This is a genomic window from Tenacibaculum finnmarkense genomovar ulcerans (assembly GCF_900239495.1).
In the GTDB taxonomy this organism is placed as follows: Bacteria; Bacteroidota; Bacteroidia; order Flavobacteriales; family Flavobacteriaceae; genus Polaribacter; species Polaribacter ulcerans.
Map to the genome: position 1 here is coordinate 1 of NZ_OENE01000004.1, position 115,343 is coordinate 115,343.

Genomic DNA, 115,343 nt, shown 5'->3' on the forward strand with positions numbered 1-115,343 from the left:
AGTTAAGCCCATTTGCGCCGATGGTACTGCCAATGGTGGGAGAGTAGGTCGTTGCCTTTCTTTTAAACCTCAATCTAAAAAGATTGAGGTTTTTTTTGTGCCTTACTTTTTTTAATTTCTCCCCAAGTATTATGCTTGATCCATATACCAACATTGCAGATAAGATTATAGAAAATGATGCAAATTACATACTAGCTGTAAAAGGAAATCAGAAGTAACTGATCGAAGAAATAAAGGATGAATATTGACCTTGGACATGGGAAGAATTGAAACCAGAAAATGCAGTGTTATTTCTAATTTTATTCAAAACACAGATAATAAATGGAATAGCCTGAGTCAAGTTATAAAAATAGAAAGTATAAGGAAATTCAAAAACAGTGATAAACTAACATAAAAAGCAACTAGATATTATATTTCTAGCTTAAAAGATACAGCTGTAAATCATCAAAGTCATATTCGTTCTTGGGGTGTAGAGAATAAATTACATTGGACATTAGATGTTGCTTTCTCTGAAGGTACCTCTAGAAAAAGAAATAAAAATGCTGCTCAAAACTATTCAATATTATTGAAAATTGCATTGAATTTATTGAAAAATGAAAAAACAGGTATTGCTGAAAAAAGGCTTAAAGTTGGTTGGAATGAAGCATAGCTATTAAAAGTTTTAAATATTAAAGTGTGAGTTTGCCCTGCTTGATCCATAATTTGTTCTTATTTAATATAAACTTCTAAAAGTTTGGCATTTTCGGTGATAGCGGTTACATTTTTAATGCAAGCTGGCACTAAAATAGTTTCACCTAAACGAAGTTTTTCCTGCTGTTTTTTATACTCAAAAAATACGGTTCCTTCAACACACATATAAATTACAAAGCTATCTTTATCATCGTTATTTAAAATCAAATTTTTAGTTAAATGTAAATAATTTGTAGTAAAATATTTACAATCAACAATTGTTGATGGATTATTTTTACGCTTTAAATATTCTGCTTTATAGTTTGATTTTGCCGAATAATCAATGGCATCTAATGCCAAATTTAGGTGCAAATCTCTTAGTTTTCCGTTCGAATCTTTTCTTCCCCAATCGGAAATTCGATAGGTAACATCCGACGTTTCTTGTATTTCTGCCAACAAAACACCTTTTCCAATGGCATGTACTCTTCCTGATGGCACTAAAAAAGTATCGCCTTTTTTAACATAATCGATATTAAGCAACGCTAATTCATCGTTATTTTCAACGGTTTTTAAGAATGATTTTTTGTCCGTTTCTTCTGAAAAACCAATAATTATTTTTGCTTTTTTATCAGCATCTACAATATACCACATTTCGGTTTTCCCTAACGAATTATGCCTTTTTTGTGCCAAAACATCATTAGGATGTACTTGTAAACTCAAGGTTTTTTTAGCATCAATAAATTTAATAAGTAACGGGAATTTATCGCCAAAAATTAAATATACTTTTTCGCCAACAATTTGCTCTTTAAACTCTTGAATAAGTGATTTTAAACTGCGTCCTTTTAAAGCAGCATTGCTAACAATTGAAATATCTTGCTCTACATCTGAAATTTCCCAACTCTCACCAACATCTTTTTTATTCGCTTTTTTATGGAGTACTGTTTTTAACTTCTGCCCTCCCCAAATTTTTGATTTTAAAATAGGTTCAAACCGTAATAATTGCTGTATCATACCATTAAGATCCGCTATAGGTTACGTAATTTCTTTGAGTTTCATAAAGCGTAATTTCTAACGTTAAATTTACAGGAATATGCCCACGTAATTTATTAAATATTACTACTGATATATTTTCTGCTGTTGGATTCAAATTTTCAAAATCGGCAACATCAAGGTTTAAATTTTTATGATCAAAAACATCTTCTACCTGAGTTTTAATCAATCCTTTTAAAATTCCTAAATCATAGACATACCCAGTTTCTGCATTTATTTCACCTGTTAAAGAAACAATTAAATCATAATTATGCCCATGATAATTTGGGTTATTACACTTCCCGAAAATTTGCTGATTTTTTTCATCAGACCAATCAGGATTAAACAACCTGTGAGCAGCATTAAAATGCGCTTTTCTATGTACAGTTACTTTAGGCATTTTTATAATTTATTTAAGCATTTTTTAAAATATCGTACGATTCTTTGAATATAATTTTAAACCAAGCCGTGTAAATTTCAGGGTTTTTTTCCATATCTTTTTTAACGGCTTCTAAAGTCATCCATTTATGGTTTTCAACTTCTTCTTTATTGATGTTTGGCTCATCATTAAAAGTTCCAACCATTACATGATCTAATTCATGTTCTGTTAACCCGTTATCAAAAGGTGCTTTATAAATAAAAGAAAATACTTCTTTTAAATCGCAAACAAAGCCCATTTCTTCTTGAAGCCTACGTTTTCCTGCCCCTAAATTGGTTTCGCCATCTCTTTGATGTGAACAACAGGTATTGGTCCATAATAAAGGAGAATGATATTTATCGGCAGCGCGTTGTTGCAGCATTAATTCTTTTTTATCATTAAAAACAAAAACAGAAAATGCCCTGTGTAATAACGCTTTTTCATGCGCTTCTATTTTTTCCATTAACCCAATCGGATTATCGTGGGCATCTACTAATATTACCTGTTCTTTCATGTATCATTTTTGCTAAAAGCAAACATACAAAATTGCAATCAATTCAACAATTAAACCTTTAGACAGTTAAGTAGTAAAGCCTTGAAAAATTAAGCATTAAACCGTACCTTTGCAGCCTTAAAATTTGATAGATGGGCTTTTTAGAAGAAATACAAAAACGACGTACATTCGGAATTATATCACACCCCGATGCAGGTAAAACTACTTTAACTGAAAAGTTATTATTATTTGGTGGCGCAATTCAGGAAGCTGGTGCGGTAAAAAACAACAAAATAAAAAAGGGAGCTACTTCCGATTTTATGGAAATTGAACGTCAAAGAGGTATTTCGGTAGCCACATCTGTATTGGCTTTTATTTATAAAGATAAAAAAATAAATATATTAGATACCCCTGGGCATAAAGATTTTGCTGAAGATACTTTTAGAACTTTAACCGCTGTTGATAGTGTTATCGTTGTAATTGATGTTGCAAAAGGTGTCGAGCCTCAAACTGAAAAATTAGTAGCAGTTTGTAGAATGCGTAAAATTCCGATGCTGGTTTTTATCAATAAATTAGATAGAGAAGGTAAAGATGCTTTCGATTTATTAGATGAAGTGGAGCAAAAGTTAGGTTTACGTGTTACTCCGATGAGTTTCCCAATTGGAATGGGGTACGATTTTAAAGGAATTTATAATATTTGGGAAAAGAAATTAAATCTTTTTTCTGCGGATAATAAAACAAAAATTTCAGAAGGTGTTCAGTTTGATGATTTATCAAATCCTAAACTAGATGATATTATTGGCGAAACTGCAGCCGAAACTTTAAGAGAAGAAGCAGAATTAGTTACAGAAGTATATCCTGAATTTAATCAAGAAGAATATTTAGCGGGTGATTTACAACCTGTTTTCTTTGGTTCGGCTTTAAATAATTTTGGTGTAAAAGAATTATTAGATGCTTTTATTGAAATTGCTCCTGAACCACAGCCTAAAAAAGCAGAAGAACGTTTAGTTGATTCTAAAGAAGAAAAATTAACAGGTTTTGTATTTAAGATTCATGCAAATATGGATCCTAAACACAGAGATAGACTTGCTTTTATCAAAATTGTATCAGGAACTTTCAAAAGAAATTCTCCTTATTTACATGTTCGTAATGGTAAGAAAATGAAATTTTCAAGTCCGAATGCCTTTTTTGCTGAAAAGAAACAAATTGTTGATGAATCTTTTCCTGGTGATATTGTTGGTGTTCATGATACAGGAAACTTCAAAATTGGTGATACTTTAACCGAAGGTGAAAAATTAAACTTTAAAGGTATTCCTAGTTTTTCTCCTGAGCATTTCCGTTATGTAAACAATGCCGATCCGATGAAATCTAAACAATTATACAAAGGTTTAGACCAATTAATGGATGAAGGTGTTGCGCAATTATTTACCATGGATATGAATGGGCGTAAAATTGTAGGTACTGTTGGTGCATTACAATACGAGGTTATTCAATACAGATTAGAACATGAATACGGTGCAAAATGTACCTATGAAAATATATCTGTACACAAAGCTTGTTGGGTAGAAGCTGAGGACGAAAAAAGTGAAGAATTCAAAGAATTTAAACGTGTAAAACAACGTTATTTAGCCAAAGATAAACAAGGTAAATTAGTATTTTTAGCTGATTCTTCTTTTACTATGCAAATGACACAAAGTAAATATCCTACTGTAAAACTTCACTTTACGAGTGAATTTGAAAAATAATCGATTTTAATTATTTTAAAGATGCAACATAAAAGCAATCATATTATTAGTACTAAAACACTTCAAAACGTTTGTAATAACGTCTTTTTAGCTTTTATGTTGTTTCTTTTTACTCAGAACTCTTTTGGACAAGGTTTAAAAACCTTAAAAGGAACAGCATTACAAAATAAAGTTCGTTTGAATTTTATTCCTGTAAAAATGCCTACCGATAAATTTCCAAATTTAAAACCGACCATGGGCTTGGCGGGTTTACATTACCAAATACCGATTAATAATTGGTTATATGGTGGTGCAGGATTTCATTTTGCTATTACTGGTGACCAAGGTGGATTATTTACTTTAGGAGCAGAATTAGGCGTAAATAAACAACTTTATAAAAATTTATATGTAGATGCAAACCTTCATTTTGGTGGCGGTGGCGGATACCGAAATTTGGTTAATGATGGCGGATTTATAAATCCGAATATTGGTTTACAATATAAAAAAGATAATTATTCTTTTGGAGTACAATACAGTCATTTGAATTTTTTATCAGGAGAAATAAAAAGCAATTCGGTGTCTTTATTTGTTGAAATACCAAGTATTTTACGTTTTACTGATTATAATAAAGCACATCAAAATTTTACAGCAAAAAATATTTCTTCGGATAATTTCTGGAGTAAACCTGTTGTGAAAAATGCACAGCAAATACGTTTTGATTTTTTTAAACCTTTTGGAAATTCTAAAAAAGATAACGGAACTCCTTTAAATGAAACATTATATGTATTAGGTTTTGAATATCAAAAATACCTAAGCGAAAACACTTTTTTATTCGCTCATACCGATGCAATATATAAAGGACTACGTGCAGGTTTTATGGATTTATTTTTTGGTGCAGGATATCATCCGTATCAATCAAAATACATCAATATTTTTACAAAACTAGCAGTCGGTGCTGCTGGCGGACGTGTTGCTCCTGAAGGAGGTTTAATGGTGTATCCATCCGCAGGAATCGATTTAAAAATAACTGACAAAGTCGCTTTAAGTGGTCATGGAGGATATTACAGAGCTATTGCTGGCGATTTAGAAGCATATACCGTTGGTTTCGGATTGAAATATTACGGATTAAATGGCGGAACAACATCCGAAGAAAAAAAATACACCAACTTTTATACACAAGGATTACGAGTTGAAATTCAAAATCAAACATATTTTGATGTCGCTAAAACTGATGATAAATTTGGTGCCAAAGAAATTGATTTACAACTTATCGGTTTAAAAGTAAATTACGATATTAATAAATGGCTATACATTGCTGGAGAAGCTAGTTTTGCTTACGATGGTCGCTCAGGTGGCTATGCACACGGATTAGTTGGCGCAGGAATATATACTCCTCGATTTTTAAATAATAAAGTCCGTGGTTTTGCTGAATTGATGGCTGGTGCTGGTGGTGGCGCAGGAGTCGATACTGATCAAGGTATTGTTATCCGCCCAATACTTGGTTTTAGTTATGATATTCATCAGAGTATTTCAATTATTGCATCGGGAGGAAAATATAATTCGCCTTTCGGAAATGTAAATTCAACAAATATTAACATAGGTTTAAGCTTAAACCTTTCAACTTTATCAGTAAAGAACTAATTTTGCTTTTTCTTCGGATGATATATTTAAATGTTTTATCCGAAGAAAAAAAATTTTCAATATTAATTAAGATAATCTAACAAAAATGAATAACGGAATTTACGCAAAGTTCACAACACCAAAAGGTGCTATTTTAGTGAATTTAGAATACGAAAAAACTCCTGGAACTGTAGGTAACTTTGTTGCTTTAGCAGAAGGAAATTTAGATAACACTGCAAAACCACAAGGAACTCCATATTATAATGGATTAAAGTTTCACCGTGTGATTTCTGATTTCATGATTCAAGGAGGTTGTCCTCAAGGAACTGGAACAGGAAACCCTGGTTATAAATTTGAAGATGAATTTCACCCAGATTTAAAGCACGATGCTCCTGGAAAATTATCTATGGCAAATGCAGGACCTGGAACTAACGGTTCTCAATTTTTTATTACTCATACTCCTACGCCTCATTTAGATGGTAATCATACTGTTTTTGGAAATGTTGTTGAAGGACAAAATGTGGTAGATGCTATCGCTCAAAATGACACCATGGATATTGAAATTATTCGTGTAGGTGAAACTGCTGAAAAATTCAATGCTGTTGAAGCTTTTAGAACTTTTGAAGGTTCTCGTGAAAAACGTGAAGCAGAAGAAAAAGCAAAACAAGCTGAATTATTAGATACGGTTGCTAAAGGATATGACGAAACTCCATCAGGATTACGTTATAGAATTTTACAAAACGGAGATGGTAAACAAGCTACAAAAGGAGCTAATGTTTCTGTACATTATAAAGGTCAATTATTAGACGGTACTGTATTTGATTCATCTTACAAGCGTAAGCAACCAATTGATTTTGCTGTTGGCGTAGGGCAAGTAATTGCTGGTTGGGATGAAGGAATTTTATTATTAAAAGTAGGTGACAAAGCTCGATTTGTAATTCCATCTAACTTAGCATACGGAAAAGCTGGTGCAGGAGGAGTAATTCCACCAAACGCTACCTTAATTTTTGATGTTGAATTAATGGCTGTAAAATAATTTTTTACAACAACAATTTCAATCATAATTAAAAGACTAAAACCTCTCTATTTAAAATAGAGAGGTTTTTTTATTAACATTAAATTAACGTTCTTAACATTAAATACGTAATTAATTAAAACAAATTATTTACTTACTTAAAGTGTAAGCAAGAATACTTTAGCATCTTTACAGCGCAACAAAATGCTCTCTAAAATGAAAAATCGCCCCCTACTACTATTGATTATGCTATTAAGTTTATTTAATATGCAAAGCCAAGTAAAAGTTTGTGAAACCCCTAAAGATGACGCTATTGATTTAAATGTAATTTCTGTTAAAAAATGCGATATTAAAGAAAAAAAAGTTAGACAAATATCAAAAACAAACATCGCAAGAAAAAGAGTTAATAATCGATCTAGAAAAAAAGAAAATAATTTAAATTCTAGTGGTAATAAAGCACTAAACCTCCCAAACCTGTCAAAAGAAGTTTTATTTACCTTAGTTGAAGAAATACCAATGTTTGACGCTTGTAAACACAGTAATAGAGAGAATAATATTAAATGTTTTAAAGAAAAAATTAATAAGCATATTCTTAAAAACTTCTATGCAGAAGATTATATTACTGAAAATACTAAAACTAAAGTCTATATTCAATTTAGTATTGACCTTAACGGAAAAATAATTAATTCAAAAATAAGAAGTCGTGAAAACAATAAACGACTGCATAAAGAATTAGACCGAATCATAAATAAATTACCTCGTTTTAATCCAGGAAAAGAAAAAGGTTTACCTGTTGTTGTTACATACGCATTCCCTCTTAACCTAGCATCAGATTAATATTTATTATTTAGATTCATTATTGATTTAATCGTAATAAAAGGTCTTTTAAATAAAGAAATACCTAATAAAATACCTATTAAAATGTTAAAAAATAGAAATATATACATATTTCTATTTTTTTTTCTGTATGTTTACAATGTTAATGAATTGTTAATAAAATAAACAGAGGGTCATATGATGAAATTTACACTACTACTAGCGACTATGCTTACATCTATAATAAGCGTTTCGCAGCAAAAAAAATGTACTTCTCCTGATGAATCTATTGCTGATCCAAATAGTATTACTAAATGTGCTATTGAAAAAACAAAGGATGGAATAAAAAAACAATTATCTATTCAAGTATCTACAAGAAGGCGTGTAATTCGTAAAAAAAACGAAACTGTAACTGCTATTGGTGGTACTAATACTACCCAAAAAATTAGCAATATCAAAAAAAACACCTTATTAGTAGGTAAACTTGAATTAGAAGATAACTCTAAAACAATTGAAAGAATTCCTTTTAATTTAGTTGAAGAAATTCCTTTATTTTCAAAATGTAACAATGTGCCTTTAATAAAACAAGCTAAGTGTTTTGAAACACAAATGGCAAAACATATAACCAAAAATTTTGTATATCCACAAGCGGCATTTAATGCAGGTATTCAAGGTCGAGTATTGGTTCAATTTACTATAGACGAGCAAGGTAATGTTGGCGCACTTCAAATAAGAGGACCTAAAAATGGTGATGCATTAAAAAAAGAAGCTTCTAGAATTATAAACAAACTTCCTAAATTTATCCCTGGAAAACATAATGGAAAAGCGGTAAAAGTTAAATACGGTATTCCTTTTACCTTTAAACACCCTAATGCTAAAAATTTAATAGCAACAAGAAGTGTTAAAAAACAATCAGCAAAATCAATTAATAGAGCAGAAAAAATAATTACTGATTTCATTAAATTTAACGAAGTACAGAAAATCCCACAATTTAAAACTTGTTTAAAAGTAGCTGATAGAGAAAAAAACAATTGTTTTAATGAAAGAATGATTAGTCATATTCAACGAAATTTTAATTACCCAGAAGCTGCAGCCGATCAAAACATTGAAGGTAAAGTTTGGGTACGTTTTATTATAAATAAACAAGGTAAGGTTGGTAATATAAAAATGAAAGGACCTAAAAATGGTCAATTATTAGAGCAAGAAGCAAAAAAAATGGTTTCAAATCTAGCTACTTTTATTCCTGGTACACAAGATGGAAACCCTGCTAATGTTGAGTATTACATACCTATTAATTTCACTTTACATTAATTAAAATATTTTTAAAAAAAACCGAGCAATTACATTGTTCGGTTTTTTTTATACCAAAGCTCGAAAATAAGTATAACTGTATTTTTAGCCTCTTTTTTAAATCTTAAATATCAAAATTAAGATGCTTTTTTTAAGTGATATCCAAAGAGTGCTTTACAAATAATTTCTTGCTTTTTTTCTTTTTTTGAAACCGTTATCTGTAAAATAATTTCGGTGTCACTCAATTTTTTAATATTATTTTTAATGATAAGATTATCATTTAAATAGGCGTTTTTGATAATATCAAAATCAATGTTTTTAAAACTTAAATTAGGGAAATTTTTGTGAAATACAAGGGAAGAAGTTACGCTGGTTTCAATTTTTTGATATAAAACACCTGTTTTTAGCGTTTTATTTTTGTGAACCTGTTTTTTACTAACGGTAAATTGTAACGTACTATTTTTAGAAGTGATTTGGGTATTCATTATTTATGGGTTTATTGGTGGAAATTTAGATTTTTCGTAAAACGGATTTTGAACCAAGCACATTATTGTTTTTAAGCGCATATTAATTTGTTTTGACATTTTTACGGTGTTCATAGTTTGTTGAATTTTAAAAGATTTGTGAAAAAAGTATAAAAAAAAGGTGCTTTTTATAAAAAAGCACCTTTTGTAGTTTGTATTAAATTGGTTTTAAAACCGTTGTTTAAAGCGATTACTAGGCGTACTTTTTATATAGGCATATTTTTTGCGCATAGGCAACATACACTTTATCGTGACGATAGTGTTTAAAATAATGCGATATGTGTATAAAAGTACTTTCATTACAAATAGACTAAGGTCAAATTTAATAAAAAAAATCAGAAAACAGCTAAAAGCTTAAAAATAATACTGTTAAAGTTTTAATAAGCCTGTTTTTGTTCATTTTAATACTTTATTTAAATATGTATCTTTGATTTGTGTAAATAACTATAATTTATGAAAATAATTGCAATGATTCCCGCGCGTTATAGCGCCTCTCGTTTTCCTGGGAAATTAATGAAAAATTTAGGAGGAAAACCTGTGATTGTAAGAACCTATCAAGCTGCTGTTACTGCCAATTTATTTGATGAAGTTTATGTGGTAACCGATTCGGAAATCATCTTCAAAACCATCGAAAAAGCAGGAGGAAAGGCTATAATGAGCATCAAAGAACACGAATGTGGTTCGGATAGAATTGCCGAAGCTGTTGAAAGTTTAGAGGCAGATATTGTGGTAAATGTTCAAGGAGATGAGCCTTTTATCGATACTGTTTCTTTATCAAAATTAATAAAATCTTTTGAAGATGATAAAAATAATACTATAGATTTAGCATCATTAAAAGTAGCAATGACATCTTTAGAAGATATTGAAAATCCTAATAATGTAAAGGTAATTACTGATGTTAATAATTTTGCTATCTACTTTTCGAGAAGTGTAATTCCTTTTCATAGAGATAAAGAATTAAACGTTACATATTATAAACATAAAGGTGTATATGCTTTTAGAAAACAAGCCTTACTAGATTTTTATAATACGCCAATGACGCCAATTGAAGCTGCCGAAAAAATAGAATGTATCCGTTATTTAGAGGTTGGTAAAAAAATAAAAATGATTGAAACATCGGTAGAAAGTATTGGAATTGATACCCCTGAAGATTTAGAAAAAGCAATAAAACAACTCGAAAATGAATAAAATAAAAGTAATTGCCTTTGATGCCGATGACACACTCTGGATAAATGAAACTTTTTTTAGAGAAGCTGAAAAGGAGTTTGCGAAATTATTATCGGGCTACGAAACTGAAAATAAAATTCATCAGGAATTATATAAAAAAGAAATTGATAATCTTAAAATTTACGGGTATGGGGTAAAAGGTTTCGTGTTATCAATGGTAGAATGTGCTTTAGAATTATCTAATTATAAAGTAAATCAAAAAATTATAGATAAAATTCTTGAAATCGGTAAAGAAATGCTAGCCCAGCCAATCGATTTATTAGATGGGGTAGAAGAAGTACTGCAAGAATTACAAGGAAGGTGTAAAATAATTGTTGCCACCAAAGGTGATTTATTAGATCAAGAGCGAAAATTAGAAAAATCAGGTATTTTAAAATATTTTCACCATACCGAGGTAATGAGCGATAAAAAACCAGCCGATTATTTAAAATTGATAAAACATTTAGATATTCAGCCTTCGGAATTATTAATGATTGGAAATTCGTTGAAATCGGATGTTTTGCCTTTAATTGAGATCGGTGCTGCCGCAATTCATGTGCCTTTTCATACTACTTGGGCGCACGAACAGGTAGAGGGAAATCAAAAATCAACAGAATATCAAACGGTTAGCAATATTACCGAAGTGTTAAATTTTTTATAGATGCAGTATTTAGATATTGAAAATTGGAATAGAAAAGAGCATTTTAATCATTTTAGAACTTTAGCCGACCCAACATTCGGGCTTGTTGCCGATGTTGATGTTTCTAGTTGTTATCGGCAAGCAAAACAGCGGAAAGACTCCTTTTTTGTACGCTATCTTCACGCGTGTATGAAGGCAATTAATGCCATTGATAATTTTAAATACCGAATAGAAGGCAATAAAATAGCAATTCATAAGGTAATTAATGTATCAGCAACTATTGCACGAGCAGATACTACTTTTGGCTTTTCGTTTATTGATTTTTCAACTGATTTTGAGGTTTTTAATGCAAATTATCAGCAAGAAAAAAAGCGTGTACTTAGTTCCGATAATTTATTTCCGCCTAAATATTCAGTAGCTTGTGTACATTGTTCAGCCTTGCCTTGGGTTTGTTTTACAAGTCATAAAGAACCAAATTCAGGAAATAAAAACGATAGTGTTCCACAATTTTCTTTTGGAAAAATAAAAACAGTAAACAATAAAAAATTAATGCCTGTAGCAATCAATGTGAACCATGCGTTGGTCGATGGATATCATGTAGGACAATTTTTTGATAAATTTCAGGCCGAATTAGATAAAATCGATTAATTTTGCAAAAAAATAATAATTATGGCAAGCATTAAAAATTTAAAAAAAGATATCGATTATACTTTAGGAGATATTATTGATATCTGTAGATTATCAGCAGCGTTAAACCCAGGTGAAACTGCAGAAAAATCAGAAGCTATTGTAGACGAAGTTTTTGAAACTTTTGATACTTTAATTGCAAAAATTAATGCTAAAAATGTTGAAAATAAAAAAGCACATTTTAAAGCAATTAGTACTGAATTAGAAACCAAAGCAAACGCTTTAATAGAAAAATTAAATAACTTATAGTTAACTGTAAGTTAAATGATTAAAACTGATACTTTAACAGGTGTCAGTTTTTTTTTGCTGAATTTTAACATATTATAAGGAATAAAATGTTGTAAATTACGTTCGTAATATAGAACATATAAACCCCCGTTAATATATAATAAACATGGCAAGAGCAATGTATGAGTACACCAAAACAGTACTAGAAAAGGTAAGTTTTAATACTGATTTATTTTGTAGAGAGCTAGAAAAAGCATTAAATAGATTATTACCTTACGAAATAAATGAATTAACCATCTGGTTAAAACAATATACTGTAAATAAGCCTAAATTATATCCTAGTTTGGCTTTAGTTAAATAATTAGTATAAAAAAAGAAGCTGTATGGCTTCTTTTTTTATTTTTCTACTGTTTTTTTTTACCTCTTAGCTTTTTTATTAGTTTGTGGTTAAATTTGTGTTCTGAAATTTGTAAAGCGAGTATTTTTTTGTAAGATAATATTTTAGAAACTTCAGATTGAAACAATGTTTTAATTTGATATTGTTCTTTTTTTATGGCATGTATTTTTTCTAAAATATCTTTAGATTCTTTTTCGGATAATTTTTCAAAACCTCCGCTATCTGGTATTCTTTTTTTAAAAATGAAGCGTTGTTCTCTATGTAAGGCAATTCTTTTTTTGTCATATTTATTATATACTGGCCAAAATCTTTGCGCTTCACTTTGGGTTAAATTTAATTTTTCAGTTAAATAAGCAATTTTATAAGCATGTATTTTATGCGATCCTCCTTTTCGGAATTGCGCTTGACTAGTAAAGCTAGTTAAGAAGGTTATTAATAGTAGGATTATAATTTTTTTCATTTTTATTGAATTTCATTAAAAAAAGAAGCGTTGTCAATAGTATTTAAATAGGCCTCTAAATTTTCTTTGTTTATTGAAGTGAATACATCTTCGTCAAAATCCTCAGCATCTAAAATTGTTGCTAATTCATCATTGCTACTAGTACCATATCCATTTTCGTACCAATAGGATATATCTGCTTGTGTTATATCATCAAAAGAATGTTTTTTATCAGTAGTAAGATGGTTTAAGCCTATAAAAAGTAATATTGAAGCAGCTACTGCAATAGGAATTAATTGTCGTATTTTTTTATAGAAAGAAATTGTTTTTATTTCTTTCGATGTTTTGATATTTAGTGTTGATAAAATATTTTCATCAACAGTATTAAAGTAGTTTTTAGGTGTTTTAAAACTATTTTTCTTAGAGAAATGAGCTGTTTGTATAGACGACAAAATAGTAGCTTCAATATTTTCAAAGTAATTTTCAGGAACAGAAAAATTTGTTTTCGATCCTGCTTTATTAGATATAAAATCTATTTTATTTTTTAATTCTTTATCCATCTCTACTTTAAGACTACCGTATTGTTAAAAGGTTTAATGACTGTTTTTAATAAATTTTTCAATTTTTTTTACAGCAATGTGGTAAGATGCTTTTAAAGCCCCTATTGATGTTCCTAGTATGTCGGAAATTTGGGCATACTTCATTTCATCAAAATACTTCATGTTAAAGACTAATTGTTGCTTTTGAGGTAGTGTGGCTATTGCTTTTTGTAATACGATGGCTATTTGATCTGGGGTAAACCAGTGGTCGCTATCTAAAGAAGAAACTAATTGTTGCTGATATTCAGAAATAGCAACATTTTTTTCTTTAGCTCTTTTATTGATAAAGCTAATAGATTCGTTCGTTGCTATTCTGTACATCCAGGAATACAGTTTACTTTCTTTTTTAAAAGCACCTATATTTTTAAAAATTTTAATAAAAGTATTCTGTAAAACATCATCAGCATCGGCATGAGAAATTACAATTTTTCGTATATGCCAATACAATCGCTCTTTGTAGAGCGATAGTAATTGTTTAAAAGCTGCATCCTTTGTGGTAGGATTTTGCAGCTTTTTTATAAGTATAAGTTCGTCTGTGGTCAACTAAAATAATTTAGTTGTTAGACTTTAAAAATCGTAAAAGGTTTAAAACCTAACTAAGTTTTTAAACTCGTTTTCTAGAACAGCCAAACAAACGTTTGTCTTTAATGGTTTTAGAAACCCCTTCAGGAAGCATTTTTTCCCAACCTTCTTCGTTGTTCTTAATCATTTTTAAGACTTTTCTAGAAAAGATATGTAAACTATTTTCATCTAAGTTTTTAATATCTACAAAGCGTCCGTTGTGTTTAAAGAACTTGTACAGTTCTTTCATTCGAGGATGTACTTTTAGGTTTTCGGTAGTGATAAATTCACCTGTTTCTTGGTCTTTGTAAGGATAGGTATATATTTTTAAATCTCTGTAAAAAAGTTTACCAGAAGCCTCTAAAATTCCACCACTAAGGTTGCGGTAATATTTTTCATCAAAAATTTGAACAAGACTTTGAACCCCCATTGTTAAGGCCATTCGTTCTTTGGTAAATTCACCAAAATAATCAACCAATTTAAAGTACTCTTGATAATTGGTAATCATTACATTTTGCCCTAATGCACAAAGTAATTCGGCTCTATCTAAAAAGTCACGCTCATTAATTTCACCTTCTGAACGAAGATTACTAAGGGTAATTTCGAAAATAATTTGTGTTTTATCGGGGTTTACTTTTTTATCGGCTAAAAACAATTGTTTAGAGCGTTCAAACATATCCATATTTACCTTGGTAACAGGACGGTAACTACCACGTAATGCTAAAATATTCTTTTTGTAAAGTACTTGAGCAGGCAATAAGTTGTTTCCATCAGGACCGAACATTACGGCATTTGTCATTCCGTTTTTAACCAATTGTAGGCTCATTAAACGATTATCAACATACATAAATCGAGGTCCTGAGAAATTAATCATGTCAATTTCTAAGCGATCACTATCAATATTATCGTAAAAAGATTTTAATAATTCCTTTGGATTATCATTTAAATAATACGCTCCATATACTAAGTTAACTCCTAAAACCCCTAAGGTTTCTTGTTGCTGACGTGCATCGGTTTCTTTAAAACGCAGGTGTAAAATAATTTCGTTATAATCTTCTAACGGATCTAACTGAAAACGAATACCAACCCATCCGTGTCCTTTAAATTTTTTAGAAAAATTAATCGTTGCAACGGTATTTGCGTAGCTAAAAAATAATTTATCAGGATGTTTTTGACGATCAAGACGATCTTCAATTAAATCCATTTCATGTTTTAGCATTTTTTTTAATCGCTTTTCAGTTACATAACGATTATCACTTTCAATCCCATAAATAGCATCTGAAAAATCTTTATCATAAGCACTCATTGCTTTTGCAATAGTACCTGAAGCACCACCAGCTCTAAAAAAATTACGAACAGTTTCTTGTCCTGCACCAATTTCAGCAAATGTCCCATAAATATGAGAATTTAAGTTAATTTTTAACGCTTTACTATTTGTGGTGGGTACGGTACTTATTTTTTTATCTCCTTTAAGTGTGATGGCCATTTTTCTAATTTTATGTTATCGCTACAAATGTACTTAAAATAGCAACTATCATATACTTTTTGTCTTATTTTTGTGTTAACAATGATGAAAAAAATGCAATTGAAAATTACTTTTTTAGGTACAGGAACATCTACAGGCGTTCCGATGATTAATAGTACGCATCCTGTGGCGTTGTCTAACGATTTTAGAGATAAGCGTTTGCGTTCTTCTATTGTTATTTCTTGGGATAAAATTAAGTATGTTATTGACTGTGGTCCTGATTTTAGGCAGCAGATGATACGTGAAAAAGTAAGCTCAATAAACGGGATTTTATTTACCCACGAACACGCCGATCACATTGCGGGCTTAGATGAAATACGCCCGTATTGTTTTCAAATGGGCGAAGTACCAATTTATGCAACCCAGCGAGTTTTAGGTGTTTTAAAGAAAAGATACGATTATATTTTTACTACAGAAAACCGATATCCGAGTGCGCCAGCGGTTTTTAGCACTGTAATTTCGCATAAAAACAGTTTTATTCTTGATGGAGTTAAGGTAACGCCAATAGAAGTAATGCACGGAAGATTGCCTATTTTAGGCTATCGTTTTAATAATATTGCGTATTTAACAGATATTAAAACTATTTCATCCGAAGAAAAAAAGAAACTGACTAATTTAGAGGTGTTAATTGTTACAGGATTACGAAAAGAACCGCATGCAACACATTTTAATTTAGAAGAATCACTCGCGTTTATTGCTGAAATTAAACCTAAAAAAGCCTATTTAACACATATTAGCGAATTATTAGGTTTGCATGAAGAGGTTGAAAAAGAATTGCCCGAAAATGTGTTTTTAGCCTATGATGGTTTAAAAATTTAATATTTATTTTTCTAATATTCATATTGATTTAAAGTATCGTAATTAGTTTTATCTTTTAAAATAGCATCTTATTTTTACATCAAAATCAGATCAGAAAACACTTAAAAAATTATTTAAATGAAAATAATTATATCTCCAGCAAAGTCCTTAGATTTTGAAACAAAAGCTTCTACAAAATTATATTCTCAACCAAGGTTTTTAGAACAGTCAACAAAATTAAATAAGCAATTAAAAACACTTTCTCCACAAGATTTAAGTGATTTAATGAAAATTTCTGATGATTTATCAAACTTAAATTATCAACGAAACCAAGATTGGCAAACTCCTTTTAATTTAGACAATGCAAAACAGGCAATTTATTCTTTTACAGGAGCAGTTTTTAAAGGAATCGATGTAAATTCTTTATCCGAAGAAAAAATACCAACCTTACAAAACAATCTTAGAATTTTATCAGGATTATATGGTTTGTTAAAACCTTTAGATTTAATTCAACCGTATCGTTTGGAAATGGGAACGAAATTAAAAGTCGGTGAAACTGAAAATTTATATAAATTTTGGAATGATACCTTGGTAAATTCTTTAAATGATGAATTAGAAGATGATGAATTATTAGTAAATTTAGCGAGTTTAGAATATTTTAAAGCTTTGCCTAAAAAACGTTTAAAAGTACCAATGATAACGCCTGTTTTTAAAGATTTTAAAAATGGAGAATATAAAACAGTAATGACTTATGCCAAAAAAGCAAGGGGTTTAATGCTGCGTTATATTATCGAAAATAATGTTAAAACTATAGAAGAATTAAAAGGTTTTAATATCGATAATTATGCTTTTTCACAAGAAATGTCAACTAAAACGGAATTATATTTTACAAGATAAATGATTAAAAAAAGCCTGAAATTAGCCGTTTTATCAATAGTATTTGTGTTTATTGCCATTTGTTTGTGTAATTTTTTAATAGAAAAACAAACAAAAGATAAACTTTATACTAGCGTAACTGAAATTCCGAAACATAAAGTCGGGCTTGTTTTGGGTACGTCAAAACATTTGTTAAATGGGCGTGTAAATTTATATTACAAGTATAGAATACGTGCGGCAGTATCATTATATAAATCAGGAAAAATTACTTTTATTATTGTCAGTGGCGATAACAGTACCGAAAAATATGACGAGCCAACTACGTTTAAAAATGATTTGATAAAAGCGGGTATTCCTTCGGATAAAATATTTTTAGATTTTGCAGGTTTTCGAACTTTAGATTCTGTTGTAAGAGTAAAAGAAATATTCGGGCAAACCGATGTTACTATTATCTCTCAAAAATTTCATAATGAAAGAGCTATTTATTTAGCAAATCATTTTGGCGTTAAAGCAATCGGTTTTAATGCGAAAGATGTTTCTGGTAAATACGGGCTAAAAGTTCAATTAAGAGAGTATTTAGCCCGAGTAAAAGTATTTGTTGATATTTTATTTAATATTCAACCGAAATTTTTAGGGAAATCAATAGAAGTGAAATAGGTTGTTTTTTAGAACAAAATGATTAATTTCTTTTTAGATAGCTAATATCTAACCTGTTTTTACCTTTTTTATTTTCTGTAAATTTAGTAGATACACATTCATTACAAATAACTTCTCTTTCATTATTAAAATAATCAGTAACTGTTATTTTATTATTTTTGATGTGTTTCGCAATTGTTTTGAATCTTGTTTTATAAATAGCAGTATTTAAAAGTTTTTCTTTTAAAACGGCTTCGTTCTGATTTCCTAAAACATACATTTTTAATAAAAAGTTATTACAGCCGTTTATACTAAAAGCGTATTCAAAACCTTCTTCTTTGTAAAACTCTAATTTTAGTTGATTAAAAGCAGGGTCTATATCATAATTGGTTTTATACTCTTCTTTAAAGATGCGTTTATTTTTCATTGCAGACATAGCACAATCAATATAGTTTAGTGATATTATTTTACCATTTTTAAATCCAAGATGCGTATTTATATGATAAATAGGAAATTTATTTATGTTACTTTGATGGCTTGTGCTTATTTTAATAATAGGTGTTTTGTTTTTAAATCCCTCAATATTATAGATGTAATTAGAGAAATCGCTAAAGCCAAAATACCCGATATAATCTATATTTTTTGGTGATTTTATTTGAACAATACCATAAGAAACCATAAATTCATTTCCACCGTCACTAGTATCCGTTATTTTTGCCCACATATCTTGTGTACCATCTTTATTAAAATCATTTAAACTTTCGTCATAGAGTTCTATATCTACAGTACCTAATGTAAAATTATGGTCTAAATTATAAATAATATAATATTTTCCAATAGAATAGCCCTTATATATAGAGAAAAGCTCTGTTAGATATTTTTCACGAAAACTATCTCTTATTTTTTCATTATCAGTTTTACAGGATTGAAATAAAAAGAAACTAAGGATTATAATGGTTATTTTTTCTTTCATGTTTTTTGAATAAACATTTGTTATGTTCTTTAGATGAATAAATTTAATAAATAAAATTTTTAAGTTCTGATATAAGAAAGTAAATTACTTTATTAAAAAACAAAAACCCTCTTTTTAAGAGGGTTTTTATAGTTTTTTTATAATGATGATTTTTTTAACAAGCTGCTAAACCAACAGTAATTGCTAAACCACCTTCGGAAGTTTCTTTATATTTTCTGTTCATATCTTTTGCGGTTTCCCACATAGTATCGATCACTTTATCTAAAGGAACTAACGATTCTTTAGGATTAGTTTCTAAGGCTAATTCCGCAGCATTAATTGCTTTAATTGCGCCCATAGCATTACGCTCAATACAAGGTATTTGGACCAAACCTCCAATAGGATCGCAGGTTAAACCTAAATGATGTTCCATGGCTATTTCTGCGGCAACTAAACATTGCCCAGGAGTTCCGCCTAAAAGCTCTGTAAGTGCTCCAGCTGCCATTGCCGATGAAACGCCAATTTCTGCCTGACAACCACCCATAGCTGCCGATATGGTTGCATTTTTCTTGAAAATACTTCCAATTTCACCAGCAACTAATAAGAATTTTTTGATGTGTTCAAAATCAGCATCATGATTTTCAATCACTAAATAATACATTAAAACAGCAGGAATTACACCTGCACTTCCATTAGTCGGAGCGGTTACAACCCTACCTAAAGCGGCATTTACTTCATTTACTGATAAAGCAAAACAGCTTACCCATTTTAATATTTCACGAAACTTAACTTCGGTGCTTCTAATTGCGGTAATCCATTGCTCTTCGTTGCTGTAGGTAGCGTTTTTAATTAATTTTTGATGCGTGCCAAAAGCTCTACGTTTTACATTTAATCCACCGGGTAAAATACCACCTGTATGACAACCGATATACATACATTCGAGCATGGTATCCCAAACACGTTTTAACTCTGTGTCAATTTCAGCAGGCGATTTTAAAACCAATTCATTCTGATACACAATTTCAGAAATATTTTTGCCTTCTTTTTCGCAATAATCTTCTAATTCTGTGGCTCTGTTTATAGGATATGGAAAGTTTACTTCGTTTATTTCGGTATCTTGAGTTACTTTTATTTCTTCTTGAATAACAAAACCACCTCCGATAGAATAATAGGTTTCTGTAGATATTTCTTTTCCTTTGCAAAAACCTCTAAAAATTAATCCATTAGAGTGAAAAGGTAAGAAATTTTGATTAAAAACAACATTTTCAATAGAAAAAACCAATTGTTTTTCGGCATTAAAATGCAAGCGTTTTGTTTCTTTTATTTTATTGATAATTGTTTCAATACTATCAACAGGAATGTATTCAGGATCGGTACCACTTAAACCTAGTAAAACGGCTAAATCAGTTGCATGACCTGTTCCTGTTAACGATAAAGAGCCGTATAGGTCTATTTTAATACCATCAATAGTATCAAAAACACGCTCTTTTTTTAATTTTTCAATCCATTGTTGGGCAGCTCTCCAAGGACCTAAAGTGTGTGAACTTGAAGGACCTACGCCAATTTTAAGCATATCAAAAACACTAATAAATTGAGACATAAATTTAATTTGTTTGTTGAGCGCTAAAATAGAAAAAGTCCTGTATTAAAATCAATACAGGACTTTTTTTTATGAAAAATGTGCATTTTGTATTTCGCTTACATTCCGTACACTGCTTCTTTGTTAAATTTCTTTGCTAATAAATAGTACACTACAGCTCTGTATTTCTTTCTTTCTGAGCGTCCTATTTGTTCCATAACTTGGTCAATAGCTTGGTCTAATTCAGCGGTATCTGCTAAACCTAACTTTTTTATTAAAAAGTTGTTTTTAACGGTAAGCAATTCTTTTGGGTCGGCACCAGATACTGTTTCGGCATCTGTTTTGTAAATTGAAGGACCTAATCCTTTAGTTACTGCTGTTAATAATTCAAGGTTTACAGACAGTTTTCTGTCGTCCATAAACTTTTTATACAATTCTACTTTTTCGTCAAATTTACTCATCTTTTTTCTTTTAATTATTTGTTAATCTAGGTGTTGTAGCATTAATGATTTCAAATATAGCTAAATAATTTGTTCTTTCAAATAAGAAAAATAGATATTGTATGGTTGTTATTTATTTTAATAAATTCGGATAATTTATTGTGGTTTTGGTGTTTTTAAGGAGTAATTTATAATAATAGTATTATTTTTAGTGGTTAAAATAAGGTGTTTTTAAGCATCCTTTGACAGTAAAAAGCCAAATTGACAGTAAAAATGTAGGAACTTATTTTTTGTAGATAAACCAATTGTTACACGAAGGTAATAAAAACACGTTTGTTGTGGCTTAGCCCTGATTGCAGCAATTGTTTGAGCTCCTCGCAGAGAGCGAGTGCGTAAAGCAGGAAACAGCTCCTAATAAGTATTATTTTAACCTTAGCGCCTGGTATTGAATTGTTGTTAATTAAATTGTTGAAAACAAAAATAAAATAAAGTAATTAGGTATTATTATTGTAGTATATTTAGCTATAATCAAACAGGTAGCCTATGTCGATATTAAAATTTGAATCTATGTTGAAAACCAACGATGTCTATTTTTTTGATGCTGTTGAGTTTGAAACAATTATTGAACACTATTTAAATATAGCTAAAAATTCTTTAGCTAAAAAAGCGGTTGCCTTAGGCTTAGAACAGCATCCGTCATCAATTCAATTAAAATTGATGAAAGTAGAGCTTTTAGTTTTTGATAATGAACTAAAAGAAGCCACTGAATTACTGAAAAACATTGAAGCTGTTGAGCCTTATAACGATGAGGTTTTTATTCAAAAAGCATTAATTTTATCTAAAAAGGAACTGCATATTGAAGCGATTGCTGTCTTAAAAGAGTCCTTATCTTTTATAGAAGATCCAGCAGATATTTGGTCAATGTTAGGTATGGAGTATTTGTATTTAGACGATTATAAAAATGCCCGTTTAAATTTTGAAAAATGTGTAGCTTTTGATGCCGAAGATTTTTCGTCTTTATATAATATTGTGTATTGTTTTGATGCAGAAGAAAGGCATATTGAGGCGATACAATTTTTAAACACCTATATAGATAAAAACCCTTATTGTGAGGTGGCTTGGCATCAATTAGGTAGAAAATATGCCGAAATAGGCATGTATAGAGAGGCGCTTACGGCATTTGAATATTCGGTATTAATCGATGAAACTTTTATCGCTGGTTATTTAGAAATGGCAAAAACACTAGAGGATTTAAATCGCTATGAAGAGGCTATTAAAAACTATAAAATAACCTTAGAGTTAGACGATCCTACTGCTTTTTCATATATAAGAATAGGGGAGTGTTACGAAAAGTTAGAAAATGTTAATGCGGCAATTCATTTTTATAAAAAAGCCGTTGCTCAAGATCCATCGTTAGACAAAGCTTGGATATTATTAACAACTATTTGTTTTGAAGATCAGAACTATCAGAAAGCATTGTATTATGTGAGAAAAGCGATTAAAATAGATGAAATAAATCCTTTTTATTGGCGAATATATAGCGATATAAGCTTAAAATTAAATTTTTATGAAGAGGCTGTAAAAGGACTTTATACTTGCATTGAATTAGGCGATGATGAAATGGAAGTTTATACTGATTTGGCAGATATTTTATTGTTTTTAGGTGAATTTGATGAAGCCTTAAAAACGTTGATTAAAGCGAAAAAATTATATGAAGACTTTGCCGAAATTGAATATCGTTTGTGTGGTTTGTTTATGATTTTAGACAAGCAAGCCTATGGTTTAACACATTTAAAAAATGCGTTGGCGATTAATTTTGAATTGCACGATATTATAAATGAGTTGTATCCTACTGTTTTTGAGCATGAAAAAGTTCAAGGAATGGTTTCTGATTATAAAAAAGCCTTGAAATAATTATTTCAAGGCTTTTTTGTTTTTCTTTGGATAAAAAAATCACCTAAAATAAGCTGAAAAACTTAGGAAATACGTTTCCAAATTTTTAGTAAAATCCCTACACAAATTAAAGTTGTTACAGTTAATATTGATGCTAGTAATGTTTTGCCATAAATCCAGTTTCCTGTGGCGAATAAAAAACTATAAACTCCAATTGTTCCCGTAATAAAACCGACAATTTTTATACCGATATTTTTAAATTTATCTTCGCCTTCAAAAATTAAACCCTCAAAATTATCAATTGTTTTTTTATCCGTAGGTTTTGTTAAAAGTGTTACTAAAATCCATCCGAAAGTAGTAATTACGACACCAATAATTAATTGCCAATAGCCTGCGATTTCAAAAAATGGATTTTCTAATTTTCTGTTGATAAAAAAGAAAAGCGCAATTATAAATGATATTCCCATTGCAGCAATTTCACTGTACGGATTAATTCGGCTCCAAAACCATCTTAAAATAAATAATAAACCTGTTCCTGCTCCGATTTGCAATAATAAATCAAAAACATCTTTAGCCGATTGCAAATAAAATGAAAATAAAGCGGCACAAATCATTAATAAAACGGTAGAAATTCGCCCAACAACAACTTTTTGTTTTTCCGAAGCTTCTTTATTGATAAAACGACTGTAAAAATCATTCACTATATACGAACTTCCCCAATTTAATTGGGTAGAAATCGTACTCATAAAAGCGGCTATTAAAGAAGTTAATACAATCCCTAATAAACCTGCGGGTAAATAAGTCATCATAGCGGCATAACCAACATCATGTCCTTGCATTTCTTGGGATAAATTAGGAAATGCCTGATTCATGCTTTCTAAACTAGGAAAAATAATTAAAGATGCCAGCCCGACAATAATCCAAGGCCAAGGACGCAAGGCATAATGTGCAAAATTGAAAAATAAAGTTGCCCAGGTCGCATTTTTTTCATCTTTAGCAGCTAACATTCGCTGTGCGATATAACCACCACCACCAGGTTCTGCTCCAGGATACCAAGTACTCCACCATTGCACGGCAAACGGAATGATAAACAAAGTAATTAACGATTCTGTATTTGAAAAATCAGGTAACATATTTAATTTTCCGCTTACATTTGGATGGCTTAATAAATTTGATAAACCATTTATTTCAGGCATATTTACAATATAAACTGTTGCCCAAACCGAACCAATCATGGCAAGTATAAATTGAACAAAATCGGTAAGTAAAACACCTTTTAATCCGCCTAAAGACGAATAAATAACCACAATAATAGACGAATAGATTAGCATCTCTCCTTGTGAAATCCCTAATAATATATTAGCGATTTTAGCCCCAGCCAAGCAAACTCCAGCCATGGTTATAATATTAAAAATTACACCTAAATAAATAGCTCTAAATCCTCTTAAAAAACCTGCCATTTTACCCGAATACCGCAGTTCGTAAAATTCTAAATCGGTTGTAATTCCTGATTTTCGCCATAATTTTGCATAAAAAAATACGGTTAGCATCCCTGTAAGGAGCATTGCCCACCAAACCCAGTTTCCTGAAACACCATTTTTACGCACTAGTTCGGTTACTAAACCTGGTGTGTCGGCGGCAAAAGTGGTAGCAACCATCGAAACTCCTAAAAGCCACCAAGGCATATTTCTACCTGATAAAAAGAAATCAGCACTACTTTTTCCTGCCGATTTTGATGCCCAAACACCAATAAGTAATGAAATGAGAAAAAATCCGATAATAATTGCGTAATCAAGCGTCGTTAATGTCATGTAGTTTTATTTAAAGGGCTAAATGTAGTTAAATAATATGATACGTTAAATTCGTTAAATTTCTGCTAAACTCTAAAAAATGATTTTATCTTTTGATAAAAAACCACTTAAAAAGAGTAAATTTGATATTCACTTTATTTTATGATGAAAATAAAAAAAATAGCAGTCATGACCTCTGGAGGAGATGCTCCAGGAATGAATGCAGCAATTAGGTCGGTAGTAAGAACATGTGCTTATTATCAGACTCAATGTATGGGTATTTATAGAGGGTATCAAGGTTTAATAGAAGGCGATTTAGTCTCTTTTACAGCTCGAAGTGTTAATAATATTATTAATAAAGGTGGCACTATATTAAAAACGGCGCGTTCTGATGATTTTAGAACCAAAGAAGGGCGTAAAAAAGCACACGAAAAATTACTAGAAAATAAGGTTGATGCTTTAATTGTTATTGGTGGCGATGGCTCTTTTACAGGAGCGGTTCTTTTTGGCAAGGAATTTGATTTTCCTGTTATTGGAATTCCAGGAACTATTGATAATGATATTTACGGAACATCCCATACTATTGGTTACGATACGGCTTTAAATACGGTTGTTGAAGCGATTGATAAAATTAGAGATACGGCATCATCGCATAATCGGTTATTTTTTGTTGAGGTGATGGGAAGAGATGCGGGTTTTATCGCCTTAAATGCAGGGGTTGGTGCAGGAGCTGAAGAAATTTTAATTCCTGAAGAAAATTTAGGATTAGAGCGTATGTTAGCATCCTTAAAGAAAAGTAGTAAAAGCGGTAAATCATCAAGTATTGTAGTGGTATCCGAAGGAGATAAAACAGGTAAAAATGTATTTGAATTAGCCGATTATGTTGAAAAAAACATGACAGCATATGAAGTTCGAGTATCTGTTTTAGGACATTTGCAAAGAGGTGGCGCTCCTAGTTGTTTTGACCGAGTTTTAGCGAGCAGATTAGGTGTAAAAGCGGTTGAATTATTACTTGACGGAAAAACCAATTTAATGGTTGGGCTTCAAAATAATAAGGTAGCAACAACTACTTTAGAAAAAGCAATAAAAGGAAATAATAGTATAAATATGGAACTTTTAAGAGTTTCTGATATTATGACCACATAATTTAAAATATAGATATTAAATAGTTTAACAATGATAAAAATAGGAATTAACGGGTTTGGTAGAATAGGAAGGTTAGCATTTCGTACTGCCATGAAAAGAGAAAATATACAAGTTGTTGCCATCAATGATTTGTTAGATGTGGAGTATTTAGCCTATTTATTAAAATATGATTCTGTACACGGTCGTTTTGATGGTGATATTGAAATAAAAGAAGGAAATTTAATTGTAAACGGACAAGAAATAAGAATTTCTTCGGATAAAAATCCTGAAAATTTAAAATGGGATGCTGTACAGGCAGATTATATTTTGGAAGCAACAGGTTTATTTACTGATAAAGAAAAAGCAGCTTTACATATAAAAGGCGGTGCTAAAAAAGTAATTATTTCAGCGCCATCAAAAGATGCCAATATGTATGTGATGGGGGTAAACCATCAAGATTTAAAAGCCGATGAGGTGGTTTTTTCAAACGCTTCTTGTACTACAAATTGTTTGGCACCTGTAGTAAAGGTAATTAATGATGCTTACGGTTTAACCGAAGGAATTATGACTACGGTTCATGCGGCAACAGCTACACAAAATGCTGTTGATGGTTTTAATAAAAAATGGCGTAGAGGTCGTTCGGCAATGAATAATATTATTCCAACCTCTACCGGAGCGGCAAAAGCGTTGGTAAAAGTGATTCCTGAAATGCAAGGGAAAGTAACGGCAATGGCAGTTCGAGTACCTACGGCAGATGTTTCTTTAATCGATTTGACTTTTAAAACTCAAAAGGCAACTTCGTTAAAAGAAATTATGGAAACTTTTAAAAAGGCTTCTCAAAACGAATTTAAAGGAATTATAGGTTATACTGAAGATGCGGTTGTTTCTCAAGATTTTGTTTCAGAAACACATACATCGGTAATTGACGCATCGGCAAGTATGGAACTTAATGAACACTTTTTTAAGGTAATTTCTTGGTACGATAACGAGTTTGGTTACGCTACAAAAATTGTAGATTTAATAGAGTATTCAGCTTCTTTATAAAAGAGTTAAACGCTAAATTTCATAAAAAAACCCGCTATTAGCGGGTTTTTTTTGATTGTTTTAGCATGATTATTTAACAGCAATCATGCTAATTTCTACATTTACAAATTTTGGTAAATTTGCTACCTCTACAGTTTCTCTTGCAGGCGCAGTTGCTTCATCAAAATATTGGGCGTAAACGCTGTTTATTTTAGCAAAGTTATTCATATCAGAAATAAAAATAGACGCTTTTACAACGTTTTCAAAAGTCATTTCAGCAGCAGCTAAAACTTCTTTCATATTTTCCATTACTTGTTTCGTTTCAATTTCGATGGTGTCCATTACTAATTCACCATTTTCAGGATTAAAAGCAATCTGTCCTGAGGTATATAAGGTGTTTCCGCTTAAAATAGCTTGGTTATAAGGACCAATAGGTGCAGGAGCTTTTGAGGTAGTGATAATTTTTTTCATAGTATATTTTATCTTTTGATGTATTAAAAGTGTGTGTTATTTTCGATTAAAATAAGGCTCTATCTGGCGGTTTATTTTTATCCCATTTCAAATCGCTTAATACTGCTGATTTTACACCGATAAAGAAATTGTAAGAGGTTCTTGGTCCGAAGGGTGTCCAACCAAAATTTAAACGCCAACTGTCTAAATCTCTAGAAAAATTTAAATTGGTATAAGAAAATCCATTGTTTTTAATATCGTAACCAGAATTAAAACCAACGCCCCATTTGGGTGATAATTCTATGTTTCCGCTAAATCGTAAAGTGTTTATATTAATGCCACTTTTAAGCCCATCATTACCATAATTCATGGTGTAAATTAAGTTTAATGTCCATGGTATTTTATGATGGTACAATACCGTTTCTGCTACGTCTTTATTTTTGTTTTTTGATGTGTTAGAAAAATCATTGGCATTTTGAGATGTTTGCCCAAATAAGTCAGGAGTATCTTGCGCACCATTTCCATTATTTTTATTAGGATTCTTTTCGCCTTCTTTATTCTTGCTAAAATCTTTGCTTGACAATGAATATTTTGCTGTTAATCCTATTTGTTTTACTCTAAATAAATTCGCGTTGAATTTATCTATTTGCTTCCCGTTTTTATCTATTTGATATGGGTCTAAAGACATATTGGTATTTAAGGCTAACTTGTCTTTAAATAATCGTGTGCTTGCGTTTACAGAAACATCACTCCAACGAAGACTATCTTTAGTAATGTCGTACCTGGTAGAAAAATCTAAGTTATTTAAAAGCATTATTTTCTGATCATCGGCATCGCTATCAGGGTCTTTTGGTGCAACTTTAGCTTCTAAAACATTGTTTACCGAAATATCAATTGCATTTGAGGTTCCATTTGCAGGTTTACCATATATTCCTCCTTCAAAAGGCGAATAAGTAAGTAGGTCAGTAGGGTCTGAGCTTTGCTGTACTTGTAGGTCGTAATTCTTAGCCAAATTAGGCGTGTATCCGTAGGAAATAGATGGTCTAATGGTATGACGAATGGCTTTTAAACGCCCTTTTTTAAAGTTAAAAGTACCGTAAATATTGGTTGATAATGATGCGCCAAAATTATAATTATGATATCGATTAAAACCACTAATAGTATCGTTTACAACTGCGCCTAAATTTTTACTAGCATTAATTTTTTTAGGGTCGTATCGTTTATGAATTTTATCAAAATACCAAACATCTTTATAGCTTGCATTAGGCGATAAAGTAAAGTACTTAAAGGCTTTTAAACTGGTGCTAGTACTTAAACTATGTTGAACTCCTGACTTGGCTGTTTTAAACATTTTAGGAGTAAAAAACTCATCATCAGTAGTGTTTATTTCATAACGCCCTTGCATATTATAATTAAATCCCATTTTTTGAATGGCATTGTTTTTAGCACCATCTTTCCCTGTAAACGGATAAAGTGGTTCTGAATTTACCTGTAAAGAAGGCAGTGTCATGGTTATTTTTTCGGTATTCGTATTTTGACCATGCTGCAAGGTTAAACTCATATTAAAAGGAGTACCAACAAACTTTTTATAGTAAGATATAGAAGAGTTTAAACTGTTGTCTATTGCCCGAGCATTATTTGCTTGATTTTGTGATTCTAAGAAAAAACGACTGCTTCCTAAATTAACCGCTGCTGAAAATTTAGAGTTTGGGCTTGCTTTTGAATCTTGATTATGACTCCAACGAATATTAAAACTATTACTTTTATTATAGTTAGACAAACCTCTGATTCCTTGAATATTGTTTTGAAATTGAAAATTAAAATTCCCACTAAATTTATAGCGTACATAATAACTAGATTCTGCTCGTAAGCCCCAACTTCCATTGGTATATAAATCACCTAAAACAGTTAAATCAAAATAATCGCTTAAGGCAAAGTAATATCCACCATTTTGCATAAAAAAACCTTGACTGTTGTTTTCTCCCCAAGAAGGGATGATAAAACCAGAGGTTCTTTTATCAGTTAAAGGAAAATAGGCAAATGGCAAAACTAAGGGGGTTGGTACGTCTGCCAATACTAAATGACTAGCGCCTATAATTATTTTTTTACCAGGAACAAGCTTTGCTTTACTGGTTTGTATATAATAATCGGGGCGTTTCTTTTTAGAGGTTGTAAAACGCATTTTACGCATGTAAATAGTAGAATCGTTTACTCGTTTTGTTTTTTCGGCATAGGTTATAATACCGTCTTGAACCGTTTTTACACCGTAAATAAGGGCTTTTTTTGTCTTGAAATTAAATAAAATAGAATCTTGTTCCGATTCTTGTGCTCCTTGTTTAAAAACTGGTTTTTGATGATAACCTAAACTGTCTTTTATTCCTTTGGCATATACGGTATTGTTTTTATAATCTAAAACAATAATTCCTGCTTTTAAATCAATATCAGTATAGGTTACTTGCGCTTTGTTGTATAAGGTTACTGTTTTGTTTTTTGCATTTTGAATGGTGTAATCTTCTGCATTGTGAGTAATAATTCCATCAATAACCTCTTTTGGTTTAATAGAGTCGTTTGCAATGCTGTCTTTTTTAAAGTTTAAAAGTTGCTCTTTTTTTAAATCAATTAGGCTATCTTTTGATTGATTTATTATTGTCTTTTTTTTCGTTTTCTTAGAGGGAATCTTTGAGTTACCAAAATCTTGAGCTGCGCTAATTTGATAACAAAAAAGGCAGAAAACTAAAAGTATGTAAGTTAGATTTGTTCGCAATGTTATAAATGCTATTTTTGTGTTATATTTAAAAGCTTTGGCGTGCTATTTGTATGCCAAAATACAAAAACCAAAAATAGTTAAATTTTATTGATGCAATTCTTAAAATTACGTAAATATAATCACTTGAAAAATAATTTTTTATTTTTAATCTTCATTTTTTGTTTTTTTGGGGTTTCACAGGGTATTTCTGCCCAAAAAAAATACACTATTGTTTTAGATGCTGGTCATGGGGGAAAGGACGCTGGTGCTTCTAGAGGTGCATATATCGAAAAAAAAATAGCCTTAAAATTAGTTCTAAAAATAGGGGCTATTTTAAAAAAAGACCCAAGTATTAATGTTCGTTATACCCGAACGAAAGATGTTTTTATAGAACTTCATAAACGTGCTAGTATTGCTAATAAGAAAAATGCTGATCTATTTGTATCGATACATTGTAATTCGAATAAATCAGCAAAACCACATGGTTCAGAAACATATGTGCTTGGTTTAAAAGGGAATGATGAGAATTTTGAAATTGTAAAAAAAGAAAATGCCGTAATTTTATTAGAAGATAATTACAGGAAAAATTATGATTACGATCCTAATTCGCCCGAGTCTTTAATTGGATTATCTGTTTTACAGGAAGAAAATTTAGATGCAAGTTTGGCGTTGGCAAGTTTTGTGCAAACCAATTTTAAAAGCATCAAAAGATATGACCGAAAAGTAAAGCAGGCTAATTTTTTAGTGCTGCGTGAAACCGCTATGCCAAGTGTTTTAATTGAGTTAGGTTTTTTATCAAACAAAACAGAAGGACGGTTTTTAAATTCAAAGTACGGGCAGTTAAAAATGGCAAAATCAATTGCTACTGCTATTAAAAAATATGTAAAAAGGTTAAAATTAAACACCGTTAATCAAGATGTAGTAGCGGTTTCTAAGCCTAAAAAAACCGTTGTTATTAGAAAAAAGAAAGCTGTTAAAAGAAAAAAACAAGCAGTTCGTAAAAAAAAGATACTCTTTAAAGTACAAATAGCAGCGTCTAAAAAACGATTAAATAAGCGAAATTTTAATTTTAGAGGCTTAAAAAACATAGAATCAAAATATATTAGCGGTTATTATAAATATTACTACGGAAGTTCGACGCGTTTGTCTAAAGCAAATAGCAGCCTGATTAAGGTAAGAAAGGCAGGGTATAAAGATGCCTGGGTGGTTGCTTTTAAAAATGGGAAAAGAATATCGGTTAAACAAGCGTTAAAAAACCGTTGATTTAGCAGAAATCAATATTTCTACTCCCGAAAATTATTAGTATTTTCGTGCTATAATTTTTATATATGTCAAAAGAACTTAAAACAGGTATTGTTGCTGTTGTTATTATCGTATTATTTATTTGGGGCTATAATTTTTTAAAAGGAGAAAATTTATTTAGCGGTAGTCGCAGGCATTTTTTTGTGGAGTATAAAAATATTAACGGGCTTAACAAAGCTAGTTTAGTAACCATAAACGGCTTAAAAGTTGGTAAAATTGATGAGATTTCGTTTAATACAACCCCTGAAAAACAAGGTGTTTTATTAGTAGAGATATCTTTAGATAGCGATTTTGAATTTTCTAAAAATAGTATTGCTCGAATTTACTCAGCAAGCTTAATGGGTGGGCAAAATTTAGCAATAGTACCAAAATATGATGGGGGACTTGCTGTTTCTGGTGATTATTTAAAAGGAGAGGTAGAATCGGATCTTTTTTCATCTGTAGGCGAAAAATTAAACCCTATTCAGTCAAATTTACAAAACGTACTTATAGGCGCTGATTCATTATTAGTAGGAATCAATAGTGTATTAGATCAAAAATCACGTACAAGTTTAAATAGCAGTATTCGTGGTTTAGAAGGAACAATAACAGGTATTCAAAAAACATTAAAATCAGTAAATAATTTATTGGTTGATAATAAAGAAAACCTAACAGCAACGCTTACAAATACTAAAAAAATTACGGATAACTTCTCAAAATTATCAGATGATTTAGCCAACTCTAATTTAGGTACAACCGTTAAAAAACTAGAAACAACCCTAGGAAATGTAAACGGTTTATTAGCAAATATGAAAGCGGGTAATGGAACTTTAGGAAAGTTAATGACTGATGATAAAATGTACACTAATTTAACCAATGCTTCTAAAGAAATGGAAGAGTTATTGCGAGAAATGAAGTTAAATCCTAAAAGATTTGTTCATATATCATTATTTGGTAAAAAAGCAATACCTTATAATAAAGAAGCAAATAGCAAAAACATAAGCTCTAAATAAGCTTATAAATACAAACCCTTTACAAAACTTAATAAATATAGAACGATGGAGAAATATTTATCAAACATTATTTTTGCAGCAATTTTAATTACAGGTATTGGATACTTTGTGATGAATGTTCGCAAGCTGATAAGAAATATCAAATTAGGAAAAGACATTGATCGGTCTGACAGGAAGCCTGAGCGTTTCAAAAATATGGCAAAAATAGCCTTAGGACAATACCGAATGGTTCGTCGTCCGCTTTCAGGAATTTTACATATTGTAGTGTATGTAGGATTTATTTTGATTAATATCGAAATGCTAGAAATTGTAATTGATGGGTTATTAGGAACACACCGTGTTTTTCAGCCTATTTTAGGTGATGCCATTTACGGATTTTTAATCGGTAATTTTGAGGTTTTAGCTGCCTTAGTTTTTGTAGCAGTTACTATTTTTTGGCTGCGTAGAAATATTCAAAGAGTAAAACGTTTCTGGAGCAAAGAAATGACAGGTTGGCCAAAAAACGATGGGAATATTATTCTATATTTTGAAATGGTATTAATGTCATTATTTTTAATAATGAATGCCACCGATATTCCTTTTCAAGAAGCAGGAACAGGAAATGTAATTTCTCAATTTATAGCGCCTTTATTTAATGGTTTTTCAGCAGAAACACTACATGCTATTGAAAAATCAGCTTGGTGGGTGCATATTATAGGAATTTTAATTTTCTTAAATTATTTATATTATTCAAAGCATTTACATATTTTATTAGCATTTCCAAACACTTTTTTCGCCAATTTAAAACCAAAAGGACAATTTACAAATGTTGCCTCGGTTACTAAAGAAGTAAAAATGATGATGGATCCTGATGCTGATCCGTATGCAATGCCAGAAGAAGGAGCAGAAGAAGAAGTTCCTGAGAAATTTGGGGCCTCCGATGTTACCGATTTAAACTGGGTACAATTAATGAACGCTTATACCTGTACCGAGTGTGGACGTTGTACCTCGTCATGCCCGGCAAGTTTAACAGGAAAAGAATTATCGCCACGTGCCATTATGATGAAAACACGTGATCGTTTAGAAGAAGTTGGTAAAAATATTGATGCAAACGACGGTGTTTTTAAAGACGATGGAAAGCAATTATTAAACGATTATATTTCTCCGGAAGAATTATGGGCGTGTACAAGTTGTAATGCTTGTGTGCAAGAATGTCCGATAGATATTGATCCTTTATCTATTATTTTAGAAATGCGTCGTTATTTGGTGATGGAAGAATCAGCAGCGCCACAAGAATTAAATTCAATGATGGCAAATATTGAAAATAACGGAGCGCCTTGGCAGTATAGCCAGCAAGATAGATTAAACTGGAAAGACGAAGAATAAACATTTTTTAATTAACAATTATACGTACTGAATTGTATTAATTCAAAACCTATAATTCAAAAATTTGTAAATTATGATAGTACCAACGATGGCAGAAATGATGGCGCAAGGAAAACAACCAGAGGTGTTGTTTTGGGTAGGAGCGGCAGGAAGTTATGATGATAGAGCAAAGAAAATAACCAAAGCATTTGTAAAAATATTACACCTCGCAAATGTGAATTTTACGGTGTTAGGAACTGAAGAAAGTTCAACAGGAGATGCAGCAAAACGAGCAGGAAATGAATTTTTGTTTCAGATGCAGGCAATGATGAATATTGAAGTTTTAAACGGATACGAAATAAAAAAAATAGTAACCTGCGACCCACATTCATTTAATACCTTAAAAAATGAATACCCTGAATTAGGAGGTAGCTATGAAGTATATCATCACACGCAATTTATCAGTAAATTAATAAAAGACGGGCGTTTATCAATAGATGACACTAATTTAAAAGGCAAACGATTAACCTATCATGACCCTTGTTATTTAGGTAGAGCAAACGATATTTATGAAACTCCACGTGAATTATTACGAAGTTTAGGGGTTAAAATGACCGAAATGAAACGTCATAAATCTACTGCTTTATGTTGTGGTGCAGGAGGTGCACAAATGTTTAAAGATGCCGAAAAAGGGGATAAAGAAATTAATATTTTACGAACCGAAGATGCTTTAAAAACCAATCCACAAATTATAGCAACAGGTTGCCCATATTGCAATACCATGATGACTGATGGTGTAAAATTTAAACTAAAAGAAGATCAAGTTATCGTGCAAGATATTGCCGAATTAATTGCTGATGCTAATAATTTATAGTTCTAAAAAACAAAAAGATGCCTTTAATAGATGATAAAGAGTTTCTTAAAATATGCAAAGAGTTAGATCATTTAAAAGAAAAAGAAAAAGATCTTGAACGAGGTTATATTGACTTAAAATTAGAAAACGTCAAAATTAGCAGCGGTAAAAAATACCGAATTTTACTTATTTTTGCATTAGGGACCTTAGTTTTATTTTTGATTGTAAACATGTATTATAAACATGATAAATTTACAGCGATTAATCATCAAAAGAAATCGTTAGAAAAATTAATCGATAGCATTAATAATGTAACAAAATTAGAAGAATCGGCACGGTTAAAAAAACAAAAAACAGTGGCTCTTTTAGTAAAAAATAAAATTGTTTTCACCGTTCAAATTGGTGCTTTTGGAAATCTTAAAATGCCTGAGACATTAACACAAGAAGGAGGGATTCGAAAAATGCCTAACAATTTAGGTGAAAAAACAGAAAAATATATTGCAGGCGCTTTTTCTACCTATCAAAATGCTCGAATATTTAGAGATGAAATAAAAAAAATAGGTATTAAAGATGGATTTGTAGTTGCATTACGTAACGGAAAAAAAATATCGATTAGTACTGCTGTAAAATTATCAAATACAGATCCTTTCGATACTTTAAATAAGTCAAGTACTGATTAAAAAAACGCATAAAAAACATAATTTAGAAAGTTACATCTTAAAAAAGGAAAGATTTACTCTTTCCTTTTTTATGTTTCAAATTATTAAAACAAAATAATAAATGATTAAAAATTATATAAAAGCAGCACGTTTACGAACTTTACCGTTATCAGTTTCAGGAATTATTGTGGGAAGCGCCTTAGGTTTTGAAGCCTTTTTATCAACAACCATACTTTCAGAAAACACCACAAGTTCTTTCTGGCAAACGCCTATTTTTTGGCTAGCAATTTTAACAACAATAGGTTTTCAAGTAGTATCAAATTTCGCTAATGATTATGGAGACGGTATTAAAGGAACAGACGATAATAGAGAAGGAGAAGCCCGTATGGTTTGCTCAGGAGCAATTACGCCAAAACAGATGAAAATGGCAATAATTATTACCGCTGTTATCACTTTAATAATAGCATTATCGCTTATTTATGTATCTTTTGGGAAAGATAATTTTTTATATTCTGTCATTTTCTTCGGATTAGGAGTTTCCTCAATTGTAGCCGCTATAAAATATACGGTAGGTAAATCGGCTTATGGTTACAGTGGTTTTGGCGATGTTTTTGTATTTGTTTTCTTCGGATTATTAGCCGTTGTAGGAACGTATTTTTTATATACGAAACAATTAAATTTCACTGTTTTTTTACCTGCAATTACTATCGGATTGTTAAGTACGGCTGTTTTGAACTTAAATAATATGCGAGATATAGTAAACGATGCAAAGGTTGGTAAAAACACCTTAGTTGTTAAAATGGGAGCTAAACTAGCTAAATTGTATCATTATAATTTGATTATTGCATCCTTTTTATTTGCAATGATATATGTAGTAATTAGCTATAAATCGCCTTTGCAATTTTTATTTATACTCGCTTATTTACCAATTATAAAACATTTATTTTTTGTCTATAAAAATAAAGAAGAACCCTTATTAGACGGCGAATTAAAAAAAGTAGCATTAAGTACTTTTTTATTCTCAATTTTATTTGCTTTAGGAAACGTTTTATAGCAAGCTTACAAACTAATATTATAAAAAGAATACAATGAACATTACATTTTACGGACATGCTTGTTTCGGTATCGAAATTAACGGAACACATTTATTAGTAGATCCATTTATTACAGGAAATCCGTTAGCATCAAATATTGTTATTGCAGATATAAAAGCCGATTATATATTAGTAACACACGCACATCAAGACCATGTTTTAGACGTTGAACTTTTTGCAGAAAAAACAGGTGCAACCATTATTTCTAATTACGAAATAGCACAATATTATGCTGCTAAAAATTTCAAAACAGCCGCTGTAAATCACGGAGGAACTTTTAAAGTTGATACTTTTTCAGCGAAATATGTAAATGCAATTCATACTTCTTCATTTGCTGATGGAACTTACGGAGGGCAACCAGGCGGATTTGTAATTTCATCCGAAGAAAAAACATTATACATTGCTGGAGATACTGCTGTCACTATGGATATGAAATTAATTCCGATGACTACAAAATTAACAGCAGCTATTTTTCCAATAGGCGACACCTTTACAATGGGTATTGAAGATGCTATTATTGCTAGTAATTTGGTTGAATGTAACAAGGTAATCGGTTGTCATTTTAACACGTTTCCACCCATAGAAATTGATGTAAATCAAGCCAAAAGCAAATTCACGAAAGCTAATAAAGAATTGACTATTTTAGAAATAGGACACACCGTAAAATTATAATAATTAACATGAAATCAATAAAAATAATATTAGGAATTGTAAGCGCTTTAGTCCTTGTTTTTTTCTTAACAGGAATTATTATTACTCAAGTTGAATACAGTACAGAAATTGAAGTTAACAAACCCGTTGCTACTGTTTTTGAAAATTTTAAAAATGTAGATCAGCTAAAAAAATGGTTGCCAGATGTAAAATCAATCGAACCAAAGCAAGAAAAACCAGGCGTATTAGGCAGTACTTATAACGTAATTGTCGAAAATAATGGACAGGAAGTAAAAATGGTTCAAAGAATTTCAGATTATATCGAAAATGAAAAAATCACCTTTGAATTTCATTCTAATCAAATGGTAAAAACCACCGAATATAATTTTATAGCCAACGGAAATACTACTAAAATTGTTCAAAACAGCAGTGTAAATAGCAAATCATATATGACAGCTTGTTTGTATCCTTATTTTAAAGGGACTTTCAAAAAAATAAGTTTACAATCGTTAAAAAAATGTAAAGAATACGTAGAAAAATAATTTTTTGGGCGTTCGAGCGGGCTTTACATTACAATCTTTTGTTCGTGCCTCACAAAAGGATTTCCATTGCAATCCCTAACGCAAAACCACTAACATTCTAAAAAATACGTTAATAAAATCAGAACATGATACAAGCAACTTATCATAAGCATTTACTTAATTTTAAACAAGCAAGCGGTACATCTCGAGGTATTTTAAGAACCAAAGAAACCTGGTTTATCATCTTAAAAAAAGACGGAAAAACAGGCATAGGAGAATGCGGTTTATTTAGAGGTTTAAGTATTGATGACGTTCCAAATTACGAAGAAAAATTGCAATGGTTTTGTGCAAATATCAATCAAGGTTTAGAAAAGTTATTAGTTGAAGCGACTTATTTTCCATCTATTCAATTCGGATTGGAACAAGCTTTTTTATCATTAAAAGCAAAAAATAAATTTGAATTATTTCCTTCAAATTTTACAAAAGGAACACAAAATATTCCAATCAACGGTTTAATTTGGATGGGTGATAAAGCCTTTATGCAACAGCAAATTAAAGACAAGTTAGAGCAAGGTTTTAATACCATCAAAATGAAAATTGGTGCGATTGATTTTGAAACAGAAATGGATTTGTTAAAATCTATTCGTAAAGAATTTTCATCCGAAGAAATAACGCTACGAGTTGATGCAAATGGAGGTTTTACACCTAAAGATGCTTTACAAAAATTACAACGATTATCGGAATTAGATATTCATTCCATTGAACAGCCGATAAAACAAGGACAATGGCAAGAAATGGCAAATTTATGTGAAAAAACACCCTTGCCAATCGCTTTAGATGAAGAATTGATAGGCATTTTTACATCCGAAGAAAAAGAAAAATGTATTCAAACAATTAAACCGCAATACATTATTTTAAAACCTAGTTTAGTTGGCGGAATTAAAGGAAGTGAACAGTGGATTTCAATCGCTAAAAAATACAACGCCGATAATTGGATAACTTCAGCATTAGAAAGTAATATTGGTTTAAATGCCATTGCACAATTTACGCAAACTTTAAAAAACCCGCTGCCGCAAGGCTTAGGAACAGGGGGTTTATTTACCAATAATTTTGAAAGTCCGTTAGAAGTTTCCAACGGAAGTTTAGGTTATAATAGTAAAATAGCTTGGGGATTTAATTTAGATTAACGTTATTTAGTTTTTATTATCATAATAATATCAAAATTTTTAACAAATGAATTTTATAGAACAAGCATATAAAGGAAGAAATAATTGGCTTTATTACTTCGCCGCGATTACTTTAATCCTCTTCGGATGGCAATTAATAGGAACACTTCCTTTGGCATTAGTAGCGATTTTACATTCGAAAAATTTGGGAGAGTTTTCGAATGCTGCAAACGAAAGTTTTATGACCTTAGGAATTGACAAAAATTTGTTTTTATTCCTGATGATATTAATGTTTGCTATCGGATTATTTTTTTTATTCGTAGCTATAAAATTTATTCATAAAAGAGCTTTCAAAACAGTTGTAACAAGCCGTGAAAATATTGATTGGAGCCGTTTTTGGTTTGGTTTTGTAACTTTTGGAATAATTGCCGTAAGTGTAACGTTGTTAGGCATTTTTTTATCTCCAGAAAATTATACTTGGAACTTTAAACCTGTACCTTTTTTTACATTAGTAGCCGTTTCTTTTTTGTTTTTACCTTTACAAACTAGTTTTGAAGAGTTGTTATTTAGAGGGTATTTTATGCAAGGTTTAGGAACTTGGTTTAAAAATAGATGGATGCCTTTAATAATAACATCAGTTGCTTTTGGCTTATTGCACGGTGCAAATCCTGAGGTTGAAAAATTAGGGTATATTTCCATGGTTTTTTACATAGGAACTGGTTTTTTCTTCGGAATTACAACTTTAATGGATGAAGGAACAGAGTTAGTTTTAGGCGTACATGCTATAAATAATATTGTAGCTGCTTTTTTAGTAACTACAAATTGGACAGTTTTTCAAACAGATGCTTTATTTGTTGATACTTCAGAACCTTCAGTAGGTATCGAAATGTTTTTACCTGTTTTTGTATTGTATCCGTTAATTTTATTGTTGTTTTCTAAAAAATACGGCTGGAAAAACTGGCAAGAAAAATTAACAGGAAGTATTCAAAAACCACAAGAAAATCTAGCGAATATTGAATAATTATAGACGTTTTCATAAGGGTTTTCAATTAAACGGAATTTCTTTTTTATCCGAAGAAGAATTGCTTGTTTTTTCTGGTAAAATATCAGAATCTATACATGCTTTTTTAAGTGATTGGTTTAATGATAAAGATTTTGTAATTGTACAAACTTCAGGTTCAACAGGAAAACCAAAACCGATTAAGTTGCAAAAAGAGTTTATGAAAAATTCGGCTTTAGCAACAGGAAAGTTTTTTAATTTAAAAGAAAATACAATAGCATTACTATGTTTATCTACCGATTATATTGCAGGTAAAATGATGCTGGTTCGTGCCTTAACTTTAGGTTGGGAATTGGATATTGTAAAACCAGATTCTAATCCGTTAAAAGATAAAAAACTGCTTAAAAAACACTACAATTTTTCGGCAATGGTTCCGTTACAATTACGAAATTCATTAGCCGATTTACACAAAATTGATAAATTAATTGTAGGTGGAGGCGTGGTTTCTTCTGATTTGACACGTGCTATTCAAAATATTTCAACAAAAGTATTTGCTACTTACGGAATGACTGAAACAATTACGCATATTGCTGTTAAAAAATTGAATAATTTTAAAGAACACGAACCTGTGTCAGCGTCTGATTATACCGTTTTATCAAACGTAAAAATAACTGTTGACACCAGAGATTGTTTAGTTATTGAAGCACCAAAAGTATCCGAAGAAAAAATAATAACGAATGATATTGTAAAGTTGATTTCTGCAACTAAATTTGAGTGGTTAGGACGTTTTGATAATGTTATTAATTCTGGAGGCGTAAAATTACATCCCGAAAAAATAGAAGAAAAATTATCAGAAATAATAACATCCCGTTTTTTTGTTATTGGAATTTCTGATGCTATTTTAGGTGAAAAATTAATTTTAATTATTGAAGATAGTATTTCAGATAAAGCAAAGAATGATTTCGATTTTGAAATTAAAAATTTAAAAACACTTACTAGGTTTGAAATTCCTAAAGAGATTTATTTTATTGATAATTTTATAGAAACGGACACGAAAAAAATCCAACGTAAAAAAACCTTGAAAATAATATTAAACTAGCTTTTTTAAGAGTAAAAAAGCTAGTTTAATTATAAAATTTAAACATATTTTAAGCGTGTGTATTTTTTTTACGCGCTGTTATTTTTTCAAGCTCTTTAATTACATTATTAGAAGCATTGGCTGATATTTCTTCAAATAATGCCTCAAAATAATCGTCATCTACATAACCCTCTTCTTCATACTCCTTTTTATAGGTTTCTAGAATTGTTAAAATAGCCTGCTGTATTTCTTTATTTTTAGTGTTATTTAATGCAGGAATAAAAAGAGTTTCCATAGCGTCGCCATCTTCACCACTAAGCATATCCGTAGGAAGTTCTTCTAATAATTTTAACAAGGCTTCAGATTGAAATTTAGGGAAATGATTGTCAATTAATTTATCTTGATTGGTAGTACTCCAAAAACGATGCCCTGCATCATAATATTCACAAGCTTTAAGAAATTGAGTTACAATAGCAAGTTGAGCATCTAGATTTTTTCTTTTGATAATTTCTGCTATAGCAAAAGAGGTAACTTCAAAATTAAAATAGATGTTTTGTAGTGTCATTTGAACAACAGCAACTAGTGTTTCTGGCGAAAGATTATTGATGTGTTTTTTAAAATATTCGTCTAATATAGGAGTGGTAACAAAACTTTCATCTTTCATTTTGACTCCCAAAAATTGAGTAAAAGGGTGTTTGTTGTCGTTATAATAGATGGTTATTAATTCGTTTAGCGTTTTAATTCCGCTTTCAAAAATTGTGGCATCCGCTGTTTTTAAATTTTTTATAGCGATAGAAAATACAGAAAGATCGTTCGGTTGTGTTTGTTCTTTATAACCTTGTTTTATTTTGGTGATAAGAAGTGCTTCTGCCGCTTTTTCGGCTGCTTCAGAAGTGTCAAAATAAGTTGTTTTTATGCTAGGATTTTCATCAGAAATACTATTAATAATTGTACATGTTTTCTTTTTAAAAGTGATAATACAAAAGTGTGTATTTCTATCTTCTGTAAGAACAAGGTATTTTTCTAAATACTTCATAAGACTTGTTTTTTTATTATTGTTTAGTTGTTTGTATGTGTAAAAATACTCTTTTAGATTGATTTTTTTATCACTGTTTTCAGAGTGTTTTTTTTGAAAAAGCATCTAAATAAAGAATTAAGAAACCTAATTTGTTCTGCTATAAAATTTATAACGTTTAAATATCTAGTCTAATTGAATATAAAAGCTGTTTTTAGGGTAAATAGCGCTTTTTTTTGATTTAAAGATGTGTAACTAAAAAGTTTTATAAAATGATAAAGCCCAAAACCTTTTGATTTTCAAAATGTTTACGTATATTTGCAGTCTGTTTTTATGGGCTATTTTTGCTTTAATATCAACTAAATAAGAAAACACTTGTTTTTGATAGCGTTGTAAAGTGAGTTTAATAGTGGGCATAAAAGCAAAAAAACAAATATTAACTGGTTTCAGGTTTAGTAGTTACGGTGTATCCGTAGGGACAATAGAAATTACTAAATACCAAAACCGAAATTTAATTAATTATGTATACAGATCCAATTGCGGATTTTCTTACTCGAGTAAGAAATGCTATTGCAGCAAATCATCGAGTAGTAGAGATTCCTGCTTCTAAATTGAAGAAGGAAATGACGAAAATTTTGTTCGATCAAGGTTATGTTTTAAGTTATCAGTTCAATGACGATAAAGTTCAAGGGACAATCAAGATCGCTTTAAAATACGACAGAGACACGAAAGAATCAGTAATCAGAAAGATTCAAAGAATTTCAACCCCAGGTTTACGTAAATACGTTGGTTCGAAAGAAATGCCAAGAGTATTAAACGGATTAGGTATTGCTATTGTTTCTACATCGAGAGGTGTAATGACAAACAAAAAAGCAAAACTTGAAAATGTTGGTGGTGAAGTATTATGTTACGTTTATTAATCACTTTGTACGATGAGTAGAATAGGAAAAAATCCAATCGCATTACCACAAGGTGTTGAAGTTTCAGTAAACGGAAATGTGGTTACAGTAAAGGGTAAATTAGGAACATTAACTCAAGAGTTAAAGTCTGAAATTACTGCAGGAATTGAAGATGGTGTTTTAACAGTTAGAAGAGCATCAGATAGTAAAGATCATAGAGCAGCACACGGTTTATACCGTTCTTTAATCAGTAATATGATTGAAGGTGTTTCTAAAGGATATACTAAGGAATTAGAGTTAGTAGGTGTAGGTTATAGAGCATCTAACCAAGGGCAAAAATTAGATTTAGCTTTAGGTTTCTCTCATAATATTGTTTTAAATATTGCTCCAGAAGTAAAAGTTGAAACAGTATCGGACAAGGGTAAAAATCCAATAGTTAAATTATCTTCTTTTGATAAGCAATTAGTTGGTCAAGTAGCAGCTAAAATTCGTTCTTTCCGTGCTCCAGAGCCATATAAAGGAAAAGGAATTAAGTTTGTAGGAGAGGTATTAAGAAGAAAAGCAGGTAAATCTGCATAATAAATAAGAGAAATTATTATGGCATTATCAAAGCTTGAAAGAAGACAACGAATTAAGTATAGAATTAGAAAGGTTATTACTGGAACAGCTGTTAAGCCTAGGTTGTCAGTTTTTAGAAGTAACAAGGAAATTTATGCTCAATTAATTGATGACGTTACAGGTGTAACATTAGCATCTGCATCATCAAGAGATAAAGAAATTACAGCTGGTTCTAAATCAGAAGCTGCTGCTGCAGTAGGTAAAGCAATTGCTGAAAGAGCTGCTGCAAAAGGTTTTGAAACTATTTCTTTTGATAGAAATGGGTTTTTATACCACGGTAGAATTAAAGTATTAGCTGAAGCTGCTAGAGAAGCTGGTTTAAAATTTTAAGAAATTATATTATGTTAGGATATAAAAACGTAGAAAGAGTAAAACCAAGCGGATTAGAGCTTGTAGATAAATTAGTAGGTGTACAACGTGTTACCAAAGTAACTAAAGGGGGTAGAGCATTTGGTTTCTCTGCAATCGTAATAGTTGGAGATGGTAACGGTGTTGTTGGTCATGGATTAGGAAAGTCTAAAGATGTTGCTTCTGCAATTGCTAAAGCGATTGAAGATGCTAAGAAAAGTTTAGTACGTATTCCTCTTTTAGACGGAACCTTACCTCATGAACAGAAAGGTAAATTTGGTGGTGCGAAAGTATTTATCAAGCCTGCCTCTCATGGTACAGGAGTTATCGCCGGTGGTGCAGTACGTTCAGTATTGGAATCAGTTGGTGTTAAAGACGTATTATCAAAATCTCAAGGATCTTCAAATCCTCACAACGTAGTGAAAGCAACTTTTGATGCTTTATTACAATTACGTAATGCGGCAACTATTGCTAAGCAAAGAGGTATTTCTTTAGAGAAAGTTTTTAACGGTTAAAATTTAAGACGATGAGTAAAATTAAAGTTACACAAGTAAGAAGTAAAATTGGTCGCCTTAAAAGTCAAAAAGCAACGTTAGAGGCATTAGGTTTACGCAAATTGAACCAAACTGTAGAGCACAATGCAACAGCTCAAATTTTGGGAATGGTAAAAACAGTTTCACACTTAGTTTCTGTAGAGGAAATTAAATAAGACAATAATAAGATGAGTTTACATAACTTAAAACCTGCAGTAGGATCTACAAAGAGCCGTAAACGTATAGCACGTGGAGAGGGTTCTGGTAAAGGAGGAACTGCAACAAGAGGTCATAATGGTCAGAAATCTCGTTCTGGTTATTCTCGTAAAATAGGATTTGAAGGAGGTCAGATGCCACTTCAAAGACGTGTACCTAAATTTGGTTTCACAAACATTAATCGTAAAGAGTATGTTGGTGTTAATTTAGAGAAATTACAAGAATTAGTAGAAAGTGGAAAAATTTCAGATACAGTAACTTTAGCGATTTTAGTAGAAAATCGTTTAGCTCGTAAAAATGACTTAGTAAAAATACTAGGAAATGGTGAGTTAAAAGCTAAATTAAACGTAACCGTACACAAATTTACTGCAACAGCAAAAGCGGCTATTGAAGCTGCAGGAGGTGAGGTAGTTACATTATAAAACAACTGTAAATGATGAATTTTATAAATACATTAAAAGACATTTGGAAGATAGAAGAGTTAAAAGAGAAATTACTTTTAACCTTTGGTTTAATTGCTGTTTACCGTTTTATGTCGGCAGTTCCATTACCTGGAATTGACCCGACACAGTTAACAGCATTGCAAGACAGTACTTCAGGTGGACTTTTGGGTTTATTAAACGCATTTACAGGTGGGGCATTTGCTAGAGCGTCAGTAATGGCTCTTGGTATAATGCCTTATATTTCTGCTTCGATTGTAGTTCAGTTAATGGGTATCGCGGTACCATATTTGCAAAAATTACAAAAAGATGGAGAAAGTGGACGTAAGAAGATTACGCAAATTACAAGATGGTTAACAATTGCTATTACATTGTTTCAAGCACCAACCTATATTGGGATTATTCAAAACCAAATGGGATTAGGACCTGAAGCTTTCTTAGTACCAGGAGTTACCTTTTGGGTATCATCAATTATTCTTTTAACTGCAGGAACAGTTTTTGCAATGTGGTTAGGAGAACGTATTACAGACAAAGGAGTTGGTAATGGTATTTCATTATTAATTACAGTAGGTATTTTAGCGAATTTTCCAGCAGCTTTTATTCAAGAGTTAGTTTCTAAAGGGACAGCTGGAGCAGGAGGTATGATGATGATTCTAATAGAATTAATAGTTTGGTTTGTAGTGATTTTGTTAACCGTATTATTAGTTACCGCAGTACGTAAAGTTGCCGTTCAATACGCACGTCGTACAGCAATTACTGATATTAAAGATGTTGACGGTGCTCGCCAGTACATTCCTTTAAAATTGAATGCATCAGGTGTAATGCCGATTATTTTTGCACAGGCTATTATGTTTTTACCAGTAGCTTTAGGACAAAAATTTCCAGCACTAAGCAGTTTAGCTGACAACTTCGGATTATGGTATAACGTTATATTTGCTTTGTTAATTATTGTATTTAGTTATTTTTATACGGCGATTACAATCCCTACAAATAAAATGGCTGAAGACTTAAAGAGAAGTAATGGTTTCGTTCCAGGCTATAAACCAGGAGAAGAAACTGCAAATTATTTAGACGCAGTGTTATCTAAGATAACATTTCCAGGATCTTTATTTTTAGCAGCTTTAGCTATTTTACCAGCAATTATTGTTCAGTTTGATGTAACTCAAAACTGGGCAATGTTTTTCGGAGGAACTTCTTTAATCATTATGGTTGGAGTAGCAATAGATACCATACAGCAAATTAACTCGTATTTATTAAACAGTCGTTATGACGGTTTAATGAAAACAGGTAACAGTAACAGAAAATCATTAAAATAATATGGCTAAACAACCAGCAATTCAACAAGACGGAACAATCACTGAAGCATTGTCAAATGCGATGTTTCGTGTAGAATTAGAAAACGGACATATTGTTACGGCTCACATTTCAGGGAAAATGCGTATGCATTATATCAAACTATTACCAGGAGATAAGGTGAAGTTAGAAATGAGCCCATATGATTTATCAAAGGCAAGAATTACTTACAGATATTAAAAACACACACTGATGAAAGTAAGAGCATCATTAAAGAAAAGAAGCGCCGAGTGCAAGATTGTACGACGAAAAGGCAGATTATACGTAATAAATAAAAAGAATCCTAGATTTAAACAAAGACAAGGGTAATGGCAAGAATAGCAGGTATTGATATTCCAAAGAATAAAAGAGGTGTTATCGCTTTAACTTACATCTTTGGTATAGGAAACAGTAGAGCTAAAGAAATTTTAGCAGCGAAAAATATAGACGAAAGTATCAAAGTTCAAGATTGGAGCGATGATCAAATTGCAGCAATTCGTGAGCAAGTAGGTAGTTTTACTATTGAAGGTGAGTTACGTTCTGAGGTTCAATTAAGCATTAAGCGTTTAATGGATATCGGATGTCAAAGAGGTATACGTCATAGACTTGGCTTACCTTTAAGAGGTCAAAGAACAAAGAATAACTCTCGTACTAGAAAAGGTAAGAGAAAAACTGTAGCTAACAAGAAAAAATAAGTTAGATAAGTAATAAAGATCTAATAATGGTTGTAAAATCATAAAGTTAGAAAACTAAATTACTAAAACTATAATAATCATGGCAAAGTCTAAAGTAGCAAAAAAACGTAAAGTTGTAATAGAATCAGTTGGTGAAGCTCACGTAACTGCATCTTTTAACAATATTATTATTTCTTTAACAAACAAAAAAGGTGACGTTATTTCTTGGTCATCTGCTGGTAAAATGGGTTTCAGAGGTTCTAAAAAGAACACTCCGTATGCAGCTCAATTAGCCGCAGAAGATTGTGCAAACGTTGCAAAAGAAGCAGGTTTACGTAAAGTAAAAGTGTACGTTAAAGGACCAGGTAACGGTAGAGAATCTGCAATCAGATCTATCCACAATGCTGGAATCGAAGTAACTGAAATTGTTGATGTTACTCCTATTCCTCATAACGGATGTCGTCCACCTAAAAGAAGAAGAGTATAAGTTGATTTTATCAACTTATATTTTTGTTTCGCGTACTTTTGTGCGCAAATAAAATATATTTTAACTAAGTAGGAATAAGATTATCGAAGGAGTACGCCTTAATTCATAATCCCTACTAAAACAACAAGAAATGGCAAGATATACAGGACCAAAAACTAAAATTGCTCGTAAGTTTGGTGAAGCAATTTTTGGAGAAGATAAATCTTTTGAAAAAAGAAATTACCCTCCAGGACAACATGGAAACGCAAGAAGAAGAGGTAAGAAATCGGAATATGCTACCCAGTTAATGGAAAAGCAAAAAGCGAAATATTCTTACGGAATTTTAGAGCGTCAATTTAGTAACTTATTTAAGAAAGCTTCTGCTTCTAAAGGAATTACTGGTGAGGTTTTATTACAATTATGTGAATCTCGTTTAGATAACGTTGTTTTCCGTTTAGGAATTGCTAACTCAAGAAGAGGTGCACGTCAATTAGTTTCTCACCGTCACATTACTGTGAATGGAGAAATTGTTAACATTCCTTCTTATGATGTACAAGCAGGTGATGTTATTGCTGTAAGAGAGAAATCTAAATCATTATTAGCAATTGAAAATGCTTTAGCTGCTAACAGTAATGTTTACGAATGGTTAAGCTGGAATTCTGACTTAAAATCTGGTACTTTTATCAAGGCTCCAGAGAGATTACAGATCCCTGAAAATATCAAGGAACAATTAATCGTAGAATTATATTCTAAATAATAAAATAATCATCTTGGTATTTAGCCAAAGGGTTTATCTGTGTTTCTTCAAACTAATAAACCGCGCAACTAAATAACAATTAAAACGAAGAAAAATGGCAATTTTAAATTTTCAAAAGCCTGATAAAGTAATAATGATTGAATCTACTGATTTTTCAGGGAGATTTGAATTCAGACCTCTTGAACCAGGTTTTGGATTAACAGTTGGTAACGCTTTAAGAAGAGTATTATTATCTTCATTAGAAGGTTTTGCTATTACATCATTACGTGTTGATGGTGTTGATCATGAATTTTCAACAATTCAAGGAGTTGTAGAAGATGTTACTGAAATCATCTTAAATTTAAAACAAGTTCGTTTTAAGAAACAAATTGAAGATACTGATAGAGAAACAGTATCAATAGCTGTATCTGGGCAAGAGCAATTTACTGCAGGAGATTTACAGAAATTTATGTCAGGTTTTCAAGTACTAAATTCAGATTTAGTATTATTTAACTTAGATAAATCTGTGAGTTTTAACGCTGAAATCACTATCGAAAAAGGTAGAGGTTTTGTGCCAGCAGAAGAGAACAAAAGACCAGGTGCTCCTTTAGGAACAATTTTTACAGATTCTATTTACACTCCTATAAAGAATGTAAAGTATGCTGTTGAAAATTTTCGTGTAGAGCAAAAGACCGATTTCGAAAAATTAGTTTTCGATATTGATACCGACGGTTCTATTAACCCTAAGGATGCTTTAACAGAGGCTGCAAAAATTTTAATCCACCACTTTATGTTATTCTCTGATGAGCGTATCACTTTAGAGGCAGATGAAATTGCACAAACTGAAACATACGATGAGGAATCATTACATATGCGTCAGTTATTAAAGACGAAATTAGTAGATATGGATTTATCTGTTCGTGCTTTGAACTGTTTAAAAGCGGCTGAAGTAGATACTTTAGGAGACTTAGTATCATTCAATAAAAGTGACTTAATGAAATTTAGAAATTTCGGTAAAAAATCATTAACTGAGTTAGATGAGTTAGTGGCTAATAAAAGCCTTAATTTTGGAATGGATTTAAGCAAATACAAATTAGATAGAGATTAACCTTTCATATTTTGCTCCCCAAAAAGGGTTGCAGCAAGATGAAAGCTAAAAACCAAAGTCATGAGACACGGAAAGAAATTTAATCATTTAGGAAGACAAACGGCACACAGAAAGGCAATGTTAGCTAATATGGGATGTTCTTTAATAGAGCACAAACGTATTAACACAACAGTAGCTAAAGCGAAAGCTTTTCGTACGTTTATCGAACCTATTATTACAAAATCTAAAACAGATACAACTCATAATCGTCGTACAGTATTTAGCTATTTACGTAGCAAAGAAGCTGTAACCGAATTATTTAAAGAAGTTTCTGTAAAGATTGGAGATAGACCAGGAGGATATGTACGTATCATCAAATTAGGAAACCGTCAAGGAGATAATGCTCCTATGGCAATGGTAGAATTAGTTGATTACAACGAATTATACAATCCTAAAGGAAACAAAGCTAAGAAAAACACACGTCGTAGCCGTCGTGGTGGAGCTAAGACTGCTGATGCAGCTGCTGAAACTTCACAAGAAGAAGAATAAAAATGAAAATTTTTATAATTTATATCAAAGGGATAAACATTTAATGTTTATCCCTTTTTTTTTATTTATTTTTGCAAACAAAATTACACAACACACACTAAATGAAATATCAACAACGTAAAAAAGCACTAGTTTTGTTAGCAGACGGAACTATTTTCTATGGAAAGTCTATTGGAATAGAAGGCACTTCAACAGGAGAAATTTGTTTTAATACAGGTATGACTGGTTATCAAGAAATTTTTACTGACCCTTCTTATTTTGGACAATTGATGGTTACCACCAATGCACATATCGGTAATTATGGCGTTAACAAAGAAGAAGTAGAGTCAGAAGGAATTAAAATTTCAGGATTAATTTGCCGTAATTTTAGTTTTACACATTCTCGTGTAGATTCTGATGGAAATTTGTTTGACTGGTTTAAAGAACATAATGTAGTAGCTATTTCTGATGTAGATACCAGAGCATTGGTAGCCTACATAAGAGATAACGGTGCTATGAATGCTATTATTTCTACTGATGTAGACAATATTGAAGCCTTAAAAGAGCAGTTAGCAGCAACTCCTAACATGGAAGGCTTAGAACTTGCCTCAAAAGTATCTACTAAAGAACCTTATTTTATTGGAGATGAAAATGCTTCACTTAAAATATCTGCTTTAGATATCGGAATTAAAAAGAACATCTTAAGAAACCTAGTTAAAAGAGACGCTTATATTAAAGTGTATCCTTACAATGCTACGTTCGAGCAAATGAGTGATTTTAATCCTGATGGATATTTTATTTCAAACGGCCCTGGAGATCCTGAGCCTTTAGTCGCTGCTCAAAATACGGCAAAAGAAATTATCAAAAGAAATTTACCGTTATTTGGTATCTGTTTAGGACACCAAGTAATTGCTTTGGCAAACGGAATTTCTACCTACAAAATGCACAATGGGCATAGAGGAATTAATCATCCTGTAAAAAATTTAGTAACAGGAAAAGGTGAAATAACTTCTCAAAACCATGGTTTTGCTATTAATAGAGAAGAAACAGAAGCACATCCTGATGTTGAAATATCACATGTACATTTAAACGATCATACCGTTGCAGGTATTAGAATGAAATCTAAAAATGTATTTTCTGTACAATATCATCCAGAGGCAAGCCCAGGACCACACGATGCAGAATATTTATTTGATGAATTTATTGAAAATATTAAAAAGGCAAAAACCGAAGCATAATCATTTTATCAATTAGTTGTAATAATTAATTAAAATGAGCTTCAATTTATAAATTAGAAATTGTAAAAATAGCCTTCCTGTGAATCAATATTTACAGGAAGCTATATTAAAAATAAAAACTATGAGTATTATAATCAACATTCACGCACGTCAAATTTTTGATTCAAGAGGTAATCCAACTGTAGAAGTAGATGTTACTACAGAAAACGGTGTTATTGGTAGCGCTGCAGTTCCTTCAGGAGCTTCTACTGGAGAGCATGAAGCTGTTGAATTACGTGATGGCGGAAAAGATTATATGGGTAAAGGCGTGTTAAATGCGGTGAAAAACGTAAACACTTTAATTGCTCAAGAATTATTAGGCGTTTCTGTTTTTGAACAAAATATGATTGATCAATTAATGATTGATTTAGACGGAACTCCAAATAAATCTGTATTAGGAGCCAATGCTATTTTAGGTGTTTCTTTGGCTGCTGCAAAAGCTGCTGCAATCGAGTTAGGCTTGCCTTTATATAGGTATGTAGGTGGTGTTTCAGCCAATACATTGCCTGTTCCGATGATGAATATTATTAACGGAGGATCACATTCTGATGCGCCAATTGCGTTTCAAGAATTTATGATAATGCCTGTAAAAGCTAAAAATTTTACAGAGGCAATGAAAATTGGTTCTGAAATTTTTCATCATTTAAAGAAGGTTTTACACGACAGAAATTTATCAACAGCTGTTGGAGATGAAGGAGGTTTTGCACCAACTTTAAACGGTACTGAAGATGCTATTGAAACCATCGCTTTAGCAACTAAAAATGCAGGATATAAATTCGGAGAAGAAGTAATGATCGCTTTAGATTGTGCTGCTGCTGAATTTTTTGTTGATGGAAAATACGATTATACCAAGTTCGAAGGAGCGAAAGGAAAAATTCGTACAAGTAAAGAACAAGCCGATTATTTAGCTGAATTAGCTCAAAAATACCCTATTATTTCTATCGAAGACGGAATGGATGAAAACGATTGGGAAGGTTGGAAATATTTAACAGAAATTGCTGGCGATAAAGTGCAGTTAGTTGGTGACGATTTATTTGTAACCAATGTGGAGCGTTTATCAAGAGGAATTGAAAACGGAATTGCCAATTCAATTTTAATTAAAGTAAACCAAATAGGAACTTTAACCGAAACAATTTCGGCAGTAAATATGGCGCATAATGCAGGATATACTTCTGTAATGAGTCATCGTTCTGGTGAAACTGAAGACCATACAATTGCCGATTTAGCCGTTGCATTAAACTGCGGGCAAATTAAAACTGGTTCGGCTTCTCGTTCAGACAGAATGGCGAAGTACAACCAATTATTGCGTATTGAAGAGCAATTAGATGGAACAGCTTATTTTCCTAAAGACAAGGCTTTTAAATTCAAATAATTAAATATTATTTATTTGTAATATAAGAAAACTCATACTTTTGTATGGGTTTTTTTTATGCTATAGTTTTAAAAATATAAAAATTATTTGAAGCAACTTCCCGCTTTCCGCACTCGCTCTTTTTTGAAAAAAATCAAAAAAGGAGCTCAAACAATTGCTTCAATCGGGGCTAGGGTTTTGTGCTATTTTAGATTAATTTAGAAAGAAATTTAATATTTATCTCAATAACAACAGACCTCACAGGTTTTTAAAATCTGTGAGGTCTAATTTTTAATAGATTCTAATTCATTTGATGCTAAAATAAGTTAAAAAAATAGCGGTGTTTTTATATTTACAAAATAATAACCTAAGAAACTATTTCAAAAAAAGCCCTTTAAAACCTATTTTATATTTCAAAATAAACTCAAAAAAGACTGTTTGTAATTAATCAATTCTTTAAAAAAAACTAAACTAAAACTTTTACTATCTTCAGAAAAAGAAGTTTTATCTGAAATAAAAAGATATAAAAAACATCCTGAAAAAAACAAAAAGACAAGTGAAAACAGTTTGTTAAAAAAAGAACTGCTAAGAATCTATTTTACAATATTATCAGTATAATTTATTTAAAAATGCAGAATTAATAAAATAAAGAAACAATCTGACGTTTTATTTTATAGCACATTTTAGTTATAAAAGAATAAAACCATGTTTTTAAAAATTTAATATCAGTGTTTTACTAAACTTAAAAGAATTCTTTATGGTGTTTTTAAAAAGAGCTATTTAATTGTTTTTTAGTTTTATAGGATGCATTTTATCAATGTAAAAACATAATTTTTTTTAGGCTAAAAATGCTGAATAATACGGTGTTTACGATTATTAAAAAACGCTGAATGCTAGTTTTAAAATACTTTTAAAAATGGTATATTTGTAATTCACTTCAACTTAAAAATAAAGATAAAAATGGCAGATATAGCAAAACTACAAATTGGTGATAACACGTATGAATTCCCGTTAATTAAAGGAACAGAAAACGAAACTGCAATTGATATTAAAACATTAAGAGGAGCATCTGAAGGTGTTATAACAATTGATCCAGGATATAAAAATACAGGTTCTTGTTTAAGTGCGATTACATTTTTAGATGGTGAAAAAGGAATTTTAAGATACAGAGGGTATTCAATTGAAGAATTAGCTGAAAAAGCAGATTTCTTAGAAGTTGCCTTCTTATTAATTTTTGGAGAATTACCAACAAAAACAGAATTAGAAAAGTTTAAAAAAGATATTTGTGAGCAGTCTATTGTTGATGAAGACATCAGAAAAATTGTAGATGCATTTCCTAGAACTGCACATCCAATGGGTGTTATTTCATCATTAACATCAGCGTTAACAGCATTTAATCCTTCATCTGTAAATGTAGATTCAGAAGAAGAAATGTACAATGCAATTGTTAAAATTTTAGGTAAATTTCCAGTATTAGTAGCTTGGACAATGCGTAAAAAACAAGGGCTTCCGTTAGATTACGGTGATTGTAGTTTAGGGTATGTAGAAAACACCTATAAAATGATGTTTAAGCAACCAAATAAAGATTATGTAAAAAATGATGTTATTGTAAGTGCTTTAAATAAATTATTAATCTTACATGCCGATCACGAACAAAACTGTTCAACATCTACTGTAAGAATTACAGGTTCTTCTCACGCAGGATTATTTGCATCACTTTCAGCAGGAATTTCTGCACTTTGGGGACCATTACACGGTGGAGCAAACCAAGCAGTATTAGAAATGTTAGAAGCAATTAAAGCTGATGGAGGAGATACTAAAAAATACATGGCAAAAGCCAAAGATAAAAACGATCCGTTCCGTTTAATGGGATTCGGACACCGTGTTTATAAAAACTTTGATCCAAGAGCAAAAATTATTAAAGTTGCTGCCGAAGAGGTTTTAAACGATTTAGGAATTGAAGATCCTATTTTAGATATCGCAAAAGGATTGGCTGAAGAAGCGTTAAGTGATCCTTATTTTGTTGATAGAAAATTATATCCAAACGTAGATTTCTATTCAGGAATAATTTACCGTGCAATGGGTGTACCTGTTGAAATGTTTACCGTAATGTTCGCCTTAGGTCGTTTACCAGGATGGATTGCTCAGTGGAGAGAAATGCGTTTAGGAAAAGAACCAATTGGACGTCCTCGTCAAGTGTATGTTGGAGAAAACATTAGACCTTTCAAAGAAGTAAGCGAAAGGTAATCAATAAAATTATATAAAAAGTGTCATTAAAAAACATCATTCAAAAATGACGTATTAATGACACTTTTTTATGTGAAGTAGTAGCATTTAACAATTTAAGATCAAAGAAAATGAATACCATAAAAATTATAAAAAATAGGTCAGATATTGGTGCCGGAACACGTGGTTCTGATATGGGAATTGATGCCATTGAAATTGCAGCAATTAATCAAAATAACGATTTCTTTAATCGCTATGATTTTGAAGATGTAATTACAGAAAATGAATCTGTTTACGATAAAAAAAATAACTCATTTGGTAAGCAAATAAACAGTGTTTTAAACCAATGTAAAAGAGTTAGTAATCATGTAAAAGTAAATTTACAAGAAGGAAATTTCCCAATTGTTTTATCAGGAGATCACTCATCAGCATTAGGTACAATTAGTGGTGTTAAAGCTGCAAACCCAACAAAAAGAGTCGGTGTTATTTGGATTGATGCCCATGGTGATTTACATACGCCATATACATCTCCTTCAGGAAATATTCACGGAATGCCTTTAGGTGCTGTAATTTCTGATGATAATTTAGACTGTCAAATAAATGAAGTAGATAGAGAAACTACCGATTTATGGGACAGAATGAAAAATATCGGAATACCAGGTCAGAAAGCATTGCCTGAAGATATTGTGTTTTTTGGTGTTAGAGATACCGAAGAACCTGAAGAAAAGCAGATGGAAAAATACGGCATCAAAAATTATATGGTTGCCGAGGTTCGTTACAGAGGTTTAGAAGTTTGTGTAAACGAAGCACTAGAAAAATTAGCTGATTGTGATATTCTTTATGTTTCTTTTGATGTAGATGCGATGGATTGTGATATGATTTCTTACGGAACAGGAACTCCTGTTGCAAAAGGTTTTGACGACAAAGAAATCGTTCAAATTATCAACGGATTATTAGCAAGTAAAAAAGTTGCTTGTGTTGAGTTTGTAGAAGTAAATCCATTATTAGATTTAAAAGGAAATAAAATGGCAGAAACCGCTTTTGATGTACTTCAACAAGTAGCAAAAACCATTGAAAAATTATAAATAAGAAATTTATTTATTAAAAAAAGCATCAAACTTTACTGTTTGGTGCTTTTTGTTTTTTTATCAAAATAAAAGGCTATAATCTTTTTTTTATCAAAAATAATAATACATTTGCCTTGTAAACTTTAGGAGTAGCTATTAAATTAGTTTGAGAAACATCCTTAGAACCTGATTTGGTTAATACCAACGTAGGAAAAAGTTATGTTCGATACTACATCGAAATACTACCATTTTGGTTTACAGTAATATTTTATAAATATGATTACTATACAAGTAAACCAACAAGAACATCAAATTTTAGAAACCCAAACACTGCAAAAGTTCGTTGAAAATTTAAAAATTCAAACCAACGGTATTGCTATTGCTATAAATAGCAGTGTGGTTAAAAAAACGGATTGGGCTTTCAGGTTGCTTCAAGATAATGATGATATTTTAATTATAAAATCAACCCAAGGAGGCTAAGGCTGACGTTGATTTTTGTTTAAAAAAAAGAAAATTACCTATCAAATGAAGAACAAAGACACTGCACCAAAACAAGACGGAATTACAAGACAACCGTTTCCGAATTCACAGAAAATTTATGTAAACGGAACAATTCATCCGCAAATTAAAGTAGCGATGCGTCAAATTTCGTTAAGTGACACGGTAGATTCTATGACCAAAAAGAAAACACCAAACGAGCCGGTAACGGTTTACGATACTTCAGGACCATATACTGATCCTGCTAAAGAAATTGACGTACATGCAGGTATTGAAAGAATCCGTGAACCTTGGATTAAAGACCGTGGCGATGTAGAGCAATTAACGCAGTTTTCTTCAAAATATTGCAACGAACGTTTAAACGATATTCGTTTAAATCATATGCGTTTTAAGTTGTTAAAAAAACCTTTACGAGCTAAAAAAGGGCAGAATGTAACACAATTACATTACGCTAAAAAAGGAATTATCACTCCTGAAATGGAATATATCGCTATTCGTGAAAATCAACGAATAGACGAAATGACCGAAATTACAAAACAACACAAAGGAGAACATTTTGGGGCTTCTATTCCTGATAAAATTACACCAGAATTTGTACGGTCAGAAGTTGCAAGAGGTCGTGCAATTATTCCATCAAACATAAATCATCCAGAAGCAGAACCTATGATTTTAGGGCGTAACTTCTTAGTAAAAATAAATGCAAATATTGGTAATTCAGCCGTAACATCTTCTATTGAAGAAGAAGTAGAAAAAGCCGTTTGGGCTTGTCGTTGGGGAGCTGATAATATTATGGATTTATCTACAGGAGAAAATATTCATGAAACTCGTGAGTGGATTATCCGTAACTCGCCGGTACCTGTAGGAACAGTGCCAATTTATCAAGCATTAGAAAAAGTAAACGGTGTTGCCGAAGATTTAACATGGGAAATTTTCCGTGATACGTTAATCGAGCAAGCCGAGCAAGGAGTAGATTATTTTACCATTCACGCAGGCGTTTTGTTGCGTTATGTACCTATGACCGCAAAACGTGTTACAGGAATCGTTTCTCGTGGGGGTTCTATTATGGCAAAATGGTGTTTAGCGCATCATAAAGAAAGCTTTTTATACACGCATTTCGAAGATATTTGTGAAATATTAAAACAGTACGATGTTGCCTTTTCTTTAGGCGATGGATTACGCCCAGGTTCAGTAGCTGATGCCAATGATGAAGCACAATTTGCGGAGTTAGAAACTTTGGGAGAGTTAACTCAAATAGCTCGAAGGCACGAAGTTCAGTGTTTTATTGAAGGACCAGGTCATGTACCAATGCACATGATTAAAGAAAATATGGAGAAGCAAATTGAACTTTGCGACGAAGCTCCTTTTTATACTTTAGGACCTTTAACAACCGATATTGCACCAGGTTACGACCACATTACTTCAGGAATTGGAGCAGCTATGATTGGTTGGTACGGCTGTGCAATGCTGTGTTATGTAACACCAAAAGAACATTTAGGATTACCAAATAAAGAAGACGTAAGAGTAGGGGTAATTACTTATAAATTAGCAGCCCATGCTGCCGATTTAGCAAAAGGGCATCCAGGTTCTCAGCATAGAGATGATGCTTTGAGTATGGCGCGTTTTGAATTTCGTTGGGAAGACCAATTTAATTTAGGATTAGATCCTGAACGTGCTCGTGAATATCACGATGAAACTTTGCCAGCAGCGGGTGCTAAAATTGCACATTTTTGTTCTATGTGTGGACCAAAATTCTGTTCTATGAAAATTTCGCAAGAAGTGCGTGATTTTGCAGCCGTTAATAAAATAACCACAGATAATGAGGTTATTAAAAAAGGTTTTGAAGAGAAATCAAAAGAATTTATCGAAAAAGGATCAGAGGTGTATTTATAAAAATATAGTAAAAAGAAGAAGAAGGGAAAGTAAAAAAAGAAGAAGAATTAGGAGGTTCCTACGCCTTAAAAAAAGGCGTAGTCGGGCTTTCCGTTATATCTTTTTTATTTTGAAAAAAAATAAAAAAGGATGCCACTGCAATCCCTAACCCAAAAAAAATATGCTGTAATTATTAGAAACTACTAGGCAAGTAATTTGCCGTTTCAAGAATAAATTAGGTTATTTTTGCCCAAAATAAGCATCCAAAAAATCAAACCACTATGATTGTCCTTATATCTCCAGAAAAAGATGTAGCAAATGAAATGCAAATACTACATCAATTATTTGAAGCAGGTTTGGAGTGTTATCATTTAAGAAAACCATCGAAAGATTACCAAGAACATATTGTTTACCTAAATCAGATACCTGAAAAATATCACAACAAAATTGTAACACATTATTTTCACGAATTAGTTAATGAATATTCTTTAAAAGGTATTCATTTTCAAGAACAAAAAAGACGTGATGCTCTAGAAAACGGCAGTCGTTATTTTATAGGTTTACAAATGATAGGTAAAACCATGAGCAGTTCTTTTCATGAGCCTGAAGAATTGGCTAATTGCGATATCGAATTTGATTATCATTTGCTAAGCCCTGTTTTTTCATCTATCTCAAAAAAAGGATACCAAGGAAGAGGTTTTGATGTGAATCATATTGATAAAACAATTATTGGAATGGGCGGAATAACAAGTGAGACTATATCAAAAACGCTTGCTTTAGGTTTTCAAGGAATTGGTGTTTTAGGAGGTGTTTGGAATTCACAAAATGCTGTAGAAAGTTTTAAAAAGATTCAAAAAGAGTTTGATTCATTACAATAAAGCATTGAATTTGAAAAATCAAAATTACATACTCACTATTGCTGGGCTTGATCCGTCAAGTGGTGCGGGCATTACTTCCGATATTAAAACATTTGAAGCTCATGGTTTACATGGATTATCGGTATGTACAGCGGTTACTGTTCAAAATGATATCGCTTTCAAAAATTGTATTTGGATTGAAGAACAGGTAATATTACAGCAAATTGAAACAGTATTTGAACGTTTTACAATTACAGTTGTTAAAATAGGAATTATTGAATCGTGGGAAGTTTTATTAGCGGTTGTTCTGACATTGAAAAAGTTAAATCCTAGCATAAAAATTGTGTTAGATCCTATTTTGAAAGCAAGTGCAGGCTTTGAGTTTCATGAAACAGAAAATTTAAAGGTATTTGAAAAAGTACTGGAAAACTGTTATTTTGTAACACCAAATTACGATGAGATAAAAGCCTTGTTTCCTATTAAAAATATTGAGGAAACTATTAATTTTATATCCCAAAAAACAAATATCTATTTAAAAGGAGGGCATAGCGAAGATAAAAAAGGATGGGATGCCGTTTATTATGGTAAAATAGCAAAACTAACGATTCCGCCGATAGCCGATTCTATTTTTCAAAAACACGGTAGCGGTTGTGTTTTATCATCCGCTTTAGCGGCTAACTTAGCCTTAAATTTTTCGTTAGAAGATGCTTGTAAAAATACCAAATATTACACAGAACAATTTTTAAATTCAAATAAATCGTTATTAGGAACGCATAATTATAACGTTAATTATAACCTTAATTTATAAAATAAATGATAAGTAAATTACAATATATAACACAAGGAGAAACAGCACAAGACCATTTAGATCATATTCAAACGGCATGTGCTTCGGGGGCAGAATGGGTACAGTTACGATTAAAAGGTTTTGATCCTAAAACAATTTTAGAAACTGCAAAGAAAGCTAGAGAATTAACGGCTCATTATCAAACAAGATTAATTATAAACGATTACTACAAAGTAGCAAAAGAAGTAAATGCAGATGGTGTTCATTTAGGTAAAAAAGATGACTGCCCATTAAAAGTACGTGCGTATTTAGGGAAATTTTATAGCATTGGCGGAACCGCAAACACCTTAGAAGAGTGTAAAGTTTTACTAGATAAAAAAGTAGATTATATCGGTTTAGGTCCTTTTCGTTTTACAGAAACTAAAAAGAATTTAAGCCCTGTTTTAGGAGTAGATGGCTATAAAAAAATCATAGAGGAATTAAAAACTCAAACACCAATAATTGCAATTGGAGGCATCACTTTAGATGACGTTGCTCCAATTGTACAAGCAGGTATTTATGGGGTTGCTGCATCAGGAGCTATTACCCGCGACTTTACGAGTATTCCTGTTTTTCATAAAATTTTAAGTTCGCCAAGCACGCAAGAGCAAGTGTATAAAATGGATGATAAATAGTTATCAAAATTAAAGTGAAAATTAAAGTGAAAATTAAAGTGAAAAATTAAAGTGAAAATGAACAAAACATTAAAAATAGCAGCTAAAGAATTTACATCGCGATTATTCACTGGAACAGGTAAGTTTAGTTCTTCAAAATTAATGAAAGAAGCATTGTTAGCCTGTGAAAGTGAATTGATAACGGTGGCTTTAAAAAGAGTAGATGTTCAAAATAAAGAGGATGATATTTTAATTCATTTAAAACAGCCTCATATAAATTTATTACCAAATACATCGGGTGTTAGAACGGCAAAAGAAGCTGTTTTTGCGGCTGAATTATCAAGAGAAGCATTAGAAACAAATTGGGTTAAATTAGAAATTCATCCCGACCCGAGGTATTTATTACCCGATGCTATCGAAACCTTAAAAGCTGCTGAAGAATTGGTTAAAAAAGGTTTTGTAGTGATGCCTTATATTCATGCCGATCCTGTTTTATGTAAGCGTTTAGAAGAGGTTGGAACACAATGTGTGATGCCATTAGGCGCACCGATTGGAAGTAATAAAGGCTTGAAAACAGCTGATTTTTTAGAGATAATTATAGAACAATCTAACGTTCCTGTAATTGTGGATGCTGGTATTGGCGCACCATCGCACGCTGCATACGCCATGGAATTAGGCGCCGATGCTGTTTTAGTAAATACAGCAATTGCGGTTTCTCAAAATCCTGTGGCAATGGCAAAAGCATTCAAAATGGCTGTTGAAGCGGGGAGAATGGCGTACGAAGCAAAATTAGCGCCTGTTCAAAAACAAGCAGTAGCAAGTAGCCCGTTAACGAGTTTTTTAAATTAAATCTTTTTAAACTAAATAATGAGTCATTTTAAAGAACTTTTCGATACCTATAATTGGGATGAAAGCCTACAAAGTATCTTCGGAAAAACCGCTGTTGAGGTAGAAAATGCGTTATCTAAAGAAAAATTAGATTTAGAGGATTTTAAAGCATTAATATCGCCTGCGGCACGCCCTTATATTGAGCAAATGGCTCAAAAAAGTAGCTCGCTTACTAAAAAACGTTTTGGGAATACCATACAGATGTATGCGCCCATGTATTTGAGTAACGAGTGTCAGAATATTTGTACCTATTGTGGGTTTAGTATGACCAATAAAATACCTAGACGTACTTTATTAGACGCTGAAATTTTAAAAGAAGTCGCTTTTTTGAAAGATAAAGGCTACGACCATATTTTGTTAGTTACCGGTGAAGCGAATAGAACGGTGGGCGTAGATTATATTAAAAATGCGATTGCGTTAATTCGTTCGCAATTTTCAAATATTACGATCGAAGTTCAACCTTTAGATCAAGCAGAATATGAATCGTTAATTGAAGCGGGATTGTATGCGGTGTTGGTGTATCAGGAAACCTACCACAGAGAGGAGTATAAAAAGCATCATCCGAAGGGGAAAAAATCTAATTTTGATTACCGTTTAGATACGCCCGACAGGTTAGGAAAAGCAGGAATTCATAAAATAGGATTGGGTGCTTTATTCGGATTAGAAGATTGGCGTGCCGATAGTTTTTTTACCGCATTGCATTTAAAATATCTCCAAAAAACATATTGGAAAACAAAGTATTCTATTTCCTTTCCCAGGTTACGACCACATTCGGGAGGTTTAGAACCAAAAGTAGAAATGACAGATGCCGATTTGGTGCAATTAATGTGTGCTTTTCGTTTGTTAGACCAAGATATTGAACTGTCAATGTCAACAAGAGAAAGTGAAGTTTTTAGAAATAATATCGTAAATTTAGGGACAACTTCTATCAGTGCAGAATCAAAAACAAATCCTGGAGGATATGCCGTAGCGCCACAATCATTAGAGCAGTTTGAGATTTCAGATGAAAGAAGTACCGAAGAAGTAGTGAAAATGCTGAAAAGTCAAGGTTTAGAAGTGGTTTGGAAAGACTGGGAGCATTTTGAATCTGTATAATTTATGTGATTTAATTTATATCTAAAAAAAGAAAATGAGCTTATCAAAAGAAGAAAAAAAACAATATAACCGTCATCTTATTTTAGATAAAATAGGTTCAGTTGGGCAGTTAAAACTTAAAAATTCAAAAGTTTTAGTAATAGGTGCTGGCGGATTAGGCTGTCCGGTATTGCAATATTTAACCGCCGCAGGTGTTGGTACAATTGGGATTATTGATGATGATAACGTTTCGCAAAGTAATTTACAGCGTCAAATTTTATATACTGTTGATGATATTGGAGTTTCAAAAGCCGAAACTGCCAAAAATCGATTATCAAAGTTAAATCCGTTTGTGAAATTTAATGTTTATAAGGAGAAATTAACACGATTAAATGCTATTTCATTATTTGAACAATATGATGTTATTGTTGATGGGAGTGATAATTTTTCAACCCGTTATTTAAGCAACGATGCTGCTGTAATTACTCAAAAACCATTGGTTTATGGCGCAATTTTTAAGTTTGAAGGACAGGTAAGTGTCTTTAATTATAAAGGCAGTGCGAGTTACAGATGTTTGTATCCAACGCCACCAAAACCTGATGAATCGCCAAATTGTTCTCAAATTGGTGTTCTGGGTGTTTTACCAGGTATTATCGGTAGTTTTCAGGCAAATGAAGCGATTAAAATAATTTGTGAAATTGGCGATGTTTTAGCCAATAAATTATTGATGTATGATACCTTAACAATGCGTCAAATGGTTTTAGATTTTGAAAAAACGCCAGAAGGAGCTATTACAAAATTAGAAGATAATTATGATTTTTTCTGCGGAATTATTGCTACTGAAAATGAAATAACAATCGAAGAATTACAAGTAGATTTATTAAAATATAATTTATTAGATGTTCGTGAAGATTGGGAAAGAGAACAACATCATATTGGTGGTCAGCATATTCGTTTGGTAGAATTACCAGACCGATTAAATGAAATTGATACTAGTAAACCTGTAATTGTGTATTGTAAATCGGGTATGCGAAGTAAAAGAGCGATTTCTTTTTTAGAAGATTCCTTAAAAGAGGCTATTTTAATAAATCTTAAAAATGGTTTAAATTAAAAAATTAACACGTATTTACTTTATGAAAAAGATAAATACGTGTTAAAAACAACAAATAGATGATTATTTTCTAAAATATTTATATATTTAAAGTCTTAAAAAAAAATTAAGCCTTGAAATTAATCAAACAAAAGAAATTATATTTTTCAGATGAAAAATCAGACAAAGTTTATGAAGTTGACCTATGTGAAAGTCAAGATTTATTTATAGTAAACTTTAGATATGGTAGAAGAGGCACGAGTTTAAGAGAAGGAACAAAAACTGTTTTTCCTGTATCTTATGAAGAAGCCGAGAAAATCTTCAATAAATTAGTCGGAAGTAAAGAAAAGAAAGGATATTCAGAAGAAATTCAAGTAACAACTCAAGAAGTTGAAAATCCGAAGAAAGAAGAAAAAAGTACTACACGAAAAGATACTATTTTAAAGTATCTAAATCAAGCTTTAAAAGGAACTTATACCCGAAATTGGAAAGTATCTAGAATTATAAATAGAGTTGGTGTTTTAAAAATAAAAGAAGCAATACCATTAATAGCTCAATTTATTCATTCATCAGATAAATTTGAACAGTACAATGCGTTATCGGTATTAATTGATTTTAATGAATCAAATTATGTTGAAGATGCAATTAAAATCTTCAAAAAAGATACTTTTAATACTATTGGAGCTAGAATTTCCGTAGCTTATATTTTAAAGTATGGAAATGCTACAAATATAAAAATAGTACAAAACGAAGTTGCAAAGCATATTACAAAATCTGAAATAGATTCTTTAGCAACACAGTTTTTAGGAGAAGGAAGTAAAAACTCAATGTTATTGTTTTACGCGTATATTCATTCCTATAATAATGATGTGGAGAGAGCTACTTTATTTGATATAATAGCGAAAATTCCTTTAAAAGTAAACACTTTTAAATCTGTACGTTATATTTATAGAGCGGCTTATGCTATAAATGATATTCAATTTTTTGCCTTAGTATCTAAACGAATTGCTATTAGTAACGCTACTTACAGTTCTGATTATCCAAATATAGATGATGAATATAATTGGGTAGAAGCATCCGTAGAAAAGAAAAAACCAAATCCAAGAATTGCTTTTTCAGGAAAAACTAAAAACTATTTTAATAAAAATACCTATCAGAAAATATATACCTTAAGTACAGAGAATCAACAAGGGTATATTGCATGTGCTAAAGAGATATTATGTTCTTTAAATGATCAGATAGATGTAGCTCCTGAAAATACAGTTAGTGAGTGGGTTTATAATCAGGAAACTGGTTATGAATTAGAAAAAAGACAGTATCCGAAATACCATCAATTTTTAGCTTTGATGTATATTTTATATGGAAATTCAACAAGGTTTAAATGTATCGGTAATAAATGGTTTTATATTGATGAACTTACCGATAATACTATAAGAGAAGATATTCTTCCAACTGTTTGGAATGAAAAACCATCCGAAGTATTATATATTCTTGCCAATGCAAAAAGTAGTATTGCTGTTGATTTTTCGTTAAAAATTATAAAAGAAAATCCACATTTTTTAGAAAATTTATCCGAAGAAATATTAGCAAAATTAATACGACATTATCATCCGAAGGTATTAGATTTAATAGCTGAGGTTTTAGAACAAAAATATGCAACAACACAAGCGTCTGAAGATATTTTATTGATTTTAGTATCCTCAAAAAATAAAAAAGCTGTTGAATTAGGAATAAAATGGTTGGGTAAATATGAAGCTTCGTATTTATCAAGTACTTCTTTAGTAACAAAATTATTACTTACTGATGAGGTTTTAGTTATTGATTATTTAAGTAATTTGTATCAAAATAGAGTAGCGTATAATACGCCGATATTTATAGATGATTTAATAACATTGTTTGATGAATCATCTAATTATACTGCTGATTTTTTAATTTCGGTTAATAATTTAATCGGAAATACATTTTTTGGAAAATTATTAAGTGCTACATCTGCTCAATATATTGTCAGTTTATCGGCTTCAAGTTCTGTAACAAATCAGTTATTTGCAATCAATTTAGCAAAACATAATACTACATCTGTTTACGAACTTTTTAAAGATACTTATAAAGAATATATTACTTCAGATGAAGCGGTTTTAAGAACTGCAGGTATTGAACTTTTAGCATATTTTCCTGATGAATTTTTATTAGAAAATAAACAAGATATTATTCGTTTTTGTTTTTCAGAACATGAAGCCGTTAGAAAAGCAATACAACCAACAATTCGTAAATTAATTCATTTAGATGAAGAATTTAAAGAGTATTTACGTAAAAAATTACTAGCTTCTTTAACAGAAGATGAAACGTATGAGGGTTTACATCAAAATTGTTTTAATATTTTAATACAATTTTACGGAACTCAAAAAGAGGTAGTATCCGAAGAAGAAATAATAGCATTAATTTTATCAAAACATGAATTTGCACAGAAGTTAGGAACGCCACTTTTTGAAAGAAGAGTAGACATGAATAATTTAAAAATGTCTGAATTAGTACGTTTAGCACATAGTGATGTGTTTTCTGTGAGAACACAATTACATGATTATTTCAAAAATAACGTAGCCAGAGTAAATTACGAATTAGAAGAAGCATTGCCTATTTTTAATACGAATTGGCAAGATGTTATCGATTGGGCTGATGCTTATTTTAGAACTCATATTAAACCTAAAAATTGGACAGTCGCATTACTATTATATGTATGTGATCATATAAAAGACCAAGTACAGCATTTAGGTAGAAGCCTAATTACAACGCATTTTTCAGAAGAAAAAGGATTGCCGTTACTTGTTAGTTTACAAGAACATCCAACGAAAAGTATGCAGTTTTTTGTGACTAATTATTTAGAAGGATATGCTTCGGATAATATAAAAGTTATCTTACAATTAGAAGATTATTTTAAAACAACCTTGTTTTATATAAATACTAACAGAGCTACAAAAACAAGAGTGTATTCTTTTTTAGAAAATCAATCGAAAAAATATAAAGAAATCGCTGTAATGACCGTAAGAGTTTTAACAGCTATTTTAGATACAAAAACAGCCATTGATAAAGATAAAATTATAGATATTTTAATCATTATTTCTGAAATATATACAGATGTAGAAATACCGTTATTAATTAAATAAGCGTAAGAAAAAGAATGAAGTTTAATTTTAAATATAGTGGCAATAGTACTGTTAATAACGGAATTGCATCTACAGGCGTAAGTTTTGCACCAGATGTATTAAGAGAACCTACGTATTTTGTAGGAAGCCTAGATAAGAAAATTCCTTTTAGAGAAGCTATTTCAGCCTTACATCATGTAGTAATTGCCGATTTTAATTTTCAACCTAAAGATAATACTGAATATTTAGCTTGGTTAAAAGGTCAGGAAGAAGTATGGATTGCAGATGCAACAGCAGAATTATCTGGGCTAAAAGAAGAGGTTAGAGAAGTTCAAGAAAAATTAAAAAAATTACGTTCAAAAAGAGAAGAAATTACAAAGCCTTTTTATGATGCGCAACGAAAATATTTTAATTATTTATATAAACGAGATTATGCTGCTTGGTTTGTTTTAGATCCTGTTATTACAGTACATCCAGATCAAGTATTTTTTGAATGTTTTAGTCAAGATGAATCTGTTTACGGGAAATTATCTTGTGGTTACGATGTCTTTAAAAATATAAATGAGTTTAAATGTGGAACAACCAACATTGATTATTCTAAGGCGTTATATAATGAGTTTCAAAAAATAAGAACTTATAAAGAAACCGAATTTAAAGTTGATCCGAAGGGTTTTGATGTAAAAACAACAGGAGAAGACACCTACAGAGAAGTAAAAATTGATTTGCCTGATAGTTGGGTTCGTGGTTTTTTACAAGTAAGTAGTGCCATGACAAGCGATAAAGTATCTTTTGATTTGCATCCTGTGGATATTGCTAATTTTATATCCGTATTAAAAAGACACAAAGAGAAGAAAGGACCAAGGGCGATAAAATATATTTTAAAACCTGGTAAACCTATTATTGCTGTTTTTGAACCTTGGAATATTGAAGTAGCTTGTTTACAATCTATATATGAAGGTGATCAAGAAAAGGAAATAAGAGTTTGGGGAAGAAGAAGAATAACACTTTTAGAACGATTACTGCCAGTTACTACTAAATTTACAGTTCATTTATTAGGTAGCGGTATGCCTTCTTTTTATATCGCACATTTGGCAAATGATATGTATTTTACATTAGGATTATCTGGATGGACAGCCAATGATTGGACGCAGACAACTAATTTAGATTTGCTTTCGCCAAGAGGACAAGTTCCTGCTACAACCATGCAAACTATTTATTTGGAATTGCGAAAAGATTGGTTAAATACTCCTACTAATTTAGCGAATAATTTAGGATTAGATAAAACAATTGTAACGCAATCGTTACAAACTTTTGCACAAGCAGGAAAAGTAGTGTACGATTTAAAGAATAATGTATATCGAATTCGGGAATTAAAAAAAGATGGAATCGATTTAGATAGCTTACGTTTTTCTAATGAAATTGATAAAACAGCCTATGAATTGATGGAATCAGGCGCTGTTGAAAACTTAAAAACAACTATTGATGGCAATAATATAACGATAAATGCGACAGTAAGTAATAATTATAAGACAAGTGTACTTATTAACAACGACCTTCAAATTGTTGATGCTAAGTGTGTTTGCAGTTATTATCATCAAAATAAAATGACAAAAGGACCTTGTGAACATATTTTAGCCACAAGAATTGCTTTTGATAAAAAAAATTAATATATTTAAACCTTGGTAGTAATAAGATAACAACCTTGCAATTTGATTGGTGTATCGCCAATCTAGCTTACAGACACCCAACGCGTCACTGACTCGAACTTAACTTGTGAAATAGGTACTATAATGCCATTTCCGGTTAAACTTCTTCGAAGTGAAATAGCACTATAGTACCTATTTCACTGGAGTTGTTCAATTCAGTCTTTAGAATTGTACGAAGGGAAAAAATAAAATATACATCTTATTGCTACCTCTTTTTTGTTTTATGGATAATTCAGCTACGAGAAAACAAGAGATTTACGACAAAATTAAAGAATCATCAAAACATGAATTTATTCTTTCAGAAATGAAACGATTAGGTTTTTGGGGAGATGATAAAGTAAATTTCGAAAAAGTAAACGCCTTTTTAAAAGAAGAAAATGCCCTATCGGGTGATTTATCAAAACTTGTAAAAAAGGAAAGATTAATAAAAGATACCGATGCTTTTATCGCCAATAAACACAAAGAGCGAAAGAAGTTATCAAAAGAAAAACAAAAAGAAACTAAGCTTAAAAGAGAGCAAATCCGTAAGGAAAAAGCCGAAAAATGGCAGCAAACTAAAAAAGAAGATATTACTTATTTAGGTGCTGGTTATTCTCATCAGTTAAACGATACTCAAATAGATGAGGTAAGACTCAAAGAAGCTGGTTTACCAATTTATCATTCGGTAAAAGATTTAGCTGAGGCTATGAAAATAACGGTAAATGAACTTCGGTTTTTAGCTTTTTCAAGAAAAAACTCACAAATTGAACACTACAAACGTTTTAAAGTTGCTAAAAAATCAGGCGGATATCGTTTAATTTCTGCGCCAATGCCTCGTTTGAAAAGAGCGCAACATTTTATTCTAGAAAATATTTTAAATAAAGTAATTGTTCACGATAAGGCGCATGGTTGTGTAAAAGAACGTTCAATTGTTAGTAATGCAGCGCCTCACGTAGATAAAGCGGTTGTTATTAATCAAGATTTGAAAAACTTTTTTCCTTCGGTTACTTATAAAAGAATAAAAGGCGTTTTTAAATCTTTAGGATATTCAGAACAATTAGCAGTTATTTTTTCATTGTTATGTTCAGAATCTAAAATTTTAGATATTTCTTTATTAGGAGAAAATTATTTTTCACAAAGAGGAGAACGTTTTTTACCACAAGGTTCGCCTTGTAGCCCTGCAATAACCAATATTTTATGTCGTAAAATGGATTACCGATTAGATGGTTTGGCTAAAAAATATGGTTTTGCCTATTCTCGATATGTAGATGATACTACTTTTTCAGGAAATCAAGCACAATTTAAACACATTACAGCGATATTAAAATATTCTAAAAAAATTATATCCGAAGAAAACTTTAATTTACATCCTGATAAGCTTAAAATAATGAAGCGAAATCAACGACAGGAAGTAACAGGTATTGTGGTGAATGAAAAATTGAATATCAATAAAAAATCATTAAAACGTTTTAGAGCATTGTTATATCAAATTGAAAAAGAAGGTATCGCAGGTAAAACATGGAACGGCGGATTGAATGTTTTAGCAGAAATTGACGGATATGCCAATTATATTTATCAGGTAGATAAAGAAAAAGGTGTTAAGTATAAAAGTCAAGTAGCAGATATTTTGAAAGCACATTCTTATAAAGAAAGTCATCAAGAAAAATATGTTAAAAACACTAATGATATTCAAGGAAATGCTGTTTCAGAATTAACTTCTAAAGTAGAAAGTAAAGAAGATTTGGGGATTTTAAAAAAAATAAGTTCTTTATTTAAAAAATAAATATTTCATCAAAAAAAGCGTTTTCTTATTATTTATCTGATAAATTAATAAGAAAACGCCTATTAAAAATTATCTAAATTATGGATTTGTTGACCATAAAGAAGCGCCTTTTAACATTGCTCTTCTTGGTAAAGTTAGACCAGCAACAATTAATTCGGCAAAATCTTCAGGTTGTAACACTTTTTCAACATTTCCGTCAGTAATTCCTAATTCTAAAGACATATCGGAAGCAATCGTACTCGGGGTAAGCGTGCAAACACGAATATTATTTTTACGAACTTCTTTCATTAACGATTCCGACATTCCAATAACCGCAAATTTAGAGGCTGAATAGGCTGAGGTTGTCGCATTTCCACTCAAACCAGCAGTAGAAGCAATGTTAATAATATCACCTTGATTTTTTTCGATTAAATACGGTAAAACCTCTTTAGTAACATAATACATTCCCATTAAATTGGTTTGTATAATTTGCGTCCAATCTGAAACTTTCATCTCGTTAAAAGTTCCAAAGGCTGCAATTCCTGCATTATTTACTAAAATATCAACGGTTTTAAAGGTGTCAATAATTTCTTTGATTCCTTTTTGAACTTGCTCATAATTACCAACATCAAAAACGGTATAGATAGCATCAATTCCGTATGATTTTAATTCGGCAACGGTTTCTTGCAATCGTTTTTCGTTTCTACCTGTAATGGCAACGTGTATTCCTTTTTGAGCAAAAGCGATTGCGGTTGCCTTTCCTAATCCTCTACTTCCACCAGTAATGATGGCTTTTTTATTTGTTAAATCTTCCATTTTTATAAACTGTTTGTATAAGTAAAGGTATTGTTTTTTGGAGCTATTTCCCGCTTTCCGCACTCGCTCTTTTTTGAAAAAAATCAAAAAAGGAGCTCAAACAAATGCTTCAATCGGGGCTAGGCATTTTTACGAAGTTTCAGGTTTTTCTATTTTCTATTTTTTCTTTTTAACATTAATAAATAATATTGTGGCAAGGATAATAACAATACCAACACCTTGTAAAAAACCAATCTGTTCATTTAGTATTAAAAAAGCACTTAAAACCGAAATAGGTATTTCTAAAGCGGCAATAATACTTGTTAATCCGTTACCAATTGCGGGCACACCTTTGCTAAATAAAATAGGAGGTAATACGGTACCAAACAAGCCTAAAACCATTCCCCATTTTAGTATTTCTACGGAATTTACTTCTTCAATAATTTGAAAATTCCAAAAAATAAGGATTGCTAAAAAACCTCCATATACTAAATACTTACTTCTAGTTAAACTTGGTAATTCTAACGAAATTTTATTAGAAGCATACATAGAAGCAGTATAAAATATGGCTGCCGAAAAGCCGTATAAAAACCCCATAAAATTTAAATTAAAATCACTTTCAAAAACTTTTGAGGCTAATAAAGTACCTAGTAATACCATTATTGAACCTATTATTTTTGCTTTTGAAACAAGTTTTCTATCGATAAAAAACTCTAAAAGGATGCCCATCCAAACTGTTTGCATTAACAGAATAATCCCTACAGAAACAGGAACATATTGTATTGATAAATAATAAAAACTACTAGTAAGCCCTAAAGAAGTTCCAAAAAAAATCAATTTTAACTTCGGGTACTTTACTGTTGATATGGCTGTTTGGTTTACTGTATTTGTTGTTGAAATAGTTTTTTTTGATTTCGTATTAATAACAAAAGTAGCGATACTTAAAACAAGTACCCCAAAAAGATATTGCAAAAAAGTAAGCCCCGCTGTACCAAAATTATTATGATTGGCTAATTTAATAATAGTTGCTAAAATACCATAACTAGCTGCTCCTATAGAAACGAATATCATTCCTTTTATTTTGTTCATTTTTTAAATTTTAGATGTAATTTGAAGTAATAAATTTTTATAAAACGTGTTTTTCAGTAGGCTTAAAAAAGCAAATTGAAGAAAATTATGGCTTTATTAAAAAAGTAAAAACGCATCAAATTGATGCGTTTTTTTTAGGTAAAAAAATAGATGTTATTTATTTTTTAGCTATTTTATCGACAGTTAAACGATTTTCACGATTGGCAATTTCCCAAGCTGTATAAAAAACCAAACGCGTTCTGTTTTCTAATAGTTCGTAGTTAATTTTATCGGCAGTATCGGTTGGTTTGTGGTAGTCTTCATGGGTTCCGTTAAAGTAAAAAATAACAGGAATATTATGCTTTGCAAAATTATAATGATCTGAACGATAGTAAAAACGATTTGGGTCATTTTCATCATTATACGTATAATCTAAGGCAATATTGGTGTATTTTTTATTCATTGCCTCAGAGATGTTGTGCAACTCTGTACTCAATTTATCGGCACCAATTAAATAAACGTAATTAGGTGTTTCTTTGTGTGCTTTGTCAACACGCCCAATCATATCAATATTTAAATCGGTAACGGTATTTTTTAAAGGGAAAATAGGATTTTCGCTATAATATTTTGATCCTAATAAACCTTTTTCTTCGCCTGTTACATGTAAAAATAAAACAGAACGTTTAGGTCCTTTACCAGCATCAGCTGCTTTTTTAAAGGCTTCTGCAATTTCTAATATTGCTACTGTACCCGAACCGTCATCATCAGCACCGTTGTAAATTTGTCCGTCTTTAATACCTTCGTGGTCTAAATGTGCCGAAATAATAATAATTTCATCAGGCTTTTCAGAACCTTTAATAAAGGCAAGCACGTTTTCAGAATCTTTTAATACCAAGTCATACCTGTTTTTGCTTAAAAAAGCACTAGGCACTTCTTGAAAATAATTGCTACCACCTAAAGGTGATTTAATTTGTTGGGTTATATAAAAATCTTTTAAATATTTTACCGCTTTCTTTTGCCCAGGTTCTCCGGTATTTCGTCCTTCAAATTCATCCGAAGCATAGATAAATAAATGCTTTGCTAAATCTTTTGCAGTAATTGTTTTTGCAAATTTATCAGCATAATCTATGGTTTTATCAATTTCGATACTTGCTGTTTCTTTTGTGCTTCCACAGGCTGTAAACACAATTGTACTTGCTATGTAAAGTAATTTTTTCATCAATAAATAAAGGGTTTTTTATAGGTTTGTGTTCAGTAACAATAATTATTACCAAAGGTCAAATTTAATTATTCTTTATAATGAATTGTTTTAATGTTTTGTTAAAACTGATAAGTTCTTTAGGAAATAGCGAATCAAAAGCGTTTTTTTTGATTAATTCTTGCGAATTTCCGCAATAAATTTGTGTATCGGCAAGTAAAATAAATTCGTCGGCAAGTTGAATGGCAATATTTACTTGATGGGTAGAAATAATAATAGTTTTACCTGTTTGTTTGACTAATTTTTTTAACAACGAAAACACCTTAAAGGTGTGATGAATGTCTAAATGTGCGGTGGGTTCATCTAAAATAATAAGGTCGGTATCTTGGGCTAAAGCACGTGCAATAAGAACGCGTTGTAATTGCCCGTCGCTTAATTGGTAAAAGGGTTTATTTTTTAAATGCGCAATATCAGTTTGATCAATTGCCCAATTAATTTTGTCAATATCGCTATGTGTTAAGCTATCAATCCAATTGGTATAAGGCTGTCTTCCTAAGGCAATTAATTCAAAAACAGTTAGTTGGCTTTCAGGTAAACGCTCGGTTAAAACCAAACTTAAAGTGGTTGCTAATTCTTGAAATGAATAGTCTAAAATGTTTTTCTGATTAATTTTAACGCTGCCTTTTAATGGTTTTTGAATATTAGAAAGCGTACGCAATAAAGTTGATTTTCCTGCGCCATTTTTACCTAAAAGCGCTACAAATTTTCCCTGTTCTATTGTTAAATCAATGGCTGAAAGAACAATATTTTGTTCTTTTTTTGATTGATAACCGATGGCTAAATTTTCAGTAGTAAGCACCGTGTTTTTTTTAGAATTTATCAAAATTATACATGTATTTTTTTCTTACGAATTAATAACCAAATTACCACAGGTGCGCCAAATAGCGAGGTAATGGAATTAATAGGCAAGGTAAATTGGCTTGTTGGTAATTGTGCAATTGCATCGCAAATTAATAAAATAATGGCACCAATAAGAGCTGCTGCGGGTAGTAATATTTTATGGTTTGAGGTAGTAAAAATTATCTTAGCAATATGAGGAATTGCAATGCCAATAAAGGCGATAGGCCCTGAAAAAGCCGTAATTACACCTGTTAATAAACTGGTAATTAGTAAAATAATGGTTCTGCTTTTTTTAATATTAATCCCTAAGCTTTTAGCGTAATTTTCACCTAACAAAAAGCTATTTAAAGGTTTTATAATACTAAAACTCGCTATAATTCCGATGCTGTAAATACTAGCAAAAACAGCCAATTCTTGCCAAGATAAATTCCCTAAACTTCCAAAACTCCAAAATAAATATTGTTGAATTTGTGCTGCTTCACTAAAATAAGACAATACGCTAATTACCGCAGAAGTTAAGGAGCCAAACATTAATCCGATAACTAAAATAGCCATGGTATTTCGCACTTTATTAGCCGCTATAATTACGGCAGATAAAACCAAAAAAGCACCTAAACTAGCGCCGATAGCCAGCGTCCAATTAGAAGTTGTTATTGAAAACAGCGCAGTACCAAATACCCCTGAACCTAAAATAAGCAAGGCAACACCCAAACTTGCGCCCGATGAAATTCCTAAAACAAAAGGACCAGCTAACGGATTTCTGAATAAAGTTTGCATTAATAACCCACAAATTGACAAGCCTGAACCTACCATAACAGCTGTGATTGCTTTTGGTAATCGGAAATTTACAATAATGGTTTGCCAACTTTCTTTCGTTGCAGTTCCGCCTGTTAATGCGTTAAAAATATCTTTAAAAGGAATGGAAACCGAGCCTAAACTAATATTTATAAAAAAAACGACAACTAATAAAATCGCTAAGATGACAAAATGTTTGCTGTATTTTTTTGAAGTATTCAATAGTGAATAGAAGTTTAATTTAAGCGTTTGATTTTAAAAATTCCACTAATTTTTGAATAGCTAATCCGCGGTGACTAATGGCATTTTTTTCTTCGGATGTCATTTGTGCAAACGATTTGTTAACGTTTTGAGGCTTAAAAATAGGATCGTATCCAAAGCCTTTTTCGCCTTGTTTTTCAGTTAAAATATCGCCTTTACAAATTCCGTCAAATAAAAATTGCTGTCCGTTTAAATTTAAACAAATAGCCGTTCTAAATTGTGCTTTTCTATTTTCAGTTTTATTTAATTCCGTCAATATTTTTTGCATATTATTTTCTGAATTAGAAGGTTCACCCGCATAACGTGCCGAATAAACGCCAGGTTCTCCGTTTAAGCTTTCAACCTCTAAACCGGTATCGTCAGCAAAACAATTTAATTTGAAATTATCAGTAATATGGTCTGCTTTTATTTTAGCATTTCCTTCTAAAGTCGTTGCTGTTTCTTGAATATCATCAAAACAATTAATATCTTTTAAAGAAAGTAATTCAATGCTATTTGGAAGCATTTTTTGTACTTCAGCAAGTTTATTTAAGTTATTAGTAGCGAAAACAAGTTTCATATAAGTTAAAATTTTAAGTACACAAATGTATTGTTTTTTAGGTAAAAAAAAACGAAATACAACCCTTGTTATATTTCGTTTTTTCAATAAAAAGTATAAGGAATTTATCCTTTTAATTTATTTAATTCTACTTGTTTGGCTGTTATTTCAGCTTGTATTTTATTTAAACGCTCTTCAATTCTAATAATAATCGCTTTTTTACGAGCAATGCTTTCTTGTGATGCTGTAGGGTCTAACTGTGCTTTGTTTAATTTGGCTTTCATTTTATCTAAGCCCTCTTTAGCACTAATTAAAATTTCTTGATTGATGCTAATATCATCTTCATAATCGCTAATTAAAGTACCTTTTTCTTTAACGATAGATTTTTCCTCAGCTTTAATTTCATTGTCTAATTGTTTTAATTTTTCGGCTTGTAAATGTAAAGCTTCTTGTTCTTTTAAATAGGCAATTTCTTTAGCTTTACGATCTTCTTCTAATTTTATACGAGCTTTTTCTAACTCTTGTTTTCGCAATGCTAATTTAGAAAGTGTATTGTTGGTGTTTTCAAGTGGCTTTGGCTCTTGAGCTTTTTGAGTCTGTTTAGCGAACTCAACTTGTGCTGATTTGTTATTCTTTTTGGCTTTGTTATTTTTTTGAGCTGCTTCTTTCCCTTTCTTTTTAGCTAATTTTGTTTCAAGAGTTGCTAATTCTTGTTTTTGATGCTCAATTTGAGCATTTAATTTTGTTAATTTATTTTCTATATTATTAACAATATTTTCTTTTCTTCGGATATTTTCTTTAGTAGCTTTTTTACTTTTTTTGAAGTTTTCTAAATTGCTATTTACACGTTTTAAGGCTTTAATACCACTCATTAAAACAGCTTCATTCGCACTAATTTTATTTTTTTGAATCTTTACGTTGTTTTTTAAAATTTTAATGTCACTTTGAGCACTTGTTTGTTGTGTTCCTATAATAAAAGTGAAAAAGATAGTAGTTAAAATAATTTTGATTGTATTCATAACGATAGTTATTGTTTTTTTCTTGATTTTTTTGGGGGATGGCAAAATTACGGATTTTGAGGCCTAAAAATAGCTTAAAAAGTGTTAAAAAAAATATAATTTAAAACAGTAAAATTCTAATAAAAAGCCACTTATATATTATTCATGATGATACGGCTCATTGCGTAAAATAGTAAAACCACGGTAAATTTGTTCTACAATAAACAAGCGAATCATTTGGTGTGAAAAGGTCATTTTTGATAGCGATATTTTTCCTGTCGATTTTTTGTAAATAGCATCAGAAAAACCATAAGGACCGCCAATAACCAAGACCAATTGTTTGATGCCCGAATTCATTTTTTTCTGTAAATATTGCGAAAATCCAATAGAGGTAAAGTCTTTTCCTTTATCGTCTAACAACACCAATTGATCGGTTGCTTGTAATTTGGCTAAAATTAATTCGCCTTCTTTTTCCTTTTGTTGTGATTCACTTAGGTTTTTTACATTTTTGATATCGGCAATAATTTCCAATTCAAATTTTACGTAATGTTTTAACCTGTTTTGATAATTATCAATGAGTTGCATTAAATTTTTATCATCAGTTTTACCAATAGCGATTAGTTTTATTTTCATAAGTTATAAAAGGGTATAAAGGGCTGTTAATTTGAATTAATTTTATCTGCAAATTTATTTATTTAAACTCATAAAATTCATCAGAAAGAATAATTTAATTCCGTAGGATAAAATCAATCCGTATTTTTACGGGATAATTAAAGAAGACAGAAAAGCATGATATCAAAAGAACAATTTAACAAAGAGCTAAATTTAATAATAACAAATGCGATTCGTGAAGATATTGGCGATGGCGATCACACCTCATTATCATGTATTCCTGCGGATGCTATGGGTAAGGCAAAATTATTGGTAAAAGATCAGGGGATTATCGCAGGCGTTGAATTTGCTAAAATGGTTTTTAACTATGTTGATGCCGATTTACAAGTAGAAACCTTTATCAACGATGGCGACTCTGTAAAATATGGCGACATTGTTTTTTATGTAACAGGAAAATCGCAATCTATATTAATGGCAGAGCGTGTGGTTTTAAATGCGATGCAACGCATGAGTGCTATTGCTACGAAAACTGCTTTTTTTGCCGATTTATTAAAAGGAACAAACACCAAAGTATTAGATACGCGTAAAACAACGCCTGGAATTCGTGCTATTGAAAAATGGGCGGTAAAAATTGGTGGAGGCGAAAACCATCGATTTGCTTTGTACGACATGGTGATGATTAAAGACAATCATATTGATTTTGCGGGTGGAATTACACAAGCAATTACTAAAACTAAAGAATATTTAGCAGATAAAAAACTAGACATCAAAATTATTGTAGAAGCACGAAGTTTAGAAGAAATTAAAGAAATTTTATCAAATAAAGGCGTGTACAGAATTTTAATCGATAATTTTAATTATGAAGATACTCGCAAGGCAGTAGCTTTAATTGGCGATACTTGTTTAACAGAATCATCAGGAGGAATTACCGAAGAAACCATCCGTAAATATGCCGATTGTGGTGTCGATTTTATTTCATCAGGCGCTTTAACGCATTCAGTTTATAATTTAGATTTAAGTTTAAAAGCAGTAGATTAATTTAATAAAGTGTCATTGAAGCAAAAGCAGTAATCTTTTTGTTTGAATTTGTTTCAATGATAAAATAAGTAAGACAATGAAAAAACATATCATCGTAGCAACAACAATTGCTTTGGCAGTATCTTGTACTACAAACCCAAGTGAAAAAGCTAAAAAAGATAAAAACGCCGTGAAAACAGAAAATACCATAAATAGTGCAAATAATCCTTTGTTGGTTAAAAGCACTTTAGCGTACGGAGCGCCTGATTTTACTAAAATTAAGAACGAACATTTTATGCCTGCTATTTTAGAAGGGATGAAATTACAAAATCAAGCGATTCAAAGAATAATTGCCAATAAAGAAGCGGCAAACTTTAAAAACACAGTTTTAGCTTTAGAGCAAAGTAGCGAAACTCTAGACAACGTTACCGCTGTTTTTTACGGATTAACAGGCGCACATACAAACGATACACTTAAAAGTATTCAAAAAGAATTAGCTCCAAAATTTTCTAAACATTCCGATGATATTTTATTAAATACTCCATTGTTTGCTAAAATTAAAACAGTGTACAATGCTTTAGATACGGCTAATTTAGATGCTGAAAGCACACATTTAGTAAAAGAATATTACAAGAATTTTGTAAAAGCAGGCGCTAATTTATCCGAAGATAAAAAAGCCGTTTTAAAGGATATAAATTCTGAAATAGCAACTTTATCGAACGATTTTGGTAAAAAATTATTAGACGCAAGTAAAAAAGGCGGTGTTATAATTACTGATGTTAAAAAATTAAAAGGTTTTTCTGCGGATAAAATAAAATCATTAGAAAAACAAGCTGATAATACTAAAACTTACGAAATTCAGCTAGTAAACACTACGCAACAGTCATCATTACAAAGTTTAGAGAACAGAGAAGTTCGTAAAGAATTATACGAAAAATCTATTCACAGAGCCGATTCAGGAACCTACGATACCAGTGAATTAGTACAAAAAATGGTTTCTTTAAGAGCTAAAAAAGCGCAAATTTTAGGTTTTGAAAATTACGCAAGTTGGAGTTTGCAAGGAACGATGGCAAAAACGCCCGCTAAGGTTTTTGAAATGTTTGAAGGTTTAATTCCAGGATCTTTAGAAAAAGCATCCGCAGAAAAAAAAGAAATTCAGGCTGAAATGAACAAGCAAGTTAAAGGAGCAACTTTAGCCGCTTATGATTGGAATCATTATGCCGAAAAAGTACGTACATCAAAGTATAATTTAAATGAAGATGAAATAAAACCCTATTTCGAAATGACCACCGTTTTAGAAAAAGGAGTGTTTTATGCCGCTACAAAATTATACGGAATTACCTTTAAAAAACGTACCGATTTACCCGTTTATCACAAAGATGTCGTTGTGTACGAGGTTTTTGAAGAAGACGGAAGTAAATTAGGCTTATTTTATGGCGATTTTTATGCTAGAGATAGCAAACGTGGTGGTGCGTGGATGAGTTCTTTTGTAAAACAATCAAAATTACGAAATCAAAAACCTGTAATTTATAATGTTTGTAATTCGTCAAAACCTGCCGCTGGCGAACCTGCTTTAATAAGTTTTGATGAGGTTGAAACAATGTTCCATGAGTTTGGGCACGCTTTACACGGTTTATTTGGAAACCAACAATATGCTTCTATTTCAGGAACAAGTACTTCTAGAGATTTTGTAGAATTTCCGTCTCAATTTAATGAAAACTGGTCAACACATCCAGCCATTTTAAATAACTATGCGGTGCATTATAAAACAGGAAAAGTAATTCCTGCTGAGTTATTGAAAAAAATTAAAGATGCTGGAACTTTTAATCAAGGGTATTCAATGATTGAAAATTTAGCATCGTCGAGCTTAGATATGAAATGGCACACGGTTTCTGCAAATACTAAAATTGAAGATGTGGCTAAATTTGAAGAAGCTGCCTTAACTCAAATGAAATTAAAACTTGCCGAAATTCCACCAAGATACCGCTCAACCTATTTTGCACATATTTTTAGTGGCGGATATGGCGCTGGATATTATTCATATTTATGGACAGAAATGCTAAGCCACGATGCCTACGCTTGGTTTAAAGACAACGGGTTATTAACACGTGAAAACGGGCAAAAATTCCGTGAGCAAGTTTTGTCAAAAGGAAACACGATGGATTATGCAAAAATGTATCAAAATTTTGCAGGAAGAAATCCTGAAGCTACCCCAATGTTAAAAGCAAGAGGTTTAAAGTAGTAAAAAACTGAATTTTTAAGCTGAATTTAGTTCAGGTTTGTACTTTGATATATAAAAATACGGTGTTTATAGTTCGCTATAAGCACCGTATTTTATTTTTAATAATCGCACTATTTTATGAGCTATAATTTATGAGTTCCTTAGGTGTTTTAATGCTTTTATATCTTAAAACGATTGTATCTTTGTTATTATAAAAATTGTTATAATTAGATTTTAAATAATGACAAAACCAATAGAAAATAGACTAAGTAAAATACCTATAATTAATTTATTGGTGATTTTTTTGAAGAAAATAAAAATACCGAGGCTGCAAGGAATGAGCCTATACGATGTTATTGAATTATATGTAATCGGCATTGTAAAAGGCGCTTTAACAACAAGAGCAGGAGGAATTGCGTTTAGTTTTTTTATGGCTATTTTCCCTTTTATGTTATTTATTTTAACGCTAATTCCGTACATTCCTATTGATGGATTTCAAGAAAATCTCTTCGGATTAATCCAAGAAATGCTACCGCCTAAAACTTTTGATGCCGTCGATTTTGTGTTAAAAGATATTATTAATAATCAATATAGTGGTTTATTGTCTTTTGGATTTTTAGCTTCTATTTTTTTAATGACCAATGGGGTAAATGCTATTTTTGGAGGTTTTGAATATTCGTATCATATCAAAGAAATTAGAAGTATTTTTAGAACGTATTTTATTTCATTAGGTGTATCGTTATTAATGTCCTTTTTTTTGATAATAACAGTGATTTTAATTATTCTATATCAAGTAGCACTTGTTAGTATTGACAATACAGGTTGGCTACATACCGATGATTTAAACTTGTTTTATTGGGGGCGAGGTTTGTTATTTTTAATTATGATTTTCACGATTGTTTCACTGTTATTTCGCTTTGGAACAACTCAAGGAAAGGATATAAAGTTTTTTTCAGCAGGCGCTATTTTAACCACTGTTTTATCGTTGTTTACATTTTATATTTTCGGGATTTATGTGGTAGAATTTTCTACTTATAATCAGTTATATGGCTCGATTGGAGCGCTCTTAATTTTGATGCTTTTTATTTGGATAAACGCCATTATTTTATTGTTAGGTTTTGAATTAAATGCGTCAATTTACCGATTAAAACGTACCCATAAAACTTCGTAAATTAGCGATAAATTCAGATATTTGCATTTAAAGTGGGTTTTAGTATTTTATTGAACCCTTAATTTTACCATCAATTATGAAACCATCAATTCCAAAAGGAACAAGAGATTTTTCATCAACAGAAGTTGCGAAAAGAAATTATATATTTAATACCATAAAACATTCGTTTGAAAACTTCGGATTTCAACCTATTGAAACGCCAAGTTTTGAAAATTCATCAACCTTAATGGGTAAATATGGTGAAGAAGGAGATAGATTAATCTTTAAAATTTTAAATTCTGGCGATTATCTAAAAAAGGCGGATCAAACCTTATTATCTGAAAAAAATAGCCAAAAAGTAACGGCTCAAATATCAGAAAAAGCATTACGTTACGATTTAACAGTGCCATTTGCACGTTACGTAGTACAACATCAAAATGATATTACTTTTCCTTTTAAAAGATATCAAATTCAACCTGTTTGGAGAGCCGATCGCCCGCAAAAAGGACGTTTTAGAGAGTTTTATCAATGTGATGCTGATGTTGTAGGAAGTAAATCGTTATTACAAGAAGTTGAATTTATTCAATTATACGATACTGTTTTTAGTAAATTAGGCTTAAACGGAGCGACTATCAAAATTAATAATCGTAAGATATTATCAGGAATTGCACAGGTGATTGGCGCATCTGATAAATTAATCGATTTTACGGTAGCTCTTGATAAATTAGATAAAATAGGAAAAGAGGGTGTTGTAAAAGAAATGCTTGAAAAAGGAATTTCACAAGATGCCATTGAAAAAGTAGCGCCGTTATTTAGTTTTTCAGGAACTAATCAAGATAAATTAAGTTCTTTAAGTGCGATGTTAGAAGCATCCGAAGAAGGTTTAGCAGGGGTAGAAGAATTGCGTACCGTTGTAAATATGATTGAAGAAATTGGTTTAACTTCGGCAAGTTTAGAATTAGATGTAACTTTAGCACGTGGTTTAAATTATTACACAGGTGCAATTTATGAAGTTGCTGCACCAAAAGAAGTAAAAATGGGTTCTATCGGAGGCGGAGGTCGTTACGATGATTTAACAGGGATTTTTGGTTTAAAAGATGTTTCAGGAGTTGGAATTTCTTTCGGATTAGACAGAATTTACTTGGTGATGGAAGAATTAAACTTGTTTGAAGCGGTTGAATTGCCAAAACCTCGTGTATTATTTTTAAATTTTAACGAAGCGGAGAATTTATCAAAAATAAAAGCGATTAAAAATTTAAGAGAAAGCAATATAAAATCAGAGTTATACCCTGATACCGCAACGAGTAATAAGCAAGAAAAGAAACAATGGAAATATGTTGGTAGCAGAGGCATAGAATTTGTTGTTACCGATGTAAATAACGATGTGTTTGTTTTAAAAAACATGCTAAATGGTGAGCAAACTACTTGTTCTTTAGACGAATTGAAAAAAATAATACAGTAAATTAAGTACAATGTTGTAAATTTGTGCCCTAATAAAAGAAAGAAATGTTTGAAGTGAATAGCAACAAAATGAATGAGGATAGAATCGATGATATAGGAGATAATCATGTAGGAACCTCGGCTAAAAACCCTTTAAGAGCTGATGCTTTTGATTTATCTGACCAAGAAAAAATAGCTAAAATCCAAGAAAGTGTTAAAGATATTCTAGAAACCTTAGGGATGGATTTAACCGATGATAGTATGCAAGGAACGCCAAAACGTGTTGCAAAATCATTTGTGAATGAAATTTTTATGGGATTGAATCCTGCAAATATGCCAAAAGCATCTACTTTCGAAAATAATTATAATTATGGCGAAATGTTGGTGGAGAAGAATATCGTTGTATATTCTACCTGCGAGCATCACTTATTGCCAATTATAGGACGTGCGCATGTGGCGTATATTTCTGGTGGAAGAGTTATCGGTTTGTCTAAAATGAATCGTCTTGTTGAATATTTTTCGAAAAGACCACAGGTACAAGAGCGTTTAACCATGCAAATTGTACAAGCAATGCAAGAAGCTTTAGGAACGCAAGACGTAGCCTGTGTTATTGATGCAAAGCATTTGTGTGTAAATTCAAGAGGAATAAAAGATATTGAAAGCTCAACAGTTACTGCTGAGTTTGGCGGTAAGTTTAAAAATAAAGAAACAAAGCGTGAGTTTTTAAATTATTTAAAAATGAACACTGATTTTAATTAATAGTAACATTAATTATATATTTTATAAAACGGACAACTTTAAAGTTGTCCGTTTTTTTTGTGTAAAATAGTATTACTTGTTGTAAACAAAAAAGAAGTAAGATGCTTTAAATTAACAATTGAATTTTGTAATCATCTGATAATTAGGTTTATTAACGTTTAGTTTAATTTGATGTCTTGTTATTTTACACTGGCATTACGCTAGCGTATCTTTTAATAGGTGTTTTCTTAACGTTCATAATTGTACATACGGTCAAATTATAATTTAATTTGAATTGTAATTTTTAACGATTGTAAAACGTAAGTAAATGAATAATTTTAAGCTTTTTGTAAGCATATTGCTAGGTGTTTTTATTAGTAGCACAATTTTAGCACAATCTTCTACTATTTCAGGAGTAATTAGCGACGGTAGCTATCCATTGCCAGGGGCAAGTGTGGTGTTAGCAGGAACTACTATTGGAGCAGATACCGATTTTGATGGTAAATTTGAACTAAATAAAGTAACTTCTGAAAAAGTAACTTTAAAAATATCTTTTATAGGATATCAAGAAAAAAGAGTACAGGTCTCTTTAAGTAAAGGAGCGCATAAAAAGCTAGGAACAATTGTTTTAAAACAGTTAGAACAACAATTAGATGAGGTTGTAATTACAGCTTTAGGAATTAAAAAAGAAGAAAAGGCTCTAGGATATTCTGTATCAAATTTAAAAGCAGCAGAACTGAATCAGGCAAAGGAAACAAATTTAGTAAATGCTTTAAATGGAAAAATTGCAGGTGTTCAAATTACCAACGGATCTACAGGTGTAGGTTCAACATCAAGAGTTGTAATCCGTGGAGAAGCCTCTTTAACATCAACAGCTAATGGTCCTTTATTTGTGGTTGATGGAGTGCCAATTCATAACAATACTATTTTTGGTACAGGTCAAAATACGGGTGGAAATGAAATGCAAGAGGTCGATTATGGTAATGGTGCTTCTGAAATTGACCCTGATAATGTAGCGAATATTAGTGTATTAAAAGGTGCAAATGCGGCAGCTTTATACGGTTCTCGTGGTTCTAACGGAGTCATATTAATAACCACTAAAACAGCAAGACGAAATAAAGGTTTAACCGTTACCGTAAATACTGGTACAACAATCGAAAAAGCGTTGAGGTTGCCAAAATATCAAAATAAATACGGGCAAGGATGGGCAGGAAAGTTTAAATATGCCGATGGATTAGCGAATGATTTAGGTATAAATGATCAGGAAGATGTTTCTTGGGGTCCAGAGGCAAATGGTCAATTAGTTACTCAGTTTGATAGCCCAACAACATCGGGAGTAAGAGCTGGAGATATATTCGTAAGAGGATGGGTTAGGGATGCTAATGGAAAAATTATATCGCCAACAACAATGCCGAACGATATTATTGCAACGCCATTTGTAGCAAGACCAAATAATGTAGAAAATTTTTATAAAACAGGGTTTACAACCACTTTTAGTACCGCAATAGGGTTTGGAGCAGATAAATCAGACTTTTTATTTAGTTTTGGTTCTTTAGACAATCAAGGAATTATCCCTAATACAGGCTTAAAAAGAAAATCATACCGAATAAATGGAAGTGTTGATTTAACCGATAAGTTAAAAATTTCGTTAAAATCAAACTATATAAAATCAAGTAGTGATAACCGCCCAAGTTCAGGATATGGTTCAGAATCGGCAATGTATATGTTTACCTGGTACGGACGAACAGTAAATACATCGGCTTTAAAAAATTATTGGCAAAAAGGCTATGAAGGTTTAGAGCAGTACAACTATAATTATGCTTGGCACGATAATCCTTATTTTATGCTCAATGAAAATACCAACGCTTTTAATAAGCACAGGCTTTTAGGGAATATCCAATTGGAGTATCAAGTATTAAAAAACTTGAAGTTTCAAGCAAAAACAGGAATGGATTATTACACCGATAAAAGAGCCTCAAAAAGAGCTTATAGTACGCAACGATTTTTAAAAGGAGCTTATAAAGATGAAAGAGTTGATTTTACAGAGGTAAATACCGATTTTTTATTTTCTTATGATAAAAAAATAAATGATGCTTGGAATGTTGATGTGAATTTTGGAGGAAATCAAATGAAACAAGAAATTAACTTTTTATCGAGTATGGCAAATGGTTTGGTTATTCCAGGGCTTTATAATCTTCAAAATTCTATATCAAACGTAGTAACAACGCAATATAAAGAAGAAAAAGAAATTAATAGTTTATACGGTACGCTAGGTATTGGGTATAAAAATAAAGTTTTTGTAGATGTAACGGCAAGAAACGATTGGTCTTCTACATTACCAGCAAAAAACAATTCTTATTTTTATCCATCGGCATCTGTAAGTTTATTGATCGATAAAATTTTTGAAATGCCTGAAGCTTTTAGTTTCTTTAAAATTAGAGGTTCTTTCGCCCAGGTTGGTAATGATACGTCTGCGTATAATTTAAAAACACCATATTCATATCAAACACCCTATGCAGGAAATAAAACATTAAGTAGAAGTTCGGTATTATTAAATGAAAATTTAAAGCCAGAAATGAGTACTTCTTATGAATTTGGAACAGATTTAAGAATGTTTAATGGAGCTATAGGAATCGATTTCACCTATTATAAATCTACTTCGGAAGATCAAATTATGTCGGTTCCAATTACCAATACAGTAGGGTATAGCGCACAAATAATCAATGCGGGTAAAATTGAAAATAAAGGAATTGAAGCTTTGTTAACGATAAAACCTATCCGTAATGAAAATTTTGCTTGGACAACCAGTTTAAACTTTTCTAAAAACCAAGGAACAGTCGTTGAGTTAACAGAAAACATGGACGTTTTAACCATGGCATATGCTTCGGTATATGGTGCGGAAACTTCAAAAGTTTTTATACAGGCAAGAAAAGGAGAGAAGTTAGGAAATATGTACGGAAGAAAATTCGAACGCCATAACGGAAAAATAGTTTACAAAGACGGTAAGCCAGTTGTAAATGATAAGTTACAATTATTAGGAAACTATAATCCAGATTTTTCTTTAGGATTTAAAAATAGTTTCAAATATAAAAACTTTGATTTATCTGTTTTAATGGATTGGAAACAAGGTGGAACCATTATTTCAAGAACAAAACAGATAGCGGCGTATGCTGGAAATTTAGATATTTCTGAAAATAGAAATAATTACCAAGACATTGTACCTGATGGCGTAAAGAAAGTAGGCAGTGAATATGTTGCTTTAACCGATGCCGATGCAATAGGTTGGTGGAGTTATTACAAGCCGTTGTACAATAGAAAAAATCAACAAGAAACAGGGATTGTAGATGCCACTTATGTAAAATTAAGAGAGGTAAAGTTTGGCTATAATGTTCCTGCTGGTTTGATTGAAAAATTAGCAATGGAATCTTTAAAAGTATCTATAGTAGGTAGAAACTTAGGATTATGGACACCATCGTCAAACCCTCATTTTGATCCAGAAACTTTAGCAATGCAAGGCGCAAATGTTGTTCCAGGAATCGAGGACGTATCGTATCCATCATCAAAAAGTTACGGAATCAATTTTTTATTCAAATTTTAATTAAAGAAACTTAGAAAACTTAGAAAATATGAAAGTTACTAAAATATTTAAAGGATTTATAGTCCTTGCAGTTGCAACCTTTATTTCTTGTGATGATTTTGGCGATATTAATGTAAACCCAAATGAACCAACTACTGCCCAGGCAACTTATTTACTAACCAATGCAATTTATACGGTAGGAAATCAAACGACTAGCGGTGGTTTTACCTACGCAAGTATTTTAATGCAAGAGCAAGGGAAGTCTGATTTTAATGTAATAGATCAATATAAAATTGATGCCAATAATTCACTTTGGATTACCAATAACAGGCTTTTAGGAGATATGAATGACGTTTTAAAAGAGCAAAAAACAAATGCCTCGATTAAAGCTGTTGCCAAAATAATGAAGGCTTTTATTGGCGCACAATTAACCGATTTATATGGTCCGATTCCTTTTTTTGAAGCAGGCGATAAAAATAATTTAACACCAAAATACGATAAACAAAAGGATATTTATACGGCTTCAAATGGTGTTTTGCAATTACTTTCTCAGGCTGTGAGTACTTTATCAAAAGATAAATCTTCAATAACAGGAGATGTAATGTTTGCGGGAAATAAAAATGCTTGGATAAAATTTGCAAATGTTTTAAGATTGCGTTATTTGCTTAGGATTAGTGATAAATACCCCAATGCGGCTGCTCAAATAAATCAGATTGTAGCCTCAGGAGATATTTTTAAATCGAATGCCGATAATGCTATTTTACCATTTACTTCAGCACCAAATAATTGGTATTTATCAACAGCAAGAGAAGGCGATTTTAAAATTTTAAACATTACAACGACTATTTTAAAAATGTTAACCGACAGACAAGATCCTCGAATTTCTTTTTATTATAAGCCAAACGCGTCAAATACCTATGTAGGAATAACACCAGGTTCAAATGATAGATCGGTTAATTACACTGGTTTATCGGATAATTTAAGAGCAAGCAATGTATTAGATATGGTTTTTGCAAGCTATTTTGAGCAGGAGTTTATTTTATCCGAAGCAGCAAGCAAAGGTTTTATCGATAGCTCAAAAGCAAAATTACATTATGAAAATGCGGTAAAAGCAAATTTTGAATATAGAAATATAGAAATTCCTACGGATTATTTAACTGCAACATCAAAAGGAGCCTTTAAAGGAACGGTAGAAAATATTATAACACAAAAATACTTGGCAAATATCATGTCGGGTTATGAGTCTTGGTTTGATTATCGAAGAACAGGATTTCCTGTTTTAACAGCAGCGCTTAATAATACAAATTCAGATAAAATACCAGTGCGATTTAAATATCCATCGGAAGAAACTTTTACTAATAAAGTAAATAATACCACAGCAGTTTCTTGGTTAGGAGAAAATAATTATAACGCTGAATCTTGGTGGGATAAATAAAAGAATAAAATAAATTTTAAAGACAAACCAAACCTGTTGTGATTATTGTTTTGCAAAGCAATTACAGCAGGTTTTTTTAATATTAGTACTTCAAATAAAGTAATTATGATAAAAATAAAAGTGTTTTTTATCTTGTTTTTAATAGCTTTAACTGCCTGTAATAAACAAGTAAATAATAAAAATAATCAGCAAGAAGAAAATAAACAAGCCCAAAAGAAACCTGCTACCCCAAAAGTTGTTTTAATAACGTTAGATGGTGTTCGTTGGCAAGAATTATTTTCAGGAGCAGATTCTCTGTTAATTTCTAATGATAAATATGTAAAAGACACTGCAGTATTAGCATCGCATTTTTGGGCAAAAAAACCAAGTAAAAGAAGGGAAGTTTTGTTTCCTTTTATGTGGAGTTATATCGCTAAAAATGGTGTTATTTATGGAAATAGAAAGGAAGGTAATAAAGTAAATTTAACCAATAATCGTTGGTTTTCATATCCTGGTTATAGTGAAATTTTATGTGGATTATCAGATGATAAAAGGATAAAAAGCAATGCTAAAATTGATAATCCTAATAAAACAATTTTAGAATTAGTAAATAATTCAGAAGCTTATAAAAATAAGGTAGCTGCTTTTGCTAGTTGGGATGTTTTTCCGAGTATTATTAATAGAACAAGAAGTAAATTACCAATAAATGCAGGTTTTGAATCTGCCGATAGAACAACAGGTATTTCAGCGGTAGAAAAACAATTAAATAGCTATCAAAAACAAACACCAAGCCCTTGGCACAATGTACGATTAGACGTTTTTACACATAATTACGCTCTTAATTACATGAAAGAAAAACATCCTGATTTGGTTTATATAGCCTACGGAGAAACCGATGATTTTGCCCACGATGGTAAATATGATCAGTATTTAAACGCTATAAAAAGATCGGATACTTTTATTAAAGATTTGTGGAATTTTGTTCAAAATGATACTTATTACAAAAACAACACTACCTTTATTATAACCACAGATCACGGACGGGGAACAGTGCCTTTAAAAACATGGAAACATCACGGGAATAACTTAAAAGACCATGGTAAAACATATACAATTAAAGGATCAGACCAGGTTTGGCTTGCTGCTTTTGGAAGTGGAATTAAAAAGCAAGGAGAAATAAAGATTCAAAATCAGTTGTATAGTAATCAAATAGCTACGACGATTGAAAATATCTTAAAGGTGGATGTTTTAACAGGTGAAGCAAGTAAAGAAAAATTACCATTTATAGATTAAAGTCTGTACTGTTTTTTGTGTAAAAAAAGTAAAAAAAAGACTTCCTGGGAAAAGGAAGTCTTTTGTACTGTTTTTATGTTGTAGATAATTATACTTTTTCTAACAATCGAAAACCTTCCCCGTGGATATTGATAATTTCAACATTTTCATCACCCTTTAAGTATTTTCGAAGTTTAGCGATATACACATCCATACTTCTAGAAGTGAAATAATTATCATCTCTCCAAATTTTTGTTAAGGCTAATTCACGTGGCATTAAATCATTTTTATGCACCGCTAACATTCTTAATAATTTACTTTCTTTTGGCGAAAGTTTTTGAGCCTCAGCACCATTAAGTGAAAGATGACGTAATTTAGAATTAAATTCGAAGTTACCAATTTTAAATTCAAATTCATCAGAATCACTTGACTTTTCGTTCTCTTTACGTTGTAAAATTGCTTTTATCTTATGTAATAAAACTTCCGAATCAAAAGGTTTATTTAAATAATCATCAGCACCAACTTGATATCCTCTTAAAACATCTTCTTTTAATGTTTTAGCAGTTAAAAATATAATAGGCACTTCTTTGTTTGTTGCTCGGATATCTTGCGCTAATGAAAAACCATCTTTACGAGGCATCATTACATCTAAAATACATAAATCATATTCACCGTTTTTAAACATAATTAATCCGTCAATACCATCTTTGGCAAGTGTAACGTTATAATCGTTTAAGGCTAAATAATCTTTAAGAACTGTTCCGAAATTAGGATCGTCTTCTACTAATAATATTTTTTTGCTTCCCATGTATTTTATTTTATATTAATGGTAATTTCACTGTAAATAAGCTTCCTTTACCTTTTTCACTTTCAACGTAAATAGACCCTTGATGGTTGTCAATAATTTCTTTTACATAAGCCAATCCTAAACCGTGTCCTTTTACGTTGTGTATGTTTCCGTTATGTTCTCTGTAAAATTTATCAAAAATATATTTCTGAGCATTTCTACTCATTCCAATTCCTTGGTCTTTTACTTTAAAAATAAAGTATTTATTGGTGCTTTCGGTGTAAATATCAATTTTAGGCGCGCCTTCTGAATATTTTAAAGCGTTTTCTAATATATTCACGATAATATTTGTTAGGTGAAATTGGTTTCCAAGAACCTCGGTAGATATTGCTTGATAATGCGGAGTTACCGTTCCGTTTTTATCATCAACTAATAATTGAATATGTTCAATAGCCTCTTCAATAGTATCGTGCATGTCGGTGGCATCTTTAGTAATTTCAATCTGATTTTTTTCTAATCTCGAAATTCGTAAAACATTTTCAACCTGTCCGTGCATTCGTTTATTTTCTTCACGGATCATTTTTACATAGCGCTTTATTTTTTCAGGTTCTGATATTATTTTTGGGTTTTTAATGGCATCTAAAGCTAAATTTATAGTTGCAATAGGTGTTTTAAACTCGTGGGTCATATTATTGATAAAATCGGTCTTTATTGCCGATATTTTCTTTTGACGAATTAATTGATATAATGACGTTGTAAAAGCCGCAATAATGATAATTATAAATAATAAAGAAAGCCCTAAAACATTAAATATTTCTGATAATAATTTTTTTCGTTCATTAGGAAATTTTATATATAACTTATATTTGCTAATGCCGTTATTATCGGCTAATAAAGGGTAATTTGCATCGTTTGGCTTTATGTTAAAATAACCCGATTTTAATTGCGTAGCCAAGCCATCTTCATATACACCGTATTTAAATTTTTGGGTGATATTCATTTTAGCCAATTCTTCTTTGATGGTAAAATTAAGTTCTTTATTGCTAATTCGTTGATTTATAGGGAAGATTTTTTTTCTTTCCTGCAACATATCTTCAATTAATTGTTTATTGAATTTAGGATAGGTTTTAAATCTGGAAACCCGACGTTCTTTAACAAAGGGTGTAAAATCATTATTTGATTTCATTATTTGGGAAAAATAAAAATCTTGTTTCCCCGAATACCGCTTAATAACAATAGAGTCATTGTTAATAAAATCACCAGGCATTTTAATGCTTTCTCCTAAAACAGTTGTTCCGAAGGTAAATTTTCTTTTATTAGTGGTGTCTATTTGTTGAAATAAATAGGTGGTTATTTTTGCTTTGGAAACAAATTTTTTATCCTTAAGAAACTCTTGATTGTTTTGAAAAAAATCAGCGTACTCTCTTTCTTTAATCCTTTCAGAAGTTCTAGCTAATGCAATTTTGATGTTGTTGTCAAATTGTTGTTGCTTGTTTTTTACAGCGTCTTTAATCCAATATACTTGAACTGAGATGATTCCTATTAAAGAAATACTCATTAAAACAACAATAAGAATAAAGATTTTCTTACCCATTATCCAAAAATAAATTAATAAACTGAAGAGAGCGTTGCTTTTAACGTATATTAACTAAGTTTTTATGAAATTAAGACAAATTTAACAAAAATGCTTTGTAAAACGTTAATTTTTTACTTTTTTAGTTAAAATAGCATGAATTATTGCCACCTGCTGTTGTGTTTTTTTACGGATAATATTTTCAATAATATAATGAGATTGTAGTGTTTTTTTAGTTTGACTCCATTGATTATTAATACGGCTTCTAACGGCATCAATTGTAGTGTTATCTCTTTTTAAAACACGTTCAATTCTAATGTTTTCAGGGGCTGTTACGGTAATTATTTTATCACAAAAAATATTGCTACCATTTTCAAAAAGAATGGCATTTTCGTATAAAATGTAGTTTTTATCGGCATTTTTAAGAATAAAGTCTTTAAAATGATTGTTTACCACAGGATGTACAATGGCGTTTAAAATAGCTAATTTATCTTTATTATTAAAAACAATATTTGCTAAAAAAGGCTTGTTTAATTGCTTGTTTTTGTAAACATCTTCACCAAATTCAGCGATTAATTTTGTTTTAATTTCATCCGAAGAGTTCATTAATTTTTTAGCTTCATTATCTGCAATATAAATAGCACTGTTTTTATACTCAGCAAACATTTTTACTACCGTAGATTTTCCGCTACCAATACCACCTGTTAAACCTATAACCATTATTTTTGTGTTTTTTTATGTATTAAAAAATCTATTTTTTTAGGAACTATTCGCAGTATTGTAATAGAATCAGGAAATTGAATTAATTTAGGCGTTAAATAAGAAGTTTCGTTACTTGTTATCTGTTTATAATCGCAGGCTATTTTAAATAAATTGGCATTTATTTTATTAAAGTTTTTTAAGCCTACCTTGTAAATTATCTTTACTTTTTTAGGAAATATATTGATGTTTTTTGGTGCATTTTTGATGCTAATAGGCACTTCTATTTCACCTTCTGTAAATTTATCAACAATGATGCTTATTTTGGCAGAATTAACCTCTTTTTTTAGTTTTTCAGGTGTTTCAATAGTCCCTTTAAGTGTGGTGCTTTCAGAAATATTTTCTAGCGTTATTTTTTTTAAATTTAAAAAAGTAATTTTATCAATTAAAGAAGTTTCTCCAGAAATTAACACATGGCTAGGAGTTATTTTTATAGGGCTAGCTAAGTCATAACCTAATTGAAACTTGAGTTCTAAATTTGCTTTTAAAGGTACTTTTTTTGACGCTAAAGTTCCCATTTCTAAAGGAATACTGTCTCTTTGAAATTTAATCAATTCAATTCCTGAATTTAGCTGTCGCTGTACTTCTGAATAGCTATTTTTAGTTAAAAAATAATAGGCATTATTTTTTTTCTTATGGGCTTTTTCTAAATTGAGTTTTATATTAGAATTTATAAAATTTTGGGCAATTAATTTAAAACCACTTCCTTTTACTACAAGTGCTATTTTTTTAATGGGCGTATTAATAATTGTTTTTTGTATGGCAATATTGTTATAAGTTACTACTGTTTCTATTTCGGTAGTATATTGTTTTGATAAATTTATAAGCAACCAAAAAAGTACGGAAGCTGATAAAAATCCAAAAAAGGTTTTTGGTATGTTAAAGGTTTTTTTCAAAGTGTTGAATATGCTGCAATCTACATAAAAAACAAAAAAAGAGCGCTAATTAGCGCTCTTTTTTATAAAAAGTAGTAGTTGTTATTTTTTAACCGCTGTGTATTTTTTGCTTAATTCCATTGAAATAGCAGAGCGTTCAAATTTAATTTTACCAGCACCTGTTTCAATAGTAACAGTATTTTCGGTATCGTTAATTTCAACAATTTTACCATGAATACCACTAGAGGTAATTACTTTAATTCCTTTGACAACAGTAGCTTGGAATTTTTTTTCATCTTTTTGACGTTTCATCTGTGGACGAATAATCAAAAAATAAAAAACACCTATCATTGCTACAAAAGGAAGCATATTCATAATACTTTCTTGGGTACTTGCTTGTAAAAAAATAGTTGTAAACATTATGCTGTTTTCTTTTTAGGAGTTACCATACCTGTAATCTTAATAACTTCCTTACCTTTTACAGTGTTGGTTGTTAATGTAATAGATTTAGATTGTTTATTTGGTTTTCCACTGGTATTAAAACTTACTTGAATTTCTCCAGTTTCTCCAGGTGCAATAGCGCCTTTAGGCCATACAGGTACTGTACATCCACAACTTGCTTGTGCATTTGTAATTACCAAGTCGGTTTTACCGCTGTTTGTTACCATAAAGGTAGTTTTAACAACTTCACCTTCGTTTACAGTTCCAAAATTATGCTCTTCTTTATCAAAAGAAATAGAAGCTGTTCCTTTACTAATAGAAACATCTCTTTTTTCAGCATTTTCTACATTCTCTTTTTTTACTTTAGATGAGGCATCGCTTTTTCCGCAAGAAATAAAAATTCCTGTTGAAAGAACAACTGCAATTGCTACTGCTATTTTCTTCATGTTAAATATTTTAATTTGTTTTGGTAAAAATAATAATTTTTTACAATAAACCTCTACCAATTTTAACCATCTTATTTGATGCTAAGTAATCTTTCGATAATTTATCTAAAACACCATTAATAAAATAGCTACTCTTATTGGTTGAATAATCTTTTGCTACCTCAATATATTCGTTAATACTTACGCTACTAGGAATTGATGGGAAATGTAAAAATTCAGTAATCGACATTTTAATAATAATCATGTCAATATCGGCAATTCTATCAGCTTCCCAGTTAGGTGTTTTTTCAATAATATCGTCTTCGTAGGTATGCTGATTTAATGCCGTTTTTTGAAATAATTTAGACACAAACTGTTTGTCTTCACTATCTTTATAAAGGCTTCCAAGGATAAAAGGATTCTGTTCTTTTTGTTTGTTTAATGATTTAACAATCCAAGTGTTTACAAAAGGAATATCATCAACCCAAGAAATCATTTTATCTTCAAAATAATCGGCTAATTTTTCGTTAGGCGCTATAATTTCTTTGAAAAAAGAAACTACAAAAGCACTATCAATATGGTATGAATCACCTGTAGTATTTGCATAATTTTTATACAACTCACTGTTTAATAATTCATCTAAAATAATTCGTACATATTCACTATCAAGTTCCCAGTAATTAAGCTCATGAAGTTCAACATAAGCACTTAAACTGCTGCTTTCATTTAATTTATTGATTACTCGATTGTCAATAAATTTAGTGTTCGGGTTTAATTCTTCTTTAGTAGCAAGTATTTTCTTTTTAGAAAGCGCTATTCGCTTGTTTGCTAATTTTTGAACTTGAATTAATAGTTGAAGGTTCAAAACATATAAGTCATACATTTTATCAATGCTGTCTTTTAAGAACTTTTCTTCTTTTAGGATGTCATCACTGTGCGATTGTTGCATGGCGTAAACCGACTGCATTACTTTAACTCGAATATGTCTTCTGTTAATCATTTGAAAGAACTTTTAAAAACTTTAAAAAAAAAGAGCGATAGAAAGTATTTCTAACGCTCTGCAAAAGTAAAACTTTTTTATTTTTTAACTAGTTATTTTGTTCTTTTTTACGAGCATCAATTCTAGCCTGTGCAATATTAAAAGCAGCTTGGTGTGTTGTGCTGTTTTCTTTATCTGCTAAATTGAAAATATCTAAGGTTGTATTGTAAATATTTTCAGTTCTTTTTAAGCTCTCCACCTTGTCGTAGCCTGCAACTTCAGCATATACGTTTATAATTCCACCAGCATTAATTAAAAAATCAGGTGCGTAAGCAATTCCTTTTTCTCTTAATAATTTACCGTGTCTTAACTCGTTTTCTAATTGATTATTTGCCGCACCAGCAACAATTTTTGCTTTTAATTGCGCAATACTTTGGTCATTTAAGGTAGCACCTAAGGCACATGGAGCATAAATGTCAACATCTAAACCATAAATATCATTTCCTAAAACAACATTAGCACCGTATTTTTTACTCAATTCTTCTAAACGAGCTTCGTTAATATCGTTTAAAATTACTTGAGCTCCTTCGTCAGTAATATGCTTTACTAAAGTTTCACCAACATGCCCAACTCCTTGAACTAATACTTTTTTACCAGCTAAGTTGTCTGATCCGAAACGGTATTTAGCAGCAGCTTTCATACCCATGTAAACTCCATAAGCTGTTACAGGCGATGGGTTTCCTGAACCACCAATTTCCTCAGAAATACCAGCAACATGTGGGGTTACTTCACGAATAACATCCATGTCGTGAGTTTCCATACCAACATCTTCAGCAGTAATATATTTTCCACTTAATGAGTTTACATACGCTCCAAACTTACGCATTAATGCGTCGTTTTTTTGAGTTTTAGCATCACCTATAATTACGGCTTTACCACCACCAAGATTTAAGCCTGTAATTGCTGCTTTATAAGTCATTCCACGTGATAAACGCAACACATCATTTAAGGCTTCTGATTCACTTTTATACTGCCACATTCTAGTACCTCCTAATGCAGGTCCTAATGTTGTATTATGAATACCAATTATTGCTTTTAAACCTGTATCTTCGTCATTACAAAAAACGATTTGTTCGTGATTGTCAAAAGATAATTGACCAAATACTGGGTCATTTTTAAGGTCTTTAATATCAACGATTTCTGATTTCATTTGTTTTGGTTTTAATTTAGGGACTGTTTTATCAATCCCTAAAAATTTGAAGACAAAAGTAAGAAATCGTTAAAACATAAGCAAAAAAAGAAATCTTAATTACAGTATCTTTAACAATGTCACTTTATACCGTTGTTTTTTTAACTTAAAAACATTTTTTATCTTGAAATCATTAAAATATCTTAATAAATATTTTGTTAAATATAAATGGCGCTTATTGCTAGGAACTTTAATTACAGTTTTGGCAAAAATTTTAACCCTTAAAATACCTGATTTTGTAGGGAATTCTTTAAATATTGTAGAAGATTATCAGCTTGGAAAAGTAACTACTTTATCCGAAGTAAAAACAGTATTATTCAAAAATATAATGCTGATTATTGGTGTTACTTTATTGGGTGGTTTTTTTACTTTTTTTATGCGACAAACCATTATTGTAACCTCAAGAATGATAGAATTTGATTTGAAAAATGAAATTTATCAGCAATACCAACGACTGTCTACTAATTTTTATAAAAAAAATAGAACGGGCGATTTAATGAACCGTATTAGTGAAGATGTTTCTAAGGTGCGTATGTATTTCGGACCGGCAATTATGTACACTTTAAACATGATAATTTCGTTAATTGTTGGGTTTAGTCAAATGTATGAAATTTCGCCAACGCTTACTTTATATACTATGATTCCGTTTCCTATTTTGTCGGTGTCTGTTTTTGTGTTAAGTAAACAAATTAACAAACGAAGTACGGTTGTTCAAGAATATTTATCAAAATTAACGACGTTTAATCAAGAGTTTTTTTCAGGAATTAATGTAGTTAAATCGTACGCAATAGAACAAGAAGTAATTGTTTCTTTTGATGAAATAGCCAATAAAAGTAAAGATAAAAATATCGAATTACATAAGGTACAAGCCTTGTTTTTTCCGTTAATGATTTTATTAATCGGAATTAGTAATATTCTTGTTTTATATATTGGAGGGCAACAGTATATTGCCGGCGAAATTCAATTAGGCGCTATCGCTGCGTTTATTATGTATGTAAATATTCTTACCTGGCCAGTAGCAGTGGTTGGTTGGGTAACCTCTACGGTACAACAGGCGGCAGCATCGCAAGAACGAATTAATGAGTTTTTAGAGCAGGTTCCTGAAATTAGAAATAATACAAATACAGCTACAGAAATACAGGGTAAAATTGAATTTAAAGATGTTTGTTTAACGTATGATAATACTAATATTACCGCATTAAATAACGTAAATTTAGTTATCGAAAAAGGTGAAACCTTGGCAATTTTAGGAACTACAGGAAGTGGTAAGTCAACCATTATAAATTTAATTGCTCGATTATATGATGTTAGTAAAGGTGCTGTTTTAATCGATGGAAAAAACATAAAAGACTGTAATTTATACGATGTTAGAAATCAAATTGGTTTTGTACCGCAAGACCCATTTTTGTTTTCTGATAGCCTTGAGAATAATATTAAATTTGGGAAAGAAAATGCCACGAAACAAGAAATTATTCAAGCTGCTAAAAATGCGGTAATTCACGACAATATTATCAATTTTAAAAATGGCTATCAAACTGTTTTAGGTGAAAGAGGCGTTACTTTATCGGGCGGACAAAAACAACGAACCGCTATTGCTAGAGCTATTATTAAGACTCCGAAGATATTAATTTTTGATGATTGTTTATCGGCAGTTGATACCGAAACAGAGCAACAAATTCTCTCAAATTTAGACCGTATTTCAAAAGATAAAACAAGCATCATAATTAGCCACAGTGTTTCGTCTGTTAAAAATGCCGACAAAATAATCGTTTTAGATGCTGGTAAAGTTATTCAGCAAGGCGTTCATAATCAATTGATAAAAGTAGCGGGTTATTATAAAGAGTTATATGAACAACAACTTTTAGAAAAAGAAATGTAATGTTTCGTATTGCCAAATCAATTATTTTATTAGATTTGTTGAGCAATTTTAAGTAAATAATTATTATTTAAGAAACGAACTATGAGTGAGCGAGAGAGAGTAGAACAAGAAGAGATTTTTTCACAAGTTTTAAGAGCAGGAAGAAGAACCTACTTTTTTGATGTAAGATCTACAAAAGCAGATGACTACTATTTAACAGTCACTGAAAGTAAAAAATTTACGCATGATGATGGTTCTTTTCATTATCAAAAACATAAAATTTACTTATATAAAGAAGATTTTTCAGACTTTAAAGAAATGCTAAACAAAGCAACGAGTTTTATTGTTAATGAAAAGGGTTCGGAAGTAATTAGTGAGCGTCATCAAAAAGATTATAAAAAAGAAGAAGAAGAGAGTCAAAGTGAGGTCGAAATAGCTTTAGCATCTACAAAAAGCTTTACCAATGTTTCTTTTGATGATATTTAATCAGCATAAAAACGAATAATTATACAGCAATTTATTGTTATAAATTGTTGCTAAAAAAATAGTATTTTAAATTCAATTTACACTAAAAGCACCTAACTCTTAACAGTTGGTGCTTTTTACTTTTAGTTACAACACTTTTTTCATCGTTTCTGATTTTGAAACCGTTTCTAGCCATTCACTTTCAGGATTGCTTTCTTTGGTAATTCCGCCGCCAATAAAAAGAACTGCTATATCTTTTTTAATTTCCATACATCGTAAATTCACAAAAAGTTCCGAAGTATTTTTACTTGTTTCGTTTAAGTTTAATTCACCTAAAAAACCTGTATAATACGCTCTATTATAGTTTTCGTTTTTTAAAATAAATGCCTTAGATACTTCTAAAGGTACACCGCAAACCGCAGGAGTTGGGTGTAGCTTTTTGATTAGAACAGCATTTTTAGTGGTAATTTTTCCTGAAATTAACGTTTTTAAATGCAGTAAATTCCCTGCTTTTGCTGTTTTTACTTCGCCTTTTTCGAGTGAATTACAAATTCCAGAAAGTTTATCGGTTATATAATCGGTAACAAATTGTTGTTCTTCAAGTTCTTTAGGTTGCCAAATAACATTTGTTGTTCCTTTAAAAACTTGAGTTCCGGCTAAAGACATTGTTTTAAATTGTTGTTCTTTAATTTTAACTAAAGTTTCAGGGGTCGCGCCAAGCCACATTCCTACCTTTGGATGATACCAAACATAAGTAAATGCGGTGTTGTAATTTGCAAGTAGTTTTTTAAAAACACTAATTACATTAAAATCGGTAAGTTTTATAAGCTCTTTTCTCGATAAAATAACTTTTTTAAAAAGCCCTGAATTAATAGCATCAATTCCTTTTTGAACTAACTTGATATGTGCTTTTTCTTGGCGATCATCTTGCTTGTTTTTCTGATGATTTTTTGACTTACTTTCTGAATCAGCATCAGTAATAATAGGATTTAAGGAGTTTTCTTGTAAAAATTCCGCTTTATTTCTAGGGATTAAAATCGCTTTATTTTTATCATCAAAAGCTGCGAAAACAAAGCCACTTTCAGTATAGTTTGTAGCGGTATATAAGGTGTCGTTATTTTGAAAAAAACCATTTAACAGGGTTGAATTTGGTTTTCTGTAAACAACAAAAGGTAGTTTATTTTCGAGTGCTTTTTCTATTTTTGAAAATATGTTCAATCTAAATTTATTTTATAATTAGGCTAAAAATCTTACTTTTTATCTGAAATTTTATCTAAAACAATGTTGGTTATTTTACATAAAGAAATTAAATTATGTTGTTCATCAACAATTTTAACTTCCCATAAATGCGTAGTTCTTCCTTGGTGAACGGCTTTTGCAGTAGCGAAAACAGTACCGTCTTTTTTGCTTTTTACATGATTAATACTAAGCTCAATTCCTTTTACAATTTTGCTGTTATCATTTAAAAAAAAAGCCGAAGCACAGCTACCAACGGTTTCCGCTAAAGCAGCTGTAGCACCACCGTGTAAAATTCCGTGAGGCTGATGTACTTTTGAATTTACAGGCATTTTGGCGGTAATAAAATCTTCGCCAACGTCAACAAACTCAATTTGAAGCGTTTCCATTAAGGTGTTTTTATTGTAACTATTAAGTATTTCTAGTGATTGTTGTGTATCCATTTTATTAAAATTATCATTCAAAAATACGTATTTTTGTAGCGACAAAAAATGATAGAATGTATAAAGTACGTGTAATTTTAGATACAAAAAAAGATGTAATAAGAACCTTGGTGGTTAATCAGGCAAAATCATTAGAAGATTTGCATGCTGATATTGCTAAATCATTTGGTTTTAATGGGCAAGAAATGGCATCTTTTTATCGAACAGATGAAGATTGGAATCAAGGAGAAGAAATTCCTTTATTTGATATGTCGGAAGATGGCGAAGCACCATCAATGGCAAGCTGTGTTATAAAAGAAACCTTACCAAATACGAACGATAAGTTAATATATGTGTATGATTTTTTACAAATGTGGACTTTTTATGTAGAAGTTGTAGAGCAATCAGCCGAAGAAGTTAACGAAACTAAAATAATTTTAACCGTTGGTGAAATTCCTGACAAGGCTCCTAAAAAAGAATTTACAGCCACCAAAGAAGATCAAGATGGTAATTTTGAAGATGATTTTGATGATCAATTGAATGATCAGTTTACAAGTTTTGAAAATATCGATGATTTCGATTTCGAAAACTACTAAAGCGATAAGAAAAGTGCGTGTTATTTAAAAATAATCCGCACTTTTTTTAGCATCAATATATTTTTAGGAATTACTTCAATGAAAAGAGTTGCATTAGAATATTAAATTTTATATATTTAAAAGATGGCACAATTTATAAAACTGTATAACGAAAATCCAAATCCGAAAGAAATTGCTAAAATTGTAAAAGTATTACAAAATGGCGGTTTAATTATTTATCCAACAGATACCGTTTATGGGCTAGGTTGTGATATTACCAATACAAAAGCATTAGAAAAAATTGCCAAAATAAAGGGAGTGAAGCTAGAAAAATCTAATTTTTCGTTTATCTGTAATAATTTAAGTCATTTATCAGATTACGTAAAACAAATAGATTCTTCAACTTTTAAAATATTAAAAAGAGCCTTGCCTGGTGCTTATACTTTTATTTTACCGGGAAGTAATTCATTGCCAAAGGCTTTTAAAAAACGTAAAACCGTAGGTATTCGTGTGCCAGATAATGCCATAGCGCAAGCAATTGTGGCGGCTTTAGGAAATCCAATAGTTTCTACTTCTATTCATGATGATGATCAGCTTATAGAATATACCACAGATCCTGAATTAATTTTTGAGAAATGGCAAAATATTGTTGATATTGTTATTGATGGCGGTTATGGCGATAATCAAGCATCAACAGTTATTGATTTAACTAGTGATTATCCTGAAGTAATTCGACAAGGTAAAGGAAGTTTAGATATTTTGTAAAAAATACGCCCCGTAGAGACGCGATACTTCGCGTCTCTACGGGATATGTGCGTTATTTTAATTCATTAAACTTCTTTCGCCCTAAAGCATAACACTGCCAAACAATAGAAGTATGCTTGTTATAATTTGATTTTTGCTGTAATTTTTTTCTTTTACCAAGGAATTTAAAAAAGTTCGCATAAAAGCTAAAATGAGCTTTTAAAATAGCCATAGTATGTTTGGGTTTTAATTCTGCTAAAAATTTAATCCCTGCAATTCCGTCTAAAATTAATCTAGAAAAAATTACAAAAAACACCAATTTGGTAGGTACATTTTTAAGGATATTCAATAAGCTATTTCTGAAATTTAAATAGGTTTTCTGCGGGTTTATTGCCTGTAAGGTTGCACCGCCAACATGATAAACTGTTGAATTTCCTACATATTTAATAGTAAAATTTTCATTTTTTGCTCGCCAACATAAATCGATTTCTTCTTGATGTGCAAAATAATCTTCATCAAAACCATTTAGTTGATGATATACTTTTGAACGAATAAAAAAGCAAGCTCCAGAAGCCCAAAAAATTTCGGTAGTATCGTTAAACTGCCCGTTATCGGTTTCTAAGTTATTAAAAATACGTCCACGGCAATACGGATACCCATATAAATCGATAAAACCACCGCCAGCACCTGCGTATTCAAATTTAGTTTTATCTTTCTTTTTTTGTTTAAAATCTAAAATTTTTGGCTGAATAATAGCGGTGTTTTCTTCTTTTTTAAAGATATCTAAAACAGGAGTCAACCAGTTTTTAGTAACCTCAATATCAGAATTTACTAAACAATAAATATCGGCATTAATATGTTGTAAAGCATCATTATATCCTTTTGCATAACCGCCGTTACTACTGTTTTCTACTATTTTAACGGTCGGGAAATTTTGTCTGATAAAAGCGATAGAATCATCCGAAGAAGCATTATCGGCAACATAAATATCAGCCTGATTTACACTGAAATTTACGATACTTGGTAAAAATTGTTCTAATAATTGTTTACCATTCCAATTTAATATAACGACTGCTGTTTTCATAATTGCGAATTTATCAATTATTTATTATTTATAATCAGGAATATCTCTTAAAAAAATATAGGTTTCGTTTTCTTTATCAAGCTGACAGAAATAATGCTCTAATCCGTTGGTAACAATTAGATAATTGGCATTTAGTTTTAAGTTATAACGTGCAATTTGATCGAAAGTATCTTGGGCAATTTTAATTTTTGGCGCTTTACATTCCACAATAATATTCGGCGTTCCATCCGAAGAAAAAATAACAATATCGGTTCGTTTTTTTAAGTTGTTAATAATTAGCTGTTTTTCAATAGCAATTAAAGTTGCAGGGTATTTTTTTTCCTCCATTAAAAACCGCACAAAATGTTGCCGAACCCATTCTTCAGGAGTCAATACCAAGTATTTTTTTCTTAAATTATCAAAAATAAACGTCTTATTATCGTTACTTTTGAGCCTAAATTTGTAGGTAGGAAGATTCAATTTTTGCATGCTTCAAAAATAAGAAAATGAACGAAATTAAAACGATCGTATCCGATATAAAAAAGGGAAATATAAAACCTATTTATTTTTTAATGGGCGATGAACCTTATTATATTGATAAAATATCTGAATATATTGAAAAAAATGTACTTGACGAGTCTGAAAAAGGCTTTAATCAAGTGGTAATGTATGGAAGAGATGTAACGATTGATCAAATTATAGCCTCGGCAAAACGCTATCCGATGATGGCAGAAAAGCAGGTAATTATTGTAAAAGAAGCACAAGATTTAGCACGTAGTATTGATCAAATTGAAGCCTATGCTGCTAATCCGCAATTAAGTACGGTCTTGGTTTTTAACTATAAATATAAGAAACTTCATAAAGGTAAAAAAACCTATAAAGCGATTGCTAATAATGGTTTAATTTACGAGAGTAAAAAATTATATGAAAATCAAGTAGCCGATTGGATTCGTAAAGTTTTAGCGGGTAAAAAATATAGTATTGAGCCAAAAGCATCACAAATGTTGGTGGAATTTTTAGGAGCTGATTTGAGTAAAATATCCAACGAATTGGATAAGTTAATCACTGTTTTGCCTAAAAAAACTATTATTACAGATAAACATATTGAAGAGAATATTGGTATTTCAAAAGATTTTAACAATTTTGAATTGCGAAAAGCAATCGGTCAAAAACAGGTTGTAAAAGCAAACAGAATTATCAATTATTTTACGCAAAACCCTAAAAATAATCCGTTAGTAATGACTATTTCGTTATTGAATAGTTTTTTTACACAATTATTAATGTATCACGGTTTAAAAGATAAATCGAAAGGTAATGTGGCGAAGGTTTTGGGTGTAAATCCTTATTTTGTGGATGATTATAGTTCGGCTGGAAAAAAATATCCGATGCGAAAAGTATCGCAAGTAATTGGTTTTTTACGAGAAGCAGATATTAAAAGTAAAGGAGTAGGAGCAAATCAATCATCTTCGGATATTTTAAAAGAATTATTATTTAAAATATTGCATTAGTTTTTTGATAGTTTAATTGAAAAACCTCACAGGTTTTTAAAACCTATGAGGCTTTTTTATAATATATATTATTGCTTTCTTTTATGATTAATAATTAATTTTAATAAATTTTTAGAATAACTCGAAATATAACCTTTTGTTTCTAAGTTATTTAGCAAAGCTTTATTATTAGGTTTATTAAATATTTTTGCTTTTTTATTTTTAAATGTAATTTCTTCGTAATTACCTCCTAGTTTTATTAAAAATTCATCTATGAAAATAGTATCAACATCAAAAATGTTTTTATTGAAAATTTTAATTCTATCAGATGAAGAAATATTATCGCTTAGAAGAATTTTGTCAATAATTTTTTTATCTATATCAAATGAATTGTCTCTTAATAATAGTTGACTAATGAGATTTAAATTTTTAATGTTTGATATAATAACATTGTCAGAACAAGATTCTAAAAATTTTATCTTTTCAAAATCATTTAAAACTCTTGAATTTAATATTAAAGCTAAATCATTTCCGTCTAAATGAAGTTCATCAATTTTTTCTGAAAATTCAGCTTTAAATTTTTCTAGTAACTCAATGTTTAATCCTTCAAATGGTTCTTTTAAGTAATTATAGTTTTCAATATTTGGAGTAAAGATATAGTTTCTAATTAAAGTACTAATTTTTTGTTTATTTAAAGCACTAATATTAGGAATAGTATATCCCCAAGGAATTGATTTTGTAATTAAATCATAGGCTTTGTTTTCAATTTCATTTTTATTAATTAGCTCTTCGCAAAATATGTCATAGATATTTTTACCTTCAATTTCAGTAGGGATTTTTATTATAGATAACTCTCTTGCATTTTCAATATTATTAATAAAATTAACTGTTGAGTCTAGTATTTTATCTTCAGAGTTTTTAAAGTAGAATAATAAATTAGCCCATTTAGGTTCAATTTTGTTATTTTCAAGAATAAATAGGGCTAAATCATTATTTTCTACAAGTGAAATATCTATTATTTTGGTTACTACTTTATTAATTATATCTTTTTTGAGTTTTAAGTTTAATTCAGAATTATTTAATAAAAGTAAATAATTGTTTTGTTCTTCGTTGATATTCGTATCAAGATCTAAGTATAAATTTTTAACGTAATCTTCGATGTTTGTATTGATGTAATCAATTAAATTATCTGATTTTGAATTTTTAATAGCAGTATAATTGGAATTATCAAAACTCATTTGTTCAAATTCACCATATTTTTTCATGAATTTTGATACTATATTTTTGTTAAATTTATAATGGTCATTTTTATGAATAAATTCTAATAAATCTTTAGGAGATTTTTCAAAATCTAAATCAATAAATTTTAAATCTAATTCAGTAATAATACTTTTTAATTTATCATTATCTGATATTATGTTTAAAATATCAAGGTTATGGAGTAGATAATTTTTAAGATTAGATTCTTTTTCTATTTCACCAATAGAAGAAACATTAGCATATTCTATAATGTATTTTAATATTTTAGTCAGTTGTTCTTCTGAATATGAAACATTATTTACATAATGCTTCCAAATATTAATCCAATAATCACAAAGTGTTTTTATGAATAAACTTAAATTTTCAGTTCTTTCAATAAATCCATTAATGAATTGAATTGAGGTAGAGGATTCATCTTTTAATTTTGTAAAAATGAAATCTAATTGTATTTCATTTACTATAGCGTTTTTTAGAATGAAGTCTAATAAATCATAATTTAAGATAAATTCTGAATTAAAATCAATGGGATTTATTTTTGAAATTATTTCATCAATTTTAGTAAGTTTATAATCAAAATCTAATTTTTGTTCATTTCTTACATTTATAATAAATTTATGGTCATTTCTTGTAACACTTCCTTGATGAAATAAAGAAATATAATCAAAATAATCCTCAGCGACATACCCATTTCTAAGTAATATTGTTAAGAAAAGGGAGTTGAAGTCTTCACTAATATTTAAATTAATATCTCTATTTGATTGTAATAGTTCAGAGATTTTTAAGTTTCGGAATATTATTTTTTGTTTCTCAAGTTGTTGTATTTCTAATCTTAAAGCGTCTGATTTATTTGATTTGATGTCTAGTATTTCCTGTTCTCTAATATTGTATGATTTTTTTGGATTTACCTTATTTTCTATTTGAGAAAAAGAAGTATTTATTATTTCATTTTGATACTTGATATTATGAGCATAATAGTTGTTAATTGCAGTTTTGTAAAATAATTTATCATTTTTCAAATATTCGAAATTTTTATCTTCTAGTAATTCATCAATAGAGATAATTTTATCGTTAAAAATAAATGAATTAAAATTTGTTAATGTATCTAATACTCTAAAGATATATAATTGACGAAGTTCATTTATGTTTTTTATTTTAACTAAACTTAAGCTTTCAATTTCGCTTTTTAATATTGCTATTTGTTCTTCTAAATTTTCAATTTCTTTATTTGAATAAGTTAATTTAGCATCTATAATTCTATATAATTCACCTTCGTTTTTGCTTAATTCAACAAAATCATTAGGATAAATGTTTTTATAGGTAATAATTGCGAATAATTTATCAGGAATTAATGGCGTTTCTTCTTGCTTTAACTTGTATAAATAAAACTCATTTGTAATATTGTGAAGTAATCGCATATCATCTATAAAAAAGGAGATGTCTTCAATAAAATTATCTGTTAAACCATAGTTGCAATTTTCATTTTTGGTAAGTAGAATTGCATTAGAATTAGAAGAGTTAATCCTTGGAATCACAGGGATAATAAAATCAAAAAACTTTATTCTTTCATTGTCTGAAAACATATCATCTCTTACCGCATAAATAAATACAATATTCTTATTCTTGATTTTTTTAGATTTATTTAATAAAAGGTTTATTTCTCTTAGCTTTGTGAAAATTTCAGTTTCTTGAAAACGATCAAGGTCTTCAATAAAAACGACATTGTAAGGGGTTTTGCTAAAGAAATAAATAATTTCATCTAAATGATGATTTAGGATAGATTTATTAGCACTTTCTCCTAATCCAATTTCAGCATTTTGAAACTTAAGTTTATTAATTGTAATAGCACTGAAAACTCTAATTGATTTGTAAATTAAAAAGAAAAAACCTGAAAAAATAAAAATAATATTAGCGTAATGTAAAATATTACATGTAGTTGTACTCAAAGGATAGTCCTTAAAAATACTTTGAATTAGATAAGGTTTAAAATAATTAAGTAATGCTATTAGGAATAATAAAATACATGATGCTATAAAAAATAGTTTTCTATTACTATAACTCTTAATTTGTTTAAACCTTGAATCTGGAATTTTTTTATCTTCTTCTTGATAAAATATTTGTTGTAAAATACTTGTTTCTATACGATTTAAAAGTTCTCCTTTATTTTTTTCAATTGGTTTATCTTTATCATCAGTATTTTTGTCATTAGTATTAGGTTTTTCATCTTTAAAAGAAGCTAAAGAGATATTCAAAAATTTTAAGTCGTTTCCTTTATAATTATTTTTAAACGTTTTAATAATAGTACTTTTACCTGAACCATATGTTCCTGTAAGTGCAATATTTTTGATATCTTTTTCTTTTCGATTATCAATAGCCCATTTCAAAGCGTTAGAATAATGATTTTTCTCATCACCGTTATTAATTGGAGACAATGATGAATAATCTAATTCTAATATGTTTTTTTTAGAAAGTTTAAAATGTAATTGTTCTAGTTTCTTTGAAGTATTTAATAATAAATTAAGTAGTTTTTTTTTCATAGAGAATTTTTCTTTCTATCAAATATAATAAAATCAATAAGTTGTAAAGAATAAAGTTCTTAAGAAGTTATTGACACTTTTCATTATTTTCGCAATTCAAAATATATATACATGATTACTGTAGATCAATTAGCGGTTGAATTTAGTGGAAAAACCTTGTTTAAAGACGTATCGTTTGTCATAAATGAGAACGATAAAATAGCCTTAATGGGTAAAAATGGCGCAGGAAAATCGACCATGATGAAAATTATGGCAGGAGTTTCAAAAGCTACTAAAGGAGGTGTTAGAAGCCCGAAAGATACCGTAATTGCTTATTTGCCACAGCATTTATTAATGGAGGATAATTGTACGGTAAGAGAAGAAGCATCCAAAGCATTCGACGCTGTTTTTAAGATGAAATCCGAAATGGAACACTTAAATAAAGAGCTAGAAACTCGTACAGATTATGAGTCGGAAGCGTACATGAAAATTATTGAACGTGTCACCGATTTAGGAGAAACTTTTTATGCTTTAGAAGATATAAATTACCAAGCAGAAGTAGAAAAAGCCTTAAAAGGTTTAGGTTTCAAACAAGAAGATTTTGACAGATTAACATCAGAATTTAGTGGAGGTTGGCGTATGCGTATCGAATTGGCTAAAATTTTACTGCAAAAACCCGATTTAATTTTATTAGATGAGCCAACAAATCACGTAGATATAGAATCGGTAATTTGGTTAGAAAATTTCTTGCTAAACAAAGCCAAGGCGGTAGTGGTAATATCGCATGATAAAGCTTTTATCGATAACATAACCAATAGAACCATTGAGGTTACTATGGGGACAATTCACGATTATAAAGCCAAGTATTCTCATTATTTAGAATTACGAAAAGAACGCCGTTCGCATCAAATAAAAGCCTATCAAGAACAACAAAAAACGATTGATGATATTAAAGGATTTATCGAACGTTTTAAAGGAACATATTCAAAAACAAATCAAGTAGCATCACGAGTGCGAATGTTAGAAAAAATTGTGCCGATTGAAATTGATGAAGTTGATACAACATCATTAAAATTACGTTTTCCACCATCGCCACGTTCTGGAGATTATCCTGTAAAAGTAGAAAATTTAACCAAAAAATATGGCGATTTAACCGTATTTAAAGAGGCAAGTTTTTCAATAGCTCGTGGTGAAAAAGTATCGTTTGTAGGGCGTAACGGAGAAGGGAAATCAACCATGATAAAAGCCATTATGGGCGAAATCGATTTTGAAGGCGAATGCGGTTTAGGTCACAATGCCAAAGTTGGATATTTTGCTCAAAATCAAGCTTCATTATTAGACCCAGAATTAACCGTTTTTCAAACAGTCGATGAGGTTGCAGAAGGAGATGTACGAACCCAAATAAAAAATATTTTAGGGCGTTTTATGTTTGCTGGTGATGATATTGAAAAGAAAGTAAAAGTGCTTTCAGGAGGAGAAAAAACACGTTTGGCAATGGTTAAATTACTATTAGAACCTGTAAATGTGTTAATTTTAGATGAGCCAACAAACCATTTAGATTTACGCTCGAAAGACGTAATTAAAGAAGCATTATTACATTTCGATGGGACGTTAATTTTGGTATCTCACGACCGTGATTTCTTACAAGGATTATCAGAAAAAGTATTTGAATTTAAAGAACAACGTGTTATTGAACATTTCGAAACTATTGATGTTTTCTTAGAGCGAAATAATATAAAAGCATTAAAAGAAATCGATTTATAAAATTATTTTTTGAAGCAATTTCCCGCTTTCCGCACTCGCTTTTTTTGTTTGAAAAAAACAAAAAAGAGCTCAAACAAATGCGTCAATCGGGGCTAGAAATTTGTGCTAAGTTTTATATTTCGAGTTTAAATTTTATAGAAAGGAAACAGTCAATTGAATCCGTCAAACAGAATTTATTTGAGTTTCTCATCCTGATTTGCTACAATTTTGTCAATTCGAGTGATTTTAATGACTAAAAGAAATTAAAAGGAAAAAAATCACTCGAACTGACAGTTTCTTCTATTTTTAAACAGGCTCTAAACAAAAAACACCGTTAAATAATTTTAACGGTGTTTTTTGTAAATAAATAGGATTTAAAATAGTTATTCGGTAACTTTTAAACGCGCTTTTGATGTAATTGAAATATCAGAAAAATCGTTATTTTTATATTTTAAATATCCAGCAATGGCAATCATTGCAGCATTATCGGTTGTATATTCAAACTTCGGAATGTAAGTTGTCCATCCCCAATGTTTTTCGGCTAAGGCTAAACGTTTTCTAATTTCAGAATTTGCAGAAACTCCACCGGCAATCGCAATGTGTTTTATATCGGTTTGTTTCACGGTGTTTTTTAATTTATCCATCAAAATTTCAACAATAGTATATTGAATTGAAGCACAAATATCATGTAAATTTTCTTTGATAAAATCAGGGTTTTCTTTTACATTCTTTTGAATAAAACGTAAGATTCCTGTTTTTAATCCGCTGAAACTAAATTGTAAATCGCCCACTTTCGGTTTGGTAAACTGAAAAGCCTTCGGATTTCCTAATTGTGCATATTTATCAACCAAAGGACCTCCAGGATACGGTAATCCTAGTATTTTTGCTGATTTATCAAAAGCTTCACCAACGGCATCATCAATAGTTTCGCCTAAAATTTCCATTTCAAAATGATTGGAAACTTTAACAATTTGCGTGTGTCCGCCACTAATGGTTAAACAAACAAACGGAAACGGTGGAATTTTAGCATTTTCATCTTCAATAAAATGTGCTAAAATATGCCCTTGCATATGGTTTACGGCAATTAGCGGAATATTTAATCCTAAAGCGAACGATTTTGCAAAAGAAGTACCAACTAATAAAGATCCCATTAATCCCGGGCCACGTGTAAAGGCGATCGCGCTCAAATCATTTTTGGTAATATTTGCCTGTGCAATAGCTTGCTGTACTACAGGAACGATGTTTTGCTGATGCGCTCTTGAAGCTAATTCAGGAACAACACCGCCATATTTAGCGTGTATTTCTTGGTTTGCCACCACGTTGCTGATTACTTTACCGTTGTAAATTACCGAAGCGCTTGTGTCATCACAAGAGCTTTCTATACCTAAAATGTAGCTGTTTTCTGTATTCAATGTTTCATGTATTAAAATGCAAAAATATCGTTAATGTGTTACATTTTCGTTAAAATTAATATTTCTTTAAAATAAGGCAATATTTTTGACATTAGCTGATTACATTTGTTTGTAATTTTATTATAAAATAGATTATTAAAAAGATAAAAAACATACTATATAGGGGATCAAAGTACGTGTTACTTGGGCTGTTATTGCTTGTTTTTTTGCTGTCATTACCTTTTGTGCAAAGTAAAATAGGCGCACAGGCCACCAATTGGTTAAATAAAGAATACAACACTGATATTCTTGTAAAAAAGATTGATTTCTCTTGGCTAGGAAGCGTTCAACTAAAAGGTATTGAAATTAGAGACCATCATAAAGATACCCTTATTTTTGTTGAAAATTTAAGCACTTCACTTTTAAATGCCAAAAGAATATTAGATAATAAAGTTAATTTAGGCGATGCTTCTTTGCGTGGGGTTTATTTTAATATGAAAAAATACAAAGGTGAGCAGGATGATAATATTGCAATATTTATAGATCGTTTTGATAGCGATACGCCAAAAGATAGTCTGTCAAGTGTTTTTGTTTTAAAAAGTGATAAAATAGCTGTTGAAAATTTAACTTTTAAGTTTTTAGATGCCAATAAAAAAGACCCGTTGGAGTTTGCGGCGTATCATGCAAGTGGTAATTTATTAGATTTTTCTATAAAAGGCCCCGATGTTTCTTTAAAAATGAGAAACATGTGTTTTTCTGAAAACAGGGGCATTAATATAACCAATATGTCTACGGATTTCACCTACACAAAATCATTTATGAATTTTGATAAAACAGTGTTGGAAACCGATAATAAATCAAAAATAAAAGGGGCTATTAAATTAAGGTATAAAAGAGAAGATTTTGTTAATTTTAATGATAAAGTAAGGTTTAGGGCTAAAATATTAAAAAGTGCCGTTTCAATTAAAGATATTAGCAAATTATATAACGAATTAAGCGGTAATGATATGCTCTATTTTACAGGAAATATGAAGGGCGTTTTAAATAATTTTAGCCTAAATAATGTGCGTCTTCATTCTCGAAAAGGAATGAAGATTATAGGAAACATGGGCTTTGTAAATGCGATAAAAAAAGAAAGAGGTTTTATTTTTGATGCCGATTTTAAAAATGTTACTGCAAATTATGGGCAATTAAAAAGCGTGCTTCCAAATTTATTAGGCAAGTCGTTACCTTCTGAATTTCAGCGATTAGGGGATTTTACACTGCAGGGTTTGGTGAAAATTACACCCGAGCAAATGGAGGCGACTATTTCGGTAAAATCGGAAATAGGAACGACTATTTCTGATTTGCAATTAACCAATATTGATGATATTGACAAGGCTAGTTATGTAGGAGAGTTGGCACTTATAGATTTTGATTTAGGTGTTTTTTCAAACAATCCGACCCTTGGTAAAATATCATTAAAAGCCGATGTAGATGGTCGTGGTTTTAATTTAGAAAACATAAACACAGTTGCTATTGGTAAAATTAGCAGCTTAGAATTTAACAAGTATAATTACAAAGATTTATATATTAACGGGCAGTTTCAAAATAAAAAATTTGACGGTGTTTTAAATGCAAAAGATGAAAATTTTAAGCTGAATTTTGAAGGTTTGGCCGATTTTTCATCAGCAATCAATAAATTTGATTTCATTGCCAATATTGATCAAATTGATTTGAAAAAAACAAGCCTTTTTACGCGGGATAGTATTGCTCAATTAAAAGGGGTTGTTAATTTGAATATTTCAGGGAATACTTTTGATGATATTATAGGTAAAGCAACTTTTAAAAATGTAGCGTACAAAAATCAAAAAAAAGAATACCTGTTTGAAAATTTTGAAATAAATTCATCGGTAAAAGATAGTATAAAAACCATTGAAGTAAATTCAAAAGAAATTGTTACAGGTGTTTTAAGAGGAAAGTTTTCTTTTGAAGAGTTAATACCGATTACCCAAAATGCCTTAGGAAGTGTTTACACGAATTACCTGCCTAATAAAGTAGCGCCAAATCAGTTTTTAGAATTTGATTTTACTATTTATAATCAAATTATCGATGTGTTTTTACCAAACATAGCTATTGCTGAAAACACCAAGTTAAAAGGGCGAATTAATGCCGATAAAAATGCTTTGAAACTAAAGTTTTCATCACCAGAAATTGATGTTTACAAAAGTGCTATTCAAAATATTGTGTTAAGAATGGATACTAAAAATCCGCTGTATAACACGCATTTAAAGGCTGGGAAAATAAATACGCCATATTATAATATTAAAAAATTAAACTTACTAAACAGAACTCAAAACGATACTTTATTTTTTAAATCGGTATTTAAAGGTGGGAAAAATTATTCAGAAGGCTTTAATCTTGATTTTTATTATACGATTAACGAATTGCAAAAATCAGTTGTTGGTATTCAAAAATCGACTTTTAATTACAAAGGATTTGATTGGATTATTAATAAAACATCAGATAAAAAACACAAAGTTGCTTTTGATTTAAAAAAGAAAACCTACGAAATAAGTCCATTTTTAGTAGAGTCTGATCAGCAAAAAATTGAATTTAAAGGAATTGTTAAAGACAGTACGTATAAAAATTTGAATGCCCGTTTTACCAAAGTAAAATTAGCAAGTTTTTTACCACTTATAGATGATTTGAGCTTAGCGGGAAATTTAAGTGGTGCTGTTGATTTACAACAAAAAGAAGGCAAAATAGCGCCAAAGGGAAACCTATCAATAACAAATTTTAAAATAAATAACCTGGCTCAAGGAACTTTAGCAATGGAAGTTTCAGGTGATAATTCTTTTGAAAAATATAAGGTAAACCTATCATTGATTAATGATTCGGTAAAAAATATTTCAGCTATTGGAACTCTTGATTTTTCAAAAAACAAGCCAACTATTTCTTTAAAAACAGCTTTAGAAAACTATGAATTAACGGCATTCAGCCCTTTAGGAAAAGATGTTTTAAACAGGCTTAGAGGGAATGTTTCTGGAGGTTTTACGGCAACAGGTTTTTTAGATAATCCAAATTTTCAAGGTGTATTAAATGTTGAGAAAGCGGGGCTTTCTTTTCCGTATTTAAATGTTGATTTTGATTTAAAAGGAAACACCAAGGTTCTTTTAGATAAACAACAATTTAAACTTAATAATGTTTTATTAACCGATACAAAACATAAAACACAAGGAACATTATCGGGGTATATTGCGCATCAAAATTTTAAAGATTGGTATTTAAAATTAGATATTGACACTAAAAATTTACTAATTTTAGACACCAAAGAAACCGTAACATCATCTTATTACGGAACAGGTTTTTTAGATGGAAATGCCGAAATTAGAGGGCTTACCAATAATTTAGATATTGTTATTAATGGGAAAACAAATAAAGGAACGCTGTTTGTAATTCCGTTAAGCGATGTAAAAACAATTGATAATTACAAATTAATCCGTTTTAAAACGGAAAAACCAACCGTTGAAAATGCGCATCAAACCATAAAAGATATAA

The 115,343-nt window shown here is 30.7% G+C and carries 108 protein-coding genes, 1 pseudogene and 1 riboswitch (1 of these 110 running past the window's edge); of the genes and pseudogenes, 72 read left to right on the forward strand and 37 right to left on the reverse strand.

The annotated features are described in order from the left end of the window. Positions 1–146 precede the first annotated feature (146 nt). Positions 147–649 (forward strand): annotated as a pseudogene (locus DPIF8902391_RS12485) (ISAs1 family transposase); the annotation flags it as partial. Positions 650–708: 59 nt separating this feature from the next. Here the strand turns inward: DPIF8902391_RS12485 and DPIF8902391_RS00870 are convergent. From DPIF8902391_RS00870 to idi, 3 genes are read right to left on the reverse strand one after another with little or no spacing between them, the layout of a single operon-like run. Continuing rightward, a complete protein-coding gene (locus DPIF8902391_RS00870) occupies positions 709–1,680 on the reverse strand; it encodes a type I phosphomannose isomerase catalytic subunit (protein ID WP_172504776.1) in 972 nt (323 codons plus the stop codon). Positions 1,681–1,684: 4 nt separating this feature from the next. Continuing rightward, entirely contained in the window at positions 1,685–2,098 is a 414-nt protein-coding gene (locus tag DPIF8902391_RS00875) for a 6-pyruvoyl trahydropterin synthase family protein (protein ID WP_172504777.1), read from the reverse strand. Positions 2,099–2,111: 13 nt separating this feature from the next. Beyond that, the gene (gene idi, locus DPIF8902391_RS00880) at positions 2,112–2,630 is read right to left on the reverse strand and encodes an isopentenyl-diphosphate Delta-isomerase (RefSeq protein WP_172504778.1); all 519 of its coding nucleotides are present in this window, start codon (positions 2,628–2,630) and stop codon (positions 2,112–2,114) included. A 131-nt stretch (positions 2,631–2,761) separates the two neighbouring features. Here idi and DPIF8902391_RS00885 point away from each other — a divergent pair, with 131 nt between their 5' ends. The 5 genes from DPIF8902391_RS00885 to DPIF8902391_RS00905 all read left to right on the forward strand — a co-directional run bounded on the left by DPIF8902391_RS00885 (position 2,762) and on the right by DPIF8902391_RS00905 (position 9,095). Continuing rightward, the gene (locus tag DPIF8902391_RS00885; protein ID WP_058884627.1) at positions 2,762–4,354 is read left to right on the forward strand and encodes a peptide chain release factor 3; all 1,593 of its coding nucleotides are present in this window, start codon (positions 2,762–2,764) and stop codon (positions 4,352–4,354) included. A 21-nt stretch (positions 4,355–4,375) separates the two neighbouring features. Further along, complete coding sequence (locus DPIF8902391_RS00890) at positions 4,376–5,974, forward strand: hypothetical protein (protein ID WP_172504779.1); 1,599 nt, start codon at positions 4,376–4,378, stop codon at positions 5,972–5,974. Between the two features lie 85 nt (positions 5,975–6,059). Further along, entirely contained in the window at positions 6,060–6,989 is a 930-nt protein-coding gene (locus DPIF8902391_RS00895) for a peptidylprolyl isomerase (RefSeq protein ID WP_058884629.1), read from the forward strand. Between the two features lie 195 nt (positions 6,990–7,184). Next, a complete protein-coding gene (locus DPIF8902391_RS00900) occupies positions 7,185–7,805 on the forward strand; it encodes an energy transducer TonB (protein ID WP_172504780.1) in 621 nt (206 codons plus the stop codon). A 177-nt stretch (positions 7,806–7,982) separates the two neighbouring features. Beyond that, positions 7,983–9,095: an energy transducer TonB gene (locus DPIF8902391_RS00905; protein WP_172504781.1), complete on the forward strand. Its 1,113-nt coding sequence runs from the start codon at positions 7,983–7,985 to the stop codon at positions 9,093–9,095. A 116-nt stretch (positions 9,096–9,211) separates the two neighbouring features. Here the strand turns inward: DPIF8902391_RS00905 and DPIF8902391_RS00910 are convergent, their stop codons facing one another. Further along, positions 9,212–9,559, reverse strand: a complete 348-nt coding sequence (locus DPIF8902391_RS00910) for a hypothetical protein (protein ID WP_172504782.1) — start codon at positions 9,557–9,559, stop codon at positions 9,212–9,214. Between the two features lie 492 nt (positions 9,560–10,051). Here DPIF8902391_RS00910 and kdsB point away from each other — a divergent pair, with 492 nt between their 5' ends. The 5 genes from kdsB to DPIF8902391_RS00935 all read left to right on the forward strand — a co-directional run bounded on the left by kdsB (position 10,052) and on the right by DPIF8902391_RS00935 (position 12,720). Beyond that, positions 10,052–10,786 carry a 3-deoxy-manno-octulosonate cytidylyltransferase gene (gene kdsB / locus DPIF8902391_RS00915; RefSeq protein ID WP_058884633.1) on the forward strand — a complete coding sequence of 245 codons (735 nt, stop codon included), beginning with the start codon at positions 10,052–10,054 and terminating at the stop codon, positions 10,784–10,786. Beyond that, positions 10,779–11,465, forward strand: coding sequence for an HAD family hydrolase (locus tag DPIF8902391_RS00920; protein WP_058884634.1), 687 nt, complete (start codon positions 10,779–10,781; stop codon positions 11,463–11,465). Before kdsB ends, DPIF8902391_RS00920 begins: the two co-directional genes overlap by 8 nt. After that, complete coding sequence (locus tag DPIF8902391_RS00925) at positions 11,466–12,092, forward strand: CatA-like O-acetyltransferase (protein ID WP_058884635.1); 627 nt, start codon at positions 11,466–11,468, stop codon at positions 12,090–12,092. Between the two features lie 21 nt (positions 12,093–12,113). Then, positions 12,114–12,380 (forward strand): hypothetical protein, encoded by a 267-nt coding sequence (locus tag DPIF8902391_RS00930; protein ID WP_058884636.1) that lies wholly within the window; start codon positions 12,114–12,116, stop codon positions 12,378–12,380. 145 nt (positions 12,381–12,525) lie between these two features. Next, complete coding sequence (locus DPIF8902391_RS00935; RefSeq protein WP_058884637.1) at positions 12,526–12,720, forward strand: hypothetical protein; 195 nt, start codon at positions 12,526–12,528, stop codon at positions 12,718–12,720. Between the two features lie 43 nt (positions 12,721–12,763). Here DPIF8902391_RS00935 and DPIF8902391_RS00940 read toward each other — a convergent pair whose 3' ends face one another. The 4 genes from DPIF8902391_RS00940 to DPIF8902391_RS00955 form a co-directional block, all read right to left on the reverse strand. Next, a complete protein-coding gene (locus DPIF8902391_RS00940; RefSeq protein ID WP_083501051.1) occupies positions 12,764–13,216 on the reverse strand; it encodes a hypothetical protein in 453 nt (150 codons plus the stop codon). A gap of 2 nt (positions 13,217–13,218) precedes the next feature. Then, positions 13,219–13,755 carry a hypothetical protein gene (locus DPIF8902391_RS00945; RefSeq protein WP_058884639.1) on the reverse strand — a complete coding sequence of 179 codons (537 nt, stop codon included), beginning with the start codon at positions 13,753–13,755 and terminating at the stop codon, positions 13,219–13,221. A 33-nt stretch (positions 13,756–13,788) separates the two neighbouring features. Then, positions 13,789–14,337, reverse strand: a complete 549-nt coding sequence (locus DPIF8902391_RS00950) for an RNA polymerase sigma factor (RefSeq protein ID WP_058884640.1) — start codon at positions 14,335–14,337, stop codon at positions 13,789–13,791. A gap of 61 nt (positions 14,338–14,398) precedes the next feature. Continuing rightward, positions 14,399–15,841 (reverse strand): hypothetical protein, encoded by a 1,443-nt coding sequence (locus DPIF8902391_RS00955; protein WP_058884641.1) that lies wholly within the window; start codon positions 15,839–15,841, stop codon positions 14,399–14,401. An 81-nt stretch (positions 15,842–15,922) separates the two neighbouring features. On the opposite strand from DPIF8902391_RS00955, the gene DPIF8902391_RS00960 reads away from it, so the two are divergent. The 3 genes from DPIF8902391_RS00960 to DPIF8902391_RS00970 all read left to right on the forward strand — a co-directional run bounded on the left by DPIF8902391_RS00960 (position 15,923) and on the right by DPIF8902391_RS00970 (position 18,211). Beyond that, the gene (locus tag DPIF8902391_RS00960; RefSeq protein WP_058884642.1) at positions 15,923–16,699 is read left to right on the forward strand and encodes an MBL fold metallo-hydrolase; all 777 of its coding nucleotides are present in this window, start codon (positions 15,923–15,925) and stop codon (positions 16,697–16,699) included. 117 nt (positions 16,700–16,816) lie between these two features. Beyond that, a complete protein-coding gene (yaaA, locus tag DPIF8902391_RS00965) occupies positions 16,817–17,575 on the forward strand; it encodes a peroxide stress protein YaaA (protein ID WP_058884643.1) in 759 nt (252 codons plus the stop codon). Next, positions 17,576–18,211: a SanA/YdcF family protein gene (locus tag DPIF8902391_RS00970; protein ID WP_172504783.1), complete on the forward strand. Its 636-nt coding sequence runs from the start codon at positions 17,576–17,578 to the stop codon at positions 18,209–18,211. 22 nt (positions 18,212–18,233) lie between these two features. Here DPIF8902391_RS00970 and DPIF8902391_RS00975 read toward each other — a convergent pair whose 3' ends face one another. From DPIF8902391_RS00975 to DPIF8902391_RS00985, 3 genes are all read right to left on the reverse strand, one after another. After that, positions 18,234–19,163, reverse strand: coding sequence for a hypothetical protein (locus tag DPIF8902391_RS00975; RefSeq protein ID WP_172504784.1), 930 nt, complete (start codon positions 19,161–19,163; stop codon positions 18,234–18,236). A 154-nt stretch (positions 19,164–19,317) separates the two neighbouring features. Continuing rightward, positions 19,318–20,742, reverse strand: a complete 1,425-nt coding sequence (locus DPIF8902391_RS00980; protein ID WP_058884645.1) for an L-serine ammonia-lyase — start codon at positions 20,740–20,742, stop codon at positions 19,318–19,320. Positions 20,743–20,840: 98 nt separating this feature from the next. Next, positions 20,841–21,182 (reverse strand): DUF2853 family protein, encoded by a 342-nt coding sequence (locus tag DPIF8902391_RS00985; protein ID WP_058884646.1) that lies wholly within the window; start codon positions 21,180–21,182, stop codon positions 20,841–20,843. Positions 21,183–21,704: 522 nt separating this feature from the next. Here DPIF8902391_RS00985 and DPIF8902391_RS00990 point away from each other — a divergent pair. Further along, positions 21,705–23,075, forward strand: coding sequence for a tetratricopeptide repeat protein (locus DPIF8902391_RS00990; RefSeq protein WP_172504785.1), 1,371 nt, complete (start codon positions 21,705–21,707; stop codon positions 23,073–23,075). Positions 23,076–23,137: 62 nt separating this feature from the next. Here DPIF8902391_RS00990 and DPIF8902391_RS00995 read toward each other — a convergent pair whose 3' ends face one another. Continuing rightward, complete coding sequence (locus DPIF8902391_RS00995; protein ID WP_172504786.1) at positions 23,138–24,865, reverse strand: sodium:solute symporter family protein; 1,728 nt, start codon at positions 24,863–24,865, stop codon at positions 23,138–23,140. Between the two features lie 141 nt (positions 24,866–25,006). Here DPIF8902391_RS00995 and pfkA point away from each other — a divergent pair, with 141 nt between their 5' ends. Next, positions 25,007–25,990: a 6-phosphofructokinase gene (gene pfkA, locus DPIF8902391_RS01000; protein ID WP_058884649.1), complete on the forward strand. Its 984-nt coding sequence runs from the start codon at positions 25,007–25,009 to the stop codon at positions 25,988–25,990. 30 nt (positions 25,991–26,020) lie between these two features. Next, complete coding sequence (gene gap, locus DPIF8902391_RS01005) at positions 26,021–27,013, forward strand: type I glyceraldehyde-3-phosphate dehydrogenase (RefSeq protein WP_058884650.1); 993 nt, start codon at positions 26,021–26,023, stop codon at positions 27,011–27,013. Positions 27,014–27,082: 69 nt separating this feature from the next. Here the strand turns inward: gap and DPIF8902391_RS01010 are convergent, their stop codons facing one another. Further along, positions 27,083–27,463, reverse strand: a complete 381-nt coding sequence (locus DPIF8902391_RS01010; RefSeq protein WP_058884651.1) for a Rid family detoxifying hydrolase — start codon at positions 27,461–27,463, stop codon at positions 27,083–27,085. Between the two features lie 46 nt (positions 27,464–27,509). Then, entirely contained in the window at positions 27,510–30,206 is a 2,697-nt protein-coding gene (locus DPIF8902391_RS01015; protein ID WP_172504787.1) for a putative LPS assembly protein LptD, read from the reverse strand. A 93-nt stretch (positions 30,207–30,299) separates the two neighbouring features. Between DPIF8902391_RS01015 and DPIF8902391_RS01020 the strand changes: the two genes are divergently transcribed. The 11 genes from DPIF8902391_RS01020 to DPIF8902391_RS01070 all read left to right on the forward strand — a co-directional run bounded on the left by DPIF8902391_RS01020 (position 30,300) and on the right by DPIF8902391_RS01070 (position 40,869). Beyond that, entirely contained in the window at positions 30,300–31,451 is a 1,152-nt protein-coding gene (locus DPIF8902391_RS01020; protein ID WP_172504788.1) for an N-acetylmuramoyl-L-alanine amidase family protein, read from the forward strand. 65 nt (positions 31,452–31,516) lie between these two features. After that, positions 31,517–32,482, forward strand: a complete 966-nt coding sequence (locus tag DPIF8902391_RS01025) for an MlaD family protein (protein WP_058884653.1) — start codon at positions 31,517–31,519, stop codon at positions 32,480–32,482. Positions 32,483–32,527: 45 nt separating this feature from the next. Continuing rightward, positions 32,528–33,847 (forward strand): (Fe-S)-binding protein, encoded by a 1,320-nt coding sequence (locus tag DPIF8902391_RS01030; RefSeq protein ID WP_058884654.1) that lies wholly within the window; start codon positions 32,528–32,530, stop codon positions 33,845–33,847. Between the two features lie 73 nt (positions 33,848–33,920). Then, positions 33,921–34,700: a (Fe-S)-binding protein gene (locus DPIF8902391_RS01035; RefSeq protein ID WP_172504789.1), complete on the forward strand. Its 780-nt coding sequence runs from the start codon at positions 33,921–33,923 to the stop codon at positions 34,698–34,700. A 17-nt stretch (positions 34,701–34,717) separates the two neighbouring features. After that, the gene (locus DPIF8902391_RS01040) at positions 34,718–35,359 is read left to right on the forward strand and encodes an SPOR domain-containing protein (RefSeq protein ID WP_058884656.1); all 642 of its coding nucleotides are present in this window, start codon (positions 34,718–34,720) and stop codon (positions 35,357–35,359) included. Between the two features lie 100 nt (positions 35,360–35,459). Continuing rightward, positions 35,460–36,392: a 1,4-dihydroxy-2-naphthoate octaprenyltransferase gene (gene menA / locus DPIF8902391_RS01045; RefSeq protein WP_172504790.1), complete on the forward strand. Its 933-nt coding sequence runs from the start codon at positions 35,460–35,462 to the stop codon at positions 36,390–36,392. A gap of 34 nt (positions 36,393–36,426) precedes the next feature. Next, positions 36,427–37,104 carry a metal-dependent hydrolase gene (locus DPIF8902391_RS01050; protein ID WP_172504791.1) on the forward strand — a complete coding sequence of 226 codons (678 nt, stop codon included), beginning with the start codon at positions 36,427–36,429 and terminating at the stop codon, positions 37,102–37,104. A gap of 8 nt (positions 37,105–37,112) precedes the next feature. Further along, positions 37,113–37,625, forward strand: coding sequence for an SRPBCC family protein (locus DPIF8902391_RS01055; RefSeq protein ID WP_172504792.1), 513 nt, complete (start codon positions 37,113–37,115; stop codon positions 37,623–37,625). A 125-nt stretch (positions 37,626–37,750) separates the two neighbouring features. Continuing rightward, a complete protein-coding gene (menC, locus tag DPIF8902391_RS01060) occupies positions 37,751–38,791 on the forward strand; it encodes an o-succinylbenzoate synthase (RefSeq protein WP_058884660.1) in 1,041 nt (346 codons plus the stop codon). A gap of 46 nt (positions 38,792–38,837) precedes the next feature. Continuing rightward, on the forward strand, positions 38,838–39,791 hold the full coding sequence (locus DPIF8902391_RS01065) for a CPBP family intramembrane glutamic endopeptidase (RefSeq protein ID WP_172504793.1): 954 nt from the start codon (positions 38,838–38,840) through the stop codon (positions 39,789–39,791). Next, entirely contained in the window at positions 39,784–40,869 is a 1,086-nt protein-coding gene (locus tag DPIF8902391_RS01070) for an AMP-binding protein (RefSeq protein ID WP_172504794.1), read from the forward strand. Before DPIF8902391_RS01065 ends, DPIF8902391_RS01070 begins: the two co-directional genes overlap by 8 nt. 49 nt (positions 40,870–40,918) lie before the next feature. Here the strand turns inward: DPIF8902391_RS01070 and DPIF8902391_RS01075 are convergent, their stop codons facing one another. Next, positions 40,919–41,884, reverse strand: coding sequence for a hypothetical protein (locus tag DPIF8902391_RS01075; protein WP_172504795.1), 966 nt, complete (start codon positions 41,882–41,884; stop codon positions 40,919–40,921). A 500-nt stretch (positions 41,885–42,384) separates the two neighbouring features. Here DPIF8902391_RS01075 and rpsH point away from each other — a divergent pair, with 500 nt between their 5' ends. From rpsH to DPIF8902391_RS01220, 29 genes are all read left to right on the forward strand, one after another. Beyond that, positions 42,385–42,783, forward strand: a complete 399-nt coding sequence (gene rpsH / locus DPIF8902391_RS01080) for a 30S ribosomal protein S8 (RefSeq protein WP_058884664.1) — start codon at positions 42,385–42,387, stop codon at positions 42,781–42,783. Positions 42,784–42,795: 12 nt separating this feature from the next. Continuing rightward, the gene (gene rplF / locus DPIF8902391_RS01085) at positions 42,796–43,341 is read left to right on the forward strand and encodes a 50S ribosomal protein L6 (RefSeq protein ID WP_058884665.1); all 546 of its coding nucleotides are present in this window, start codon (positions 42,796–42,798) and stop codon (positions 43,339–43,341) included. 18 nt (positions 43,342–43,359) lie between these two features. Then, positions 43,360–43,710, forward strand: coding sequence for a 50S ribosomal protein L18 (gene rplR, locus DPIF8902391_RS01090; protein WP_058884666.1), 351 nt, complete (start codon positions 43,360–43,362; stop codon positions 43,708–43,710). An 8-nt stretch (positions 43,711–43,718) separates the two neighbouring features. Then, complete coding sequence (gene rpsE / locus DPIF8902391_RS01095) at positions 43,719–44,243, forward strand: 30S ribosomal protein S5 (RefSeq protein WP_101903633.1); 525 nt, start codon at positions 43,719–43,721, stop codon at positions 44,241–44,243. Positions 44,244–44,254: 11 nt separating this feature from the next. Beyond that, positions 44,255–44,437, forward strand: coding sequence for a 50S ribosomal protein L30 (gene rpmD, locus DPIF8902391_RS01100; RefSeq protein WP_058884668.1), 183 nt, complete (start codon positions 44,255–44,257; stop codon positions 44,435–44,437). Positions 44,438–44,449: 12 nt separating this feature from the next. Beyond that, positions 44,450–44,899, forward strand: coding sequence for a 50S ribosomal protein L15 (gene rplO / locus DPIF8902391_RS01105; protein WP_058884669.1), 450 nt, complete (start codon positions 44,450–44,452; stop codon positions 44,897–44,899). Between the two features lie 14 nt (positions 44,900–44,913). Continuing rightward, positions 44,914–46,233: a preprotein translocase subunit SecY gene (gene secY, locus DPIF8902391_RS01110; protein WP_058884670.1), complete on the forward strand. Its 1,320-nt coding sequence runs from the start codon at positions 44,914–44,916 to the stop codon at positions 46,231–46,233. A 1-nt stretch (position 46,234) separates the two neighbouring features. Further along, positions 46,235–46,450, forward strand: coding sequence for a translation initiation factor IF-1 (gene infA, locus DPIF8902391_RS01115; RefSeq protein WP_024740627.1), 216 nt, complete (start codon positions 46,235–46,237; stop codon positions 46,448–46,450). Positions 46,451–46,462: 12 nt separating this feature from the next. Beyond that, on the forward strand, positions 46,463–46,579 hold the full coding sequence (gene ykgO, locus DPIF8902391_RS01120; RefSeq protein WP_073316873.1) for a type B 50S ribosomal protein L36: 117 nt from the start codon (positions 46,463–46,465) through the stop codon (positions 46,577–46,579). Beyond that, positions 46,579–46,944: a 30S ribosomal protein S13 gene (gene rpsM / locus DPIF8902391_RS01125; RefSeq protein WP_058884671.1), complete on the forward strand. Its 366-nt coding sequence runs from the start codon at positions 46,579–46,581 to the stop codon at positions 46,942–46,944. Before ykgO ends, rpsM begins: the two co-directional genes overlap by 1 nt. 79 nt (positions 46,945–47,023) lie before the next feature. After that, complete coding sequence (gene rpsK, locus DPIF8902391_RS01130; RefSeq protein WP_058884672.1) at positions 47,024–47,410, forward strand: 30S ribosomal protein S11; 387 nt, start codon at positions 47,024–47,026, stop codon at positions 47,408–47,410. A gap of 130 nt (positions 47,411–47,540) precedes the next feature. Beyond that, positions 47,541–48,146 (forward strand): 30S ribosomal protein S4, encoded by a 606-nt coding sequence (gene rpsD, locus DPIF8902391_RS01135; protein ID WP_058884673.1) that lies wholly within the window; start codon positions 47,541–47,543, stop codon positions 48,144–48,146. A gap of 94 nt (positions 48,147–48,240) precedes the next feature. Beyond that, positions 48,241–49,233, forward strand: a complete 993-nt coding sequence (locus DPIF8902391_RS01140; RefSeq protein ID WP_058884674.1) for a DNA-directed RNA polymerase subunit alpha — start codon at positions 48,241–48,243, stop codon at positions 49,231–49,233. A gap of 60 nt (positions 49,234–49,293) precedes the next feature. After that, positions 49,294–49,761 (forward strand): 50S ribosomal protein L17, encoded by a 468-nt coding sequence (gene rplQ, locus DPIF8902391_RS01145; RefSeq protein WP_058884675.1) that lies wholly within the window; start codon positions 49,294–49,296, stop codon positions 49,759–49,761. A gap of 101 nt (positions 49,762–49,862) precedes the next feature. Continuing rightward, positions 49,863–50,978 carry a glutamine-hydrolyzing carbamoyl-phosphate synthase small subunit gene (gene carA / locus DPIF8902391_RS01150; protein ID WP_101914392.1) on the forward strand — a complete coding sequence of 372 codons (1,116 nt, stop codon included), beginning with the start codon at positions 49,863–49,865 and terminating at the stop codon, positions 50,976–50,978. 121 nt (positions 50,979–51,099) lie between these two features. Continuing rightward, positions 51,100–52,389, forward strand: coding sequence for a phosphopyruvate hydratase (gene eno, locus DPIF8902391_RS01155; RefSeq protein WP_058884681.1), 1,290 nt, complete (start codon positions 51,100–51,102; stop codon positions 52,387–52,389). Positions 52,390–53,328: 939 nt separating this feature from the next. Continuing rightward, a complete protein-coding gene (locus DPIF8902391_RS01160; RefSeq protein WP_058884682.1) occupies positions 53,329–54,615 on the forward strand; it encodes a citrate synthase in 1,287 nt (428 codons plus the stop codon). A 110-nt stretch (positions 54,616–54,725) separates the two neighbouring features. Beyond that, positions 54,726–55,679: an arginase gene (locus DPIF8902391_RS01165; RefSeq protein WP_058884683.1), complete on the forward strand. Its 954-nt coding sequence runs from the start codon at positions 54,726–54,728 to the stop codon at positions 55,677–55,679. 117 nt (positions 55,680–55,796) lie between these two features. Continuing rightward, positions 55,797–55,891, forward strand: a riboswitch (TPP riboswitch). 46 nt (positions 55,892–55,937) lie between these two features. After that, on the forward strand, positions 55,938–56,141 hold the full coding sequence (thiS, locus tag DPIF8902391_RS01170; RefSeq protein WP_058884684.1) for a sulfur carrier protein ThiS: 204 nt from the start codon (positions 55,938–55,940) through the stop codon (positions 56,139–56,141). Between the two features lie 45 nt (positions 56,142–56,186). After that, complete coding sequence (gene thiC, locus DPIF8902391_RS01175) at positions 56,187–58,049, forward strand: phosphomethylpyrimidine synthase ThiC (RefSeq protein WP_172504796.1); 1,863 nt, start codon at positions 56,187–56,189, stop codon at positions 58,047–58,049. A 260-nt stretch (positions 58,050–58,309) separates the two neighbouring features. Next, positions 58,310–58,906: a thiamine phosphate synthase gene (locus tag DPIF8902391_RS01180; protein WP_172504797.1), complete on the forward strand. Its 597-nt coding sequence runs from the start codon at positions 58,310–58,312 to the stop codon at positions 58,904–58,906. 10 nt (positions 58,907–58,916) lie between these two features. Further along, entirely contained in the window at positions 58,917–59,693 is a 777-nt protein-coding gene (locus DPIF8902391_RS01185; protein ID WP_172504798.1) for a hydroxymethylpyrimidine/phosphomethylpyrimidine kinase, read from the forward strand. Between the two features lie 5 nt (positions 59,694–59,698). After that, a complete protein-coding gene (gene thiE / locus DPIF8902391_RS01190; RefSeq protein ID WP_058884687.1) occupies positions 59,699–60,346 on the forward strand; it encodes a thiamine phosphate synthase in 648 nt (215 codons plus the stop codon). A 57-nt stretch (positions 60,347–60,403) separates the two neighbouring features. Next, entirely contained in the window at positions 60,404–61,174 is a 771-nt protein-coding gene (locus DPIF8902391_RS01195; protein ID WP_172504799.1) for a thiazole synthase, read from the forward strand. A gap of 18 nt (positions 61,175–61,192) precedes the next feature. Beyond that, on the forward strand, positions 61,193–62,308 hold the full coding sequence (gene thiH / locus DPIF8902391_RS01200; protein ID WP_172504800.1) for a 2-iminoacetate synthase ThiH: 1,116 nt from the start codon (positions 61,193–61,195) through the stop codon (positions 62,306–62,308). A 34-nt stretch (positions 62,309–62,342) separates the two neighbouring features. Next, positions 62,343–63,398 (forward strand): HesA/MoeB/ThiF family protein, encoded by a 1,056-nt coding sequence (moeB, locus tag DPIF8902391_RS01205; protein ID WP_172504801.1) that lies wholly within the window; start codon positions 62,343–62,345, stop codon positions 63,396–63,398. 113 nt (positions 63,399–63,511) lie between these two features. Beyond that, the gene (locus tag DPIF8902391_RS01210; RefSeq protein ID WP_172504802.1) at positions 63,512–66,538 is read left to right on the forward strand and encodes a WGR domain-containing protein; all 3,027 of its coding nucleotides are present in this window, start codon (positions 63,512–63,514) and stop codon (positions 66,536–66,538) included. A 14-nt stretch (positions 66,539–66,552) separates the two neighbouring features. Next, the gene (locus DPIF8902391_RS01215; RefSeq protein WP_172504803.1) at positions 66,553–68,184 is read left to right on the forward strand and encodes an SWIM zinc finger family protein; all 1,632 of its coding nucleotides are present in this window, start codon (positions 66,553–66,555) and stop codon (positions 68,182–68,184) included. 262 nt (positions 68,185–68,446) lie between these two features. Continuing rightward, positions 68,447–69,985 carry a reverse transcriptase family protein gene (locus tag DPIF8902391_RS01220; protein WP_172504804.1) on the forward strand — a complete coding sequence of 513 codons (1,539 nt, stop codon included), beginning with the start codon at positions 68,447–68,449 and terminating at the stop codon, positions 69,983–69,985. Positions 69,986–70,063: 78 nt separating this feature from the next. On the opposite strand, the gene DPIF8902391_RS01225 is transcribed toward DPIF8902391_RS01220, so the two are convergent. The 8 genes from DPIF8902391_RS01225 to rlmH form a co-directional block, all read right to left on the reverse strand. Further along, entirely contained in the window at positions 70,064–70,780 is a 717-nt protein-coding gene (locus DPIF8902391_RS01225) for a 3-ketoacyl-ACP reductase (protein ID WP_058884694.1), read from the reverse strand. Positions 70,781–70,936: 156 nt separating this feature from the next. Next, on the reverse strand, positions 70,937–71,848 hold the full coding sequence (locus tag DPIF8902391_RS01230) for an EamA family transporter (protein WP_172504805.1): 912 nt from the start codon (positions 71,846–71,848) through the stop codon (positions 70,937–70,939). A gap of 157 nt (positions 71,849–72,005) precedes the next feature. Next, on the reverse strand, positions 72,006–73,046 hold the full coding sequence (locus tag DPIF8902391_RS01235) for a M28 family metallopeptidase (protein ID WP_172504806.1): 1,041 nt from the start codon (positions 73,044–73,046) through the stop codon (positions 72,006–72,008). Positions 73,047–73,110: 64 nt separating this feature from the next. After that, positions 73,111–73,908, reverse strand: a complete 798-nt coding sequence (locus DPIF8902391_RS01240) for an ABC transporter ATP-binding protein (protein ID WP_172504807.1) — start codon at positions 73,906–73,908, stop codon at positions 73,111–73,113. 2 nt (positions 73,909–73,910) lie between these two features. Then, complete coding sequence (locus DPIF8902391_RS01245) at positions 73,911–74,942, reverse strand: FecCD family ABC transporter permease (RefSeq protein ID WP_172504808.1); 1,032 nt, start codon at positions 74,940–74,942, stop codon at positions 73,911–73,913. Between the two features lie 19 nt (positions 74,943–74,961). Next, positions 74,962–75,540, reverse strand: coding sequence for a non-canonical purine NTP diphosphatase (locus tag DPIF8902391_RS01250; RefSeq protein WP_058886235.1), 579 nt, complete (start codon positions 75,538–75,540; stop codon positions 74,962–74,964). A gap of 104 nt (positions 75,541–75,644) precedes the next feature. Continuing rightward, positions 75,645–76,538: a coiled-coil domain-containing protein gene (locus DPIF8902391_RS01255; RefSeq protein ID WP_058884699.1), complete on the reverse strand. Its 894-nt coding sequence runs from the start codon at positions 76,536–76,538 to the stop codon at positions 75,645–75,647. A gap of 138 nt (positions 76,539–76,676) precedes the next feature. After that, complete coding sequence (gene rlmH, locus DPIF8902391_RS01260) at positions 76,677–77,150, reverse strand: 23S rRNA (pseudouridine(1915)-N(3))-methyltransferase RlmH (protein WP_058884700.1); 474 nt, start codon at positions 77,148–77,150, stop codon at positions 76,677–76,679. Positions 77,151–77,306: 156 nt separating this feature from the next. Between rlmH and nadC the strand changes: the two genes are divergently transcribed. From nadC to DPIF8902391_RS01300, 8 genes are all read left to right on the forward strand, one after another. After that, positions 77,307–78,167, forward strand: a complete 861-nt coding sequence (gene nadC, locus DPIF8902391_RS01265) for a carboxylating nicotinate-nucleotide diphosphorylase (protein ID WP_058884701.1) — start codon at positions 77,307–77,309, stop codon at positions 78,165–78,167. A 76-nt stretch (positions 78,168–78,243) separates the two neighbouring features. Next, positions 78,244–80,388, forward strand: coding sequence for a M3 family metallopeptidase (locus DPIF8902391_RS01270; protein ID WP_058884702.1), 2,145 nt, complete (start codon positions 78,244–78,246; stop codon positions 80,386–80,388). A 220-nt stretch (positions 80,389–80,608) separates the two neighbouring features. Then, a complete protein-coding gene (locus DPIF8902391_RS01275) occupies positions 80,609–81,538 on the forward strand; it encodes a YihY/virulence factor BrkB family protein (protein WP_172504809.1) in 930 nt (309 codons plus the stop codon). A gap of 76 nt (positions 81,539–81,614) precedes the next feature. Beyond that, complete coding sequence (hisS, locus tag DPIF8902391_RS01280) at positions 81,615–82,979, forward strand: histidine--tRNA ligase (RefSeq protein ID WP_058884704.1); 1,365 nt, start codon at positions 81,615–81,617, stop codon at positions 82,977–82,979. 44 nt (positions 82,980–83,023) lie between these two features. Next, entirely contained in the window at positions 83,024–83,716 is a 693-nt protein-coding gene (folE, locus tag DPIF8902391_RS01285; protein WP_172504810.1) for a GTP cyclohydrolase I FolE, read from the forward strand. Positions 83,717–84,023: 307 nt separating this feature from the next. Then, positions 84,024–87,293 (forward strand): SusC/RagA family TonB-linked outer membrane protein, encoded by a 3,270-nt coding sequence (locus tag DPIF8902391_RS01290; RefSeq protein ID WP_172504811.1) that lies wholly within the window; start codon positions 84,024–84,026, stop codon positions 87,291–87,293. Between the two features lie 28 nt (positions 87,294–87,321). Beyond that, complete coding sequence (locus DPIF8902391_RS01295) at positions 87,322–88,707, forward strand: SusD/RagB family nutrient-binding outer membrane lipoprotein (protein ID WP_172504812.1); 1,386 nt, start codon at positions 87,322–87,324, stop codon at positions 88,705–88,707. Positions 88,708–88,812: 105 nt separating this feature from the next. Next, positions 88,813–89,979: an alkaline phosphatase family protein gene (locus tag DPIF8902391_RS01300; protein WP_172504813.1), complete on the forward strand. Its 1,167-nt coding sequence runs from the start codon at positions 88,813–88,815 to the stop codon at positions 89,977–89,979. A gap of 88 nt (positions 89,980–90,067) precedes the next feature. Here DPIF8902391_RS01300 and DPIF8902391_RS01305 read toward each other — a convergent pair whose 3' ends face one another. The 8 genes from DPIF8902391_RS01305 to DPIF8902391_RS01340 form a co-directional block, all read right to left on the reverse strand. Next, positions 90,068–90,766 (reverse strand): response regulator transcription factor, encoded by a 699-nt coding sequence (locus tag DPIF8902391_RS01305; RefSeq protein WP_058884708.1) that lies wholly within the window; start codon positions 90,764–90,766, stop codon positions 90,068–90,070. 10 nt (positions 90,767–90,776) lie between these two features. Beyond that, the gene (locus DPIF8902391_RS01310) at positions 90,777–92,339 is read right to left on the reverse strand and encodes a sensor histidine kinase (RefSeq protein ID WP_058884709.1); all 1,563 of its coding nucleotides are present in this window, start codon (positions 92,337–92,339) and stop codon (positions 90,777–90,779) included. A 105-nt stretch (positions 92,340–92,444) separates the two neighbouring features. After that, positions 92,445–93,038, reverse strand: a complete 594-nt coding sequence (gene coaE / locus DPIF8902391_RS01315; RefSeq protein WP_198912922.1) for a dephospho-CoA kinase — start codon at positions 93,036–93,038, stop codon at positions 92,445–92,447. Further along, entirely contained in the window at positions 93,038–93,973 is a 936-nt protein-coding gene (locus tag DPIF8902391_RS01320) for a YbbR-like domain-containing protein (RefSeq protein ID WP_172504814.1), read from the reverse strand. The genes coaE and DPIF8902391_RS01320 overlap by 1 nt, the downstream gene beginning before the upstream one ends. An 81-nt stretch (positions 93,974–94,054) precedes the next feature. Next, positions 94,055–94,372, reverse strand: a complete 318-nt coding sequence (gene yajC, locus DPIF8902391_RS01325; RefSeq protein WP_101914367.1) for a preprotein translocase subunit YajC — start codon at positions 94,370–94,372, stop codon at positions 94,055–94,057. Beyond that, positions 94,372–94,839 (reverse strand): DUF1573 domain-containing protein, encoded by a 468-nt coding sequence (locus tag DPIF8902391_RS01330; protein ID WP_058886236.1) that lies wholly within the window; start codon positions 94,837–94,839, stop codon positions 94,372–94,374. The genes yajC and DPIF8902391_RS01330 overlap by 1 nt, the downstream gene beginning before the upstream one ends. A gap of 40 nt (positions 94,840–94,879) precedes the next feature. Then, positions 94,880–95,818 (reverse strand): transcription antitermination factor NusB, encoded by a 939-nt coding sequence (gene nusB, locus DPIF8902391_RS01335; RefSeq protein ID WP_058884713.1) that lies wholly within the window; start codon positions 95,816–95,818, stop codon positions 94,880–94,882. Positions 95,819–95,906: 88 nt separating this feature from the next. After that, a complete protein-coding gene (locus DPIF8902391_RS01340; protein WP_172504815.1) occupies positions 95,907–97,007 on the reverse strand; it encodes a Glu/Leu/Phe/Val family dehydrogenase in 1,101 nt (366 codons plus the stop codon). Between the two features lie 163 nt (positions 97,008–97,170). Here DPIF8902391_RS01340 and DPIF8902391_RS01345 point away from each other — a divergent pair, with 163 nt between their 5' ends. Both DPIF8902391_RS01345 and DPIF8902391_RS01350 read left to right on the forward strand, forming a co-directional pair. Further along, a complete protein-coding gene (locus DPIF8902391_RS01345; protein ID WP_172504816.1) occupies positions 97,171–98,925 on the forward strand; it encodes an ABC transporter ATP-binding protein in 1,755 nt (584 codons plus the stop codon). Positions 98,926–99,006: 81 nt separating this feature from the next. Next, positions 99,007–99,390 carry a PUR family DNA/RNA-binding protein gene (locus DPIF8902391_RS01350; protein ID WP_058884716.1) on the forward strand — a complete coding sequence of 128 codons (384 nt, stop codon included), beginning with the start codon at positions 99,007–99,009 and terminating at the stop codon, positions 99,388–99,390. A 126-nt stretch (positions 99,391–99,516) separates the two neighbouring features. Here the strand turns inward: DPIF8902391_RS01350 and DPIF8902391_RS01355 are convergent, their stop codons facing one another. Together DPIF8902391_RS01355 and DPIF8902391_RS01360 are read right to left on the reverse strand one after the other, a co-directional pair. Then, positions 99,517–100,587 carry an isochorismate synthase gene (locus DPIF8902391_RS01355; protein ID WP_172504817.1) on the reverse strand — a complete coding sequence of 357 codons (1,071 nt, stop codon included), beginning with the start codon at positions 100,585–100,587 and terminating at the stop codon, positions 99,517–99,519. A gap of 32 nt (positions 100,588–100,619) precedes the next feature. After that, positions 100,620–101,048 (reverse strand): PaaI family thioesterase, encoded by a 429-nt coding sequence (locus DPIF8902391_RS01360; protein WP_058884718.1) that lies wholly within the window; start codon positions 101,046–101,048, stop codon positions 100,620–100,622. A 56-nt stretch (positions 101,049–101,104) separates the two neighbouring features. Between DPIF8902391_RS01360 and DPIF8902391_RS01365 the strand changes: the two genes are divergently transcribed. Beyond that, positions 101,105–101,623, forward strand: a complete 519-nt coding sequence (locus tag DPIF8902391_RS01365; protein ID WP_172504818.1) for an IS1096 element passenger TnpR family protein — start codon at positions 101,105–101,107, stop codon at positions 101,621–101,623. A gap of 123 nt (positions 101,624–101,746) precedes the next feature. Then, positions 101,747–102,367, forward strand: coding sequence for an L-threonylcarbamoyladenylate synthase (locus DPIF8902391_RS01370; protein ID WP_058884720.1), 621 nt, complete (start codon positions 101,747–101,749; stop codon positions 102,365–102,367). A 52-nt stretch (positions 102,368–102,419) separates the two neighbouring features. Here the strand turns inward: DPIF8902391_RS01370 and DPIF8902391_RS01375 are convergent, their stop codons facing one another. Both DPIF8902391_RS01375 and DPIF8902391_RS01380 read right to left on the reverse strand, forming a co-directional pair. After that, positions 102,420–103,430, reverse strand: a complete 1,011-nt coding sequence (locus DPIF8902391_RS01375; protein WP_172504819.1) for a glycosyltransferase family 2 protein — start codon at positions 103,428–103,430, stop codon at positions 102,420–102,422. 24 nt (positions 103,431–103,454) lie between these two features. Then, positions 103,455–103,898 carry a type I restriction enzyme HsdR N-terminal domain-containing protein gene (locus DPIF8902391_RS01380; RefSeq protein WP_058884722.1) on the reverse strand — a complete coding sequence of 148 codons (444 nt, stop codon included), beginning with the start codon at positions 103,896–103,898 and terminating at the stop codon, positions 103,455–103,457. A 17-nt stretch (positions 103,899–103,915) separates the two neighbouring features. Here DPIF8902391_RS01380 and holA point away from each other — a divergent pair, with 17 nt between their 5' ends. Next, positions 103,916–104,917: a DNA polymerase III subunit delta gene (gene holA, locus DPIF8902391_RS01385; RefSeq protein WP_172504820.1), complete on the forward strand. Its 1,002-nt coding sequence runs from the start codon at positions 103,916–103,918 to the stop codon at positions 104,915–104,917. A 68-nt stretch (positions 104,918–104,985) separates the two neighbouring features. On the opposite strand, the gene DPIF8902391_RS01390 is transcribed toward holA, so the two are convergent. Beyond that, positions 104,986–108,690 (reverse strand): YobI family P-loop NTPase, encoded by a 3,705-nt coding sequence (locus DPIF8902391_RS01390; RefSeq protein ID WP_172504821.1) that lies wholly within the window; start codon positions 108,688–108,690, stop codon positions 104,986–104,988. A gap of 111 nt (positions 108,691–108,801) precedes the next feature. Between DPIF8902391_RS01390 and DPIF8902391_RS01395 the strand changes: the two genes are divergently transcribed. Then, positions 108,802–110,433 (forward strand): ABC-F family ATP-binding cassette domain-containing protein, encoded by a 1,632-nt coding sequence (locus tag DPIF8902391_RS01395; RefSeq protein WP_172504822.1) that lies wholly within the window; start codon positions 108,802–108,804, stop codon positions 110,431–110,433. 362 nt (positions 110,434–110,795) lie between these two features. Here DPIF8902391_RS01395 and tsaD read toward each other — a convergent pair whose 3' ends face one another. Then, positions 110,796–111,824, reverse strand: coding sequence for a tRNA (adenosine(37)-N6)-threonylcarbamoyltransferase complex transferase subunit TsaD (tsaD, locus tag DPIF8902391_RS01400; protein ID WP_172504823.1), 1,029 nt, complete (start codon positions 111,822–111,824; stop codon positions 110,796–110,798). Between the two features lie 224 nt (positions 111,825–112,048). Between tsaD and DPIF8902391_RS01405 the strand changes: the two genes are divergently transcribed. Next, positions 112,049–115,343, forward strand: partial view of a translocation/assembly module TamB domain-containing protein gene (locus DPIF8902391_RS01405; RefSeq protein WP_244951346.1) — the 5' portion only. The gene runs 1,070 nt beyond the window's last position; only the first 3,295 of its 4,365 coding nucleotides appear in the window; its start codon is at positions 112,049–112,051; its stop codon lies off the right edge, out of view.

Coding starts and splice junctions, on each gene's coding strand:
- DPIF8902391_RS01290 (WP_172504811.1), top strand. CDS start 84,024: ATGAATAATTTTAAGCTTTTTGTAAGCATATTGCTAGGTGTTTTTATT.
- idi (WP_172504778.1), bottom strand. CDS start 2,630: ATGAAAGAACAGGTAATATTAGTAGATGCCCACGATAATCCGATTGGG.
- DPIF8902391_RS01365 (WP_172504818.1), top strand. CDS start 101,105: ATGTATAAAGTACGTGTAATTTTAGATACAAAAAAAGATGTAATAAGA.
- DPIF8902391_RS00895 (WP_058884629.1), top strand. CDS start 6,060: ATGAATAACGGAATTTACGCAAAGTTCACAACACCAAAAGGTGCTATT.
- DPIF8902391_RS00885 (WP_058884627.1), top strand. CDS start 2,762: ATGGGCTTTTTAGAAGAAATACAAAAACGACGTACATTCGGAATTATA.
- rplF (WP_058884665.1), top strand. CDS start 42,796: ATGAGTAGAATAGGAAAAAATCCAATCGCATTACCACAAGGTGTTGAA.
- coaE (WP_198912922.1), bottom strand. CDS start 93,038: ATGGTTATAGGTTTAACAGGTGGTATTGGTAGCGGAAAATCTACGGTA.
- rpsH (WP_058884664.1), top strand. CDS start 42,385: ATGTATACAGATCCAATTGCGGATTTTCTTACTCGAGTAAGAAATGCT.
- DPIF8902391_RS01295 (WP_172504812.1), top strand. CDS start 87,322: ATGAAAGTTACTAAAATATTTAAAGGATTTATAGTCCTTGCAGTTGCA.
- rpsD (WP_058884673.1), top strand. CDS start 47,541: ATGGCAAGATATACAGGACCAAAAACTAAAATTGCTCGTAAGTTTGGT.
- DPIF8902391_RS01230 (WP_172504805.1), bottom strand. CDS start 71,848: ATGAACAAAATAAAAGGAATGATATTCGTTTCTATAGGAGCAGCTAGT.
- pfkA (WP_058884649.1), top strand. CDS start 25,007: ATGATGAAAATAAAAAAAATAGCAGTCATGACCTCTGGAGGAGATGCT.
- DPIF8902391_RS01160 (WP_058884682.1), top strand. CDS start 53,329: ATGGCAGATATAGCAAAACTACAAATTGGTGATAACACGTATGAATTC.
- DPIF8902391_RS01180 (WP_172504797.1), top strand. CDS start 58,310: ATGATTGTCCTTATATCTCCAGAAAAAGATGTAGCAAATGAAATGCAA.
- DPIF8902391_RS01030 (WP_058884654.1), top strand. CDS start 32,528: ATGGAGAAATATTTATCAAACATTATTTTTGCAGCAATTTTAATTACA.
- DPIF8902391_RS01350 (WP_058884716.1), top strand. CDS start 99,007: ATGAGTGAGCGAGAGAGAGTAGAACAAGAAGAGATTTTTTCACAAGTT.
- DPIF8902391_RS00930 (WP_058884636.1), top strand. CDS start 12,114: ATGGCAAGCATTAAAAATTTAAAAAAAGATATCGATTATACTTTAGGA.
- DPIF8902391_RS01050 (WP_172504791.1), top strand. CDS start 36,427: ATGAACATTACATTTTACGGACATGCTTGTTTCGGTATCGAAATTAAC.
- nusB (WP_058884713.1), bottom strand. CDS start 95,818: ATGATTAACAGAAGACATATTCGAGTTAAAGTAATGCAGTCGGTTTAC.
- DPIF8902391_RS00910 (WP_172504782.1), bottom strand. CDS start 9,559: ATGAATACCCAAATCACTTCTAAAAATAGTACGTTACAATTTACCGTT.
- DPIF8902391_RS01225 (WP_058884694.1), bottom strand. CDS start 70,780: ATGGAAGATTTAACAAATAAAAAAGCCATCATTACTGGTGGAAGTAGA.
- ykgO (WP_073316873.1), top strand. CDS start 46,463: ATGAAAGTAAGAGCATCATTAAAGAAAAGAAGCGCCGAGTGCAAGATT.
- DPIF8902391_RS01250 (WP_058886235.1), bottom strand. CDS start 75,540: ATGAAACTTGTTTTCGCTACTAATAACTTAAATAAACTTGCTGAAGTA.
- rlmH (WP_058884700.1), bottom strand. CDS start 77,150: ATGAAAATAAAACTAATCGCTATTGGTAAAACTGATGATAAAAATTTA.
- DPIF8902391_RS00970 (WP_172504783.1), top strand. CDS start 17,576: ATGATTAAAAAAAGCCTGAAATTAGCCGTTTTATCAATAGTATTTGTG.
- DPIF8902391_RS00905 (WP_172504781.1), top strand. CDS start 7,983: ATGATGAAATTTACACTACTACTAGCGACTATGCTTACATCTATAATA.
- rplR (WP_058884666.1), top strand. CDS start 43,360: ATGGCATTATCAAAGCTTGAAAGAAGACAACGAATTAAGTATAGAATT.
- DPIF8902391_RS01165 (WP_058884683.1), top strand. CDS start 54,726: ATGAATACCATAAAAATTATAAAAAATAGGTCAGATATTGGTGCCGGA.
- eno (WP_058884681.1), top strand. CDS start 51,100: ATGAGTATTATAATCAACATTCACGCACGTCAAATTTTTGATTCAAGA.
- folE (WP_172504810.1), top strand. CDS start 83,024: ATGTTTGAAGTGAATAGCAACAAAATGAATGAGGATAGAATCGATGAT.
- DPIF8902391_RS01300 (WP_172504813.1), top strand. CDS start 88,813: ATGATAAAAATAAAAGTGTTTTTTATCTTGTTTTTAATAGCTTTAACT.
- DPIF8902391_RS01255 (WP_058884699.1), bottom strand. CDS start 76,538: ATGAATACAATCAAAATTATTTTAACTACTATCTTTTTCACTTTTATT.
- DPIF8902391_RS01380 (WP_058884722.1), bottom strand. CDS start 103,898: ATGCAAAAATTGAATCTTCCTACCTACAAATTTAGGCTCAAAAGTAAC.
- DPIF8902391_RS00870 (WP_172504776.1), bottom strand. CDS start 1,680: ATGATACAGCAATTATTACGGTTTGAACCTATTTTAAAATCAAAAATT.
- thiE (WP_058884687.1), top strand. CDS start 59,699: ATGATAAGTAAATTACAATATATAACACAAGGAGAAACAGCACAAGAC.
- DPIF8902391_RS01065 (WP_172504793.1), top strand. CDS start 38,838: ATGAATTTTATAGAACAAGCATATAAAGGAAGAAATAATTGGCTTTAT.
- thiS (WP_058884684.1), top strand. CDS start 55,938: ATGATTACTATACAAGTAAACCAACAAGAACATCAAATTTTAGAAACC.
- gap (WP_058884650.1), top strand. CDS start 26,021: ATGATAAAAATAGGAATTAACGGGTTTGGTAGAATAGGAAGGTTAGCA.
- rpsM (WP_058884671.1), top strand. CDS start 46,579: ATGGCAAGAATAGCAGGTATTGATATTCCAAAGAATAAAAGAGGTGTT.
- DPIF8902391_RS00990 (WP_172504785.1), top strand. CDS start 21,705: ATGTCGATATTAAAATTTGAATCTATGTTGAAAACCAACGATGTCTAT.
- secY (WP_058884670.1), top strand. CDS start 44,914: ATGAATTTTATAAATACATTAAAAGACATTTGGAAGATAGAAGAGTTA.
- DPIF8902391_RS01305 (WP_058884708.1), bottom strand. CDS start 90,766: ATGGGAAGCAAAAAAATATTATTAGTAGAAGACGATCCTAATTTCGGA.
- DPIF8902391_RS01035 (WP_172504789.1), top strand. CDS start 33,921: ATGATAGTACCAACGATGGCAGAAATGATGGCGCAAGGAAAACAACCA.
- infA (WP_024740627.1), top strand. CDS start 46,235: ATGGCTAAACAACCAGCAATTCAACAAGACGGAACAATCACTGAAGCA.
- menA (WP_172504790.1), top strand. CDS start 35,460: ATGATTAAAAATTATATAAAAGCAGCACGTTTACGAACTTTACCGTTA.
- moeB (WP_172504801.1), top strand. CDS start 62,343: ATGAGCTTATCAAAAGAAGAAAAAAAACAATATAACCGTCATCTTATT.
- DPIF8902391_RS01025 (WP_058884653.1), top strand. CDS start 31,517: ATGTCAAAAGAACTTAAAACAGGTATTGTTGCTGTTGTTATTATCGTA.
- DPIF8902391_RS00955 (WP_058884641.1), bottom strand. CDS start 15,841: ATGGCCATCACACTTAAAGGAGATAAAAAAATAAGTACCGTACCCACC.
- DPIF8902391_RS01215 (WP_172504803.1), top strand. CDS start 66,553: ATGAAGTTTAATTTTAAATATAGTGGCAATAGTACTGTTAATAACGGA.
- DPIF8902391_RS00980 (WP_058884645.1), bottom strand. CDS start 20,742: ATGTCTCAATTTATTAGTGTTTTTGATATGCTTAAAATTGGCGTAGGT.
- menC (WP_058884660.1), top strand. CDS start 37,751: ATGATACAAGCAACTTATCATAAGCATTTACTTAATTTTAAACAAGCA.
- DPIF8902391_RS00995 (WP_172504786.1), bottom strand. CDS start 24,865: ATGACATTAACGACGCTTGATTACGCAATTATTATCGGATTTTTTCTC.
- rpmD (WP_058884668.1), top strand. CDS start 44,255: ATGAGTAAAATTAAAGTTACACAAGTAAGAAGTAAAATTGGTCGCCTT.
- DPIF8902391_RS00945 (WP_058884639.1), bottom strand. CDS start 13,755: ATGGATAAAGAATTAAAAAATAAAATAGATTTTATATCTAATAAAGCA.
- DPIF8902391_RS01340 (WP_172504815.1), bottom strand. CDS start 97,007: ATGAAATCAGAAATCGTTGATATTAAAGACCTTAAAAATGACCCAGTA.
- DPIF8902391_RS00985 (WP_058884646.1), bottom strand. CDS start 21,182: ATGAGTAAATTTGACGAAAAAGTAGAATTGTATAAAAAGTTTATGGAC.
- DPIF8902391_RS01275 (WP_172504809.1), top strand. CDS start 80,609: ATGACAAAACCAATAGAAAATAGACTAAGTAAAATACCTATAATTAAT.
- DPIF8902391_RS01010 (WP_058884651.1), bottom strand. CDS start 27,463: ATGAAAAAAATTATCACTACCTCAAAAGCTCCTGCACCTATTGGTCCT.
- DPIF8902391_RS01370 (WP_058884720.1), top strand. CDS start 101,747: ATGGCACAATTTATAAAACTGTATAACGAAAATCCAAATCCGAAAGAA.
- DPIF8902391_RS00960 (WP_058884642.1), top strand. CDS start 15,923: ATGATGAAAAAAATGCAATTGAAAATTACTTTTTTAGGTACAGGAACA.
- yaaA (WP_058884643.1), top strand. CDS start 16,817: ATGAAAATAATTATATCTCCAGCAAAGTCCTTAGATTTTGAAACAAAA.
- DPIF8902391_RS00925 (WP_058884635.1), top strand. CDS start 11,466: ATGCAGTATTTAGATATTGAAAATTGGAATAGAAAAGAGCATTTTAAT.
- nadC (WP_058884701.1), top strand. CDS start 77,307: ATGATATCAAAAGAACAATTTAACAAAGAGCTAAATTTAATAATAACA.
- thiC (WP_172504796.1), top strand. CDS start 56,187: ATGAAGAACAAAGACACTGCACCAAAACAAGACGGAATTACAAGACAA.
- DPIF8902391_RS00900 (WP_172504780.1), top strand. CDS start 7,185: ATGAAAAATCGCCCCCTACTACTATTGATTATGCTATTAAGTTTATTT.
- yajC (WP_101914367.1), bottom strand. CDS start 94,372: ATGTTTACAACTATTTTTTTACAAGCAAGTACCCAAGAAAGTATTATG.
- DPIF8902391_RS01055 (WP_172504792.1), top strand. CDS start 37,113: ATGAAATCAATAAAAATAATATTAGGAATTGTAAGCGCTTTAGTCCTT.
- DPIF8902391_RS00975 (WP_172504784.1), bottom strand. CDS start 19,163: ATGAAAGAAAAAATAACCATTATAATCCTTAGTTTCTTTTTATTTCAA.
- DPIF8902391_RS00940 (WP_083501051.1), bottom strand. CDS start 13,216: ATGAAAAAAATTATAATCCTACTATTAATAACCTTCTTAACTAGCTTT.
- kdsB (WP_058884633.1), top strand. CDS start 10,052: ATGAAAATAATTGCAATGATTCCCGCGCGTTATAGCGCCTCTCGTTTT.
- DPIF8902391_RS00875 (WP_172504777.1), bottom strand. CDS start 2,098: ATGCCTAAAGTAACTGTACATAGAAAAGCGCATTTTAATGCTGCTCAC.
- rpsK (WP_058884672.1), top strand. CDS start 47,024: ATGGCAAAGTCTAAAGTAGCAAAAAAACGTAAAGTTGTAATAGAATCA.
- DPIF8902391_RS00935 (WP_058884637.1), top strand. CDS start 12,526: ATGGCAAGAGCAATGTATGAGTACACCAAAACAGTACTAGAAAAGGTA.
- rplO (WP_058884669.1), top strand. CDS start 44,450: ATGAGTTTACATAACTTAAAACCTGCAGTAGGATCTACAAAGAGCCGT.
- DPIF8902391_RS00890 (WP_172504779.1), top strand. CDS start 4,376: ATGCAACATAAAAGCAATCATATTATTAGTACTAAAACACTTCAAAAC.
- DPIF8902391_RS01330 (WP_058886236.1), bottom strand. CDS start 94,839: ATGAAGAAAATAGCAGTAGCAATTGCAGTTGTTCTTTCAACAGGAATT.
- DPIF8902391_RS01075 (WP_172504795.1), bottom strand. CDS start 41,884: ATGAAGTATTTAGAAAAATACCTTGTTCTTACAGAAGATAGAAATACA.
- DPIF8902391_RS01390 (WP_172504821.1), bottom strand. CDS start 108,690: ATGAAAAAAAAACTACTTAATTTATTATTAAATACTTCAAAGAAACTA.
- carA (WP_101914392.1), top strand. CDS start 49,863: ATGAAATATCAACAACGTAAAAAAGCACTAGTTTTGTTAGCAGACGGA.
- DPIF8902391_RS01360 (WP_058884718.1), bottom strand. CDS start 101,048: ATGGATACACAACAATCACTAGAAATACTTAATAGTTACAATAAAAAC.
- DPIF8902391_RS01235 (WP_172504806.1), bottom strand. CDS start 73,046: ATGAAAAAATTACTTTACATAGCAAGTACAATTGTGTTTACAGCCTGT.
- DPIF8902391_RS01310 (WP_058884709.1), bottom strand. CDS start 92,339: ATGGGTAAGAAAATCTTTATTCTTATTGTTGTTTTAATGAGTATTTCT.
- rplQ (WP_058884675.1), top strand. CDS start 49,294: ATGAGACACGGAAAGAAATTTAATCATTTAGGAAGACAAACGGCACAC.
- thiH (WP_172504800.1), top strand. CDS start 61,193: ATGAGTCATTTTAAAGAACTTTTCGATACCTATAATTGGGATGAAAGC.
- DPIF8902391_RS01040 (WP_058884656.1), top strand. CDS start 34,718: ATGCCTTTAATAGATGATAAAGAGTTTCTTAAAATATGCAAAGAGTTA.
- DPIF8902391_RS01020 (WP_172504788.1), top strand. CDS start 30,300: ATGCAATTCTTAAAATTACGTAAATATAATCACTTGAAAAATAATTTT.
- holA (WP_172504820.1), top strand. CDS start 103,916: ATGAACGAAATTAAAACGATCGTATCCGATATAAAAAAGGGAAATATA.
- hisS (WP_058884704.1), top strand. CDS start 81,615: ATGAAACCATCAATTCCAAAAGGAACAAGAGATTTTTCATCAACAGAA.
- DPIF8902391_RS01375 (WP_172504819.1), bottom strand. CDS start 103,430: ATGAAAACAGCAGTCGTTATATTAAATTGGAATGGTAAACAATTATTA.
- DPIF8902391_RS00920 (WP_058884634.1), top strand. CDS start 10,779: ATGAATAAAATAAAAGTAATTGCCTTTGATGCCGATGACACACTCTGG.
- DPIF8902391_RS01195 (WP_172504799.1), top strand. CDS start 60,404: ATGAACAAAACATTAAAAATAGCAGCTAAAGAATTTACATCGCGATTA.
- DPIF8902391_RS01140 (WP_058884674.1), top strand. CDS start 48,241: ATGGCAATTTTAAATTTTCAAAAGCCTGATAAAGTAATAATGATTGAA.
- DPIF8902391_RS01220 (WP_172504804.1), top strand. CDS start 68,447: ATGGATAATTCAGCTACGAGAAAACAAGAGATTTACGACAAAATTAAA.
- DPIF8902391_RS01270 (WP_058884702.1), top strand. CDS start 78,244: ATGAAAAAACATATCATCGTAGCAACAACAATTGCTTTGGCAGTATCT.
- DPIF8902391_RS01395 (WP_172504822.1), top strand. CDS start 108,802: ATGATTACTGTAGATCAATTAGCGGTTGAATTTAGTGGAAAAACCTTG.